113 protein-coding genes and 1 tRNA gene (2 of these 114 only partly in view) are annotated in these 113,659 nt (G+C 56.1%); 63 read left to right on the top strand and 51 right to left on the bottom strand.

Going from position 1 to position 113,659, the window contains the following annotated elements:
• From ACOSDR_RS05155 to ACOSDR_RS05130, 6 genes are all read right to left on the bottom strand, one after another.
• Window positions 1-314, bottom strand: partial view of a ParB/RepB/Spo0J family partition protein gene (locus ACOSDR_RS05155; protein WP_420723249.1) — the 5' portion only. 658 nt of this gene lie to the left of the window's left edge; only the first 314 of its 972 coding nucleotides appear in the window; the start codon lies at window positions 312-314; the stop codon falls past the left edge of the window.
• A complete protein-coding gene (locus tag ACOSDR_RS05150) occupies window positions 311-1,135 on the bottom strand; it encodes a ParA family protein (RefSeq protein WP_420723250.1) in 825 nt (274 codons plus the stop codon). Before ACOSDR_RS05150 ends, ACOSDR_RS05155 begins: the two co-directional genes overlap by 4 nt.
• A 118-nt stretch (window positions 1,136-1,253) precedes the next feature.
• A complete protein-coding gene (rsmG, locus tag ACOSDR_RS05145) occupies window positions 1,254-1,904 on the bottom strand; it encodes a 16S rRNA (guanine(527)-N(7))-methyltransferase RsmG (RefSeq protein ID WP_420730589.1) in 651 nt (216 codons plus the stop codon).
• Window positions 1,905-1,908: 4 nt separating this feature from the next.
• Window positions 1,909-3,822, bottom strand: coding sequence for a tRNA uridine-5-carboxymethylaminomethyl(34) synthesis enzyme MnmG (mnmG, locus tag ACOSDR_RS05140; RefSeq protein ID WP_420730588.1), 1,914 nt, complete (start codon window positions 3,820-3,822; stop codon window positions 1,909-1,911).
• Window positions 3,823-4,018: 196 nt separating this feature from the next.
• Entirely contained in the window at window positions 4,019-5,380 is a 1,362-nt protein-coding gene (gene mnmE / locus ACOSDR_RS05135; RefSeq protein ID WP_420730587.1) for a tRNA uridine-5-carboxymethylaminomethyl(34) synthesis GTPase MnmE, read from the bottom strand.
• Window positions 5,381-5,442: 62 nt separating this feature from the next.
• Window positions 5,443-5,703 (bottom strand): DUF6489 family protein, encoded by a 261-nt coding sequence (locus ACOSDR_RS05130; RefSeq protein WP_420730586.1) that lies wholly within the window; start codon window positions 5,701-5,703, stop codon window positions 5,443-5,445.
• Between the two features lie 242 nt (window positions 5,704-5,945).
• Here ACOSDR_RS05130 and ACOSDR_RS05125 point away from each other — a divergent pair, with 242 nt between their 5' ends.
• From ACOSDR_RS05125 to ACOSDR_RS05115, 3 genes are all read left to right on the top strand, one after another.
• Window positions 5,946-7,973, top strand: a complete 2,028-nt coding sequence (locus ACOSDR_RS05125; protein WP_420730585.1) for a thioredoxin domain-containing protein — start codon at window positions 5,946-5,948, stop codon at window positions 7,971-7,973.
• A gap of 96 nt (window positions 7,974-8,069) precedes the next feature.
• Window positions 8,070-9,041 (top strand): quinone oxidoreductase family protein, encoded by a 972-nt coding sequence (locus ACOSDR_RS05120; RefSeq protein WP_420730584.1) that lies wholly within the window; start codon window positions 8,070-8,072, stop codon window positions 9,039-9,041.
• Window positions 9,042-9,360: 319 nt separating this feature from the next.
• Window positions 9,361-10,470 carry a pyridoxal phosphate-dependent aminotransferase gene (locus tag ACOSDR_RS05115; protein ID WP_420730583.1) on the top strand — a complete coding sequence of 370 codons (1,110 nt, stop codon included), beginning with the start codon at window positions 9,361-9,363 and terminating at the stop codon, window positions 10,468-10,470.
• An 18-nt stretch (window positions 10,471-10,488) separates the two neighbouring features.
• Here the strand turns inward: ACOSDR_RS05115 and ACOSDR_RS05110 are convergent, their stop codons facing one another.
• Genes ACOSDR_RS05110 through cobA form a run of 3 tightly spaced genes read right to left on the bottom strand, consistent with a single transcriptional unit; the run spans window position 10,489 to window position 13,129 of the window.
• A complete protein-coding gene (locus ACOSDR_RS05110) occupies window positions 10,489-10,968 on the bottom strand; it encodes a YcgN family cysteine cluster protein (protein ID WP_420723258.1) in 480 nt (159 codons plus the stop codon).
• Window positions 10,965-12,296: a cobyrinate a,c-diamide synthase gene (locus ACOSDR_RS05105; protein WP_420730581.1), complete on the bottom strand. Its 1,332-nt coding sequence runs from the start codon at window positions 12,294-12,296 to the stop codon at window positions 10,965-10,967. The genes ACOSDR_RS05110 and ACOSDR_RS05105 overlap by 4 nt, the downstream gene beginning before the upstream one ends.
• Complete coding sequence (cobA, locus tag ACOSDR_RS05100) at window positions 12,293-13,129, bottom strand: uroporphyrinogen-III C-methyltransferase (RefSeq protein WP_420730580.1); 837 nt, start codon at window positions 13,127-13,129, stop codon at window positions 12,293-12,295. The genes ACOSDR_RS05105 and cobA overlap by 4 nt, the downstream gene beginning before the upstream one ends.
• A gap of 104 nt (window positions 13,130-13,233) precedes the next feature.
• Between cobA and ACOSDR_RS05095 the strand changes: the two genes are divergently transcribed.
• From ACOSDR_RS05095 to ACOSDR_RS05085, 3 genes are all read left to right on the top strand, one after another.
• Window positions 13,234-14,325, top strand: a complete 1,092-nt coding sequence (locus ACOSDR_RS05095; RefSeq protein ID WP_420730579.1) for a cobalt-precorrin-5B (C(1))-methyltransferase — start codon at window positions 13,234-13,236, stop codon at window positions 14,323-14,325.
• Window positions 14,322-15,065: a cobalt-precorrin-6A reductase gene (locus ACOSDR_RS05090; RefSeq protein WP_420730578.1), complete on the top strand. Its 744-nt coding sequence runs from the start codon at window positions 14,322-14,324 to the stop codon at window positions 15,063-15,065. Before ACOSDR_RS05095 ends, ACOSDR_RS05090 begins: the two co-directional genes overlap by 4 nt.
• Window positions 15,066-15,162: 97 nt before the next feature.
• Entirely contained in the window at window positions 15,163-15,738 is a 576-nt protein-coding gene (locus tag ACOSDR_RS05085) for an ankyrin repeat domain-containing protein (protein WP_420730577.1), read from the top strand.
• A 16-nt stretch (window positions 15,739-15,754) separates the two neighbouring features.
• Here ACOSDR_RS05085 and ACOSDR_RS05080 read toward each other — a convergent pair whose 3' ends face one another.
• A complete protein-coding gene (locus ACOSDR_RS05080) occupies window positions 15,755-17,422 on the bottom strand; it encodes an adenylate/guanylate cyclase domain-containing protein (RefSeq protein ID WP_420730576.1) in 1,668 nt (555 codons plus the stop codon).
• Window positions 17,423-17,642: 220 nt separating this feature from the next.
• Window positions 17,643-18,152, bottom strand: coding sequence for a TerB family tellurite resistance protein (locus ACOSDR_RS05075; RefSeq protein ID WP_420723265.1), 510 nt, complete (start codon window positions 18,150-18,152; stop codon window positions 17,643-17,645).
• 112 nt (window positions 18,153-18,264) lie between these two features.
• On the opposite strand from ACOSDR_RS05075, the gene ACOSDR_RS05070 reads away from it, so the two are divergent.
• Complete coding sequence (locus ACOSDR_RS05070; protein WP_420730575.1) at window positions 18,265-18,885, top strand: alpha-ketoglutarate-dependent dioxygenase AlkB; 621 nt, start codon at window positions 18,265-18,267, stop codon at window positions 18,883-18,885.
• A gap of 12 nt (window positions 18,886-18,897) precedes the next feature.
• Here ACOSDR_RS05070 and ACOSDR_RS05065 read toward each other — a convergent pair whose 3' ends face one another.
• Window positions 18,898-19,407, bottom strand: coding sequence for a GAF domain-containing protein (locus ACOSDR_RS05065; RefSeq protein WP_420730574.1), 510 nt, complete (start codon window positions 19,405-19,407; stop codon window positions 18,898-18,900).
• A gap of 160 nt (window positions 19,408-19,567) precedes the next feature.
• Between ACOSDR_RS05065 and ACOSDR_RS05060 the strand changes: the two genes are divergently transcribed.
• From ACOSDR_RS05060 to ACOSDR_RS05040, 5 genes are all read left to right on the top strand, one after another.
• Entirely contained in the window at window positions 19,568-21,088 is a 1,521-nt protein-coding gene (locus ACOSDR_RS05060; RefSeq protein ID WP_420730573.1) for a YifB family Mg chelatase-like AAA ATPase, read from the top strand.
• A 143-nt stretch (window positions 21,089-21,231) separates the two neighbouring features.
• A complete protein-coding gene (locus ACOSDR_RS05055; protein ID WP_420730572.1) occupies window positions 21,232-23,016 on the top strand; it encodes an SIR2 family protein in 1,785 nt (594 codons plus the stop codon).
• A 169-nt stretch (window positions 23,017-23,185) separates the two neighbouring features.
• The gene (locus ACOSDR_RS05050; RefSeq protein WP_420730571.1) at window positions 23,186-23,965 is read left to right on the top strand and encodes an ion transporter; all 780 of its coding nucleotides are present in this window, start codon (window positions 23,186-23,188) and stop codon (window positions 23,963-23,965) included.
• 103 nt (window positions 23,966-24,068) lie between these two features.
• Window positions 24,069-24,794 carry an AzlC family ABC transporter permease gene (locus ACOSDR_RS05045; RefSeq protein WP_420730570.1) on the top strand — a complete coding sequence of 242 codons (726 nt, stop codon included), beginning with the start codon at window positions 24,069-24,071 and terminating at the stop codon, window positions 24,792-24,794.
• Complete coding sequence (locus ACOSDR_RS05040) at window positions 24,784-25,119, top strand: AzlD domain-containing protein (RefSeq protein WP_420730569.1); 336 nt, start codon at window positions 24,784-24,786, stop codon at window positions 25,117-25,119. The genes ACOSDR_RS05045 and ACOSDR_RS05040 overlap by 11 nt, the downstream gene beginning before the upstream one ends.
• Window positions 25,120-25,137: 18 nt before the next feature.
• Here ACOSDR_RS05040 and ACOSDR_RS05035 read toward each other — a convergent pair whose 3' ends face one another.
• The 4 genes from ACOSDR_RS05035 to ACOSDR_RS05020 are packed head-to-tail and all read right to left on the bottom strand — an operon-like array spanning window position 25,138 to window position 26,820.
• Window positions 25,138-25,794 (bottom strand): nitrile hydratase subunit alpha, encoded by a 657-nt coding sequence (locus tag ACOSDR_RS05035; protein WP_420730568.1) that lies wholly within the window; start codon window positions 25,792-25,794, stop codon window positions 25,138-25,140.
• The gene (locus tag ACOSDR_RS05030; protein ID WP_420730567.1) at window positions 25,791-26,072 is read right to left on the bottom strand and encodes an SH3-like domain-containing protein; all 282 of its coding nucleotides are present in this window, start codon (window positions 26,070-26,072) and stop codon (window positions 25,791-25,793) included. The genes ACOSDR_RS05035 and ACOSDR_RS05030 overlap by 4 nt, the downstream gene beginning before the upstream one ends.
• Window positions 26,073-26,075: 3 nt before the next feature.
• Window positions 26,076-26,411 (bottom strand): hypothetical protein, encoded by a 336-nt coding sequence (locus tag ACOSDR_RS05025; protein WP_420730566.1) that lies wholly within the window; start codon window positions 26,409-26,411, stop codon window positions 26,076-26,078.
• Between the two features lie 7 nt (window positions 26,412-26,418).
• The gene (locus ACOSDR_RS05020; RefSeq protein WP_420730565.1) at window positions 26,419-26,820 is read right to left on the bottom strand and encodes a PilZ domain-containing protein; all 402 of its coding nucleotides are present in this window, start codon (window positions 26,818-26,820) and stop codon (window positions 26,419-26,421) included.
• 232 nt (window positions 26,821-27,052) lie between these two features.
• On the opposite strand from ACOSDR_RS05020, the gene ACOSDR_RS05015 reads away from it, so the two are divergent.
• The 10 genes from ACOSDR_RS05015 (at window position 27,053) to cobM (ending at window position 37,225) form a co-directional block, all read left to right on the top strand.
• Window positions 27,053-28,093 carry a hypothetical protein gene (locus tag ACOSDR_RS05015; protein ID WP_420730564.1) on the top strand — a complete coding sequence of 347 codons (1,041 nt, stop codon included), beginning with the start codon at window positions 27,053-27,055 and terminating at the stop codon, window positions 28,091-28,093.
• 119 nt (window positions 28,094-28,212) lie between these two features.
• Window positions 28,213-29,565: an ActS/PrrB/RegB family redox-sensitive histidine kinase gene (locus ACOSDR_RS05010; RefSeq protein ID WP_420730563.1), complete on the top strand. Its 1,353-nt coding sequence runs from the start codon at window positions 28,213-28,215 to the stop codon at window positions 29,563-29,565.
• 40 nt (window positions 29,566-29,605) lie between these two features.
• Complete coding sequence (locus ACOSDR_RS05005; RefSeq protein ID WP_420730562.1) at window positions 29,606-30,160, top strand: ActR/PrrA/RegA family redox response regulator transcription factor; 555 nt, start codon at window positions 29,606-29,608, stop codon at window positions 30,158-30,160.
• Window positions 30,161-30,328: 168 nt separating this feature from the next.
• The gene (locus tag ACOSDR_RS05000; protein WP_420730561.1) at window positions 30,329-31,537 is read left to right on the top strand and encodes a sirohydrochlorin chelatase; all 1,209 of its coding nucleotides are present in this window, start codon (window positions 30,329-30,331) and stop codon (window positions 31,535-31,537) included.
• A gap of 14 nt (window positions 31,538-31,551) precedes the next feature.
• A complete protein-coding gene (locus ACOSDR_RS04995; RefSeq protein ID WP_420730560.1) occupies window positions 31,552-32,190 on the top strand; it encodes a precorrin-8X methylmutase in 639 nt (212 codons plus the stop codon).
• Window positions 32,190-33,410 (top strand): precorrin-6y C5,15-methyltransferase (decarboxylating) subunit CbiE, encoded by a 1,221-nt coding sequence (gene cbiE / locus ACOSDR_RS04990; RefSeq protein ID WP_420730559.1) that lies wholly within the window; start codon window positions 32,190-32,192, stop codon window positions 33,408-33,410. The genes ACOSDR_RS04995 and cbiE overlap by 1 nt, the downstream gene beginning before the upstream one ends.
• Complete coding sequence (cobI, locus tag ACOSDR_RS04985) at window positions 33,407-34,150, top strand: precorrin-2 C(20)-methyltransferase (RefSeq protein WP_420730558.1); 744 nt, start codon at window positions 33,407-33,409, stop codon at window positions 34,148-34,150. The genes cbiE and cobI overlap by 4 nt, the downstream gene beginning before the upstream one ends.
• Window positions 34,147-35,958, top strand: a complete 1,812-nt coding sequence (gene cobJ / locus ACOSDR_RS04980; protein ID WP_420730557.1) for a precorrin-3B C(17)-methyltransferase — start codon at window positions 34,147-34,149, stop codon at window positions 35,956-35,958. Before cobI ends, cobJ begins: the two co-directional genes overlap by 4 nt.
• A 56-nt stretch (window positions 35,959-36,014) precedes the next feature.
• Window positions 36,015-36,401 (top strand): GxxExxY protein, encoded by a 387-nt coding sequence (locus ACOSDR_RS04975; protein WP_420730556.1) that lies wholly within the window; start codon window positions 36,015-36,017, stop codon window positions 36,399-36,401.
• 71 nt (window positions 36,402-36,472) lie between these two features.
• Window positions 36,473-37,225, top strand: coding sequence for a precorrin-4 C(11)-methyltransferase (gene cobM / locus ACOSDR_RS04970; protein ID WP_420730555.1), 753 nt, complete (start codon window positions 36,473-36,475; stop codon window positions 37,223-37,225).
• 75 nt (window positions 37,226-37,300) lie between these two features.
• Here cobM and mobA read toward each other — a convergent pair whose 3' ends face one another.
• Genes mobA through ACOSDR_RS04945 form a run of 5 tightly spaced genes read right to left on the bottom strand, consistent with a single transcriptional unit; the run spans window position 37,301 to window position 40,681 of the window.
• Complete coding sequence (gene mobA / locus ACOSDR_RS04965) at window positions 37,301-37,936, bottom strand: molybdenum cofactor guanylyltransferase MobA (protein WP_420730554.1); 636 nt, start codon at window positions 37,934-37,936, stop codon at window positions 37,301-37,303.
• On the bottom strand, window positions 37,926-38,843 hold the full coding sequence (locus tag ACOSDR_RS04960) for a diguanylate cyclase (protein ID WP_420730553.1): 918 nt from the start codon (window positions 38,841-38,843) through the stop codon (window positions 37,926-37,928). Before ACOSDR_RS04960 ends, mobA begins: the two co-directional genes overlap by 11 nt.
• Window positions 38,833-39,714 carry a formate dehydrogenase accessory sulfurtransferase FdhD gene (gene fdhD, locus ACOSDR_RS04955; protein WP_420730552.1) on the bottom strand — a complete coding sequence of 294 codons (882 nt, stop codon included), beginning with the start codon at window positions 39,712-39,714 and terminating at the stop codon, window positions 38,833-38,835. Before fdhD ends, ACOSDR_RS04960 begins: the two co-directional genes overlap by 11 nt.
• Window positions 39,715-39,732: 18 nt before the next feature.
• A complete protein-coding gene (locus ACOSDR_RS04950; protein ID WP_420730551.1) occupies window positions 39,733-40,161 on the bottom strand; it encodes a nuclear transport factor 2 family protein in 429 nt (142 codons plus the stop codon).
• A 10-nt stretch (window positions 40,162-40,171) separates the two neighbouring features.
• Window positions 40,172-40,681, bottom strand: a complete 510-nt coding sequence (locus ACOSDR_RS04945; protein ID WP_420723290.1) for a molybdopterin-guanine dinucleotide biosynthesis protein A — start codon at window positions 40,679-40,681, stop codon at window positions 40,172-40,174.
• Window positions 40,682-40,798: 117 nt separating this feature from the next.
• On the opposite strand from ACOSDR_RS04945, the gene ACOSDR_RS04940 reads away from it, so the two are divergent.
• On the top strand, window positions 40,799-41,569 hold the full coding sequence (locus tag ACOSDR_RS04940) for an NAD kinase (RefSeq protein ID WP_420723291.1): 771 nt from the start codon (window positions 40,799-40,801) through the stop codon (window positions 41,567-41,569).
• Window positions 41,570-41,747: 178 nt separating this feature from the next.
• Complete coding sequence (locus ACOSDR_RS04935) at window positions 41,748-44,939, top strand: cyclic nucleotide-binding domain-containing protein (protein WP_420730550.1); 3,192 nt, start codon at window positions 41,748-41,750, stop codon at window positions 44,937-44,939.
• Between the two features lie 80 nt (window positions 44,940-45,019).
• On the opposite strand, the gene ACOSDR_RS04930 is transcribed toward ACOSDR_RS04935, so the two are convergent.
• Window positions 45,020-46,312, bottom strand: a complete 1,293-nt coding sequence (locus tag ACOSDR_RS04930; RefSeq protein WP_420730549.1) for a DUF2336 domain-containing protein — start codon at window positions 46,310-46,312, stop codon at window positions 45,020-45,022.
• A complete protein-coding gene (locus ACOSDR_RS04925; protein ID WP_420723294.1) occupies window positions 46,299-47,981 on the bottom strand; it encodes a diguanylate cyclase in 1,683 nt (560 codons plus the stop codon). The genes ACOSDR_RS04930 and ACOSDR_RS04925 overlap by 14 nt, the downstream gene beginning before the upstream one ends.
• Before the next feature lie 190 nt (window positions 47,982-48,171).
• Between ACOSDR_RS04925 and ACOSDR_RS04920 the strand changes: the two genes are divergently transcribed.
• From ACOSDR_RS04920 to pheT, 5 genes are all read left to right on the top strand, one after another.
• On the top strand, window positions 48,172-48,861 hold the full coding sequence (locus ACOSDR_RS04920; protein WP_420723295.1) for a pyrimidine 5'-nucleotidase: 690 nt from the start codon (window positions 48,172-48,174) through the stop codon (window positions 48,859-48,861).
• A 191-nt stretch (window positions 48,862-49,052) separates the two neighbouring features.
• On the top strand, window positions 49,053-49,253 hold the full coding sequence (gene rpmI, locus ACOSDR_RS04915; RefSeq protein WP_420723296.1) for a 50S ribosomal protein L35: 201 nt from the start codon (window positions 49,053-49,055) through the stop codon (window positions 49,251-49,253).
• A gap of 61 nt (window positions 49,254-49,314) precedes the next feature.
• On the top strand, window positions 49,315-49,686 hold the full coding sequence (rplT, locus tag ACOSDR_RS04910) for a 50S ribosomal protein L20 (protein WP_420723297.1): 372 nt from the start codon (window positions 49,315-49,317) through the stop codon (window positions 49,684-49,686).
• Window positions 49,687-49,818: 132 nt separating this feature from the next.
• A complete protein-coding gene (pheS, locus tag ACOSDR_RS04905; RefSeq protein WP_420723298.1) occupies window positions 49,819-50,904 on the top strand; it encodes a phenylalanine--tRNA ligase subunit alpha in 1,086 nt (361 codons plus the stop codon).
• Window positions 50,901-53,309, top strand: coding sequence for a phenylalanine--tRNA ligase subunit beta (gene pheT / locus ACOSDR_RS04900; RefSeq protein WP_420730548.1), 2,409 nt, complete (start codon window positions 50,901-50,903; stop codon window positions 53,307-53,309). The genes pheS and pheT overlap by 4 nt, the downstream gene beginning before the upstream one ends.
• Before the next feature lie 3 nt (window positions 53,310-53,312).
• On the opposite strand, the gene ACOSDR_RS04895 is transcribed toward pheT, so the two are convergent.
• The 4 genes from ACOSDR_RS04895 to ACOSDR_RS04880 form a co-directional block, all read right to left on the bottom strand.
• Window positions 53,313-53,912, bottom strand: coding sequence for a cysteine hydrolase family protein (locus tag ACOSDR_RS04895; protein WP_420730547.1), 600 nt, complete (start codon window positions 53,910-53,912; stop codon window positions 53,313-53,315).
• A 69-nt stretch (window positions 53,913-53,981) separates the two neighbouring features.
• Window positions 53,982-54,791: a 3-methyl-2-oxobutanoate hydroxymethyltransferase gene (gene panB / locus ACOSDR_RS04890; RefSeq protein ID WP_420730546.1), complete on the bottom strand. Its 810-nt coding sequence runs from the start codon at window positions 54,789-54,791 to the stop codon at window positions 53,982-53,984.
• Window positions 54,788-55,648, bottom strand: coding sequence for a pantoate--beta-alanine ligase (panC, locus tag ACOSDR_RS04885; protein WP_420730545.1), 861 nt, complete (start codon window positions 55,646-55,648; stop codon window positions 54,788-54,790). Before panC ends, panB begins: the two co-directional genes overlap by 4 nt.
• Window positions 55,649-55,654: 6 nt before the next feature.
• Window positions 55,655-56,563 (bottom strand): MBL fold metallo-hydrolase, encoded by a 909-nt coding sequence (locus tag ACOSDR_RS04880; RefSeq protein ID WP_420730544.1) that lies wholly within the window; start codon window positions 56,561-56,563, stop codon window positions 55,655-55,657.
• Window positions 56,564-56,765: 202 nt separating this feature from the next.
• Between ACOSDR_RS04880 and htpG the strand changes: the two genes are divergently transcribed.
• The 10 genes from htpG to ACOSDR_RS04830 all read left to right on the top strand — a co-directional run bounded on the left by htpG (window position 56,766) and on the right by ACOSDR_RS04830 (window position 66,373).
• The gene (htpG, locus tag ACOSDR_RS04875; protein ID WP_420723635.1) at window positions 56,766-58,622 is read left to right on the top strand and encodes a molecular chaperone HtpG; all 1,857 of its coding nucleotides are present in this window, start codon (window positions 56,766-56,768) and stop codon (window positions 58,620-58,622) included.
• Window positions 58,623-58,711: 89 nt separating this feature from the next.
• Window positions 58,712-59,014, top strand: coding sequence for a YciI family protein (locus ACOSDR_RS04870; protein WP_420723304.1), 303 nt, complete (start codon window positions 58,712-58,714; stop codon window positions 59,012-59,014).
• 135 nt (window positions 59,015-59,149) lie between these two features.
• Window positions 59,150-60,169: a hypothetical protein gene (locus tag ACOSDR_RS04865; RefSeq protein ID WP_420723305.1), complete on the top strand. Its 1,020-nt coding sequence runs from the start codon at window positions 59,150-59,152 to the stop codon at window positions 60,167-60,169.
• Between the two features lie 271 nt (window positions 60,170-60,440).
• A complete protein-coding gene (locus ACOSDR_RS04860) occupies window positions 60,441-61,703 on the top strand; it encodes a tyrosine-type recombinase/integrase (protein WP_420730543.1) in 1,263 nt (420 codons plus the stop codon).
• A 489-nt stretch (window positions 61,704-62,192) separates the two neighbouring features.
• Window positions 62,193-62,402 (top strand): helix-turn-helix transcriptional regulator, encoded by a 210-nt coding sequence (locus ACOSDR_RS04855; RefSeq protein ID WP_420730542.1) that lies wholly within the window; start codon window positions 62,193-62,195, stop codon window positions 62,400-62,402.
• Window positions 62,403-62,665: 263 nt separating this feature from the next.
• The gene (locus ACOSDR_RS04850) at window positions 62,666-62,959 is read left to right on the top strand and encodes a winged helix domain-containing protein (protein ID WP_420730541.1); all 294 of its coding nucleotides are present in this window, start codon (window positions 62,666-62,668) and stop codon (window positions 62,957-62,959) included.
• Window positions 62,960-63,046: 87 nt separating this feature from the next.
• A complete protein-coding gene (locus ACOSDR_RS04845; RefSeq protein WP_420730540.1) occupies window positions 63,047-63,571 on the top strand; it encodes a hypothetical protein in 525 nt (174 codons plus the stop codon).
• Window positions 63,572-63,799: 228 nt separating this feature from the next.
• Window positions 63,800-64,615: a DUF3800 domain-containing protein gene (locus ACOSDR_RS04840; RefSeq protein WP_420730815.1), complete on the top strand. Its 816-nt coding sequence runs from the start codon at window positions 63,800-63,802 to the stop codon at window positions 64,613-64,615.
• Between the two features lie 195 nt (window positions 64,616-64,810).
• Window positions 64,811-65,428, top strand: coding sequence for a hypothetical protein (locus tag ACOSDR_RS04835; RefSeq protein WP_420730539.1), 618 nt, complete (start codon window positions 64,811-64,813; stop codon window positions 65,426-65,428).
• 15 nt (window positions 65,429-65,443) lie between these two features.
• Window positions 65,444-66,373: a tetratricopeptide repeat protein gene (locus tag ACOSDR_RS04830; protein ID WP_420730538.1), complete on the top strand. Its 930-nt coding sequence runs from the start codon at window positions 65,444-65,446 to the stop codon at window positions 66,371-66,373.
• Between the two features lie 191 nt (window positions 66,374-66,564).
• Here the strand turns inward: ACOSDR_RS04830 and ACOSDR_RS04825 are convergent, their stop codons facing one another.
• The 3 genes from ACOSDR_RS04825 to ACOSDR_RS04815 all read right to left on the bottom strand — a co-directional run bounded on the left by ACOSDR_RS04825 (window position 66,565) and on the right by ACOSDR_RS04815 (window position 69,426).
• A complete protein-coding gene (locus ACOSDR_RS04825; RefSeq protein WP_420730537.1) occupies window positions 66,565-67,482 on the bottom strand; it encodes a hypothetical protein in 918 nt (305 codons plus the stop codon).
• Between the two features lie 211 nt (window positions 67,483-67,693).
• A tRNA-Arg gene (locus tag ACOSDR_RS04820) sits at window positions 67,694-67,770 on the bottom strand.
• A gap of 72 nt (window positions 67,771-67,842) precedes the next feature.
• On the bottom strand, window positions 67,843-69,426 hold the full coding sequence (locus ACOSDR_RS04815; protein ID WP_420730536.1) for a penicillin-binding protein activator: 1,584 nt from the start codon (window positions 69,424-69,426) through the stop codon (window positions 67,843-67,845).
• A gap of 190 nt (window positions 69,427-69,616) precedes the next feature.
• Between ACOSDR_RS04815 and ACOSDR_RS04810 the strand changes: the two genes are divergently transcribed.
• The gene (locus ACOSDR_RS04810; RefSeq protein WP_420723307.1) at window positions 69,617-70,003 is read left to right on the top strand and encodes a YraN family protein; all 387 of its coding nucleotides are present in this window, start codon (window positions 69,617-69,619) and stop codon (window positions 70,001-70,003) included.
• Here the strand turns inward: ACOSDR_RS04810 and ACOSDR_RS04805 are convergent.
• Window positions 70,000-70,152: a hypothetical protein gene (locus ACOSDR_RS04805; RefSeq protein WP_420723308.1), complete on the bottom strand. Its 153-nt coding sequence runs from the start codon at window positions 70,150-70,152 to the stop codon at window positions 70,000-70,002. The two genes, ACOSDR_RS04810 and ACOSDR_RS04805, sit on opposite strands and share 4 nt — an antisense overlap.
• Between ACOSDR_RS04805 and ACOSDR_RS04800 the strand changes: the two genes are divergently transcribed.
• The 3 genes from ACOSDR_RS04800 to gshB are packed head-to-tail and all read left to right on the top strand — an operon-like array spanning window position 70,151 to window position 72,660.
• Window positions 70,151-70,795 (top strand): BON domain-containing protein, encoded by a 645-nt coding sequence (locus ACOSDR_RS04800; protein ID WP_420723309.1) that lies wholly within the window; start codon window positions 70,151-70,153, stop codon window positions 70,793-70,795. The two genes, ACOSDR_RS04805 and ACOSDR_RS04800, sit on opposite strands and share 2 nt — an antisense overlap.
• Window positions 70,792-71,682 carry a SirB1 family protein gene (locus ACOSDR_RS04795; RefSeq protein WP_420723310.1) on the top strand — a complete coding sequence of 297 codons (891 nt, stop codon included), beginning with the start codon at window positions 70,792-70,794 and terminating at the stop codon, window positions 71,680-71,682. The genes ACOSDR_RS04800 and ACOSDR_RS04795 overlap by 4 nt, the downstream gene beginning before the upstream one ends.
• A gap of 36 nt (window positions 71,683-71,718) precedes the next feature.
• Window positions 71,719-72,660, top strand: a complete 942-nt coding sequence (gene gshB, locus ACOSDR_RS04790; RefSeq protein WP_420723311.1) for a glutathione synthase — start codon at window positions 71,719-71,721, stop codon at window positions 72,658-72,660.
• Window positions 72,661-72,709: 49 nt separating this feature from the next.
• Here the strand turns inward: gshB and ACOSDR_RS04785 are convergent, their stop codons facing one another.
• Window positions 72,710-73,186, bottom strand: coding sequence for a MarR family winged helix-turn-helix transcriptional regulator (locus ACOSDR_RS04785; RefSeq protein WP_420730535.1), 477 nt, complete (start codon window positions 73,184-73,186; stop codon window positions 72,710-72,712).
• 268 nt (window positions 73,187-73,454) lie between these two features.
• Here ACOSDR_RS04785 and ectA point away from each other — a divergent pair, with 268 nt between their 5' ends.
• From ectA to ACOSDR_RS04755, 6 genes are all read left to right on the top strand, one after another.
• Window positions 73,455-74,036 (top strand): diaminobutyrate acetyltransferase, encoded by a 582-nt coding sequence (gene ectA, locus ACOSDR_RS04780; protein WP_420723313.1) that lies wholly within the window; start codon window positions 73,455-73,457, stop codon window positions 74,034-74,036.
• Between the two features lie 82 nt (window positions 74,037-74,118).
• Window positions 74,119-75,393: a diaminobutyrate--2-oxoglutarate transaminase gene (gene ectB, locus ACOSDR_RS04775; RefSeq protein ID WP_420730534.1), complete on the top strand. Its 1,275-nt coding sequence runs from the start codon at window positions 74,119-74,121 to the stop codon at window positions 75,391-75,393.
• 43 nt (window positions 75,394-75,436) lie between these two features.
• On the top strand, window positions 75,437-75,835 hold the full coding sequence (locus ACOSDR_RS04770; RefSeq protein ID WP_420723315.1) for an ectoine synthase: 399 nt from the start codon (window positions 75,437-75,439) through the stop codon (window positions 75,833-75,835).
• A 3-nt stretch (window positions 75,836-75,838) separates the two neighbouring features.
• Complete coding sequence (locus ACOSDR_RS04765; protein WP_420730533.1) at window positions 75,839-77,326, top strand: aspartate kinase; 1,488 nt, start codon at window positions 75,839-75,841, stop codon at window positions 77,324-77,326.
• Window positions 77,327-77,427: 101 nt separating this feature from the next.
• Window positions 77,428-77,715 (top strand): RusA family crossover junction endodeoxyribonuclease, encoded by a 288-nt coding sequence (locus tag ACOSDR_RS04760; RefSeq protein WP_420730532.1) that lies wholly within the window; start codon window positions 77,428-77,430, stop codon window positions 77,713-77,715.
• Between the two features lie 122 nt (window positions 77,716-77,837).
• Window positions 77,838-78,491, top strand: coding sequence for a hypothetical protein (locus ACOSDR_RS04755; protein ID WP_420723318.1), 654 nt, complete (start codon window positions 77,838-77,840; stop codon window positions 78,489-78,491).
• Between the two features lie 2 nt (window positions 78,492-78,493).
• Here the strand turns inward: ACOSDR_RS04755 and ACOSDR_RS04750 are convergent, their stop codons facing one another.
• Entirely contained in the window at window positions 78,494-79,864 is a 1,371-nt protein-coding gene (locus tag ACOSDR_RS04750) for a flavin monoamine oxidase family protein (RefSeq protein WP_420723319.1), read from the bottom strand.
• Between the two features lie 134 nt (window positions 79,865-79,998).
• On the opposite strand from ACOSDR_RS04750, the gene truB reads away from it, so the two are divergent.
• The 3 genes from truB (at window position 79,999) to pnp (ending at window position 83,755) form a co-directional block, all read left to right on the top strand.
• Window positions 79,999-80,937 carry a tRNA pseudouridine(55) synthase TruB gene (gene truB / locus ACOSDR_RS04745; RefSeq protein ID WP_420723320.1) on the top strand — a complete coding sequence of 313 codons (939 nt, stop codon included), beginning with the start codon at window positions 79,999-80,001 and terminating at the stop codon, window positions 80,935-80,937.
• Window positions 80,938-80,982: 45 nt separating this feature from the next.
• Entirely contained in the window at window positions 80,983-81,252 is a 270-nt protein-coding gene (gene rpsO, locus ACOSDR_RS04740) for a 30S ribosomal protein S15 (protein ID WP_420723321.1), read from the top strand.
• A 316-nt stretch (window positions 81,253-81,568) separates the two neighbouring features.
• A complete protein-coding gene (gene pnp / locus ACOSDR_RS04735; RefSeq protein WP_420730531.1) occupies window positions 81,569-83,755 on the top strand; it encodes a polyribonucleotide nucleotidyltransferase in 2,187 nt (728 codons plus the stop codon).
• A gap of 78 nt (window positions 83,756-83,833) precedes the next feature.
• Here pnp and ACOSDR_RS04730 read toward each other — a convergent pair whose 3' ends face one another.
• From ACOSDR_RS04730 to ACOSDR_RS04720, 3 genes are all read right to left on the bottom strand, one after another.
• Window positions 83,834-84,298 carry a DUF2442 domain-containing protein gene (locus ACOSDR_RS04730; RefSeq protein ID WP_420723323.1) on the bottom strand — a complete coding sequence of 155 codons (465 nt, stop codon included), beginning with the start codon at window positions 84,296-84,298 and terminating at the stop codon, window positions 83,834-83,836.
• Between the two features lie 5 nt (window positions 84,299-84,303).
• Complete coding sequence (locus ACOSDR_RS04725; protein ID WP_420723324.1) at window positions 84,304-84,531, bottom strand: DUF4160 domain-containing protein; 228 nt, start codon at window positions 84,529-84,531, stop codon at window positions 84,304-84,306.
• 71 nt (window positions 84,532-84,602) lie between these two features.
• Window positions 84,603-86,165 carry a helix-turn-helix domain-containing protein gene (locus ACOSDR_RS04720; RefSeq protein WP_420723325.1) on the bottom strand — a complete coding sequence of 521 codons (1,563 nt, stop codon included), beginning with the start codon at window positions 86,163-86,165 and terminating at the stop codon, window positions 84,603-84,605.
• A gap of 235 nt (window positions 86,166-86,400) precedes the next feature.
• On the opposite strand from ACOSDR_RS04720, the gene aceA reads away from it, so the two are divergent.
• Entirely contained in the window at window positions 86,401-87,714 is a 1,314-nt protein-coding gene (aceA, locus tag ACOSDR_RS04715) for an isocitrate lyase (protein ID WP_420723636.1), read from the top strand.
• 158 nt (window positions 87,715-87,872) lie between these two features.
• On the top strand, window positions 87,873-88,628 hold the full coding sequence (locus tag ACOSDR_RS04710) for a hypothetical protein (protein ID WP_420723326.1): 756 nt from the start codon (window positions 87,873-87,875) through the stop codon (window positions 88,626-88,628).
• 25 nt (window positions 88,629-88,653) lie between these two features.
• Here ACOSDR_RS04710 and hslU read toward each other — a convergent pair whose 3' ends face one another.
• The 5 genes from hslU to hrcA form a co-directional block, all read right to left on the bottom strand.
• Entirely contained in the window at window positions 88,654-89,970 is a 1,317-nt protein-coding gene (gene hslU / locus ACOSDR_RS04705) for an ATP-dependent protease ATPase subunit HslU (protein ID WP_420723327.1), read from the bottom strand.
• Window positions 89,967-90,566, bottom strand: coding sequence for an ATP-dependent protease subunit HslV (gene hslV, locus ACOSDR_RS04700; protein ID WP_420730530.1), 600 nt, complete (start codon window positions 90,564-90,566; stop codon window positions 89,967-89,969). Before hslV ends, hslU begins: the two co-directional genes overlap by 4 nt.
• A 91-nt stretch (window positions 90,567-90,657) precedes the next feature.
• On the bottom strand, window positions 90,658-92,010 hold the full coding sequence (locus ACOSDR_RS04695) for a S1C family serine protease (RefSeq protein WP_420730529.1): 1,353 nt from the start codon (window positions 92,008-92,010) through the stop codon (window positions 90,658-90,660).
• Window positions 92,011-92,102: 92 nt separating this feature from the next.
• The gene (gene grpE / locus ACOSDR_RS04690; protein ID WP_420730528.1) at window positions 92,103-92,786 is read right to left on the bottom strand and encodes a nucleotide exchange factor GrpE; all 684 of its coding nucleotides are present in this window, start codon (window positions 92,784-92,786) and stop codon (window positions 92,103-92,105) included.
• Between the two features lie 86 nt (window positions 92,787-92,872).
• The gene (hrcA, locus tag ACOSDR_RS04685) at window positions 92,873-93,991 is read right to left on the bottom strand and encodes a heat-inducible transcriptional repressor HrcA (protein WP_420723331.1); all 1,119 of its coding nucleotides are present in this window, start codon (window positions 93,989-93,991) and stop codon (window positions 92,873-92,875) included.
• Between the two features lie 100 nt (window positions 93,992-94,091).
• Between hrcA and rph the strand changes: the two genes are divergently transcribed.
• The 7 genes from rph to ACOSDR_RS04650 all read left to right on the top strand — a co-directional run bounded on the left by rph (window position 94,092) and on the right by ACOSDR_RS04650 (window position 100,351).
• Entirely contained in the window at window positions 94,092-94,805 is a 714-nt protein-coding gene (gene rph / locus ACOSDR_RS04680; RefSeq protein ID WP_420730527.1) for a ribonuclease PH, read from the top strand.
• Between the two features lie 12 nt (window positions 94,806-94,817).
• Window positions 94,818-95,417 (top strand): RdgB/HAM1 family non-canonical purine NTP pyrophosphatase, encoded by a 600-nt coding sequence (gene rdgB, locus ACOSDR_RS04675; protein ID WP_420723333.1) that lies wholly within the window; start codon window positions 94,818-94,820, stop codon window positions 95,415-95,417.
• Window positions 95,414-96,568: a radical SAM family heme chaperone HemW gene (gene hemW, locus ACOSDR_RS04670; RefSeq protein ID WP_420730526.1), complete on the top strand. Its 1,155-nt coding sequence runs from the start codon at window positions 95,414-95,416 to the stop codon at window positions 96,566-96,568. Before rdgB ends, hemW begins: the two co-directional genes overlap by 4 nt.
• Window positions 96,569-96,644: 76 nt before the next feature.
• Window positions 96,645-97,637: a TRAP transporter substrate-binding protein DctP gene (dctP, locus tag ACOSDR_RS04665; RefSeq protein WP_420723335.1), complete on the top strand. Its 993-nt coding sequence runs from the start codon at window positions 96,645-96,647 to the stop codon at window positions 97,635-97,637.
• Window positions 97,638-97,687: 50 nt separating this feature from the next.
• The gene (locus tag ACOSDR_RS04660) at window positions 97,688-98,188 is read left to right on the top strand and encodes a TRAP transporter small permease (RefSeq protein ID WP_420723336.1); all 501 of its coding nucleotides are present in this window, start codon (window positions 97,688-97,690) and stop codon (window positions 98,186-98,188) included.
• Window positions 98,185-99,459: a TRAP transporter large permease gene (locus ACOSDR_RS04655; RefSeq protein ID WP_420723337.1), complete on the top strand. Its 1,275-nt coding sequence runs from the start codon at window positions 98,185-98,187 to the stop codon at window positions 99,457-99,459. The genes ACOSDR_RS04660 and ACOSDR_RS04655 overlap by 4 nt, the downstream gene beginning before the upstream one ends.
• Before the next feature lie 10 nt (window positions 99,460-99,469).
• Window positions 99,470-100,351 carry an isocitrate lyase/PEP mutase family protein gene (locus tag ACOSDR_RS04650; RefSeq protein WP_420723338.1) on the top strand — a complete coding sequence of 294 codons (882 nt, stop codon included), beginning with the start codon at window positions 99,470-99,472 and terminating at the stop codon, window positions 100,349-100,351.
• On the opposite strand, the gene ccmI is transcribed toward ACOSDR_RS04650, so the two are convergent.
• The 10 genes from ccmI to ACOSDR_RS04600 all read right to left on the bottom strand — a co-directional run bounded on the left by ccmI (window position 100,352) and on the right by ACOSDR_RS04600 (window position 109,718).
• Window positions 100,352-102,115, bottom strand: coding sequence for a c-type cytochrome biogenesis protein CcmI (gene ccmI / locus ACOSDR_RS04645; RefSeq protein WP_420730525.1), 1,764 nt, complete (start codon window positions 102,113-102,115; stop codon window positions 100,352-100,354).
• 2 nt (window positions 102,116-102,117) lie between these two features.
• Window positions 102,118-102,657 carry a cytochrome c-type biogenesis protein gene (locus ACOSDR_RS04640; protein ID WP_420730524.1) on the bottom strand — a complete coding sequence of 180 codons (540 nt, stop codon included), beginning with the start codon at window positions 102,655-102,657 and terminating at the stop codon, window positions 102,118-102,120.
• On the bottom strand, window positions 102,654-103,238 hold the full coding sequence (locus tag ACOSDR_RS04635) for a DsbE family thiol:disulfide interchange protein (protein ID WP_420723341.1): 585 nt from the start codon (window positions 103,236-103,238) through the stop codon (window positions 102,654-102,656). The genes ACOSDR_RS04640 and ACOSDR_RS04635 overlap by 4 nt, the downstream gene beginning before the upstream one ends.
• 15 nt (window positions 103,239-103,253) lie before the next feature.
• Complete coding sequence (locus ACOSDR_RS04630) at window positions 103,254-105,275, bottom strand: heme lyase CcmF/NrfE family subunit (RefSeq protein ID WP_420730523.1); 2,022 nt, start codon at window positions 105,273-105,275, stop codon at window positions 103,254-103,256.
• Between the two features lie 21 nt (window positions 105,276-105,296).
• Window positions 105,297-105,824, bottom strand: coding sequence for a cytochrome c maturation protein CcmE (ccmE, locus tag ACOSDR_RS04625; protein ID WP_420730522.1), 528 nt, complete (start codon window positions 105,822-105,824; stop codon window positions 105,297-105,299).
• Window positions 105,821-106,027 (bottom strand): heme exporter protein CcmD, encoded by a 207-nt coding sequence (gene ccmD, locus ACOSDR_RS04620; protein WP_420723344.1) that lies wholly within the window; start codon window positions 106,025-106,027, stop codon window positions 105,821-105,823. The genes ccmE and ccmD overlap by 4 nt, the downstream gene beginning before the upstream one ends.
• A gap of 11 nt (window positions 106,028-106,038) precedes the next feature.
• Window positions 106,039-106,830, bottom strand: a complete 792-nt coding sequence (ccmC, locus tag ACOSDR_RS04615) for a heme ABC transporter permease CcmC (protein ID WP_420723345.1) — start codon at window positions 106,828-106,830, stop codon at window positions 106,039-106,041.
• Between the two features lie 190 nt (window positions 106,831-107,020).
• Window positions 107,021-107,701 (bottom strand): heme exporter protein CcmB, encoded by a 681-nt coding sequence (ccmB, locus tag ACOSDR_RS04610; protein WP_420723346.1) that lies wholly within the window; start codon window positions 107,699-107,701, stop codon window positions 107,021-107,023.
• Window positions 107,698-108,342 (bottom strand): heme ABC exporter ATP-binding protein CcmA, encoded by a 645-nt coding sequence (gene ccmA, locus ACOSDR_RS04605; protein ID WP_420730521.1) that lies wholly within the window; start codon window positions 108,340-108,342, stop codon window positions 107,698-107,700. The genes ccmB and ccmA overlap by 4 nt, the downstream gene beginning before the upstream one ends.
• A gap of 236 nt (window positions 108,343-108,578) precedes the next feature.
• Window positions 108,579-109,718 carry an OmpA family protein gene (locus ACOSDR_RS04600; RefSeq protein WP_420730520.1) on the bottom strand — a complete coding sequence of 380 codons (1,140 nt, stop codon included), beginning with the start codon at window positions 109,716-109,718 and terminating at the stop codon, window positions 108,579-108,581.
• 306 nt (window positions 109,719-110,024) lie between these two features.
• On the opposite strand from ACOSDR_RS04600, the gene ahcY reads away from it, so the two are divergent.
• Both ahcY and ACOSDR_RS04590 read left to right on the top strand, forming a co-directional pair.
• The gene (gene ahcY, locus ACOSDR_RS04595; RefSeq protein ID WP_420723349.1) at window positions 110,025-111,314 is read left to right on the top strand and encodes an adenosylhomocysteinase; all 1,290 of its coding nucleotides are present in this window, start codon (window positions 110,025-110,027) and stop codon (window positions 111,312-111,314) included.
• 237 nt (window positions 111,315-111,551) lie between these two features.
• Window positions 111,552-113,659 carry the 5' portion of a PAS-domain containing protein gene (locus tag ACOSDR_RS04590; protein ID WP_420730519.1) on the top strand. 151 nt of this gene lie beyond the right edge of the window, so 2,108 of the gene's 2,259 nt are visible here — the first part of the coding sequence; its start codon is at window positions 111,552-111,554; its stop codon lies off the right edge, out of view.

Genomic DNA, 113,659 nt, shown 5'->3' with positions numbered 1-113,659 from the left:
TGGGCGGCTCGCCAGCGGCGTTCGCCCGCGACGATCTGATAGGCATTGGCATCATCGGGATGGGGTCGGACCAATAGCGGCTGAAGGATTCCTTGCTGGCGGATAGAATCGACCAGCCCGTCAATCGCAGCCTCATCGAATCGTTTGCGGGGCTGGCTTGGATTTGGCCGCAGGAATTCGATTGGCACGGTTTTGGAGGTCTTTACGGCGGGCTCGCTGTAGCCATCTGCGCTGTTGATCGCGCTGTCACCATCCCCAAACAGCGCTGAGAGGCCGCGCCCTAAGCCGCGCTTACGATCTTCTGCTGCACTCATGCCGGGAGTCTCCTTTCACGCTTCAGAACCTCGCTGGCGAGGTGAATGTAGGCCTGTGATCCCCGGCAATCCATGTCGTATAACAGGACGGGTTTGCCAAAGCTTGGTGCTTCTGAGATGCGCACATTGCGGGGAATCACGGTTTCATAGACTTTGTCACCCAAATGAGCGCGGACATCGGCCGCCACCATGTCAGACAGGTTGTTGCGCCGATCATACATGGTCAACACCACGCCCTGGATATCCAGGCGCGGGTTAAAGGCGCGCTTCACACGCTCAATCGTGCCGATCAGATGGCTGAGCCCTTCCAGCGCATAAAATTCACATTGCAATGGCACCATAACGGAATCGGCGGCGCATAATGCGTTCAGGGTCAATAGACCCAGAGCTGGCGGGCAATCGATCAGGATATAGTCATAATCGTCTGTACAGCCCCGCAAGGCGTCGCGCAGGCGAAATTCCCGGCGGTCTTCTTCCACCAGTTCGATTTCAGCGCCGGACAGATGAATAGAGGCTGGAATCAGACGCAGGCCCGGAATGGCCGTGTTGACCGCCGCACTTTCCGCCGTCTCGCGCGCGAATAGCAGATCATAGGAGCTTAACGTCCGATCCCGACGATCCACACCCAATCCGGTTGAGGCATTTCCCTGGGCATCGATGTCCACGATCAGGACACGCTTTTCACAGGCAGCCAAGGCTGTGGCGAGATTAATCGCGGTGGTGGTTTTTCCCACCCCCCCTTTCTGATTGGCGATCGCGATGATTCGTGCGGTGCCATCACTGCGGGGCTTGGTCAGTTTTTCCGGCAATTTCGCATACATCGGCGCAACTCCTTCTGTGCTCTAAGAGCGATGCTGTCTGTTCCCTTTGGGCGGGGGCCGTGGGGGACTTGGGGCGACACATCGGTTCTTAAAAAAGTCACAGCGTTGCCGATGATTTCTAAGGCGACTCTCCTGGGGCGTGATCCGGTTTCTTCGGGCGCATATCGGTGAGGCGCAACAGAACTGACTCGTCATCACTGCGGCTGCGAACCGCGTCATAAGTTATATACCATGCATAATTTGCAGCAGTCAATTCCTCTTTATACCTCTTACCCTTCGGAAACAGGGCAATTGTCCCCTCCCCCCAAAATCGGTGTGCCAGAGGCAAAAGATCGGTCAATGACGCCAAAGCGCGGGCGGAAATAATGTCTGCTGGCGGCAGGTCGACACTTTCTGCACGGGCGGCATGAACGGTTACCCGGTCAGACACCCCGGCGACACGGGCGGCCTCTCTCAAGAAGGCAGATTTACGGGTGTCGGACTCGATCAAATGCACTGTCATCCGGCTCAGGATCGCCAGAACCAATCCTGGGAAGCCGGCTCCACTGCCCAGGTCGATTAAGGTTCTCGCCTGTGGAGGGCACAGATCAATCAGTTGCGCAGAGTCCAGAAAATGCCGTGTCCAGAGATCTGGGATGGTTTTACCGCTGATCAGATTAATCCTGGGCTGCCATTTCAGAAGCAAGGCGGCATAGGCGTCCAGTTGCTCCATGGTTTCACGTGAAACATCTGTGTTTTTCTGGAAGTTACTTTTGGGATCGTCCGCCACGCGCTTACGCTGCCTTATCGCCTGTCCGCCGAACAAATCGCATCAGTGCGACAACAGCCGCCGGGGTTACGCCTGGCAAGCGGGCGGCCTGGCCAAGGGTTCGCGGCCGTCCCGCGGACAGTCGTTGAATCATTTCGTGGCTTAAACCGCCAACAGTGTTGAAATCCAGATCGTCTGGCAGATACAGCGATTCATCGCGGCGATAGGCGCGAATATCTGAATCCTGTCGTTGTAAATAGGCGGCATATCGGGCGTCGGTTTCAATTTGTGGCGCGACGGATGCGGGGATAGCCAGGAGGTCGGGCCAAAGCGCGCTTAACCGCTGTAAGGACAGGTCGGGCAATGCCAGCAGATCCATGGCGCTGCGCATCCGACCATCCTGTCGCACGGCGATATCGTGGCGCGCCAATTCCTGAGGGGAAGCCTTGTGGTTTTCCAGAAGAGCCCGGGATTTGGTCAAGGCCTGTGATCGGGCCGACCAATGCTCTAGTCTTTCAGAGGACAGGCAGCCCAGCTCAGCGCCCAGCGGAGTCAGACGTTGATCCGCATTATCGGCCCGCAGGCGAAGGCGATATTCGGCGCGGGAGGTAAACATACGATACGGTTCATCCGCCCCCCGGGTCGTCAGATCATCGATCATGACCCCGATGTAAGCATCTGCACGGTCCAGAATAAAGGGAACCGTCCCGCCCCCGACTTTATGGGCGGCATTCAGCCCTGCCATCAGACCCTGTGCGGCGGCCTCTTCATATCCAGTCGTTCCATTGATTTGTCCCGCAAGATACAGCCCCGCAATCTTTCGGGTCTCCAGCGTTGGATGCAGTTCTCTTGGATCGACATGATCATATTCAATCGCGTAGCCGGGCTGAAGAATGGCTGCATTCTCCAAACCAGGAATGGTTTTCAGAAAGGCGGCCTGGATGTCCCGCGGCAGGGAATTCGAGAGTCCATTCGGATAGACTGTGTGGTCGTCCAGCCCTTCCGGTTCGAGGAAGATCTGGTGCCGTGGCTTATCTGCGAACTTCACCACCTTGTCTTCAATCGACGGGCAATAGCGCGGACCTATGCCGGAAATCATGCCACCATATAAGGCGGAATGGGCGAGATTGTCGTGGATCACCTTATGGGTGTTCTGATTGGTATAGGTAATATGGCAGGCAATCTGCGGGACGGTGATGGACTCCGTTAGTGCAGAAAATGGCTCCGGCACTTCATCTGCATCCTGCTTCTCCAGGATTGCATAATTGATTGTGCGCCCGTCCAGTCGGGGTGGCGTGCCGGTTTTTAGGCGACCAAGGGCAAAGCCAAAACGCTCCAGAGTCAGGGCCAGGCCGACAGCCGGGGTATCTCCGATACGGCCAGCGGGTGTGCGTTCGTGGCCGCAATGAATCATACCGCGCAGGAAAGTCCCGGTGGTCAGAACCACAGCGCCCGCACGAAGGTCAGTGCCATCGGCCAATTTAATTCCGGTCAGGACCCCCTGCCCTGATACGATCAAATCTTCTACCGCGCCGGCATAAAGGGTCAGATTGGGTTGGGCCCGCAGGGTTTCCTGCATCGCGTTGCGGTAGAGTTTTCTATCCGCCTGACTTCTGGGGCCCTGAACAGCGGGGCCTTTACTGCGATTCAGGACCCGGAATTGTATGCCAGCTTGGTCAGCGACCCGCCCCATAATACCGTCAAGGGCGTCAATTTCCCGAACCAGATGCCCCTTCCCCAATCCACCGATGGCGGGGTTGCAGGACATTTCTCCTATGGTTTCCAGCTTGTGGGTGACAAGCAGCGTCTTGGCCCCCATGCGGGCTGCGGCTGCGGCCGCTTCACATCCTGCATGGCCACCGCCCACGACGATAACATCCCACTGCCCGGCTAAGGGGCGTGGGGTTGAAAGGGCGGTTTCTTTGGATAGCGCGGCCATTGTCAGTTCTCCTGCGGCGTCGCTTGTATAATCGTTCCTGCGTTCCGGGTCAATTGGCAGGGAGCCGCAATATAGTACAGCGGCGATCTGGAGATTGTTTCACGTGAAACATGCTGCGAAGGGCAAGGCTGACGATCAAGGGCAACGGAAGATCAGAACCATCCGTGTCCATGATTGTTTCACGTGAAACAGATGTTCATTTCCCGATGCAAAATTCCTTGAAGACAACGTCCAGAACAGACTCAACATCAACACGTCCGGTAATGCGCCCCATCTCCATCAGGGCAACCCGAACATCCTCTCCCGATAGTGCCAGTTCCGGCTGAACCAGCGATGCCTCAAGCGCCTCTGACGCGCGGCACAGTGCTTCTCGATGTCGAGCCCGAACAGCAACCGCCGCTGTCGCTTGACCATATTTATCTGCGCATATTGTGGTCATGGCAGATAACAAGTCCTGCAGCCCGACCCCGGTAACAGAGGAAATCCCAAACCGATAAGCATGGTTCTGCCAATCGCGGGGCGCGGAAACCATGTCACATTTTGTGAGAAGTTGGAAAACCGGCACTGACTCCAATACCTCAAATGGCGAGCGCGTATCAAAGACCAGAGGGTCATCCGAAACCCAAAGTACAATGTCAGCTGTCTGCGCAGTTGAATGGGCCCGACGCACCCCTTCCCCTTCAACCGTATCGGGCGTATCGCGCAGCCCGGCAGTATCCGAAAGGGTGACAATATAGCCACCCAGGTCCAGGCGAACCTCAATAACGTCTCGGGTCGTTCCCGCGATTTCAGATACAATCGCCGCGTCCCGCCCCGCCAATTTGTTCAAAAGGGAAGACTTCCCAACATTGGGCGACCCCACGATAGCAACCCGAACGCCATCGCGTATGGCAGAGGACAGCGCGCCAAGCCTGATATCCTGCTGCCATTCCTGAATGAGCGTGGCGATGGCATCGCTGTTCTGATCCAGCATATCGGGCGGCAAATCATCCTCCGGAAAATCTACCGCTGCTTCAATCAGGGCAAGGATGCGGATCAATCGATCCGTCCAATCCTGGTATCGGTCATGCCCCGCACCGGTGGCCAGGCGCAGCGCCAACCGGCGTTGTGCTTCCGTTTCGGCCGAAATCAGATCCGCCAGGGCCTCCGCTTCGGTCAAATCCATATTGCCATTGGCGAAGGCGCGGCGGGAAAATTCCCCGGCTTCGGCCAAGCGACAGCTGGGATAGTGACCAAGCGCTGTCAATACTGCTGCGATGGTCGCCGCCCCCCCGTGGCAATGCAGTTCAACAACATCCTCCCCGGTGAAAGATGCGGGGCCCGGAAAATAAAGGACCAGGGCGTCGTCCAGAACGTCTGGGTCCGACGCAGTATCAAATGTGGGTTGATACAGTTTGCGTCGGTGAGCGCGTCTTGGCTGTGGTACCCATTGAGATCCAGTTGGTTGCCGCAAAAGAAGGGATTGAAGGGCCGGCAGTGCATCTGGGCCAGACAGACGTATAACCGCAATACCCGCCGGTGCGGGTCCGCTGCTGAGCGCAAATATCGTATCACTCATTGAAGAGGTGCTCGCCTGTTGTCGCTATTGTTCAGGGCCTGGCAGCGTGGGTGATGCTTACGTCAGCCCTTATCGCCTGAAGACGGGTCTTTCGAAGTGCTGGCCATTTGGGCCCAGAACATCTTTTGTAATTGCTCCATCCCCTGCAGCCCAGCTGGAAGCCAGGTCTGGAACAAAGCCTCCGGTTCCAGCGCTTTCAGATTCGCCTCCATGCGTTCCTGAACTTGCTTCATCAGGGCTTCCTGCATCGGGGTGACATCAGGAAGACCCAGGAACTTCCGGGCTTCATCCGGGGTGCAATCAATATCGACAGTGATTTTCATCTATGCTCTCCCGCGTTTGCGCTCATGATACAACAGCAAATCAAAACTGCCAGACTTTACCTTGGGCCAGACTTTACCTTGGGCCAGACTTTACCTTGGACCAGACTTTACCTTGGAGAATTCGCCCCTTCCCCTTATGTACAAGGGACAGCACCTGTGCAAGAGACCGGGGTTGTTGCCCACAACGCCACAAAGGCACAACACAAAGGCACAATAGGCCATCGCGACCGTTAGGAGTAGTTATGTCTGCCAATATGTTGAACCAGGAAACCAGTCCTTATCTTCTGCAACACAAGGATAACCCGGTCCATTGGCGCGCCTGGGGTCCGGACGCCCTGGCGGAGGCTAAGGCCCAGAACAAACCGATCCTGTTGTCCGTCGGCTATGCGGCCTGTCATTGGTGCCATGTTATGGCGCATGAAAGCTTTGAAAATCCAGATATCGCAGATCAGATGAACAGGCTTTTCATTAACATCAAGGTGGACCGGGAAGAACGCCCGGATATTGATACAATTTATCAGTCTGCATTGAGCATGTTGGGCCAACAAGGCGGATGGCCCCTGACGATGTTTCTGACCCCGGATGGGGACCCTTTCTGGGGCGGCACCTACTTCCCTCCCGACGAGAAATGGGGGCGTGCCGGATTCACCCAGGTCTTGTCGGCAATCTCAAAGACATATCATGAGGCCCCAGACAGGGTGGGACAGAATGTCGATGCCCTGCGCACCGGTCTGGCGCAATTGGCATCCCCAAAGTCCGGTGGCATGATCGATCAGGATACGGCAGACGGGATCGCCCTGCGCCTTCTGGAGGCGATGGACACGGTTCATGGCGGCATCGGAGATGCACCCAAATTCCCACAGCCCTCTTTGCTGCGCCAACTTTGGGCGGCCGGAGAACGCAGCCCGTCCGGAAATGCTTTCAAGCAGGCCGTCCTGCACACAATGCGCAAAATGTGTGAGGGTGGCATTTATGATCATCTGGGAGGTGGCTTTGCCCGCTACACGGTTGACCGCGCCTGGTTGATCCCGCATTTCGAAAAGATGCTGTATGACAATGCACAGCTTCTGGATCTGTTATGCCTGTGCTGGCTGGAGACGGGTGATGCCCTGTTCAAGCGCCGTGTGGAGGAGACTATTTTCTGGCTGCGTACCGATATGACGACCCCTGAAGGGGCTTTTGCCGCCGCCCGTGATGCCGATAGTGAGGGTGAAGAGGGAAAGTTCTATGTCTGGGATGCGACAGAAATAGACTCCCTGCTGGGGGACCAGGCGGCGTTCTTCAAACAGATCTATGACGTATCGCCTCAAGGCAACTGGGAAGGAAAGACAATTCTGAACCGCCTTCCCCTTTCCGAACCGGTCACGGAAGAACAGGAAGCGCGTTTGGCACCCTTGCGGGCCATACTGTTTGCTGAACGTGAAAAGCGGGTGCCGCCCCTAAAGGATGACAAGGTTCTGACGGATTGGAACGGCATGACCATTGCAGCCTTCGCCAATGCCGGTCGCATCTTTGATCAACCGGAATGGGTGACGGCGGCAAGGCAGGCCTTTGATTTCATCACGGGTCCAATGTCACAAGATTCCAGATTACGCCACAGCTTCCGGGTTGGGCGTGCCAGACATACCGCGACATTGGATGATTATGCCGCCATGATGCGGGCGGCCTTGGCTTTGCTGGAGGCAACCGAAGACCAGAAATATCTATCTCATACCCAGAATTGGGCCGAAATTCTGGACCTGCACTATCATGATACGGAGGGTGGGGCCTATTTTCTGACGCCCGATGATGCCGAAGCCCTGGTTGTGCGGACCAAATCAGCGGGAGATAACGCCACGCCTTCCGGCAATGGGGTTCTGGTATCGGTGCTGGTGAAATTATATTGGCTGACGGGTAACACCCAGTATCAGTCGCGTGCAGAAGAAATCGTCACCGCCTTTTCCGGGGAAATGGAACGCAATTTCTTCCCCTATTCCACTCTGATCGATGGCGCGATGTTGTTGCAGTCGGGACTCCAGATCGTGCTGGTTGGCACATCGGGAGATCCGGCCCTCGATGCGTTGCAGCAGGCCGCGCGCAATGTTCCATTGGCGGATCGATTGATAACTGTGATCGAACCCGGGATTGATCTGCCGCCTGATCATCCAGCCAGCGGCAAGGGGTTGGTCGATGGCAGGCCGGCCGCCTATATCTGTGCCGGGCCGGTGTGTTCCCTGCCCCTGGTGACGCCAGAAGCGATCACCGCGCATTTAAAGGCACAAGTGGGGTGATTGCTCTGCGGTGATAAGGCTTGGCGCAGCCCGCGTGGCACACTAGGTTTAACCAGAAATTCAGCAATTTATCCAATTAGATGGGGAGTATTCAATATGGCAAAAGCAGTACGGGTTCATGGTGTCGGTGGACCGGAAGTGATGGCTTATGAAGATGTTACCGTTGGTGATCCCGGCGCCGGGGAAGTTCGCCTGAAGCAGGATTTCGTGGGTCTGAACTACATCGATACCTATCACCGCACCGGGGCGTATCCTATGCCCACGCCCTTTACGATTGGTCTGGAAGCCGCCGGTATCGTGGATGCGGTTGGCGACGGCGTTGATGCGTTCAAACCGGGCGATCGTGTTGCCTATGCCGCACCGCCCATTGGTGCCTATGCCAGCGAGCGACTGATTCCCTGGCATCGCCTGATCAAATTGCCAGACAGCATCAGCACGGAAAAGGCCGCCGGGATGATGCTGCAGGGCATGACGGTGGAATATCTTTTGCGCCGAACCTATCCGGTGAAGAAAGGCGATACGGTTCTGTTCCAGGCCGCCGCCGGGGGCGTCGGTCTGATCGCCTGTCAATGGCTCAAACAAATTGGCGCAACGGTGATCGGCACGGTTGGATCCGAAGAAAAGGCCGAACAAGCCAAGGCCCATGGCTGCGATCATATCATTTATTATAACAAGGAAGATGTGGCCAAGAAGGTTCGTGAAATCACGGACGGCGCGGGTGTGCCTGTCGTCTATGATGGTGTTGGGAAGTCCACCCTGGACGGATCGCTGGATTCTTTGAAGCCTCGCGGTTTGTTCGTTTCTTTTGGCGCCGCCTCTGGTCCGATTGAGAATTTCAATCTGGGCGTTCTGTCGGCCAAGGGATCGCTGTTTATGACGCGCCCCACCCTGATGACCTATACCGCCAGCCGGGAAGACTTGGTGGAATCCGCAACGGCCTTGTTCGATGCGGTTGGCAAGGGCCTGAAGATTGAAATCAATCAGCGCTATGCGCTGGCGGATGCGGTTCAGGCGCATAAGGATCTGGAAGCCCGAAAGACAACCGGATCAACAATTTTCGTCGTCTGACCCGGTAACGGAGGATGTTTCCCTCTTTTCCGCCATTCTGGTCGGTGGAAAAGAGGGATTATCCTAGGTGTTTTGACTCATAAATTAGGTTTCATGCCTATAATTTTGGCCTCTTCCTCATTTTTGGGCCTTATACCCAATTTAGACCCAATATCTAGGGGGTCTAGCCTTGATCCTAACTACATTTGTCGTCATAGAGCGGGTTCGGTTCCAACTCAACCCGCCAAAATGCCATAACAAAGCCGACGGCCTTCCAAAACCTCGCCATTTCTGACAGAAGAACCCGAATAATCCAGCATCGCATGAGGACCTTAATCCAATGTCTCAGAAGACGATCCCTTTCACGCCCCTGGTCGACAGCCTGCCCGCCGCAATTCCCTTTATCGGGCCGGAAACGCTGGAGCGCCAGCGGGGCAAGCCCTTTGATGCCCGGATTGGTGCGAATGAAAGCGCTTTTGGCATGTCCCCCAAGGCCATCGCAGCAGTGATTGAGGAAGCGCCCCGCAGCGCCTGGTATGGGGATTCGCTCAGCTGGCCGTTGCGGGCGGCGCTGGCGGATCATCATGGCGTCGACCCCGATGAGATTCTGATTGGGGCCGGGATTGACGCCCTTTTGGGCAATGTCGTTCGAATCCTGGCAGGGCCCGGTGCAGCGGTTGTGACGTCTGCCGGGGCCTATCCAACCTTCAACTATCATGTGACAGGGTTCGGGGCCGCCCTGAAAACAATTCCCTATCGCGACGATGCAGAAGACCCGGATGCCTTGATCGCCGAAATAAAGGAAACCGGCGCGCCCCTGGCCTATTTCGCAAATCCTGATAACCCGATGGGGACCTGGTATGATGCCGGGACGATCCAGCGGTTGATTGATCGCATCCCCGATGGCTGCGTTCTGGTCTTGGACGAGGCCTATATCGATTTCGCCCCGGATGGCACCGCGCCGGCGCTGGATCCAGCCAATCCAAAAGTGCTGCGCATGCGGACCTTTTCAAAGGCCCACGGCATGGCAGGTTTACGTATAGGATACACAATCGCCCATAAGGACCTGATTACCGGCCTGAACAAGGTTCGCAACCATTTTGAGAATAATCGCCTGGCCCAGGTTGCCGCCCTGGCATCCTTACAGGACCTGTCCTTTGTTCAGTCCGTCTGTCAGGAAGTTGCCCGGGGCAGAGACGAGATCTACGCCATCGCCAAGGGTCTGGGGCTGACAGCCCTGCCATCGGCGACAAATTTTGTTGCCATCGATATGGGGCGCGATGGGGATTATGCCCGCACAGTGCTGAAAGAATTGGATGCGCGCGGCGTTTTCGTGCGGATGCCAGGCGTTGCCCCCCTGGATCGGTGCATCCGGGTTACGGTCGGGACCCAACAGGACCGAAAGATCTTCGGAGAACGACTGACAGAAGTCCTCGCGTCCCTCGCGTAACGTCCATTGCTTCAGGCTTTATCGCCTTTTGTGCGGGGGGCGACAGGGGCGCGCCGCCATCGTGTGCTGAATCCGATCCGCCATTTCTTCCGGGGTCGGATCGCCCGGCACGGCTGCGTCCTTTACGGATATGCCAGCCTGATGCACGGTTTCGCGTGACCCGGATACAAGTGGATGCCACCAAGCCAGATCCTGGCCTTCCGCAACCAGCCGATAGGCGCAGGTTTCAGGCAGCCAGTCGATTTCATAAACCTTTTTCGGCGTCAGCTGCACACAGTCGGGGACATGGGTGAAACGGTTGGCATAATCGCCACATTGCGCCGTCGAACAGTCCAAAAGCGTGCAGGCAATATCGGTGATGTAATAATCATCGTTATCCATGTCCTGCATTTTGTGCAAACAGCACTGACCACAGCCATCGCACAGGCTTTCCCATTCGATGCGGTTCATATCCGCAAGCGATTTGGTCTTCCAAAAGGGTTGGTCCGGCAGCGTCATGAGGCCGTGTCTATCAGATGCAGAAAGGAACCGCACACATTTCCAATTGATAAACCAACAGCTGCGGCATTTTCACCCAAGGCGTCCTGCATTTGGAATAAGGGCTGGGCCGCCCCCTCATACTGGGTCGTTGCATAGTGGAATTCGTGGCCGGCCAGCTGGGTTCCTTTGCCCCAGGGCGCGTTGTCCGACAGTACTGAGGCGCGGCGATAGCCCAAATGCAGACGACGGCTTTCGAAACTGGTGCGCAGCGGCAACAACCCTGCCATCTGATGCGGCGTACCATCCGCGTCAGTCAGGCTCTCACCCAGAACCATATAGCCCCCGCATTCCCCGAAAATACAGCAGCCGCGCCCGGCAGCATCGCGCAGACCGGTCAGGAAATGCTGATTGCGGGCCAATTGACCCGCATGAAGCTCCGGATAGCCGCCGGGCAGATATACCGCATCCGCATCAGCGGTCGGGGCTTCATTCGCCAGGGGGCTGAACGGCAGGATGTCGGCCCCAGCCCGTCGCCAGGCTGCCAGCAAATGGGGGTAGCAGAAGGCAAAAGCAGTGTCTTGCGCGACGGCAATGCGTTGACCCAGGGGCGGTAAGCAGATTGTGTCTGTTGGTGTTGGTGCGACCGTCCCGGATTGCGCCACGCGGCGCAGCCCTTCCATATCCGCATGCTTGGTAATCCAATCCGCAGCCCGATTCAGAATGGCCTCAAGATCGGTGCGTTCCTGTGCCTGAACCAGACCCAAATGCCTGGATTTCAAGGTCAGGCCAGCTTCCCGTGGCAGGTATCCCAGACAGGGGATAGAAAGATCGCTATCGGCCAATGCCTGCTTCAACAGATGGTGATGGCGATCCCCGCCCACACGATTGAACAATACGCCAGCAATTTGAATATCACTGCGATGGGTGGCAAAGCCGCGCAGCGTCGCAATAGCAGACGCCGCCTGCCCCGCGACATCAACGATCAGGATAACTGGCCAACCGGTTTCTGCCGCGATATCCGCCGTCGAGCCTGATCCATCTGCCGCCCCGTCAAATAGGCCCATGACCCCTTCTGCGATAATCAGATCACTGTCTTGGCACAGGGCCGCGCGCAGCGTCGCGCGGGTTTCAGGGCGCATGGCCCAGGCATCCAGTGACAATGATTGTCGCGCACAGGCAGCGCTGTGAAATCCGGGATCGATATAGTCAGGCCCGATCTTGGCCGGTGCCACGCGCAGTCCTTGGCGATGAAAGGCGCGCATCAGGGCCAGGGATATGGTTGTCTTGCCACTGCCAGACGCTGGTGCGGCGAGGATCAGGCCAGGTGTTCTGGACGTGACGCTCAACCGGCCTCTTCCCGACCCTGGCCCAGCGGGTCCGGATTCAGCACGCGACCATCCTTGATATGCCCCATCCAGTCCAAGGCGCTGCGCAAACGCACGACCGGACCAATGGCGATGACGGCAGGGGGTTCGACGCCTTTGGCGACCTCTCCCGCTTCTTGCAAGGTGCATTCTGTGACCGTCATATCGTCGGTCGCGGCCTTGGACACAAAGGCGACGGCATCCATCGGATCGCGTCCGCCCTCTATCAACCGCTCTGCAATCCGGCCCATATGTTTGACGGCCATGTAAAGGACGATCACCGGTGCGCCTGTCGCCAGGGCGGGCCAGTTCAACGTATCGGGAACCTCGCCTGTCATGGAATGGCCGGTGATGAAAGTAACGGATGAATTGGTATCGCGATGGGTCGCGGGAATACCGGCATAGGCCAATCCCCCGATCCCGGCCGTTACGCCTGGCACGATGCGGAAGGGAATTCCAGCCCCGGTCAAGGTCAGGGCCTCTTCGCCGCCGCGACCAAATACGAACGGATCGCCGCCTTTCAGGCGCAGAACCCGCTTACCCTGGCGCGCGAATTCAATCAAACGCAAAGAGATCGACCGCTGTGTCGGGCTGGGGCGTCCGCCCCGCTTGCCCGCATAGACCATTTCCGCCGTACCTGGCGCATGGTCCAGAATGCGCTGATCGACCAGCGCGTCATAAACAATCACATCGGCCTGGCGCAGCGCATTCACGCCATGCAAGGTCAACAGGCCCGGATCGCCCGGCCCGGCCCCGACAAGCCACACCCATCCGGGCTCAAATCGTGGCAGATCGTCTAACAGTTCTCGTTTCATTGCTCTAATATAAGTCCTATACAGAGGATTGCCTGTTCCTCCCGCGACATGATTACCGGATGGAAATGACAAACCAAACCACTACCCTATAAAGTCCAAGCGCTATGACACGCAAGCCCGACGATATTCGATTGCGCTCCGGCTGGACAACCGGGGCCTGTGCTGCTGCGGCGGCACGCGCGGCTTTTGGCATGTTATGCGGCGGTCCGATACCAACAAAAATTGGCATCATCCTGCCCAAGGGGCAATGCCCGGTTTTCGATCTCATAGAGGCTGGGCGGGACACGGACTGCGCCTGGGCCGCTGTGGTCAAGGATGCAGGGGACGATCCTGATGTGACCCATGGTGCGACGATCCGTGCCACGGTCCGGTTCGGCGATGCGGGCACTGGCCTGCAGTTTCGGGCCGGTAAGGGTGTTGGCATGGTAACGAAACCTGGCCTGCCGATCCCGCCTGGGCAGCCTGCAATAAATCCAAAACCCCGCGAGATCATTGAAACCAATTTGCGCGCTGTGTTGATTGATCCACAGGATACGCTGGACCTGGTTGTCGAAATTTCGATCCCGGGTGGTGAAGAGCTGGCCCGGAAGACCTGGAACCCAAGGCTTGGGATTATCGGGGGTTTGTCTGTGCTGGGCACAACGGGGGTCGTGATCCCCTATTCCTGTAGCGCCTGGATCCATTCCATCCATCGCGGCATTGATGTCGCGCGGGCCAATGCCATGCCCCATGTGGCTGCGGCGACGGGCAAAACCTCGGAAGATGTTGCCCGAACCCTGTTTAATCTGCCGTTGGAAGCCACACTGGATATGGGCGATTTTGCGGGCGGTATGCTGAAATATCTGCGCCGCAATCCGCTGCCCCGGGTTACGATTGCAGGGGGGTTCGCCAAACTGGCAAAGCTGGCCCAGGGAAACCTGGATCTGCATTCATCCCGCAGCGCGCTGGATCTGATCCGGTTGGCCGATTTGGCCGGCAAGCTGGGGGCCGATCCGGCGCTGCAAGATCGGATTTCCGGGGCAAATACCGGGGCGGAGGCCTTGTCGTTATGTCTTCAGGCCGACGTCCCGATTGCGCAGGCTGTCGCCCGACATGCCAGAGATGTCGCCTTGGCAAGCGCGGGGGCGACCCCTATCGATATTCTGATCGTGGGTCGCCAGGGCGAAATTCTGGCACAGGCCGGGGATTTTGCATGACTAAACCGCGCCTACTGATCCTGGGGGGAACGGGTGAGGCGCGCCAATTGGCGGTCCTGTTGGTGGATCAATACGACACAGTAACATCGCTGGCGGGCAGAACCCAGGATCCAATGGCGCTTGCGGGGACGGTTCGCCAGGGCGGCTTTGGTGGTGTGTCCGGCTTTCTGGCATATCTGGAACAGAACCGACCCGCCGCGGTGATCGATGCGACCCATCCTTATGCGGCGCGGATGGGGACAACGGCGGTGCAGGCGACGGCGCAGATGCATATCCCCTTCCTGCGGCTGGAACGCCCGGCCTGGACCCAACAGCCCGGCGATGACTGGCATCTCTTTGAAACGATTGAAGCCCTTGTTAAGCGGTTGCCGAGTTTGGGCACGCATGGATTGATCACGCTGGGCGGGGCCAATCTGGGCGCCTTTTCCAGGGCGACAGGCATGCGCCTGACCCTGCGGGCCATCGATCCCCCTGACCCGTTGCCGGATCATCCGGCAATCAAGGTATTATTGGATCGCGGTCCGTTCACGCTGGAAAGTGAACGTGCATTGCTGACCAGACTTGGCATTGATGTGCTGGTTGCGCGAAATGCCGGGGGCAGCGCAACGCGGGCCAAAATCGATGCCGCGCGGATGCATAAACTGCCCGTCGCTCTCTTGGCACGTCCTGCCAGACCAGATAGTAATTATGTGAATACTGTTGCTGCGGCGGTCCGATGGGTAGAGGGGCTGAACCTATGATTTCGGTCTTGTGATCAGGTGCCTTTGAACCCAATTAAGACCCGGGCCAGCGCATGCCCGCACGTGGCACCAGCACACCGCAAAGGAGATTGACCCGATGAAGCACCAGCATTTTGCCCTTGCCCTGTTGCTGGCCCTGGCACCTCTGGTCGCCCCGTTGACCGCACCAAAGGTTCAGGCACAAACCGTGATTGGCGGGGATCCGGAAATGCTGACCGCGTTCAAGCGCGGCAATCTGCCAAAGGTTAAATCCCTGGTCATTCGGGGTGACAATCCATCCATGACGGATTTCGATGGTCGCAATGGGATCACGATCGCTGCGCGCAATGGGCATTACAATATTCTGGATTATCTGTTGCAGCTGAACACCCCGATCGACCATCAGGACAATATCGGAAATACGGCCCTGTTCTGGGCGGCGGAAGATGGGGATTATGACATGGTCGCCTATCTTCTGGACAAGGGGGCGTCAGTGGATATCCGAAATGGTCGTGGGTTGACCCCGGTGATGACGGCGGCCCGCGCCGGATATTTGGATATACTTGAGCTTTTAATTGATCATGGCGCGGATTTGACCATTCGCGATTATACCGGTCGCAGCCCCCTGGATTGGGCCCGCGACAGCCGCACACCTGGCGTAGAACAGGCCCTTATTCGGGCCGGCGCGCAATAGGGCGATTATCGGCCCTTCACAGCGCCAGAAGGGAAGCGTCTTGAATGGCGATCAACCGGATGGGCTGAATGCGGCCCCGAATTTCTGCCTCGTGTTCTTCGTATGGAAATGTGCCCAGCGACAGATCCGCTGTCCGCAACATGGTTTTTGACACCACAAGCTGGACACCATAGTCCTTTGTTAGGGCTTCCAACCGGCTGGCGGTGTTAACGGCATCCCCAATTGCGGTCAATTGCGTGGCGCGGCCATAGCCCATTTCGCCAACAATGACCGATCCAACATGAATGCCGATGCCGATGCGCAAGGGTTCATCCAGGTCCTGTTCCAGGCTTTTATTCAGGACGATCAGTCGTTCCGACATTCGTTTCGCCGCGATCAGGGCCTGACGACAGCCGTCTTCCTGTGTGGTTTCAATACCGAACAGGGCCATGATCCCGTCGCCGATGAACTTATCCAGATGCCCCCCGCTTTCTTCAATCGCCTTGCCCATAGCATCAAAATATCGGTTCAGCAGGAAAACCGTGTCATACGGCAGGCGGTCTTCACTGACCCTGGTAAATCCCCGTAGATCACAGAACATGACGGCAATTGTGATCTCTTTGCCCTGGGCCATATCGGATCTGGCATAGCCATGGGATGCGGTTGCGGTATGGGGCAGCAGGGGCGTGATATGGATTTCACCGGATAGGGGAATGGCCTGACAGGCAAGGCGCACATCCGGTCCGGCGCGCACCCGTTTCAGGACTTTCAGTTCTTCTTCGCTGGGCGGGGGTAAAAGGTCCTGACCCTGGCGGATGCGGACACGACAGGTGGAACATCGCCCCCGTCCCCCGCAGACACTGGCATGGGGATAGCTGCAGTCGCGACTGGCTTCCAGGATGCTGAGCCCTTGGGTAAAGCGATGATCGCGCCCATCATCATAATTCAGGATGACAAAGCCGGCCCGCTTCTGCACCTGACGCCGAACGAAACGGGCTGCAAGGCTGACTGTCAGCATGCCTGCAAGGGCCAGCAACAGGGCGTCCTGAATCTGGTACAACACCATTTGATCGGATTGCGACAGAGATCCCACTTCGCGCAGCACAACCCGCACCCAGGCAGGATTGTCGGTCAGGGCGGCGGCTTCTGTCCCGGCCTTATAGAAACCGGTCAGTGCCAGGGCGGGCCAAAGTATCGCCAACCCGAACAGGCCAAACCGGATTCCGGGCCAGAATGGCTTCAGGCGCAGCCAGTAATACAGGCCCAGACAGCCATGAAACCAGGCAACAATCAGGGCGGCCGCCTGCCGCCATCCAGACATCGTGTCATATTTCAAATAGATTGCCATGATCCAGGGATAGCTGGGCTGAATGCCATATTGCATAGCGGCGATGCGGGTACTGACAACGTGCAGACACAACAATGCGGGTACCGCAATGCCAGAGGCTAACTGGACTATTTCCCCCAGGCCGATCCCCTTCCAGCGATGGCGGGTATAAATCGCATAAAAGCCAAGTGCCATATGGATTGCCATCGCGCCATACAGCAGGATCAGCCCCGGCCAGCTTTCCCAGAAGCCATGCAGACTGGGCCGGACGAATTCCATGATCGCCAGGGAATGATTGCCCAGAATCAACGGGATCAGATGCAGAGAGATATAGGAGAACAGGATCAGGCCGGTAATAAGGCGCAGACGGCGTATCATCACAACCGGTTCCTAATGGGGCGCATTCGGCGCGGTGACGGCAAAGCATCATGCGCAAGCATGAGCTTAAACATAACCCCAAGCATCATGCGGCAGCATGAGCTTAAACATAAGTCCTACCATCATGCGGCAGCATGAGCTTAAATATAAGTCCTACCATCATGCGGCAGCATGAGCTTAAACGTGATCCTTTAAATCATGCGCATTTACCAAAATGATCCTATCCGGAATGGACGTCTCCCTTGGGGTGGATCGCATCCTGATCTTCGACTGCGGCCTCTCGCTGTGCCAGAATCTTCTTGCGCGCAGTGCCGCTTTCAACATCGGTCAGGCCCAACATGCCAGAGATACGGCGAATAAGGTTGGCTTCGTGGTCGTGCAACTCGCCGTCCGAATAGACGACATCCCACAGCATTTCGACCAGGGAAATGCGCTCCTCATGATCAAAATGGTCATTGACGACCCGCAGGAAGGAATAGATATCGACGGCGGCTTCTGCCTTGGCTTCGCTTTCTGTCAGGATTTGGTGGACTTCTTCCCGCGGGACGCCGAAATGGCGTTCGATCAGCACGCCGATACGGGTTCGCTCCACCTCATCAATATGGCCATCGGTCATGGCCGCCTGAATCAACATCGCCGCAGCAGCAATGTGCAATTCTCTTTGCTCGCGCTCGCTCGAATGATTGATTTTGGGATCGGCGGAAAAGAAGTCTTTTAATTTGCTTAGCATTGGGGTGATTTTGTCCTCTGGTGATGCGTTTTCAGTCTTAAGGCCCGCTTTCGGTACCAATATGAATGTCTGATACCCATATAAATATCAGGAATCAGGTGAGTGTAGCAATTTGATCGACGGGTTCAAACTCCATCCGGCCTATCTTGATCGACAGACCCAACACAGCCTTGTGATGGAGATACGCGCCTGTCTGATTGCAGCTCCTCTTTTTACCCCGGCTCTGCCCCGCTCTGGTAAGCCGTTTAGTGTGCGGATGAGCAATGCGGGGCCGCTGGGCTGGGTTTCAGATCAGCAGGGCGGGTATCGCTATCAGGCGCATCATCCCGTGACCGGGTCGCCCTGGCCTGCAATACCAGACCTTGTTTTGAAGATATGGGATGATTTAAGCGGATATCCAGCGCCGCCGGAGGCCTGTCTGATCAATTGGTACGGGCCGGACGCGCGGATGGGCCTGCATCAGGACAAGGACGAGGCGGCGCGCGATGCCCCGGTATTGTCAATTTCGCTGGGCGATACAGCGCTGTTTCGCATCGGGGCGGCGGTCAAGGGTACGCCCACCCGCTCCTTGCGTCTGAGTTCCGGCGATGTCGCGCTGTTGTCGGGTGATGCGCGGGAGTCACGCCATGGCATCGATCGGCTGATGCCGGGCACGTCGACCCTGTTGGATGCGCCGGGTCGGATTAATCTGACTCTGCGGCGGGTGACGTTGCCAGCAACCCCACCTGGTTAGGGTCCCGACCATCTAAGGAAGAATCCGGTCGATCCTGTCCGTATCAATTTCCAGGGCATGCAGTTCAATTTCGCGTGTCGCCTGTAAGGTCAGTTCTTTCAACAACAGGCGTTTGCCATGGGATATCGGCTCGCGCGATTGCATGTCGATGATACATAACGTGCCGATCCTGGCCCCATTGCGCATGACAAGGGGGGCACCGCAATAATATCGAATATAAGGCTCTCCGGTGACCAGAGGGTTTTCAGCAAATCGCGGGTCTTCCAGCGCATTTGGTACTTCCATAATGTCGGCGTTTTGAATGGCGCGTGCGCAAAACGAGATTTCCCGTGACGTTTCCTGTACCGACAGACCTTGAACGGACTTGAACCACTGACGCGACTCGTCGACCAGAGAGATCAAGGCAATCGGAGCATTAAATATATGCGTCGCCAAACTGGTGATCCGGTCAAATTCTGGTGTCGGACCCGTATCCAGAATTTCCAGGTTTCTTAAAGTCTTCAGGCGTTTGCTCTCGTCCATGATCCTCGGCCCTTGATGCCTTTATGCTAGTATGACGGAATATGTGGTCAAGGCACCAGCCCCCATTTCCTAACAGCCTGCCTGTGATTGTCCATAAAAAATCTGGGGCGACACAGAATTCCCGCTGACAGGCCCCGTTGGTTGCGGCATAAAGCCTGTTATGGTTGCACATGTTACAACAGTCGCGTTCCACGGCATTGATACCATGCCCATTGACGTCCAGGTCCAGCTGACCTCGGGCCTGCCCAGCTTTGCCGTGGTGGGATTGCCTGACAAGGCGGTGGCGGAAAGCCGGGAGAGGGTGCGCGGCGCCCTGGCAGCCATCGGTCTGGCGCTGCCGCCCAAGCGGATCACCGTCAATCTGTCGCCTGCCGATGTTCAGAAGGAAGGCAGTCATTTCGACCTGCCCATCGCACTTGGCATGTTGGTCGCGATGGAGGCGATCCCCAGTGATGCGCTGGACGGCTATCTGGCGCTGGGGGAATTGGGGTTGGATGGGCGCATCGCGCCGGTCGCGGGGGTGCTGCCCGCCGCCATGGCCGCCATCGGCATGGACAAGGCGCTGATCTGTCCCGCCGCGCAAGGGGGAGAAGCCGCCTGGGCGGGCGAGATGGAAATCGCTGCCGCACCGGATCTGATCGCACTGATCAACCATCTGAATGGCAGCCAGATGATGGCGGTCCCCACACCCAAACTGGCCCCACCGCCGGGCGAGTTACCGGATCTGGCCGATATCAAGGGCCAGGAAACCGCGAAGCGCGCCCTGGAAATCGCGGCGGCGGGCGGTCACAACCTGTTGCTGATGGGCCCGCCGGGCGCGGGGAAAAGCATGCTGGCCTCGCGCCTGCCCGGCATCCTGCCGCCGATGTCCGCGACGGAGGCGCTGGAAGTCTCCATGATCCACTCGGTCGCGGGGCTGATGATCGATAGTGGCCTGTCCCATGCCAGACCGTTTCGTGATCCCCACCATTCCAGTTCCACCCCGGCCTTGGTGGGGGGCGGACAACGGGCCAAGCCGGGCGAAGTCTCCCTGGCCCATAATGGGGTTCTGTTCCTGGATGAACTGCCGGAATTTCAGCGCGGCGCACTGGAATCCCTGCGCCAGCCGCTGGAAACAGGCCGGGCCGTTGTGGCGCGGGTCAACGCCCATGTGACCTATCCCGCCCGGGTGCAATTGATCGCGGCGATGAATCCCTGCCGATGCGGGCATCTGGATGATCCCGACCTGGCCTGCAGCCGCGCGCCGCGCTGTGCGCTGGATTATCAGGCGAAAATTTCCGGCCCCCTGTTTGATCGGATTGACCTGTCGATTGATGTTCCCGCCGTCCGCGCCAGCGACCTGTCACGCCCGCCCCCTGCAGAAGGCTCAAAAGAAGTCGCCGCCCGCGTAGCCGCCGCAAGGGCGCTCCAAACGGCACGCTTCGCCAGCCTGCCGGAAGCCCAGCGCCCCCGCACCAATGCCATGGCCGATGGCAAAATCCTGGAAGACATCGCCACCCCGGATGCGGAGGGCCGAAAACTCCTGACCGACGCCGCCGACCGCCTGAAACTCTCTGCCCGCGGCTATCACCGCGTCCTGCGCGTCGCCCGCACCCTGGCCGACCTGGACAATTCCCCCACCCTCCGCCGCCTCCACATCGCCGAAGCGCTCAGCTATCGCCGTGTCCAGGTGCGGGGGTAGGAATTGAATAGCCGATTGCCATTATGGCGTTTATAATTGTGCTATCAGATACCTTATTGAGAGACTGAAGAATTCTAATCATTCTCTGTAAGTTATGTCGCAATTGCCCTTAAATTCAGTTTGAAGTAGGCAGAAACGTATTCATGGCAATTCTCTCGGGTGACCCCCTAACGCAGCTATCATTTTCTATATACGAAAATAAGGGCTTATACGTCTTACTTTTAGGTTCAGGCATATCACGCGCTGCATCAATTCCGACTGGATGGGAAATCACAATTGACCTAATTCGCCGTGTTGCGTTAGCGCAAAAGGTTGAAGATCAATCAGATTGGGCGAAATGGTACATAACTGAGTTTGGTAAAGAGCCAAATTACTCAGAAATAGTTGGTGAACTTGGCCTTTCACGCGATGAACGGCGCTCAATTTTGCACAGTTACATTGAGCCAGATGAAAGAGATCGGATAGAGAAGCTAAAGACACCCACCAAAGCACATAAGGCAATCGCAAGACTTGTTCGAGAGGGCTACGTAAAGGTTATTGTAACGACTAATTTCGATAGGCTCCTCGAAAACGCACTACGTGAAGAAGGAGTGGAACCAACTGTTGTGGCATCAGTAGACGCGCTTAGTGGTGCCGAGCCGTTAGCTCACACAAGTTGTTTTTTGTTAAAGTTGCATGGAGACTATAAGGATGCGCGAATTTTAAATACAGAAGATGAGTTAGAAACATACCCTTCTGAATATAATGCATTGTTGGATAGAATTATCGATGAGTATGGGCTGATTATTTGTGGGTGGTCAGGCGAATGGGATCATGCGTTGCGCTCTGCCCTCCTACGAGCGCCTGCCCGTCGTTATCCCCTTTATTGGGCGGCAAGAAGCAAACTCAAAGGAGCCGCAACGGATATTGTGCTTCACCGAGACGCTAGAGTAATAGAAAACCAAGATGGGGAATCCTTCTTTGAAGGGCTGGAACAGCGAATTTCAACTTTAGCACGAACACACCATCAAAATCCACTTAGTATAGAATTGTTAGAAAATACAACGAAACGTTACCTCGCAAAGTCTGAACATCGAATTCAGCTTGACGATCTTTTCACATCTGAAATGAAGTCTTTGATCCAAAAGCTTGACGCCGAAGAGTTGTGTGTAAGGGGCCAATGGAGTTTAGAAGAATTCAGGCAGCGAACCGCATTGTATGAGTCCCATTCTGAACCGTTAGCTCGAATGTCGGGTATTCTTGGACGTTGGGGAGATGGAAAAGAGAAGACGCTGGTTATCGATTTGATTGAGACGTTGTCACATTATGCTGATCAAGAACAAAGCGGATTAAGTGTGTGGTTACAAACTAGGTCCTATCCGGCAGTTTTGATTATGACAGCGTATGGTCTTGGCCTTGTTCGGAGCCAACGATGGAATGAACTTCATGATCTGCTCGTCGCGCCAATACAAAAACCGAACGGTCAGGGTAATGAACGTACGATTGAAAAATTATTTTTGACATCATGGCATGGCGGAAACAATGAATATTGGCAAAGTTTGGACGGTTTAGACCGAAGAAAGACGGCGCTTAGCGACCATCTCTGTGATCTTTTCCAAGAATGGAGCAAGTCGTTTGTTGGCGTATCGACAGACGTAACTCGACTCTATGAGAGCTGGGAAATCCTAGGTGGTCTTGTTTATCTTGAAGGGCATAATTTACAAGAGTTTGACATAGTATCTTCGGCAGATCGTCAGAGTAATTTTGTTTGGTTTCCAATTGGTCGAAGTGCATGGCACGGTGATGTAAGGGACCCAATTCTTGAAACTTACTTTTCTGACCCTGTGAAGTCGGCATTACTTGAATCAGGATTCGCAAAAGGAGACGAAATGCTGTTGGAAAAATTAATCCAAAATTATAGGCACTTCGCAAACTACTATCGATGGTGATGGCCATTTGAACCTTACTTGAATCGAACTTAGTGTTATCAACATTGAGTAAACTGAGGGCGGTGCAGGGGCAGGGTTAGCGTGCCGGAACATATTGCACTGCAACGCTTGAATTTTGCGCCCCGCGCCCCCTTCTTAGCGGCTACACCGAAGCTTTGGGGAGAAGGTCGTGATCGAGCGTTTGCAACGGCTTGTCGAGTCGCGGGGGTTTCAGAATTTTATTCTGGCGGTGATCGTGCTGAATGCGGTCATTCTGGGGCTGGAGACATCCAAGACCGTGATGGCGGCGGTCGGGCCTGTGCTGAAGGCGCTGGATCGGATTGCGCTGGTCATTTTTGTGATTGAAATCGCCCTGAAGCTGATCGTCTATCGCCATCGCTTTTTCAAGAATGCCTGGAACATCTTTGACTTCGTGATTGTTGGTGTGACGCTGGTCCCGGCGGGCGAAGGGGTTTCGGTTCTGCGGGCGTTGCGAATCCTGCGGGCCTTGCGGCTGGTTTCCATGGTGCCGTCGATGCGCCTTGTGGTGCAGGCCTTGATGCGGGCCATTCCGGGCATGGGCTCGGTCATCATGCTGTTGTCGCTGGTTTTCTATATCGCCTCCGTCATGGCGACCAAGCTGTTCGGCGGATCGTTTCCCGATTGGTTTGGAACGATTGGGGAGTCGGTTTATTCCCTGTTCCAGATCATGACACTGGAAAGCTGGTCCATGGGCATCGTGCGCCCGGTGATGGAGGTCTATCCCCAGGCTTGGATGTTCTTTGTTGTCTTTATATTGCTGACCACATTTGCGGTGTTGAACCTGTTTATCGCCATCATCGTGGACAGCATGAGTCAGGAACATAAGGCGCTGGAAAGCGGTGGGGAGGATGCTTATCACCCCAACAATCAGGATATCATGGCGGAATTGAAGGCCCTGCGTGCGGAGGTTCGGGCCTTGCGGCAGTGAATTTGGGCGCAGGCGTCAGGTTTGGTCAGATGTTCCTGTCTCTCTCAGTTGTTGTGCTGTGCACCCCCTTTCCGAATCGCGGGAAACGCGGTAAGAGCCCGCTATGACAACCAGTTCTCCCATATCCAGCCCGGTTCCCGGGGGTGCCATGAGCAGTTTCATGGCGGGCGCACGGGATTCCATTGGCATGAGCTTCGGTGCGATGCTATTTGGCCTGTTGTTCGGGTCTGCTGCGACGGTGGCGGGTCTGACAATGCCCCAGACGGTTTCGATGAGTGCCTTTATCTTTGCCGGCACCGCGCAGTTTTCGACCCTGGCCTTATGGCAGCCCGATATGCCGTTGTTTGCGGTGGCGGTCTCTGTCGCGATGGTGACCAGTCGGCTGACCCTGATGGGACTGTCTTTGGCCCCGACCATCCGGTCTATGCCGCCCTGGATCAAGCCAGCGGGTGTGTTTGTCATTAATGATGCCGCCTGGGTGCTGACCTTGCAGGCGCGCAGCGTATCCAGCAAGGCAGGCTATTTCTTTGGGATCTCCGCCCCGATGTACACATTATGGGTGGCGGCCACGGTGGTGGGCGTGTTTCTGGCTGGCTTTTTTGATCCGGTGACGGCGAAAAGCCTGGCCTTTGCGGGAATTGTGTTTTTGTCGGTCCTGGTGGGCATGGTGGTGCGCGGCGTAGATGCGCCCCGCCCGCCCCTGGTTGTGGCAGCACTTGTCGGGATTGCGCTGGATGGGGTTCTGGCGACGGGACCGGCAATCTTGGTCGCAGTCGCAGCGGGGGGCATTACGGCCCTGGCCGTGGAAATGGCACGGGATGACCACTGATATTGCACAACCGGAAGCCTGGCTGGCCTATCTGACCATATTCATGGCGGCCGGATTGGTTTTGATCATGCGGGCGGCGGGTGTTCTGGGCGCGCATTTTCTGCGGACGGGCCCCCGGACACAGCGGATCGTCAATGCCCTGCCCGGTTGCGCCCTGGCGGCGATTGTCGCGCCTGCGGCCATGCGTGGTACGCCGACGGATATCTTTGCCGTTGTGGTGACCTTCAGCCTGTATCTGTGGACCGGGCGCACAATTTTTTGCATGATTCTGGGCGTCAGCCTGTGCCTGCTGGGTGCCCATTGGCAGGCGGGAAATCTGTTTTGAGCGTCAGGCCCGCCTCACTCAGGCGGGCGCACTGACTTCAATGACGCCGATCAGGCTGTCGCGGGTCACCAGTTGCGCCAGTTGCGTTTCATCCATCCCGTCGGTTCCTTCCGGGCGCATGGGCAGGATCATATAGCGCATATCTGCCGTGGAATCATGCACCCGCACCTCACGCTGGGGCGCGATGTCGGTGCCAAATTCTGACAGGACGGTGCGGGGGTCGCGGACCACCCGGCTGCGATATTCCCGGCTTTTATACCAATCGGGTGATTTCCCCAACAGGAAGACCGGATAACAGCTGCACAGGGTGCAGACGATGACATTATGGGTCTCTGGCGTATTTTCCATGACCAATAGGGGGGCTGGACCGGTATCGATACCGATTTCGGCGGCGGCCTCTTTCGCATTGGTCAACAGCTTTGCCTTGAAGGCAGGATCCACCCAGGCCCTGGCGGTGATCTTCGCCCCCAATTCCGGCGTGCGCCCCTGCATATATTCAATCGTGTCGCGCAGATCGCCCCCGGTGAAGACCCCTTTTTCGATCAACAGTTCCGCCACCGCATCGGCCAGTGCCTGATGATAGGTCGGGGCCGTGTCTTCCAGATCCTTGCGCGGCGCATGGGGGTCCGGATGGTCATGGTCGTGATCATGGTGGTGGGGGTGATCGTGGCTCATCGCGCTGTCTCCAGCCAGTGTTCAAAAACTTCGATATCGACAGTGTCTTTTTCAGGGCCGGTATAGTCGGGCCACAGGGTTTTCTGCTGAAAGCGGACACGATACAGCGTCACAACCGTGTCGCCGGTCCGGCCATAGGCCAGTTCTTCCGGATTGTGGAACTGCCCGCAAATCCGCTCAATCCGGCCAGACAGGCCGCGGCAATAATAGGGGGTGCGGACGTGACCGGGGGGTGTGGCCCAGCGCACCCGCACTTCGTCACCGACAGAAAATCGCATGGCTTAATGCTCCGGCGAAGAGGCGGGGGCGTGGCGGGCTTTGACTTCTTCCAGCTTGCGGCCCAGCTCGTCCACATGGATCACGCCTTTTTCGATCAGCACATTGGCGACCGATGCGATCCAGCGTTCATAATAGGTCAGTTCGTCATAAATACCGGGCCCCATATCTTCGATGCCCCGGCGCAATTCATCGATGCGCATCAGGGGGCCGCTCTTGGGGTTGGACAACAGGCGCACGATGGCGTCTGTTTTATTTTCCCAGGGTTCGAACGTGTGTTCCGTGCGGGCGACAGGCCCTGCATCCAGGCCACCCATATCATGGTATCTTCGCTCTATCACGATGCCGCTATTCCTTTGGCTGTGATTGTTCCAGTTTCGATATAAAGCCCTTGATCGTATCAATATGGTTGGGAAAAAGGAATACCATCGAACACCCGATACGACCGTCGACAACCCGGCGGACGGTCAGCTTTACCGGTATCTCATACTGTTCTTCCACTTGTTGTAAGACCAGAAATCCATTGATCTCCTGCCCGGTCTCAAAAACACTGGGATCTTCCGCCTGGAAACCCAGGCCATTGGCGCTCAGATCATCCAGCGGCAAGGGTCGGTCTTCAATTTCAATGAACCCTGCGCGAAAAGGATATCGTGCTTCTGATCGTGCTTCGGTATGTCGCATCCGGTAAACGGCCTCTGTCAGAATATTAACCATGATGGACGATTGCCGATTGCTTGGTCTTGTATCCATCCTAAATCTCTCCCTAGTATAGTCGCCTATTGTGCTTTGGGGAAACCCTGATACATCATTGGTTTGGATGGGGATCGCCTTTTGGCGACGGTTGTGAGAGGCTTTCGGCAGGATGAACCGCCGCGCATTGAAAACGCTCCTTCGGTCGGGGCGGTTCTTGTGTTTTGACGCAAGGGCAGTCTATCTGGGACTAAAGGAAGGCAGTGCGCCTGATGAGCCGCCGCCGGGGAAGATGTTTGATCTTTCCACGTTGAATCTGGGCATATTTTTCAAAGAAGTCACACAGAATGATCACGAGGATGAGGTTTTCGTCTCAACCCGCGTTTATTTCCCATATAACGACCTGGAAGTCGATCAGGGCGGCGAATCGACCCTGGCGGACCCGGATCGCATTGTTAAGGTTCTGGCCAAGCGTGGTGCGATAAAATCAGCGGATTCCCTGTCTGCCCATGATCAGCGCGTCCTGGAAATCCTGACCAAAGTTCCGACCTTTGATCCGTTCCTGCTGTTATCGCAGCGTCGGGAAGTTGAGGTTGAGCGCAGCATTTCACCCAGCTATTTTGAAATCACGGAAAAGGACTGGATGCTGATCCGCCGCCCCGTGTTGGACAAGATCAGTGTGCTGGTGGCGAAAGCCAATTCTGCCAATAATATGGATGTCTATCAGGCCTATCTTGGTGAAAACCACGATAAGGATGACGAAGGTCAGCGCTTGATGACCGGCGCGGTGGTTGATGCGATCTGGCAGGGCGAGGAAACAGATGGGTCGCGCGGGCTGATCCGCAGTTTCCGGTTGGATGAATCGCAAACCAAACAATTCCTCTTTGCCTGGAAGGGGATCAATTACTATGAATTTCAGTATGAGCGCTATAAGCCCCTGCTATATGATTTCTTTCGGTGGCTGGGGTCATCGGATTCGATGCCCAAAGACCGGGAGACGATGACGGATTCCGCTATGGATCGGTTTAAATTTCGGCGGGACCAGTCGCGCAGCCTGATCCGAACCACGCATTCTACGGTGATGAGCATCATCAAGAATTACAATCTGGCCTTTGATGAGCTGATTGAAAAGGACGACCCCAGGCCGTTTCAGCAGTTCCTGCGGGAAGCCCCAAAGAATTTTCTGACGGTTGGTCTGGCGCTGGGTGTTCTGGCGCATACCGCCAATGCCTGGGCCGATGTCAGCGACAAAAAGCCGCGTGCGCTGCGGGCGACGGAATTAGAGCCCTTCTATGACTTCATCATTGCGATCAATGGGCAGGATTTTCAATAGGGATGATTATCCCCCGCCAGTCATTTTAGGGTGACGCGACGGGGATGACTGCCTAAGCTTTGGCGTGAACCCCCAATGGGTCCTGCACGGCACGGCCTGGTTGCCCCAAGGCGTCTACAATGGATCAGAATCACAATTCATCGACCCGTGACTTTTCCCGACCCACGGGGTGGTTTCGGGTCAAGCGCGCACTGCACCAGGCCCGTGTTGCAGAGGCACGACCCATCGGGTTAAGCCTGTCGACCCTGGTCATGCTGCGGTGGATCGCGGTGGCCGGTCAGTTATTGACGGTCATTATTGTCTCCATCGCGTTTGAATTTCCCTTTGCCCTGTTGCCCTGTCTGTTGGCGACCACGGCGCTGGCGATATCGAATCTGGTCTTGATGGCGTCGCGCCCCCGACGATTGAGCCAAAGGCGCGCATCGCTGGTTCTGGGGTTTGATCTTTTGCAATTGGCCAGCCTGATTGGTTTCACGGGTGGATTGCAAAACCCGTTTGCCCTGTTGTTGCTGGCCCCGGTCACGGTTTCTGCAACAATCCTGTCGCGGCGCGCGACCCTGGCGCTGACCGCCCTGGCGGTGGGGGCCGCAACAGTGCTGTCCTTTGTGCATTTGCCCCTGCCGTGGGAGACCCCTTTGGGGGTCGCACTGCCCTTTGTCTATCGCCTGGGGATATGGACCGCGATCACCATGTCGTTGGTTTTTATCGCCACCTTTGTGTGGACTGCATCGGAAGAATCCAGGCGCTTGACCGATGCCCTGTCCGAATCTGACGATGCCCTGGCGCGGGAGCGGGAATTGTCCGCCCTGGGCACGCTGGCCGCGGCGGCGGCGCATGAATTGGGTTCCCCCCTGGCGACGATCGCGGTGGTGTCCCAGGAATTGATGCGCACGGTCCCGCCGAACAGTCCCTTATATGAAGATGTCGCCCTGTTGAAGAGCCAGTCGGATCGATGCCGGGATATTCTGGTTGGCCTGTCTTCGCGTCCAGGCGCGGCGACCGGGGATCCGTTTGAAATTCTGCCGCTGTCAAATCTGGTTGAGATTGCCAGCGATGAACATGTGCCAGACAGGATCACCCTGGATGTTCAGATCGATGAATCCTGTGACGGGGCGGAACCGTTGGTGCCGCGCACACCGGAATTCCTGCATGGCTTGGGCAATTTCATATCCAATGCCGGACAGTTCGCCCGCAGCGCCGTCACGGTGCGCCTGTATTGGACCAAAAATGATGTCTGGATTTCCATTCATGACGACGGGCCTGGATTTTCCAATGCCGTGTTACAGACGTTGGGGGAACCTTATCTGTCGACCCGGGCTGGTCAGAATGGCCATATGGGTTTAGGGGTATTTATCGCCACAACCCTGTTGGAACGCATCGGGGCGGAAACCGTGTTTCGCAATCGCAAGGGTGCGGAGATCCTGATCCGCTGGCCGCGCAGGGTGTTGGAAGTCCAGGGCGACGCACTATAGTTTGCTGATAAGAGACACATCAGGTTAGGAACAGAAGACAATGTCCGACATGTTGCCCGCCCATATCCGGGACCGCACCCTGTTAATCGTCGATGACGATGCCCCGTTGAGAAACAGGCTGGCGCGGGCCATGGAACAACGCGGGTTCGAGGTGCGCAGCGCCGCCGGGGTCGCGGAAGGCCTGGATGTCGCAGCCAATCGCCCACCTGCCTATGCCGTGATCGACATGCGCTTGGAAGACGGCAACGGCCTGGATGTGGTGGAGGCCCTGCGCGATGCCCGCCATGATATCCGCATCGTCATGCTGACCGGCTATGGCAATATCGCCAGTGCCGTGACGGCGGTGAAAAAGGGCGCGATCGATTACCTGGCAAAGCCCGCCGATGCGGACCAGATCATCGCCGCCCTGTTGGAACACGACCGCCCCCTGCCGCCCCCACCGGAAGACCCGATGTCGGCCGACCGCGTGCGCTGGGAACATATCCAGCGGGTGTTTGAACAATGCAACCGCAACGTCTCCGAAACCGCGCGCCGCCTGAAAATGCACCGCCGCACCCTACAGCGCATCTTAAACAAGCACGCGCCGAGGGGGTGATGTAAATCCGGCCCTGTCGCAAACCTTTTAAAGCCGGACGGTTTTTCGGCTGACGGGTCGTGTTGGGTCTGTTAGGTGTCAGTCCATGAGCACCCCACCGACACGGGGGCAAATTTGGGTCGGATGCGTGGAGCCTTAATAAGAACCCAAGCCAGGACGGGGGCAAATATGTCCAATAATACAGCCGCGGCGCTCTCAGCGACCGTTGATACCCAATTTTCGATTCCCACCCATATTGACGACGACAAGGTCGGTATCATGATCTGTGGCCATGGCAGCCGCGACGTTGGTGCCGTGTCGGAATTTGAGCAGATCGCCCAGGCCATGAAGGCCCGCTTTCCGCATCTGCCGGTCGAATATGGCTTTCTGGAATTCGCGACACCGATCATCCGCACTGGTCTGGATAAGCTGCAAGAGCAGGGCGTGACCCGCGTGCTGGCCGTGCCGGGCATGTTGTTTGCCGCGGGCCATGCGAAAAATGACATCCCGTCCGTCCTGAACACCTATCAGGCACAAAATCCCGGCCTGTCGATCAAATATGGCCGTGAACTGGCGGTGGATCTGAAAATGCTGAAGGCGGCTGCCGGGCGCATCGAAGAGGCCCTGGCCCCGCTGGATCCCGCCATTTCCCGGCATGAAACCCTGTTATGCGTCATCGGACGTGGCGCGTCTGATCCCGATGCCAACTCCAATGTCGCCAAAGTGGCACGGATGCTGTGGGAGGGCATGGGCTTTGGCTGGATGGAAGTCGGGTATTCCGGTGTGACCTTCCCGCTGGTAGAGCCCGCCCTGGAGCATTGCGCCCGTATGGGATACAAGCGGATTGTCGTGTTCCCCTATTTCCTGTTCACCGGCATTCTGATCAAACGCATCTATGATTACACAGACCAGGTCGCCGCCCGGCACCCGGAGCTGGAATTCGTGAAGGCCGGCTATCTGAATGATCATCCGATGGTCATGGAAACCTTTGCAGAGCGCCTGTTTGAGATTGTCGAGGGCGCGAACAACATGAATTGCCAGATGTGCAAATACCGCAACCAGGTTCTGGGCTTCGAAGACGAGGTCGGCCTACCGCAGGAAAGCCATCACCACCACGTCGAAGGCATCGGCACCGGTCCGGCAGAAGATCATGGGCACAGTCACGATCATGGGCACAGTCATGACCACGACCACGACCATGAACACCCGCATGACCACGATCATTCTCATGACCATGGGCACGACCACCAACACGGCCACAGTCATGACCACGACCACGGACATGGACACGGGCATGATCATGGGCACGATCACCACCACCATCCCTATCCTCAGGCGGATCATCCGCATGGTCCGCGCAGCATGACGGAAGGTGTGACGTTGCCGAAACCGGATTGACGGGGATCGGTATCGTGACGGCCTCTCCCCCCTATCGCTATATCAAGGACCCGGCGGAAATCTACCGGGAAAGCGCCCGCCTGATCCGGGAGGCGTCGGATCTGTCTGCTGTGCCAGACGAATTGCACGATGTCGCCATCCGCTTGATCCATACCTGTGGGCGGCCGGATGTTGTGACCGGTTTGCGGGCCAGTGCGGGGGCGGCAGAGGCGGGCCGCCAGGCCCTGGCGGCGGGAAAGCCCATCCTGTGCGATGTTGAAATGGTGTCGAAAGGCATCATCCGCAGCCGCCTGCCCAAGCGCAACGAGGTAATGTGCACCTTGGGATTAGGGGCCGTCGCCCCCCTGGCCCAGCGGCTGGGCACGACCCGATCCGCGGCGGCTGTTGATCTGTGGCAGCCCTGGTTGGCGGGTGCCGTCGTTGCAATCGGCAATGCGCCCACCGCCCTGTTTCATTTGCTGGAACGTATCCATGAGGGCTTCCCGAAACCGGCCTTGATTCTGGGATTTCCGGTCGGTTTTGTCGGGGCCACTGAATCGAAACAGGCCTTGATCGAGTCGGGCCTTCCCTATATCGCCCTGACCGGGCGGGAAGGAGGCAGCGCCCTTGCCGCCGCCGCCGTCAACGCCTTGACCGGGAGCCTGGACACATAATGACCGCAAAATCCGCTGCATGGTTATCCATCATTGGCATTGGGGAGGATGGCCTGGACGCCGTTGCCCCGGCTGGCCGTGCCCTGATTGAGGGGGCTGAGGTTCTGGTCGGGGGCGATCGGCATCTGGCCATGATCCCCGCCTCCCATAAGGCGGAGCGGCTGACCTGGCGTACACCGCTGAGCGATACCGTCGCGGACCTGGCCGCCCGCAAAGGCCGGGCCGTCTGTGTCCTGGCAACCGGCGATCCCATGAGCTATGGCATCGGGGTCACCCTGGGGCGGGCCTTCGGGCGTGATGCTTTAACAGTTCTGCCCGCGCCCGGCGCATTTTCCCTGGCCGCCGCCCATCTGGGCTGGCCGCTGGAAGAGGTGACACGCCTGACCCTGCATGGACGCCCTTTGAGTCTGCTTTCCGCCCATCTGGAACCCGGCGCGCGGTTGTTCATTCTGTCGGAAAATGCTGAAACCCCGGCCCAGGTAGCGGGCCTGCTGACAGCGGAAGGCTATGGGGCAAGTTCAGTCGTGGTCCTGGAACATCTGGGCGGCCCGAAACAGCGGGTGATCGAAGGTGTGGCCCGGGGCTGGGATATCCCCGCCGGTGCGGACCTGAACACAATCGCGGTGCTGCTTCAGCCGGAACCTGGTGCAGCGATTTTATCGAAGGTGCCGGGATTGCCCGATGAGGCTTTTCACCACGATGGTCAGATGACCAAGCGAGAGGTTCGCGCCGCGACCCTGGCGAAACTGATGCCGCGCCGGGGGGCGATGCTGTGGGATGTCGGTGCCGGATGTGGCTCTGTCGGCATTGAATGGATGCGCGCCGGAGGCAGGGCGGTTGCGATAGAGCGGGACAAGACCCGCTGTCGCCTGATCGCCCGCAATGCCGCCAGCCTGGGGACGCCCCATTTGGACCTGATCGAAGGCCCTGCACCGGAAGCCTATGGCGAGATCAAAGGCGCACCGGATGCAATTTTTCTGGGTGGCGGCGTTTCCAAATCCAGCATGGCGGAAATCGCGTGGGAGCGTTTGGCCCCCGGCGGCATGCTGGTTGCCAATGCGGTGACGATGGAAAGCGAGACCCGCCTGGCGGGCCTGTTCGCAGACTGGGGTGGGGATTTGGCCCGCATCGCTGTGTCCCGCCTGGAGCCTGTCGGGCCTTATCATGGCTGGCGCCCCCTGATGCCTGTGACGCAATATTCGATTAGGAAACCCTTATGACGGATCCGGTTCTTGGCACATTATACGGATTGGGCGTTGGGCCCGGTGATCCGGAACTGATCACGCTGAAAGCACTGCGGATTTTGAAATCTGTCCCTGTTCTGGCCTGGCCTGCACCGCTGGAGGGGGAGTCGCTGGCCCGCAGCATCGCAGCGCCGCATCTGGATGGCCATCACATCGAAATCGCCATTCGCATGCCGATGGATGTGAAACGCTTCCCGGCGCAACAGGTCTATGACGATGCTGCCCTGACCATCGCGGATCATCTGAAAGCTGGCCGGGATGTCGCTGTTTTATGCGAGGGGGATCCCTTTTTCTATGGGTCTTTCATGTATTTGTTCGGGCGCCTGTCCGATCAGTTCACAGTGGAGGTTGTGCCCGGCGTTTCCTCCCTGATGGCGACAGCAGCGGCGACCGGGGCACCGCTGGCGGCGCGCAATGATGTTCTGACCATCCTGCCCGCCCCCCTGGACGAAGACGTCCTGATCAAGCGCTTGGAGGAAATCGACGCGGCTGCGATCATCAAGATCGGGCGGCATTTGCCAAAACTGCGCCGGGCCTTGGAGGCCACGGGATTGATGGATCAGGCCCGCTATATCGGTCACGCCACGATGGGGGATCGCCAGACCGTCTGTGCCCTGTCGGACTATCCCCATGAAACAGCTCCCTATTTCTCCATGGTGCTGGTGCATCGCCGCCGGGATGCGTGGATCAATGGCGTGGGTGAGGCCGCGGAATGACCCATCAGACCCCCATTGCCCTGGTCGTGCTGACCCAGCGTGGCGCAGAAACCGCCTTGCGCGCCCGTGAAATCCTGCCCAGCGCTGTTATTTACGGCAAGGCGGACCGCGTGATCGGTGCGGATCATGTTTTTGACGATACGCTGGCCTGCCTGCGGGAATTATATGCTCAGGGGTGGACGGTGATCGGCCTGTGTGCGGCAGGGATATTGATTCGGGCGCTGGCCCCCCTGGCCGCGGATAAGTGGCAGGATGCGCCGGTTCTGTCCGTGTCTGAAGACGGAACGATGGTGGTTCCGCTGTTGGGGGGCCATCGCGGGGCAAACTCCCTGGCAACACAGCTGGCTGATGGATTGGGTGGGACAGCCGCCATTACGACCGCCGGGGACCGCACGCTTGGGTTTGCGCTGGATGATCCACCCGCGGGCTGGACCCTGAAAACCCCGCAGGCCGTGAAATCTGTGACGGCACGGCTGTTGGCCGGGGAAACGGTGACCCTGCGCCCGGAATGCGGGGATCCAAGCTGGCCGCCCAAGGAAGTGTTTCAATCTGTGGTACCGGGCGAGGTGCCGCAGGTCCTGATCACGGATCGACAGGTGGAACCCGCCACGGGTCAGGTGGTTTTGACGCCCCCCAGCCTGGCCATTGGTATTGGCTGTGAACGCCACGCCCCGGCAGACGGTCTGGTAGACTTCGTGCAGTCTGTTTTGGCCGATACCGGGCTGGACCCGTGTGCCATCGCCGCCATCGGCACGGTGGATTTGAAAGGGGATGAGGCGGCGCTGAAGGCAGTTTCTCAGGCTCTGGATCGCCCCATTCGCCTGTTCACGGCTGCGGAATTGGAAGCCCTGACACCCCATCTGCCCAATCCGTCTGACGTGGTTTTTCAGGAAATCGGCTGTCATGGCGTGGCGGAGGCATCCGCGCTGGCCCTGGCAGGCCGAACGGCGCGATTTGTCACGGAAAAGCGCCGCAGCGGCCCCTATACCTGCGCCATTGCGCGGGCTCAAGGTGCGTCTGTGGACATCAGTGCCGGGCGCGCGCCGGGGCGGCTCTTCGTCGTGGGGGTTGGACCTGGGGATGCGGCCTATCGCACCGGGGCGGCTGCACGAGCCATTCTGGCATCTGACGCGGTGGTGGGATATCGGCTGTATCTGGATCTCGCCGCCGATCTGATCGGGGACAAACCGGTCTATGAGTCCGATCTGGGTGCAGAAGAGGCCCGGGCGGCAAAGGCTCTGGCCTTGGCGGCACAAGGACAGACGGTTTCCCTGGTCTGCTCTGGTGATCCCGGTATCTATGCGCTGGCAACCCTGGTTTTCGAGCTTCTGGCAGAAACGCAGGACCGCAGCCTTATGGCCGTGGATGTTGAGGTTGTGCCTGGCATTTCTGCCTTCCAACTGGCGGCTGCGCGACTGGGGGCCCCGATGGGGCATGATTTCTGCCTGATCAGCCTGTCAGATCTGCTGACACCAGTTGCAGCGATCCGCCAGCGTCTGGCTGCTGCCGCCCAGGGGGATTTTGTCACCGCCTTCTACAATCCCCAAAGCAAGCGCCGCCGCACATTATTGCCAGAAGCGCGTGAAGTCTTTTTGACGCAACGTCCACCAACAACGCCGGTCGCCCTGTGTCGCCAATTGGGCCGCCCGGAAGAAAGCGTGACGGTCACGACATTGCAGGATTTTGACCCGTCCGTAGTGGATATGTTCACCCTGGTGGTGATCGGCAGTTCCACAACGCGGGCCTTCGACCATGCCGGCACACCCCGCGCCTTCACCCCGCGCGGCTATGCAGATAAGCGGTTATAGAAACTTTAACCGCAAAGGGCGCGGAGGAGGCGCAAAGGACGCCAAGGAAATTGATTATGGATGAGAATCAGATTGGAAAGCAGATTATAGATTCAGCGCTGTCGGTGCATCGGGCACTAGGGCCTGGACTGCTTGAAGGAGCGTATGAAACTTGTTTGGCCTATGAGTTATCCGAACGTGGCCTGTTTGTTGAAACCCAAAAGGCTCTTCCGCTGACATACAAAGGGCTGGTTATCGAGCGTGGGTACCGATTGGATATGCTTGTCAATGAGTTGGTTGTTGTTGAGTTAAAATCGGTTGAGACAATCACCGATGTTCATCGGGCCCAAGTCTTGAGCTATTTGAAGCTAGGACCCTATCGGCTGGGGTTTTTGATTAACTTCAATACATCCAGGATCAAGAACGGAATTCAGCGATTCGTAAATGGGCTGGACGATCGCTAACTTTACTTCGCGTCCTTTGCGCCTCCTCCGCGCCCTTTGCGGTTCCAAACTATTCGAAAAGGTAATTTTATATGACAGTTCATTTTATTGGAGCAGGACCCGGCGCACCGGATTTGATTACGGTGCGGGGATTGAAGCTGATTCAATCCTGCCCGGTTTGCCTTTACGCCGGGTCTCTGGTGCCGGCGGAAGTTGTTGCGGAAGCACCAGAGGGGGCGCGGGTGATTGATACGGCCCCGCTGAATCTGGAAGAAATCATCGCGGAGATTGAGGATGCCCATGCCAGGGGGCTGAATGTGGCGCGCGTGCATTCTGGCGATCCGTCCATTTATGGCGCGACGGCGGAACAGATGCGGCGTCTGGATGCGCTGGGCATTGACTATGATGTGACGCCGGGCGTGTCGGCCTATGCCGCAGCAGCGGCGGCGTTGAAGCGGGAACTGACCCTGGCGGGCGTTGGCCAGACGGTGATCATCACCCGGACGGCGGTGCGGGCATCTGGCATGCCACAGGGCGAAGATCTGGACACGCTGGGGCGCAGTGGTGCGACGCTGGCGATCCATCTGTCGATCAACAATCTGGCGAAGGTCGTGCGGGAATTAACGCCCCATTATGGCGCGGACTGTCCAGTCGTGATCGCGTATCGCGTCGGCTGGCCCGATCAGGCCTTTATCGAGGGCACATTGGGCGATATCCGGCCCAAGGTGAAAGCATCCGGCATCACCCGGACGGCCTTGATTCTGGTCGGGCGCGTCCTCAATCCGGAAGGGTTTGACGACAGCAAATTGTATGACGCGACCCATACCCATGTGTTGCGTCCTTAAGTCAGGCCTTAACGTGCCAGAGCATCATGCGCCCTCATGATGCTCTAACTATTTGTTTTGTTATTAAATATGTCGTCACAAACGAGTCCGTTTGTTCGGGATTTGCTGTAGCAGGGCTTCTGCTTCGGCCAGGTCGTCTGGATGGTTGGCGTTAAAGAACGGATCAATTGAATCGCTGGGAAAGTCGACAACGGTTAATTTATGCCGCGCGGTCCAGCGGTCGACCTTTCGGATGTCGTCGTCGATCATGGCCTGACGCAGATCACCGGCCAGGCGAACCGGCCACAGGCCAACCACAGGATGGTCCCTTCCATTGGACCGGGCACAGGCCATATCTGCCCCATCCTTTTTCATTGCGGCATATAGCCGGTCGACCAAATCTGTTGGCAGGAAGGGCGCATCGGTGGGGAAGGTGGCGACATAATCACAATCCGGTAGGGACTGTTGGGCCCATTCCAGACCCGTCAGAACCCCGGCTAAGGGGCCTGGCTGCCCCTGTATGACATCGGGCAACACCATCAGACCATAATCTGTAAAGCGTGATGGGTCGCCATTGGCGTTCAGCGCCAGGACCTCCACCTGATCCTTCACGCGGCCTATGATGTGCTGCAGGATGGATTGCCCGGCCAACAGCTTCATGCCCTTGTCACCGCCCCCCATGCGGCGCGCCAGCCCGCCTGCCAACAGCAATCCGGCGGTTTTATGCGTCATGGGTCACATCCTTGGTAAATCCGATGACGCAATTCCGACCGGCCTGTTTTGCCTGGTACAGCGCCTGATCGGCCTGGGCGATGATTTCCTTTAAGGGGGCCGATCCGATAATCTGGGCAAACCCAAAGGAGGCGGAAACCGACAGATCCGTGTTATCTTCCAATGGGATGGCCCGTTCGAACAGGGCCATGCGCAGGCGCCCTAACACTACGGCGGCTGTTTTCGGGTCGGCATTGGGCAGGCACAGCAGGAATTCCTCCCCACCATAGCGATAGATCAAATCATAGGGCCGCAATTGCGACAGAAACCGTCCGGCAGTGGCGGCAAGGACCTGATCCCCGATTCCATGACCATAGGTGTCGTTCACCTTCTTGAAATGGTCGATATCTGCAAGGGCGATACAGCACGGCGTATCGGTGCGAACCGCGCGCTCATATTCAGCGGCCAGTTCGGCATTCATGGTGGTGCGATTGCTCAGGCCCGTCAGGGGGTCCAGGTCCGACACCGCCTTGCGAAATGCATCCCGAATACGGCGCGCTCTGGTCAGAAAGGCGTCCGATTTCGCCACCACACCATCATAGTCCTGGGCAGATACGGGCCTTGTCGTCGCCAGCCGGGCAACGGATCGCGCCGCGTCGTGCAAGGCCGAATACTCCTGCCATAAATCTTGAAACGCCATCTGGGCCAGCAAGGGATCCCGGCGATGCTGATCATGCCAGCGTCCAAATGCGGTCAGGTCCGCTGAGTTTTCCGCAATGACATCTCTGTCAGGTGGTAATTCGCAGACCAGCGCCCGATGCCAGCGGGTCAGCCAATTCCCATGCTCTTCAATGGCCGCGTCAATGGCGCGCAGAATATCCATGGGCCTTAAGGCCGTTATGTTGGTCGCAGATGCATCAGGCGGCATCAGATCTGCTCCCCCCCTTTCGACCTGCGGTTTTTGGTTCGTCTTCGGCATCAAAGGCGTCGGCGTCATAGACGATGCGCTGTTGCCCCGCCAGGGCGGTGAAACGTTTTCCCCGGGCCCGGCCGATCAGGGTCAGGTTGGTCTGACGCGCCAGCTCAACCCCCCAGGCGGTAAAACCGGATCTGGAAATCAGGATCGGGATGCCCATCTGTACCGTCTTTATCACCATTTCAGATGTCAGGCGCCCGGTCGTGTAAAAGATTTTATCTTCCGGCGTCAGCCCTTCCAGGAACATATAACCTGCAATCTTGTCCACGGCATTGTGGCGCCCGACATCTTCCATATAAACAAGCGGGCGATCTTCTTGACACAGCACACAGCCATGGATCGCGCCGGCCTGCAGATACAGGCTGTCGGTCATGTTGATCTTTTTTGTCAGGCTTTGCATCCAGGATGTCTTCAATACCTGTCCATCGGGCAACTGGCTGTCCTCGATCTTTTCCATCAGATCGCCAAACACCGTGCCCTGGGCGCAACCGGATGTCCGGACTTTCTTTTTCAGTTTTTCTTCGTAATTGGTTTCCCGCTCCGTGCGCACCACGACGGTTTCCAGATCGTCGTCATAGTCAATCGCGGTGATCTTGTCGTCGGCGCGCAGCATGTTCTGGTTCAACAGATAGCCTACTGCCAGATAGGCTGGATAATCGCCAATCGTCATATTGGTGACAATTTCCTGACCGTTCAGGAACAGGGTCAGGGGGCGTTCCACGACAACGGCGGTGGTCACGGGATCCCCGTTTTGATCCCATCCCTCGACCTGTTGCGTCAGATGCGGGTTGGTTGGATTTGGACCCAGAATATAGTCAGTCATCGTGGCCTTTAATATCATTCAGTTTGCGGTTTGGGAACGGGCTGCGGCGATCAGGGCATCCGGCGGTCGCCCATTTACCGGCCCGGCCTGATGGTGAACAATGCGCCAGGCGTCTCTTTCCCAGCGGTATAGATTGGTTGCGATCAAAAAATTATCGCCGATCTGCTCCCAACAGATTACGGCGGCGGCTTCTGGCCCCAGGGACAGAACTGATGGCGCGACACAGGCAACCGGCGGCGGCGCCTGCAGAATGGCGGACCAACTGGCCATAATCTCGCGGCGGTTTTGCAGGGGTACCCAACCCGGATGCAGGCAGCAGACCGTGCCATCTTCCGCCCACAGCGCGACCATTGCCGCTTCATCCCCCCCTGCAAAGGCGGCATAAAACCGTTCATTGGCGAACAGGATTTCAGCGTCTTCGCGGGCATTGGCGTTATCGTTTTTCATGTGCGTTCGGTCATTCAGCATTTGGGTCCAGATAGATGCGATGGGCGATATCCCGACCATCGGACACCGTGATTTCCGTAAAGCCAATCAGATAGACCATATCCAGAAAGGTCAAATTCTCCGGATTGGGAAATCCGTTAAAAGCCGGGCTGCTGCGGGCATAAGCGGTCAGCATGGCCAGCAGGGCCCGCAATCGATACAGGGTGTTGTAAGCACCATCTGTGATACTGACGATGATCAGTTTATCGGCCCCATCCCCTTTCGCAAAAATCGCAAAGCGGGGCGGGCTGGGCGAGGCCAGCATCTGCGCCGTCAGGCCGGTCGTGAAGGCGATGCGGGTGCGTCGATCTGCCTCTGCTACGGAATTCACGCGGGGTCTATACCGTTCCTCAGTTTGCGGCGTTGGGTAATAATATCCTTCATGATCGCTTTCATCGGCAAGGGTGCTCTGAAGGGGGGGCAGCATGAAAATCAGCGCCACTGTGAAAATCAATGAAACCTGAAAGGCGCGACGATACATAGGTGCTTTCCCCTGTCTAAGTGATTGCGCTAGTGTGTGCGCCAAGCAGGGTCTATGGCAAGCGCGCCGCCATCAGATTTATCTATTCCGTTTTATTCCGGGCGCAGGAGAGGTTTAATGGCGGACCAAAAGCTCGCTTTTGTGTCATCAGATGCCGCGCGGGCGTTGCAAGCGCTGAGTGAATTGCGCGCGGCATATCCAAATATTACAACGCCGGAAGAGGCGGATGTGATCGTCGCTTTGGGCGGGGATGGCTTTATGCTGCATACGCTGCGCCATTACATCGGGATCGGTAAGCCAATTTACGGCATGAATCGGGGTACTGTGGGCTTTCTGATGAATGAATACAGTCCCGACAAGCTGTATGAGCGTATCGCCAGTGCGGGCCGATTGATGCTGCATCCCCTGCGTATGCGGGTCACGCGCGTCGACGGGGGTGTTGAAGAAGCGTTGGCTATCAATGAAGTTTCCCTGTTTCGTGAAACCAGACAGGCGGCAAAGATTGATATCCGTGTCGATGGTGTAGCGCGGCTGAACGGGCTGGTCTGTGATGGGGTTTTGTTGTCAACGCCAGCGGGCAGCACCGCGTATAATCTGTCGGCGCATGGTCCGATTGTCCCGCTTGGCGCGGGTCTCTTGGCGCTGACCCCGATCAGCGCCTTTCGTCCCCGGCGGTGGCGGGGGGCTCTATTGCCGCGCTCTGCCTCGGTTGAGTTTCACGCCCGCGAAACTGCCAAGCGCCCCGTCAGCGCCGTCGCGGATTCTACGGAAGTGCGCAATGTCCGCCATGTGGAAATTGTGGAAGACCCCAGCATGGCCGCGATTATCCTGTTTGATCCGGAGCATAATCTGGAAGAGCGGATTCTGAAGGAACAATTCGCCACTTAGAAGATTTTGAATGTATAGTGGCAATGTTTCGCATTTAAGAGCTTATCAAGTGCATTACAGGATGGGGGTATCCCCTTATCGGGCTTGACTAGTCGGTAGACTATCAGCGCAATAGTAGGGGTGACGGGGATCAAGTGAAAATTCTGGTGTCGCCAATGCCTAGGGGGGCAGGGTTTTAATGTACAAAACAATGTATGGATTCGTCTGGGCGTATTCCAAACGCGAGCAGATCATGGCGCTTGTATTGACGCTGCTTTCCTTTCCGTTTCTGTACTATTCATTCGATCTGCCAAAAACGATTATCAACAAGGCGATTAAGGATCCCACAAAGGCGACGGATGCCGGTGTACCGGTGCCCCATGAAATCGTGGATGTGGTTGTTTTCGGCTATAATCTGACAGATATGTTCGGGTTCACAATGGAACGGTTGTCTTATCTGTTCCTGCTGTGCGGCCTGTTCCTGATACTGGTCTGCATTAACGGTATGTTCAAGATGCGGATCAACACATTTGCCGGTGTCATGGCAGAGCGGTTGTTGCGCCGCCTGCGCTATATTCTGATCGAACGCACCTTGCGCTTTCCCATTCCTCAATTCCAGAAAACCTCTGCGGGAGAGGTTGTGACGATGGTGACCGCAGAGGTCGAACCTCTGGGCGGATTCTTCGGCGATGCCATTGTCCTGCCGGTCTATCAGGGCGGCATGTTCCTGACGGTCATTTTGTTCCTGTTCATTCAGGATCCGATGATGGGGATTGCTGCCACAGCCCTGGTGCCGCTGCAGGGGTATATCATCCCCAAAATGCAGCGCAAAATCAACCAGCTGGGCAAGGAGCGGGTGCGGCATGTCCGAAGCCTGTCCAACCGCGTCGGCGAGGTTGTGATCGGTGTCCAGGATGTCCGGGTGCATAACAATACAGGCTTTGTATTGTCGGATATATCGCGTCGCCTGGGTCAAATATTCTGGGTCCGGCTGGAAATATTCCAACGCAAATTCTTCATGAAATTCGTGAATAATTTTATCAATCAGATGACGCCATTTCTGTTCTATGGCATTGGCGGGTATCTTGTCTTGTACGGGGAATTGTCACTGGGGGCCCTGGTTGCGGCATTGGCCGCCTATAAGGAATTGGCCGCCCCCTGGAAGGAATTGCTGAACTGGTATCAGCGGCTTGCGGATTCCAACATCAAATACGAACAGTTGATCGGTCAGTTTGAACCAGACGGCATGATGGACGAGGCGCTGGTCGCCAGCCCGCCAGACGATCTGCCAAAACTGGCGGGCACCGTCCAGGCGTCCGGTGTGACCTGGGCCGATGAAGATGGCATGCGGATCATCGACAATGCCAGCTTTTTCATCGATGCGGCGCAGACCGTTTCGATCACCACGACCAGTGGAACGGCCAAGGATGTTCTGGCTCAGCTACTGAGTCGGATTCTGTTACCAACCAGCGGCAGTCTGGTGTTGGGGGGGCACAGTGTGTCGACCCTGCATCAGGCAACGGTGGGCGCGCGGATTGGATATGTCTCGGGCGAGCCCACCTTTTTTGCCGGATCGATTGCGGAGAATTTACTGGTGGGTCTGAACAGACTGCCACCCCAGGCAGAGCTGGACAGCAAGAAATCCGATAAGAATCGATCATCGGAAGTGATTGAAGCGATCGCCTCAGGCAACAGCCCCTACAGCCACACATCTGATTGGGTGGATTATCACTCTGCCGGTGTCGCCACGCGGGTGGATCTGATGGGCCATACGACAGATTTACTGAATGTCGTGGAATTGGAGGATGATTTTTACGCCTTGGGCCTGCGGATGACGATTGATCCCAAGAGCGAACCGGACTTGGCGGAAAAGATGATCGAGGCGCGGGGCAAGATACGCACATTGCTGGACACGCGCGGCATGGATGATCTGGTCCAGCCTTATGACATTGATCGCTATAACACCTATGCCTCTGTTGCGGGCAATATCATCTTTGGCAAACCACAAACCGACGAATGGCAATACGAGAACTGGGCGACAAACCCGATCATTCGCGCAATGATGACCAAACATGATCTGGTCGATGATTTCTATGAAATCGGACTGCGCTGTGCGGGCCTTATTGTGGATCTGTTTAAGGATTTACCACCGGGTCACCCGTTCTTTGATCAATACAGTTTCGTCAGTGAAGACATGCTGCCGGAATTGAAACTGATTGCCCGCAAGTCGGAACAGCGCGCTGCGGGAACGGAACTGGATACAGAAGAACGTCGCATCGTATTGGGTCTGCCGTTCAAACTGACCGTGCAGCGGCATCGCCTGGGTCTGATAGACGAGGCCATGCAAAAGCGCCTTCTGGCGATGCGTCATGACCTTCGCAAATCGCATCCAGAAATGTTTGAACCAGGCGGCGGTGTTGAACCCTATCGCGATGATACGATCAATCAGGGGCTCAGCGTGTTGGATAATATTCTGTTTGGCCGTATCGTTCATGGTCGCGCCGATGCACTTGAGAAAGTCTCCGGCGTGGTGCGGGAGGTATCGCGGGATCTGGGCATTGAAAAGGCCATTCTCAGAACCGCCTTGAATTTTCAGGTCGGCATTGGCGGCGGGCGTTTGTCATCTGCCCAGCGTCAGAAATTGAACCTGGTGCGCTCAATCCTGAAAAATCCGGATATTATGATTCTGTCTGATGGGTTAAGTAATATTGATCCGGCGCAGCGCACGCGAATTGCAGTCAATCTGTCAAGGCGATTGGAGGGGACAACCCAGGTCTGGATCGGAACAGGCGAACAGGACGGTATTTCCTATGATCGCCGATTTGACCTTAAATCCGGCCGGATTTCTGAGATATCCGATACCAAAGATAGCACGGTAGCGGTACCCGATTATGATCGACAGGCAGCCGCCGGCGATGGGGATGATGCATTGAACTCAGAGGCGCGCAGCCTTAGAGAGTTGCCGCTATTTGCCAATCTGGACGCAACGAAACTGAAGTTTCTGGCCTTTACCAGCGAGCGGCTGACTTACAATCCCGGTGAAGTACTGATGCGCCAGGGGGAAGATGGCGAAGATGCCTTTGTGATCCTGAACGGTGCCGCAGAGGTTGTGATCGAATCGGATGGTAATGAACAGGTTCTGTTTGAATTGGGTGCCAATAAGCTGGTGGGTGAACTGGCCCTGTTGTGTGATTCTAAACGGACCGCGACGGTGCGTGCCCGTGAAAAAACCACGGCCTTGCGCCTTAATCGCGAAGTCTTCTCAGAAATGGCGCGGCAGGATTCGCATTTCGCCTTTGAAATGACCCGGGATTTGGGGCGGCGCCTGATTCTGACAACCAGCGAGTTGAATCGCGCCCGGAATGAATTGGTGCGCAATGGGGATGAGTAGCATCCATCAAAGAGCGCTTCCCATCCTACCCTGATCGCTTTGATGTATATAGGATATCCTGTTCCAGCAGGATATCGGCGTCAGGTGCTGTAGAAATCGATCTGCCATTGCATGTCGTTGTCAGACATGGGCCAGCGATTTTCGGTAGTTCGGATCATATCGTTCGGGCTGAGCCCGACCAGTTGTGACTGTAACTGAGAGGCAAAATGAGGTTTCAGTCCCGCCTTCCAGGTCAGGGCAATCACGGCCTTGGCGCTGCGGTTGGTGATGATGTTCTGAACCGTCTCTGCGGCAAGGCCACTCAACAAGGACAGGCCTTTCACAACGAACCGCTTTTCTCCCTGTGCCAGCGCCCGTTCCAGCGCGTTGTTTGTCAGGGTTCCGACTTCATACATATGCGCGATCGTCTCATCCAGTTTATCCGAATTTGCCCATTCCGGTTCTTGCAGCTTTGTATGCGTGTCTTCCGCCAATCGCCGTTCCACCGCCTCTGCCATAGCGACCATAACGTCATCGTCCAAATCCAGGCGCCTCTGCATCCGGTCCAGTAAGTTCATGGCAACGAAGCTGGCGATGCGCTGAACCGCACGCGCCGACAGGTTTGGGCGCATGGCCAAGGGTTCGTGCCAGGATTTGCGTTGAGGTGCCCGGTCGATGATCAGGTCCAGCGTATCTTCCCGAATCTGCGCGCTGTCATTGACCAGAAGTTCTGCAATCGCAGCCTCGTCGCCCGATTTGGCGATTGAATCCGACACGCTCTCCTTCAAGGCCTGCCGTCGACTAATGGCGCTCATTGCTCCTTGAACCGGATTGGATCGGATGATTTCCAGCAAGTCCGAGTCTGACAGGACCGGTGAAAACTCAAGAATGGGACTGCAAACGGTCAGCGCCTGATCGCGCGCCAGGGTGATAATGACATTGGAGGGGGCTTTGGCCACGTCCTTCAGGGCATTGGACAGGATTTCCCGAACCCGCACCAATTGATCTTCCGCCAGAATTTCCAGCGCCTGAACGGTCAGTTTGTACAGGGTGGAGCGCCGGTCATCCGTCAATTCCGGCGTCAGGCGGGCAATCTTCGCGGCCAATTCCTGCCGGATCGACGCATCATGATCCTGGGTCAGCAGCAGGTCCGCCTTACGCGGTGCGTTTTCGTTCAGGGCGACGCAGCGCCGAACTTCCGCAACTGAGTCTTCCGCCAGAAAGTAAAGGATTTCGGGCAGTGTGTCTGGGGCACCTGCCAATGCGATCCGAATGTCGGTGTTTGGGCTTCGGGCGCGCGCTTTCTGATCTTCATACGCATTCAAGAGGGCTTGATCCTGGTTCTGTGCTCCATGATCCGGGACTTGGTCTGAAAGGTTTTTATTGTGATCCATCGGTCTTTTTGCCTTGATCCGAATCCGCCGCAAACACGATACCATTTTTTCCGCACTTCTTTGCATTATACATTGCCGCATCAGCCCGGGCGATCAAGCCGTCAACACTCTCATTCTGCCCGGCCGTGAACAGGGCAATACCGATGGACATCCCAAACTGGTTCGACTCGCCCAGGTTTTCCCGGCGCCAGGCGTTGAGTTTTTCCAGAAAGGTATTGGCCCGGGATTTTGCGATTTTTTCATCGGCCCCTTCCAGCCATGCCGCGAATTCGTCACCACCAAGGCGACAGACAAGATCATAGGTCCGGGTGCTGCTGGTGATGATCCGCCCAATCTGAGTTAAGGCTTCATCGCCTTTTTCGTGGCCGAAATCATCATTGATGGGTTTGAAGTTATCCAGATCCATATACAATAACGCCCCGTTGACGCCGGTGCGCTCATAGCGTTGGATTTCGCGCTTCAGATCTTCGATAAAGGCCCGGCGATTGCCCAGACCCGTCAGTTCATCGGTGCGTGACAGCCGTTCCAGTTCATGTTGATCGGTGATTTGTCGAAATACGATCCCGAACTGGGGTTCGACCGCCTTCAGCAGGGCGCGTTCATCCTCGTCCCAATCGGCCGTCATATCTGACCGCCACAACAGGATCGAGCCATTCTTCACGCCCCCATATCCTGTTGAAATTCCAAGATAGTGGTGTCTGTCAATCTGGCCCGAAACCAGACTCTTTTCATCCTGGATATGATCCAATGCGCGCTCCACGAGATTTGGGTCCGGTGCCGCCCCATAGGCAACGAATTCCAGCGCGGGTCCATTCTGTTCCCGAACCTGTACGATGCAGGAATCCGCCGATGTCGATCGGCCCAGCGCCGTCGCAGCGGCGTGCAGCATGTCCTCAGGTGCGACTTCATTGCGCAAGGCGTCGACGATATAGGCAACCAGCCGCTCGCGAATTTTCAACCTGGCAAGCTCACTTTGGCGGTGGCGTTCTTCGGTTACATCAATCGCAATGCCGCGGGCACCTGAAAGTTGGTTATCCCCGCCTGGGATCGACATCGCAGAAATCAGGATACAGGCGGCGTCCCCCTTATGCGTGCGCACCCACAGTTCAACATTGCGCAAGGTACCATTGGCATGGAACGGCAGCGGTGATGGCGCGGTTTCTGGGGCCATTAACAGGGATTCAGGGGATTGCCCCAGCAATTCCTCTGGTTGATAGCCCAACGCTCCCCGGGCTGAGATATAGCTAAACCGGCCGTCCTTATCTGTCTCCCAGGCGAAATCAGCAGCAACGTCTACAAGATCTTTAAACCGGGTTCGCGACTCCGTTAGGGCAATTCGAATGTTGGATTCCAATGTGGCATCACGCCCAATCATTAATTGGCTGCCATCGGATTGCGGTAACATCAGAAATTCAATCTGTCGCCCTGTGTCAGGCAGCGTGAAAAGGCGAGTTTGGGCGCGCCCAGCGCTGCGTGCCTTGACCGCCATTTGCACCATGGCCGGCATCAGGGGAATGCCTGGTTCCCCATTCAGGCTGGCGGCAAGCCCTATTCCGGCGTCATTCAGACCTGTCAAATGAGCATTGTTATCCAATCGCAGCACCGGGCTGGCGTAGCTGTCAAAAACGCCAGTCAAAAAATCTTGGGCCGACTTTTTGTTGGATGCCATGATTGTCATCATTCCCGCCTTCAGCGTGCCTATCGTTGGAAAACCGCATTTCCCGAAAACAGCATGCAGATAACAGTGATATCAGGGTATCGTGGCTTTGTGAACAAAGAGTAAAGAGCGTTGATCGGTAAATGCCATTGCCGAAATCGATTGTCTGCGCCATCTTGCCGATATGAGCGATAGACCTGTTATGACAGCCTGGGATGATCCCGGCATCCGTAGGGCGAAAGACTGGGTGTTTGACCTGGACAACACCCTATATCCGGCGACCTGTAACCTGTTCCATCAGGTGGATTTGCGGATGGGTGGATTCATCTCGGACCTGTTGTCGATCTCCTATGATCAGGCGCGCGTGCTGCAGAAAGACTATTTTCGACGGCATGGAACCACGCTGCGCGGCCTGATGGACAATCACAGTGTTGATCCGCACGCTTTTCTGAGTTTCGTTCATGACATCGATTATTCTCCGGTCCCGGCCAATGCAGAACTGAATGCGGCGCTGGCGAAGTTGCCGGGGCGCAAGCTGATCTTTACCAATGGCACTGTCGCCCATGCAGAGGCGGTACTGGATCGATTGGGCATCGCGTCCCATTTCGATGGGATTTTTGATATTGCAGCGGCAGACTTTGTGCCTAAACCCAGTGCGGCGCCCTATCATCAGATGGTGACCGCACATGAGGTGACCCCGACCCGCGCCGTCATGGTTGAAGATATGGTGAAAAACCTTAAGGTCCCAGCGGAACTGGGCATGCGGACGGTCTGGGTCAAAACCGATCATGCCTGGTCCGGGGATGGTGCCTCTGACGGCTTTGTTCATCATCAGACAGAGGATCTGACGGCCTGGCTGACCCAATTGGTGACCGCCCTGGAGCGGGCCTGACATTTTTCGCCGTCTTTCTGCAGTCTGGGCCTTGCCAGCACTGGCCTGCGGGTCTATAAGCCCGCGTCCTCAATTGTACGATTGGGGCGCAAAAGCGGCGCGTTCCGGGCCCACTGGGTATGCCCGGCCGCCTTACGAAGAAGCGGCCCTGATTCTTTACCGGATCATCCGCCCACAGATGGAGTTTAAAAATGCCCAAGATTAAGTCGAAGAGTTCCGCCAAAAAGCGGTTCAAAATCACAGGCACCGGGAAAGTGCGTTTCTACAGCGCCTACCTGCGCCACAATACCTCGAACCGTCCTACGCAGATGAAGCGGCAGAACCGGGGGGGCCAGATCATGTGCGCCTCTGATGCCACCGTGGTAAAGCGCAACTGGCTTCGCGGTCAGTAAGCAGCCCCAAAGGCAGCACTGTTTCACATCGTAAGACACTAGATTTCGAGGAGCCACACTCATGGCACGCGTAAAACGGGGTGTAACAACCCACGCAAAACACAGAAAAGTTATTAAGGCTGCGGACGGGTTCCGTGGTCGGCGCAAAAACACCTTCCGCACAGCCGTTCAGGCCGTGGAGAAGGCCGGCCAGTACGCCTATCGCGACCGGCGCGTCCGCAAGCGGGAATTCCGCAAGCTTTGGATCCAGCGCATCAACGCCGCCGTGCGCGATGCCAGCGACCAGCTGATGACCTATGCCCGATTTATCGATGGCCTGAATAAGGCGGATATCGAACTGGACCGTAAGGTTCTGGCCGATATCGCGGTGCACGACCCAGAGGCCTTCAAGGCGCTGGTCGGGCGGGCCCAAGAGGCTCTTGCCGCAAAGTGAGTCGGCGACGCCTAAACCCTGAAACATCAGGGAAATCTGGCGGATGAAGTTGTAAATCGCCGGCTCTCCTACCCCTTGTGTTGCAAGGTCCCATGGAGAGCCGGCGTTTTCTTATTTAAGGTGGTTGGACGAATGACAGGCGATGCAGACGAGCTGAAAACCGCGCTTTTAACGCGCATCGAGGCGGCGTCAGATCTGAAAGAACTGGATGATGTTCGGGTTGAGGCGCTGGGCAAGAAGGGCCGCATCACCGAACAGATGAAAGGGTTGGGTGCCCTGGACCCTGAGGCCCGCAAGGCCGCCGGTCAGGCACTGAATGTGCTGAAGGAAACCATCGCGACCGCCATTGAGGCCCGCAAATTCGGTCTGGAACGCGACGCGCTGAACGCAAAACTGGTCGATGATCAGGTTGATGTTTCCCTGCCCGCGCGGCCTGAAACCATGGGCCGCCTGCACCCGATCAGCCAGACCCTGGACGAGATCATCGCGATCTTTGGTGAAATGGGCTTTGCCGTTGCCGAAGGGCCGGATATCGAAAGCGATTATTATAACTTCACGGCATTGAATATGCCCGCCGAACATCCGGCGCGGCAGATGCACGATACTTTCTATATGGCCGATGATCAGGGTGGCGTGGATATGACCACCGTGCTGCGCACCCATACCTCTCCCGTGCAGGTGCGCACGATGGAAAGCCAGAAACCGCCGATCCGCATCATCGCGCCGGGGCGTACCTATCGCTCTGACAGCGATATGACCCATACACCGATGTTTCATCAGGTCGAAGGTCTGGTGATCGATAAAAAGACCCATTTCGGTCATTTGAAAGGCGTGTTGCAGGATTTCTGCTCTGCCTATTTTGAAATCGACGATATCCCGCTGCAATTCCGCCCCAGCTATTTCCCCTTCACCGAACCCTCAGCAGAGGTGGATATCGGCTGTTCCCGCAAGGGCGGCGAATTGACCATCGGCCCTGGCGACAGCTGGCTTGAAATTCTCGGCTGCGGCATGGTGAACCCCAAGGTTCTGGCGATGTCTGGCATCGACCCCGATGAATATCAGGGCTTCGCCTTCGGCATGGGGATTGAGCGCATCGCGATGCTGAAATACGGCATTCCCGACCTGCGCACCTTCTTCGACGCCGATTTACGCTGGTTAAAACATTACGGCTTCGTGCCATTGGAAGCAGCCTCTTTGGTGCGGGGATTGACGCCATGAAATTCACATTGTCCTGGTTGAAAGACCATCTTGAGACGGATGCGTCGTTGACGGAGATCACCGATGCCCTGACCTCTTTGGGTCTGGAGCTTGAAGGGGTCGATGATCCGGCTGCGAAGCTGGGGCCGTTCACCATTGCCTATGTGCGTGAAGCGAAACAGCATCCCAATGCGGATCGGCTGCGCGTCTGTATGGTAGAGACGGGCACTGGTGAGGTGGTTCAGGTCGTCTGTGGCGCGCCCAATGCGCGAACCGGGATGAAGGGCGTTTTTGCGCCCGCAGGCAGCCATATTCCGGGCACCGGCGTGGATTTGAAACCTGGCGTGATCCGGGGCGAAGAATCCAATGGCATGCTGTGTTCCGAGCGGGAAATGGGTCTGAGTGATGACCATGATGGCATTATCGACCTGCCCGAAGATGCGCCAATCGGCATGTCCTTTGCGGAATATCGTGGCCTGAATGATCCGGTGATTGATATTGCGATCACGCCGGATCGGGGCGATTGTCTGGGCGTGCGTGGTGTTGCGCGCGACTTGGCGGCAAAGGGCTTGGGGAGCTTGAAGCCTCTGGACTTATCCCCGGTCGAAGGCACCTATGACTCCCCCATCCAATGGGCGCGGTCGTCGGATATCGGAAGTGATGTTCCCTATGTTGCCGGGCGGCATTTTAGGGGCGTCAAGAACGGCCCCTCCCCGGCCTGGATGCAGCGGCGGTTGATTGCCATCGGTCTGCGCCCGATTTCCGCGCTGGTCGATATCACCAACTATGTCAGCTTCGATCTGGGCCGCCCTTTGCATGTCTTTGATGCGGCTAAGCTTCAGGGTGATACCCTGACCATGCGCCGGGCCAAGGCGGGGGAAACCATCCTGGCGCTGGACGAGAAGACCTATACCCTGGAAGCAGGCATGCCGGTGATTGGCGATGCGGCGGGCCCTCAGGGGATTGGCGGCGTCATGGGTGGGGAACTGTCCGGCTGTACCGATGACACGACTGAAGTTTTCTTGGAAGTCGCCTTGTTCGACGCAATCCGGGTGGCGGAGACGGGGCGTCGTTTGAACATCGATTCTGATGCGCGGTATCGGTTTGAGCGCGGTTTGGATACGCAAGGTCTTGCCTGGGGCCCGGATGTGGCGGCGCGATTGATCCAGAAGCTCTGTGGCGGGGAGATTTCGAATCCAACCACCGCTGGCGAAATTCCTGATAATCGCAAGACCTTAACCCTGCGCACCGATAGGCTGGAAAGCTTTGGCGGTCTGGCGGTCCCAGCGGAAGAATGTCAGGCGATTCTGGATCGTCTGGGCTTTGAGACAACGCGCGATGGCGATGTCATCACAGCGGTAACGCCAACCTGGCGCAATGATGTCGAACATGAACAATGCCTGATCGAAGAAGTGCTGCGGGTGAAGGGCTTTGATGCCATCCCTGCGGTCTCTCTGGAACGGGAAACCGCCCTGCCCCAGCCGATCCTGACCCTGGGTCAGCGCCGCGTCGCCTTTGCCAAGAAGCAATTGGCCCAGCGTGGCATGTTTGAGGCCGTGACCTGGTCCTTCCTGGCGAAGGCTGATGCCGTGACCTTTGGTGGCGATCCGCAGGTCCTGGCCCTGGCCAATCCGATCAGCGCCGATCTGGACGCGATGCGCCCGTCGATCCTGCCCAATCTGCTGGCCGCGGCACAGCGCAATACCGGGCGCGGCTATGCCGACCTGGCCTTGTTTGAGGTTGGCCCGGTCTTCCGGGGGCGTGGCCCGAAAGATCAGGATATGGTGGCGACGGGCATCCGGGCGGGAAAACAGATCCCGCGCCATTGGATGGAAACCAGCCGCAGCCCCGATGTCTTTGACGCGAAGGCGGATGTCATGGCCGTTCTGGAAGCCTGTGGTGCGCCGATAGATCGCTTGCAGGTCGGCGATGATGTGGCCCCCGACTGGTATCATCCAGGCCGTTTCGGCACCCTGCGCCTGGGCCCGATGCTTTTGGCGCGGTTTGGGGAGATTCACCCGGCCATCGCCAAAGACTATGATCTGCGCGGTCGTGTTGCGGCGTTTGAAATCTTTATGGATGTCATCCCCCAGCCCAAGGCAAAGAAGGGCGGCGGCAAGACCCGGCCTTTGCTGAAGGCCTCCCCACTGCAACCGGTTGGCCGCGATTTCGCCTTCCTGGTCGATGCAGATGTCTCTGCCGAGAAGGTGGTGCGGGCGGTCCTTGGGGCGGATAAGGCGCTGATCACCGATGTATCGGTGTTCGACGTCTATCAGGGGGCCGATATGGCGGGTAAGAAATCCATTGCCCTGGCTGTCACGCTACAGCCGGTTGATGCGACCCTGACCGACAAGGACCTGGATGCCCTGGCGGAAAAGGTCGTCACCAGCGTCCACAAAGCGACCGGCGGCGTGTTGCGCGGATAGGGATCAGTCTGTAATCGAGGCCGCATCCGGCGCGATGATGGAAAACCGGTCTGACAGGCCGGTTAAGGCGGCTATATGCAGGTCTGCGGCAGACAGGATGCCCCCGCCCGGCTTGGGTAAGTCCCGCGTGGCGCAGGCCTGGTCCACCACGGTGGTGCGATATCCCAGATCCAGGGCGACCCGGGCGGTGGAACTGACGCACATATGGGTCATGAAGCCGACAATGATCAGCGATGTCGCCCCCTGTGCCGTCAGGACGTCGTGTAAACGGGTCTTGGCAAAGCTGTTGGGCAGCCCCTTATCGACGACTGGTTCACCATCCTGGGGCGCGACCTCTGTCATGATCTGTCCGCCTGTGCCGGTAATGTCAAAGGCCCCGCCAGGCTTTCCAACATGGCGCACATGCACGATGGGGCGTTGCAGGCCACGGGCGCGGTTTAACAGCGTCTGACATTGCGCCAGGGCCGCATCGACGTCGGGCAGAGGCAGAAATCCGCTGCGGTATTCCGCCTGGCAATCAATCAGAAGCAGGGTTGAGGTAGATAACGTCGCTGGGGTCAGATCAGCGCCGGACATAGCCAGCAGGGTCTTTGGGGCGGACATCTTGTTTCCTCTCACGGGATATTTTTTGAAACAGGCAATTGTGCCCATTCAGTATGACACGCTTTCGCCTCAGCGATAGGTCTGATCCTCCGTTGGGAAGCGCCTGTCTTTCACAGATTGGGCATAGCGTTCCACGGCGGTGTCGATCTGTGATCCGATATCTGCAAAGACCTTCACGAATTTCGGGGGGTTCCGGGTTATGCCCAACATGTCTTCCAGAACCAGAATCTGCCCGTCACAGGCAGGCGACGCCCCGATGCCAATTGTGGGAATGGCAATTTCCTGTGTCAGCTTTGCGGCCAGTTCCTCGACCATTCCCTCCAGCACGACGGCGAAAGCCCCCGCCTGGGCAACGGCCTGGGCATCGGCCTGATGGTCGGGCCATGTGTCGCGGTCCCGCCCCTGTGTTTTGAAACCGCCCATGACATGGGTTGATTGTGGCGTCAGGCCGATATGCCCCATGACCGGAATGCCGCGTTCCACCAGAAAACGGATCGTCTCAGCACAGCGTGCGCCGCCTTCCAGTTTCACCGCGCCACAGCCGGTTTCCTTCAGGATGCGGGCAGCGTTGCGAAAGGCGGATTCCGGGCTTTCCTCATAACTGCCAAAAGGCATATCCACGATAATCAGCGCCTTTGATGTTCCCGAAACAACGGCACGGCCATGGGCGATCATCAGGTCCAATGAAACCGGTGTTGTGGAGTCCATCCCATGGGCAACCATGCCCAGACTGTCCCCCACCAGGATGAAATCCACATGGGGATCGACCAGGGACGCCATACAGGCGCTATAGGCGGTCAGGGACACGATGGGCACGCCCCCCTTCATCGCAGCGATCGCCGGTGCGGTGCGGCGCTTTATGCGGGTGTGACGGCTCATCGGCCCCCCTGTCTTGGTGTAATGACGCGTTGATCCAGCAACAGGACCGATCCCAGTTCCGCCGTGACCAGAATAACGGCTGGCTGTGTCAGGCTATGGAGGGGCTCCAGCGTCTGGGCATCAACGATATCAACGGTTCTGATTTGCAAAAGCGGCTGTTCCCGCAAGATGGCATACAGCCCGTCCAGGATGGTCTGTATGTCCGCAGTGTCGCGCGCGATTGTCTGGGCCTTGTCCAGGGCTTTGTTGATGATGGGCGCGATGGCGCGCTCTTTTGCTGTTAAACGCACATTGCGGGACGACATGGCCAGCCCGTCTGCTTCCCGCACGGTCGGGTGGGCGATGATTTCAATGGGCATGTCCAAATCGGCCACCATGCGGCGAATAACGGTCAGTTGCTGATAGTCCTTTTCACCAAAGACAGCGATATCCGCCTGAACGATGTTGAACAATTTCGTCACCACGGTTGCGACGCCGCGAAAATGTCCGGGGCGCTGTAGCCCCTGCAATATGCCAGACAGGCTGGGCACATCAACATGGGTATCTGCCGTTCCCCCATACATTTCTTCCGGACTTGGGCAGAATACCGCCGAGACGCCTGCGGATCGCAACAGGGCAAAATCCCGCTCTGCATCGCGGGGATAGCTGTCTAAATCCTCATTGCGACCAAACTGCAAGGGATTGACGAAAATCGTCACCACGACATGATCGGACTGCGCCGCCGCCCGCCGCACCAATTGCAGATGTCCCTCATGCAGATAGCCCATTGTCGGCACCAGACCGATCCGGTGGCCTTTCTTGCGCAGCCCTGCGACATGGGTGCGGATCGCGTGCTTTGTTTCACAGATTTGCATCATTGGGCCTTATGAAAGGGACGCTGCCGGGAAGAAACGGGACCCTAAGGTGGGATTTGGGTCACTGCAAGTGATACGCCCGTCTTCTGCCATATGCAGCAGATGCGCCAGGACAGACCGCGCCGCCGCCGCGTGCAGCTTTTCTGGCACATCGCGATACATCGCCGGGACCATGTCGCCAATCGTCTGCAGCCCGGCATTCAGACAGGCCAGGATCTGTGCCTCGCGATCCAGACGATGGGCGATGAAATCTTTCACATGCTGTCTGGCGTTCTGGATCGGATTGCCATGGGTGGGGTAATACAGGTCTTCGCCGCGCCCCAACAGTTTTCGCAGGGATTCCATATAGGCCGCCATATCCCCATCAGGCGGGGATATCACACTGGTGGACCAGCCCATGACATGGTCGCCACTGAACAGGGCGGCTTCTTCCTCCAGTGCGAAACACAGATGGTTGGACGTATGGCCGGGCGTGTGTACGGCCTGGACAGTCCAACCCTTGCCAGAAACCCTCTCGCCATCCCTTAGGATGATATCGGGGGTGAAATCGCGATCTGCCCCTTCTTCCACCTGCACCGCCTCGCCCCCGCCATGGGGTCCAAAGCCATAGGTGGGCGCACCCGTCTCCGCCTTCAGCCTCGCCGCCAGGGGGGAATGATCCAAATGGGTATGGGTGATCAGGATCGCCGTGACCGTATCACCCGCCAAGGCGGTCAACAGTGCTGAATAGTGATCATCGCGCAGGGGCCCAGGATCAATCACGGCCACATCCTGACCCATGCCGATGATATAGGTGCCGGTGCCATAAAAGGTAAACGCGCTGGCATTGGGGGCGACGACCCGCCGAATCAGCGGCGACAGGGCCACTGCCTCGCCATAATGGGGATCAAATGTGCGGTCAAAAATCGGACGGGTCATTGCAGCGGCCTGTTTCAGAAAAAGGGGTGCTCTTGTGTGATCGGGGGTAAGAAACTATATCCACAGCACTAAATCCAACACAGAATTTTAAAAAGGGACATAAGCCATGGCGACAAAGACCAAAGGCGACACCGTTAAATCTGGTGGGGCCAATTCTGGTGGCCCAGAAAAAAATGAGCCTCAAAAAGGTGGCGCAGAAACAATGGGGTTTCAGGCAGAAGTCGGGCGATTGCTCGATATCGTTGCCAATGCCCTGTATTCAGAGCGTGAAATCTTCCTGCGCGAATTGATCTCCAACGCAGCGGATGCGTGTGACAAGCTGCGCTATCTGGCGATTGAAACGCCTGGATTGATGGATGGCGACAGCGGCTTTCGCATCACATTGCAGGCCGATCCAGACGCCAAAACCCTGACCATCACCGATAATGGCATCGGCATGACGCGCGATGATCTGATCGACAATCTGGGCACAATCGCCCGGTCCGGCACGGCCGCCTTCGTTGATAATCTGACCGGGGATAAGAAAAAAGATGTCAGCCTGATCGGTCAATTTGGCGTTGGTTTCTATTCCGGCTATATGGTCTCCACCCAGATTTCCGTTCTGTCGCGTCGCGCCGGATCGGACGAAACCTGGCGCTGGACCTCTGATGGGCGCACCGGCTTTACGATTGAACCTGCCGATGCCGCGCCGCATGGCACGTCGATCACCCTGTCGCTGAAGGACGACGCCCAGGAATATCTGGAAAAATCGACCTTACAGCGGGTGGTGAAGACCTATTCCGATCATATCCCCTTCCCGATTGAATTCATTGATCCGGCCAAGAGCGAAGAAGAGCCGGATCGGCTGAACGAAGCATCCGCCCTGTGGACGCGGCCGAAATCAGAAATCGAAGACCAACAATACACGGAATTCTATCGTCACGTATCACATGGCTTTGACGAGCCCTGGATGACGCTGCATTTCAAGGCGGAAGGCGTGATTGAATATGCCGGCCTGATCTTTATTCCGACGGAACGCCCGTTCGATCTGTTCCATCCGGACCGCATGTCCAAGCTGAAACTGTATGTGAAGCGGGTCTTCATCAGCGAGGAATGCGATGACCTTCTGCCGTCCTGGCTGCGGTTCCTGCGCGGCGTGATCGACAGCGAGGATCTGCCGCTGAACGTGTCGCGCGAAATGCTGCAAAACAATCCGGTCGTCAGTAAGATCCGTGCCGGTGTGGTCAAACGGGTCCTGTCTGAATTGGCAAAAAAAGCTGAATCCGATCCGACCGGCTATGTCAGTTTCTGGGAGAAATTCGGCCTGGTGATGAAGGAAGGCCTGTATGAGGGCACGTCTGATAAGGACTCCCTGTTGAAACTCTGTCGTTTCCACTCAACCAAGCGGGACGGCATGATTTCACTGGCCGACTATGTCGCCGATATGAAGGAAGGTCAGGACTCGATTTACTATATTTCGGGCGAAGACAAGGCGGTCTTGAAGAAAAGCCCGCAATTGGAAGGTTTCGACGCTAAGGGCGTTGAGGTTCTGATGATGTCTGATCCGGTGGATGAATTCTGGATTCCCTCGGTGGGTGAATTTGACGGTAAGACCTTTAAGTCCGTCACCCGGGGCGGGGCTGACCTGTCTAAAATCAAGGCTGAGGAAGCCAAGGATGAGGACGAGGCCGAACAGCTGGACAGCACGGTCGATGGTCTGGTGATCGCCCTGAAACTGGCCTTGGGAAATGCGGTTAAGGATATCCGCAGCACCGATCGCCTGACCAACAGTGCGGTCTGTCTGGTGGCTGATGAAAACGCCATGGATATGCATCTGGAACGGTTGCTGAAACAGCATAACCGCCTGGAAGCGGAAGCGCAGCGCATTTTGGAGATCAACCCGAAACACCCCCTGATCAAGGCACTGGCGGGCAAGGCCGGTACCGATGGCAAGGGCGATCTGGGCGCGGCTCCCTCCATGCTATTGGATCAGGCCCGCCTGCTGGAAGGCGAGGCCCTGCCCGATCCCAGCGCGTTTGCGAAACATCTGGCCGATCTGATGGCCAAGGCCTATAGCTGATCGCTGACTTGAGAATTGAAACTTGAATTCAAAAGGGTCCCAACACACGCCGTGCTGGGACCCTTTTTCTATCGGATGAGGAGAGCACAATGCCCTGGATGATTGTCAGTGAGGACAGCGCGGACGGACCCCGACTGCGCGCAGATGCGGCGCTGATGGCCGCACATTGGGACTATGAATTGTCGATAAAGGACCGGATCCTGGCGGCTGGCAGCCTGCGCAGCGATGATGGAGAAAGCAAGATTGGCAGCCTGTTGATCGTGAAGGCCGACACGCGCGCAGAAGCCCAGGCCATCATTGACGCCGACCCGGCAACACAAGCGGGCCTGCGTGGAAAGATCACCCTTCACCGCTGGAACATGGCCATTCTGGATGGGATCGTTCAAGACTGACGCAGGCGCTTGCCAGGTGCACAATCCGACCGCCAATGCGTATGAAATGTTCGTTTGCCTGCTCATAGAGAATTAGGGCTTTATGCACAGGTATGAAACAGCACCGGTGATGCAGGGAATGTCCGGGGTCGGCCAATGAAAACAATTGCGATATGGACTGTAAGCCTGGTTGTCTTTGGTGTTGTTGCCTTGACCGGGTTCAAGGTTCTGGTCGAAGCCTATGCCAAACAATCCGCATTGGACTTTGTTGGACAGGCTGAAGGCCAGATGAATCTGGACGCGCTGGCAATAGACCTGACCAAGCGCGTTTATGAGATATATTTGACCAGCGACCCTCAGGAAAAACCGCTTCTTCTAAAGCTTAGACCCTTCGTTACCCATACAGGCCTTCCCGCTTTCCTTAGGGTGGAGCCTGGCGCGATCGAGGTGATTGAACTGAGAGGGCATTGTGATGCCAGTGCGCGCACGCTGGCTTATTTAATACAAAAGCTAGGATATCACGCGGTACAGTTAAACTTGATTGGTCGGCGGGGTGGGGCCCATACAATAGTGCGGGTTTATCGCCCCGATGGGACGACTTTCCTGGTGGATCCCCATACTGGCCTTGTGCCGATGGTTAATCAGAAAGTTTTATCTGGGTCAGAGGTTTCCGCCTATCAAACAGCAGGGATGGCACCTGAGGAGATTTGGCGACCTGTTTCCCACAACGCCAAATTTCATCCAGTATTCCGTCAGTTCCCGGACTTTATTCAGGCAGAGCAGGGAAGCATGACGGTTCTGCCAGGCACGATTCCCTGGATCCCGGATACGGGGTTGCGTGTTGGGGCCCTGGATGGTTCCGCCCAGGGAACAGGCGATGCTGCTGGCGAATTGGGCCTGCCGGTTTATTGGGACTATCTGGGGCATCGCTATGATCGTGGCTGGACGCGCGAAATGTCTTTTCAGCAGGATGCGCGTGTTACCTTTGTACTGGTTGAGGACGCCCGGGCTGGCGTCATAACAACAGACACGCAGCCCAAGGTAACAGGCAACACGGTTGTCTATGAGGTTTCAGCCGGGGAAACACTGAAATTCCATGATGGGCGGGCTGATATCAACTGGCGCACGCTGAACAGCTACCAATTGATTGATTCAATATATTTTGAGGCGCGATAGGGGCCCCAATATAGCTGACCCAAAATACGACCTGCGCGGACAATTGCCAGAATACGCTAAAGTCTTCGAAAAAAATGGTGCGCCCGACAGGATTCGAACCTGTGACCTCTGCCTTCGGAGGGCAAGGGTTATGGTATCATCCATTTTCCCCTACTATAGAAAACTATAGAAAACATAGGTTTATATGTTCTCAAGCCTTACCAAGTTTCCTCTGGTATGATTGCTAGAGATTGCTATATGATTGCTAGCAATCAGATTGGAAGGGTTTGGTATGTCGGTAAACACGGTCACAAAAATCAACAAGCGGGTGGTGGACAGCGTTGTGCCTGCTGAGAAGGACAGCTTTCTCTGGGATACCGAAATCAAGGGATTTGGTCTGAAGGTCACGCCCAAGGGTAAGCGGGTCTATGTCCTGCAGTACCGGCTGCATGGTCGGCTGAGTCGTTACACCATTGGGCCGCATGGAAACCCTTGGACGCCGGATCAGGCGCGCAAAGAGGCCATTCGCGTGCTCAGTCAGTTGCTGGAGGGAAAGAACCCTGCCTCTGCAAAGCGGGCCGAGAAGGACGCCAAGACCGTATCCGAACTCTGCGACCTCTATCTTAAAGACGGTGCTGGTACGAAGTCGGCTAGTACACTCGCCACGGATAGGGGGAGGATTGAGCGCCATATCAAGCCGCTGCTGGGTCGCAAGCGGGTCAAGGATGTCACCATAAACGATATCCGAACCTTTATGCGCGATGTTGCGGCTGGAAAGACTGCTGTGGATGTTAAGACTGGACCTAATGGCAGGGCGCGGGTCACTGGGGGTCAAGGGACTGCCACGCGCACAGTCGGCCTGTTGGGGGGTATCTTCACTTATGCGGTGGATGGGGGTATGCGGGTCGATAATCCTGTGCGAGGCGTCAAACGCTACGCAGACAAACGCAATGAGCGGTTCCTATCTCCACAGGAACTTGCGTGGTTAGGGGAAGCGCTTTTGGACGCTGAACGCGGATCTGAAAACAAGACTGCGATTGCCGCAATCCGCCTATTGATTCTAACTGGGTGTCGAAAGTCTGAAATCCTGACGCTGCAATGGTCGCATGTGAATTTTGAACGGGGCTATCTGGAACTTCCAACATCTAAGTCGGGTCAGAGGCGCGTTCCAATCGGTGCGCCGGTTCTGGAGCTTCTGGCGGCGCTTCCGCGCATGGAAGGAAACCCCTTTGTTCTCCCAGGCGAAGTCGAAGGAAAGCACTTCGTTGGCGTTCCAAAGGCATGGATGCGCCTTCGCAAAGTGGCTGGACTGGAGGATGTTCGTTTGCATGACCTTCGCCACAGTTTCGCCAGCGTTGGCGCTGGTGCTGGAATGGGTCTGGGTGTCGTTGGTAAAATTCTTGGGCATCGCGACCCTAAGACAACGGCCCGTTATGCCCACATTGCTGACGACCCAGCCAAGGCATCTGCTGATCGAATAGCTTCCGCAATCGCAGCGACAATGAATGACTACCCGAAAGCGGTTGTTCATTCTATCGACGCCAAAAAACAATAACGCGCATTCCCCCTGATATCCTGGTTATACACAAGTTCCGTTCGCATTTGTTCTGGTTACGAAATCTGCGATTTGGACTACTATCCCTTCTATCAAATTGCCCTTTTCTAATGGCTGAGAATGGAAGGAGTTTCAAATTTGCTATGTCGGAACGCGGAAATTTTTAAGAGTAAAAACTACAAGTTAAATGGGAATCATAGCGAATCGCTGGTCAATATACATTCCGTATACCCAAGTAAAGCAAACATTTCGAATTTAATTCGCATTATAGTGCGAGTACAGTGTGCGGTTTTCGTACACCATTATTATGATAAACATCTAATATTTCAAATACTTAGGATTTTTAGACCAAAAATTTCTGACTTGGTGACTTTAAGCTGGGTTGAAAAAGCCTTTCATCATGTACTTGGTCGGGCAAAACGCTATAATTGGCGTGCGCTGGCTGCTCTTGGGTCGGTTTGCAGATAGCAACGTAAGGAGACTGAATAGATGAATGAAAATCAATGGATAAGAACCATAAAGGCCGCTGAATACGTAGGCCTTTCCCGCTCAACTTTAGAGAAACTGCGCGTCTATGGAGGAGGGCCTGCATACTCCGCTCTTGGTCGCGCAATCGTCTATCGGGTCCAGGACCTTGATAGCTGGGTCTCAGCCAATAGGCGGACCTCAACATCCCAGACCACAAAGGAGGTCACATGAAAGGAGTACGACAAACGAAAGCCCTGGAATCGGCGGCAACCGACCCAGGGCATGATTTCCCCTCGTTCGGAAAAACTAGGAGGTCACCTTATGACCATACATCAACTCGCATTTGATTTCGAGTTTCAAATTAGTACCAACCCAAGTTCGGCTGCAAAACCCAATTGGCGTGTAGTAACTTTGGCCCGTCGACATGGCCTGCCTGTCACTCATGCCAGAGTCTATGCTTTTGAATTGGGCCTCCCCGATACGGAGGGCCAGCTATGAAAGCAATATTCACTGTCCTGGATCAAAATGGTGAAAGTAGAGTCGTAGAGTTAACTGGGCGCAACGCCTGGGCACTTTCTAAGCTCGTTGAGGCTGGGAAGTATGGCTGCACGCCAATCACGACGCCTGGACCTCGATGGTCGGGCTATGTCCACAATCTCCGCCATGAATACGGCATCAACATAGAAACCGTTCATGAGGCCCATCGTGGACCGTTTCCAGGCTCACACGCCAGGTACGTCCTCCATTCAGTTGTCAGCGTTGTTTCAATCGAGTTCGAGGCTGCATAGGCCGCAAAGAGAACCGCTTGGATACGGAGGCCCTAAAACTGGGTCTCCGTTTTCTCTGACAACGCACCAAGATATTTGGAGAGTCGCATGGGAAAAGTGAATCAAAAAGGCCGGTCAAAGCATGAGCCGTTCATCCGGTTGCATCGTGGCGTTACGGGAAGTGCGGCATGGAAGGCGCTCAGTAACGAGGCAAAGGCGCTGCTGATCGAGATATGGGCCAGGCATAACGGTGTCAACAATGGACAGATCGGCATGAGTCATAGACGGGCGCGTGAGGCCCTTCGCGCCGGGAATGTGAAAGTGCAACGAGCCTTTGCAGATCTGCAGGCGAAAGGGTTTCTGATTGCTCACTATCGCGGCCATTTCATCAGCAAGGTGTTGGCTGGGGAAGGCCGGGCGTCGGAATGGGAACTCACGACTGAGGATTACTCAGGGCAACCCGCAAAACACACCTATCGAAAATGGTCTGAAAATAAAAACACGGTTCCAACCTTAGGAACCGCTGGTACCGACATCGGGAACCGCTCGGACGAAAACATCATCCAAATCAATGAAACCAGTTCCGACACTGGGAACCGTTATGGTCGAAAAAGGGGCGCTATTGGTTCCTGACGCGGGAACACATTTAATATACCAAGTGGTTTGCAGTAGTTGATCCAAAGCATTGGAAGAGGCTAAAAAGAAAAGTGCATGGTACCAATAGAATTTGTCGGCTGTTCAGTTGGATTGAACTCGTCAGTATGGTATGTCGACTACAGGTTTCCTATGGATTAACGAAATTGGATGAACAAATCATTTACACAATAGGCCGAATAGCTATGAGGATATTCAGTGACAAAGATGAAGTTGAATCTCTATCTTGATGATTCAGGCACGAGACATCCTACTCGCAAGGTTGGCCGCGTCCCTGCACACGGACGTGATTGGTTCGCTCTGGGTGGAATTATAATTGATGAATCTGACGAAGTGGAAGCCAGAAAACTACACGCTGAATTTCTGGATAAATGGGAGCTTACCAAACCACTTCATTCATCTGAGATTCGTTCGCAGAACAAAAACTTTGTTTGGTTGCGTGGCTTGCCAGATGCTGAGAAAGAAAAGTTTTACGAAGAGCTTTCTCAGTTGATGAGTACGGTATCGGTAATCGGTATTGCATGCGTGGTCGATAGGCCCGGTTACAATGCTCGCTATCTAATGGAATACAACAATAATCCATGGATGCTCTGCAAAACTGCATTTACTATCGTTGTTGAACGAGCGGCTAAATACGCATTAACCAAAGGGGCGCTTCTGAGGGTCATGCCAGAGCGTTGCAACAAGGTCGAAGATAGATGCCTTAATCAGTACTATCAGGATATGAGAACACAGGGTCTTCCCTTCGATTCAGATACCTCCAAGAAGTACGCACCGTTGACGAATGAGGAGCTAAAAACGACCCTCTATGACTTCAAGTTGAAGGAGAAAACATCTCCAATGGCTCAACTTGCGGACCTCTACCTTTGGCCGATTTGCATGGGCGGTTATGACAAAAACAACCGGCCCTATCGTCGTCTCTTAGAAGAAGGCAAATTAATTGAATGCTCTTTATCTGAGGATGATTGGCCAATGTTAGCGACGAAATATAGTTGCTTCGATGAAATCCGTGTAACTAAATAAAAAAGCCCCACCCAAAGGGTTGGAGCTTTTTTGGCGACCGCAGAGGCGGCCTCGCAGGCTATGCCTACGAAATAAGATAGAGAAACGGGCCACTATGTCAATAGCCAAGCTGTATTGTAGACCAAGCTGTATTGTAGACAATGAATTCTTAGCGGCGATTTACCTAATGATTTCGATAAAATCTGAGAGGTGAAGATGGGCGGTATCGGATCTGGACATTGGTATCGGTGGTCTACGAAGCCGGTTGTTGAGGATGGTGTACCTCTCAATCTGAACAAGCTAGTCCGTGACAAGCTGGTGGTGCCAGGTGCTTGGACGAGCGGCGGCCTTGTTTGGCACTATGTCGATTCAGGAGAGAAATCGGCTTCGATAGGGTACATCGCAGATATGAAAGACCCATCCGACGCGTCGATGCGCCTGCAGTACACATGTAACGGCAAACCAGAGGACTACGTGGTTAGGCTTACGACCACGACGCCAAATTTCGGGGGCCTGCGCTGGTGGTTTGTCTGTCCATTGACCGGCAAGAGGGCTGCTAAACTTTATCTGCTAAACGGCGCGTCCAAATTTGCGAGCGTGAAAGCCTATCGTTTCGCCTATCGAAGCCAAAATGAAGGATACGCAGACCGCACCCTTTCCAAAGCCCAAAAAATTCGCAGGAAGCTGGGCGGAGACTGGGGATTAGATGCGCCCTTCGCAAGAAAGCCAAAGGGGATGCACAAGAAAACCTACAATCGCTTAGTTGAACAGGCGATGCATTATGAGGAAATTGGCTGGGCGGCGGCGGCAGAGCGGTTTGGCAACGAGCTTTAGATTGGGGAATCCGAGATGAAAATTGCGGCTGCGGCGTTTTCAATGGTTGTAATCATTCTTATTGGGAATGGGGGGGTGAGCTGGAGTGACGACTATCAAAAGGCATATGCTGCTGAACGAAATGGTGACTTCGAGACGGCTCTGCGTGAATGGAAATCGCTTTCAGATAAGGGAAATGCCTTCTCGCAGTTTCAATTGGGTTTACGATTTGAAAAGGGGGAAATTACCCCACAAGATTTTGCGTCGGCTGCCAAGTGGTATAGTGCCGCAGCTGAACAGGGCTTCGTTTACGCGCAGTTTCATCTGGGCCTTCTGTATTTTAATGGGGAAGGCGTTATGCAAGATGACAGAAGTGCCGAGCAATGGTTCAGGCGTGCTGCCGAACAGGGCGATACATTGGCAGAGTACTATTTGGATTATCTAGCAGTAAATAATGAAGATTTTTCTCGTGTCGGGATGACTGTCGAAAAATGGTTTATGTACACTACGTCTGAGCTTAACGATATTGCGGGAACGTATTTCAGTGTAGGCATGCAAAGTGATTTAGGAAGATTTACTAGGAAGGATTATCAGTTCGCGCAAGAGAACTACCACGCCGCCGCTAGAGCAGGACATTCCGGTGCACAAAATAACTTGGGAGTAATGGCCTATTACGGGCAAGGTACACTCCAAGATTTTGCTTTTGCAGCAGCTTTTATTAAGATTGCGGCGGAAAATGGAAATGCGGGAGCCCAGAAAAATCTGGGTGTTCTTTATGCTTTAGGTCGAGGCGTCCCTAAGAATATTGTGAACGCATATATGTGGGCAAATGTTAGTGCCTTTAATGGAAATCGGCATGGCACTTGGCTGCGCGACACGGTTATGGATGACATGACCCCAGCTCAGGTCGAAAAAGCACAAGTTCTCGCCCGCGAATGTGTGGAGAAAGACTTAAAGGGCTGTTGAGACTGAGATGTGCTATCCCCTATCTGCCAAAACCTGCGGCGTCTAAGGCAGGATTCCAAGAGCGGTCGTTGGTAGTCGCGAGTCGAGAAAACAAACTACCCCCCCAACTAATTCGATTAAATTCTTACTCAGAGTATGCGTTCAGAATCTTTGGGTTTCTTTTATGCTTTCTAGATTTTTATCCTTTAATTTTAGTTACTTAATGACATGAGAATCGCACTGGATACAGTGTCTAGCTTTGGCTTTATGTCCTTAAACATATCATAAAAACGGAATCCGTCTTTGACATCCTTTGACCACATCGGATCATCTTCACTGTCGTAACTAACGAACCCATTTCGAAGCATGAACATTCCGAGGTTGATATCCCCAAAGATGTTCAAACTAGAAAAGTTAACAGACTTGTTTGAGAGACAGATTGAAGCATATTGCGATAGCTTGATTTCAGCGCGAAGGCGCCCTTTTGAATCGAATAAGTCTCCTGGATACTCAAGTCGAACGTAGTAAGGTTCATCGGAGCAGGCGTCTCCAAAACCATAGGTCACAAATTTCTCCAAAACATTTTGACCTTTTGCTCTAGTTTCTGGGCTAACTCCCAACGTTGATGAGCGTGGCAAAACAACGTCAAATGGGACACCATAAGCCTCTACGGTAAGAACATTTAAATCTTTGTATCCAGTTAATATCCCGGATGTTGGAAGATTCTTCCCATCTCGATACAATGTTAAAAGATTGATACGGTCGTTTGAATCATCATCTCTGAGGTAAAGCGTTGCCAGCACAAAAGCTTTATCAAGTGTAATACTTCTGTTTACGGGAAAAGAGTAAAGTTTATCGATATAATCAATTACGTCACCATAAGTAGTGCTATCTGGAACGGCCACATGGTCTCTTTGAAATAGTGTACTATTATTTGATCCTGAAATATCTCCTTGGATACTTTGCACGCTTTGCCCTAAGCTTATTCCTTGAATTAGAGCAATCTTTTCCAAGATACCAAAAGATGACCAACAATCCGATGCCATCAGTTTGGAACACGGGTTCTCCGAAGCCGAAACCTGTCCCGCAAACATGAAAGCGAACATTAACGTTATAAGAGCCGACTTCATTATTAAGACTCTCCCAAGCGAATAACATGATCTAAGCGAAATTAATGGTAACTAATCTGCCTAATGTTGCACACGAAAAATAAACTCACTGGCGATAGCGCAATGAGAAAATGCTATTTGATGGGTTGATAAATTGGAAGCCGATAGATTGCTATTTGATTGCTAGGAAAATTCTAGCCCCAACTAAAATACTGTAAAATACTGAAAAGATTGGTGCGCCCGACAGGATTCGAACCTGTGACCTCTGCCTTCGGAGGGCAGCACTCTATCCATCTGAGCTACGGGCGCGCGAGGGGGCTTATAGACGGTTCCATCGGGGATTTCCAGCCACAATGTGCTTAAAAATTCCAATGTGGCCTTTTAAGACGTGGGTAGGGCGGGGGTTGTTCCCTCTGTGGGTTGGGGCGGGTAGGTCGTGACCGGCTGGTCGAAGCTGCGGGGGGCTTCCTGAATCATACGCACGCCGGATGACTGTACCTCCATGATGGCAAAGCCGCGTTGAGCGATGCCATTTTCCTGGAAACGGAACAGGCCTTCCGCGCCAATGAATCCCTGGGGGTCGGTCAGCGTGGCCACGTCATATTTCGGGCCGCTGACGCTGGGTCTGGCCAGGGCGGCGGCGACCGCTGTCACATCATAGGACAGCGCCGACAGATCAGACGCGCCATGGCCGAACATTTGGGCGAAGCGGGCTTCAAATTGGTCACGATAGGCGGAACGGGCAGCGGGAAACTGGCTGCCGATCAGGCCGGGCTCAGAAGACAGGTTCGGGAAACTGTCCCAGCGCTGTAACCCCAACAGGCGGACTGTTGGCTGATCGACATCATAATAGGCCAATTGCGCCGACAGGATCTGTAACGTTTGTGGGTTCAAGACGGGTAACAAAAGCGCGTCAAAAGGGGGATCGCCCCATGTATCCAGAACTTCCATCCGTTTTAGTGCTTGTTTAGAGGCCTGATCCCCTTGTGCGGATAATTCTGCGCGTTGTTGTTTCAACGCTTGGACCCGGTTCTTGTAGTCGGACAGATTCTGGATTTGATCACCGAAATCCAGGGCTTCTGGATTATAGAAACCAACACGGCTGAATTCCCCGCCCCGCTTCTCTACGGAGGTCCGCAGCGCATCGACGGAGACATTTCCATATTCATTGGAGGGTGCCAGGATGGCAAACCGACGTCGCCCTTCCGCCATGGCATGGGCAACGATGGCATCCACCTGTTCTTCGGGTGTAAAACCGGCCAGAAATATGGGGCCGCCTGCAACATGGCTGGAGTTGGAGAAGGCGACAACCTTGATATTGGCCGCCTCTGCAATCGGTCTGACGGCGGTGACAGAGTCTGCCAATAGCGGACCGACAATCAGGCGTGCGCCTTTGTTAATCGCCGACCGGGCGGCCTGTTCCGCGCCAAGCGGCGTGCCCATTGTATCAAACGGCATCAACCTGAATTCGGGGTTCCCGACGTCAAACAACGCCATTTGCGCGCCTTCCAGCAGGGCCTTGCCTGGCCCGGCCAATCTGCCGCTTAACGGCACAAGAATGGCGACGGGGATTCCCTCAATTTGTCGAACAGCGTCGGGTGGGGGTGTCAAATAGCCCGAATCCCCCAGCGCCAGCGTGCTGCCGCCCATGCCGGTCAGGGCATCATTCGCGCCCGGTGTGCCTTCCGGGGCGTCGCCTCTGGTTGCAGATTGTGCCGTTGGCGTCTGGGGGGTTCCCAAACCGGGACCGCTGGGTGCATTGCCCCAGACCGAAGACCCGCCGCTGACACCGCACGCGCTGACGATCAATGTTGTCGAAAGCGCAAATATTGCGGGCAGCACGCTGCGACAGGGGCGCAGGACCGACGTGATCAGGCGCGCAGGCTGAAAGGGCAAATGCGGCGTGGCAGTATGGCTGACCATGCGGGACGTCTCCAATGTTGCGCCTGTTATATCCTGTGGCACCAGGGAACCCAAGTATTTGATAGGGTTATTTGATCTTCTAGCATTTTGGTATTTAATCAAACACGACATCAAAAACGAGTCCGATTTCATTGAATGCGTGGATTTGTAAAATTGTCGTACAGCAAACGTCAGATAAGTCTAGGGCGGGAATACGGCATTTTTTCGACAGGCAAGGCGGTGGGTCAAACAGATGAAGCTTTGGCGGCGTCGCGGCGGCGATCAGCAGGCACGGCAGGAAGCGGAAGCAGGCGGGCGACGGGCAGAGGCTTTGGCCGTGCTGTGGTTGCGCCTGAAAGGGTATCGGATCCTGGACCGCCGATTGAAAACACCGGTTGGAGAATTGGACCTGATCGCCCGCCGGGGCAAAGTGATCTGTTTTGTGGAAGTCAAGGCCCGCAGCACGATGGACGCCGCTCTGGAGGCCCTGGGACCGAAACAGCGCCACCGGATTGAACGGGCCGCCGCCTGGTGGTGCACGCACAGGAAACAGGACCCCACTATATCGCTGCGGTTTGATCTGATCGCGGTCGCCCCGGGTCGCCGCCCCATTCATGTTGTTGATGCTTGGCGGCTTTAGGGGGCTGGTGGCATTTGATGACCCAGCTTGCCCCAGACCCCATTGCGGCGGCGGGCGACGCATCCTACCTTTGGGAACGTGATGCGCCATTGCAGGAACCGGTCGGTCGACGATATTTCCTGCCAAGTATAATGAAACGAGGATTCCATGCGCCAGTTCGCCCGTTCGATTGCCCTGTTGCTCGGTCTTCTGCTGGTTCCGGCCTGCTCTCCCCTGGGTGTTGCCACGACAGCGGGTGCAGTGGTTGGAACGGCCGCCCTTCAGGAACGTGGATTTCAACAAACGCTGGACGACAAGTCGATGGAAGTCTCGCTCCAGAAGGCATTGATCGATATCGATTTCGAAACATTTCAGCGCATTGACGTTTCTGTCGTCGAAGGGCGCATCCTGTTGACCGGGATCGTTCCCAATGCTGATGATCGGGTTAAGGCGGTGGAAACCGCCTGGCAGTCTGATGGCGTTGTTGAGGTGATCAATGAAATTCTGATTGGCAATGATGTCGGTTTCATCAATTCCGGGTTCGACCTGAAGATTGAGAAGGCGATGGATCTGGACCTGACCCTGGACAAGCAGATCAAGGGGTTGAACTATATTTCCGACTCAACAAACGGGACGCTGTTTATCATCGGGATTGCACAGAATCAGGCGGAACTGGATCGCGTTCTGGCGCATGCCCGGAATATTGAGCGGGTCCGGCGGGTTGTATCCTATGTTCAATTGAAGGATTCTCCGGAACGACAGGCCGTATTGGAACAGTTGCAGGAAATGAAAGTACAGAAAGCCGCAGAATGAGGAAAACCCCTTCAAGAGACCCATCACCGCGCGCGGATGTCCCTGTCAGCAGTGAGGCCTGGGCGGAGGAGATATTGCAGGGTCTGGCCCGTCAGGGTGATGCGCCGCTTGATATTGCAGAGGGTGCGCTGGCGCTGGCCGCCTTCGATTCCCCAACGGACCGGCTGGTCTTCTATCGCGATCATCTGTCCACGATGGAACAGGACCTGACGGCCGCAATGTCAAAGGCAGATATTGAATCTCAGGACGCGGCGTTGCGCCTGGTGGCAATCAATCACGTCCTGTTCGGTCTGCATGGCTATAGCGGTGATAGGGACACCTATGATGATTTACAGAACGCCAACATCATCCGGGTGATAGACCGCCGCCGCGGATTGCCGGTGGCCCTGGGTATCTTGATGATGCATCTGGCCCGGTCCCAGGGCTGGAATATGCAAGGGCTTGATTTCCCCGGCCATTTTTTATTGCGCTTTGAGGTTGAGGGGGAGCGGATCATTGTCGATCCTTTCGATGGCGGGGTGCCGTTGGATGCGCCCGCCCTGCGCGCGCTGTTAAAAGCAACGGCGGGCAATGACGCGGAATTACAGGCACGCCATTACGAGCCCGTGTCTGATCGCGATGTCCTGTTGCGGCTACAGAACAATATCAAGCTGCGCCTGATTAAGGACCAACGGGTCGAAGAGGCAGCCCATATCGTCGAATCCATGCTGTTGCTGGCCCCGGATCGGCCAACCCTATGGCGGGAATCCGGTTTGATGAATGCCCATATCGGTAAGGTGCGCACAGCAATCGCCGCCCTGGAAACCTATCTTCAGACAGAAACCCGCGACGGCCACAGACGAGAAGTTGCGACCCTGGTGGATGAATTGCGGAGTTCCCTTCATTAGCGGGTCGTCGACCCCTTTGTTTTTAAGGATGAAATCATGAGCCTGCGCGTGGCGATCCAGATGGATCCGATACAGTCGATCAATATCAATGGGGATTCATCTTTCGCCCTGGGGCTTGAGGCACAGGCCCGGGGCCACAGCCTGTTTCATTATCTGCCCCAGGCTTTGACCTATCGTCAGGGACGGATCAGCGCGATGGGCCATCCGATGACGCTGCGCCGGGAACAGGGCAATCACTTCACGCTGGGGGAAATCCGGACTCTGGATCTGCGCGCGGATGTGGATGTGATCCTGATGCGCCAGGACCCGCCCTTTGATATGGGTTATATCACCGCAACCCATATCCTGGAGCAGGTACATCCCGAAACATTGGTGGTCAATGATCCGGCCCATGTCCGAAATGCCCCGGAAAAGCTGTTGGTGACACATTTCCCCGACCTGATGCCAGAAACCCTGATCACCCGCGACCGGGATGAGATCAAGGCCTTTCGCAAAGAGTATGGCGATATCATCATCAAGCCGTTATTTGGCAATGGCGGGGCTGGGGTTTTCCACCTGAAACCCGATGATTCAAACATGGCCTCCCTGATGGAAATGTTTGAGGCGACCAGCCGGGAGCCGGTGATGGTACAGCGCTATATGCCCGAGGTTCGCCAGGGGGATAAGCGAATCATCCTGGTTGATGGCGTCGCTGTGGGGGCGATCAATCGCGTCCCGGCAGAGGGAGAAGCCCGCTCCAACATGCATGTTGGTGGGCGTCCTGATAAATCCGGTATAACGCCAGAAGAACACAAGATCTGTGAGGCAATCGGCCCGATGCTGAAAGAACGCGGGTTGATTTTCGTTGGCATCGACGTGATTGGTAACAAGCTGACCGAAATCAACGTCACGTCGCCCACCGGCATCCAGGAAATCGACCGCTATGACGGCAGCAACCTGTCCGGCCTGATCTGGGACGCGATCGAGGCAAGGTTATAGGTTTTTGGCGCAAGCGTGATTTGAAACTTACCCAAGATCTTCGGGTCTTTTAACTCTCCACCCGGCCGACATCCAGGACTGGCGTTGCTTCCAGGCCTTCTGCGTCCAGCAGGGAGGCGGTGCGTTCCAGACCGGCGATCAGCAGGGATTGTTCCCAGTCTTCCAGCGCGGCAAAGCGTTCGCCGAATTTTGCCTGCAATCCTTCCGGGGCGTGTGACAGGGTGGCGCGCCCAATGTCTGAAATAGACAGCCAGACCTGGCGGCGGTCGGTGTCACCGCGTTCCCGCAGGATCATCCTTTTGGCTTCCAATTTATGGATAAGGCTGGTCATGGTGGCCTGAGAAATGCCCATGCGCGTGGACACGCTGCCTGCAGAACTGGCCCCGAAATCATCCAATATCTGCAATACCAGCAATTGTGATGTCGTCAGACCGGTCTGCCGGGTCACCGCCCGGGCATAGTTTTCCGTCGCTTGCAGGATCTGGCGCAAGACTGTGACAGCATGATTGGCGCGTTGTGTCAGCATAAGTCCCCTCGGAAGCATTAACCACTGGGGAAAAGTCCACAAAATCGGGACCTTTGGCAAAATCTATTTAGTTCCATGAACGAAAGATATTTCAGAAAAACCTGTCGATAATCCGCTGAATTCTAAGGATCATGCGCCTCAGGAATGTTTTATTATTAAGGTTAAATAGTTGTTAATAATAAATTTTTCATAAATTAGTGCTTGATCGATCCTGAAATATAATTACTTTATAGTCTGAATTAAATTCTACCCATGACAGGAGGATATAATGCCCCGCGACGGAATTTTGGGCGACAGCGTATCAGATTTGGGAAAAGGCTCTGCCGGACCAGATCGCAGCAAGCCTGAGATCACCTTTCGGGCACCCGAGGTTGAAGACGGGTCGGAAGTCTGGCGCCTGATCCAGGATATCAACGCGCTGGATGACAACTCCATGTATTGCAATCTGCTGCAATGCTCGCATTTTTCTGAAACCTGCGGGTTGGCGGAAATGGATGGCGAAATTGTCGGTTGGGTATCAGGATATCGCCCGCCATCGGATCCAGACACACTGTTTGTCTGGCAGGTCGCGGTTCACCCCAAGGCACGCGGTCAGGGCGTTGCAAAACGACTGATCTTGTGGGTCTTGGGCCAGCAGCAGAATCGCGATGTGCGATTCCTGCACAGCACGATCACCGCCTCGAACAAGGCTTCCTGGGCATTGTTCACCTCTATCGCGGCAGCGTATGACGCCGACATGGACCGGGATGCACATTTTGAAGAAGAGCTGCATTTCGATGGCGAGGCAAAGACTGAACATTTGGTACAGATCGGACCGATCCGGCATCGGCGCCTGAAGCAGGTCGCTTAAGCAGCGCTGTCGCGCGCCGATCTCTCGTTGGTGCCGCCCGTGCCAATTCGCAAAAATGAAACAACTTGAATCGGAGAAGAAAATGACTTCCCCGCTTACCGCCTTTGAAACTGTTGAATCCGAAGTCCGCAGCTATTGTCGCTCCTTTCCTGTGGTGTTTGGCGGCGCCCGGAATGCGACGCTGACAACACAGGATGGTGTCGATTACACCGATTTTCTGGCTGGTTGCTCGTCCTTGAATTACGGTCATAACGACCCGGACATGCAGGCCGCGCTGATTGAGTATATCAAATCCAATGGGGTCACCCATGGCCTGGATATGTATACCAACGCCAAGCGTGATTTCCTGGAAGCGTTCCGGGATATCATCCTGAAACCGCGTGATATGGACTATCGCCTGCAATTCACGGGCCCGACCGGTGCGAATGCGGTTGAAGCCGCGATCAAGCTGGCCCGCAAGGTAACGGGTCGCACCAATATCGTATCTTTCACCAATGGCTTCCATGGTGTGACGGCAGGGGCCTTGGCCGCGACCGGCAATGGCTATCACCGGGGCGGTAATGGTGCGCCTTTGGAGGGCGTCACCCGGATACCCTATGATGGCTATTTGGGTGATGATATGGATACCACCCAGATCCTGGCTAAAATGCTGGAAGATCCGTCCAGTGGCGTTGATGCGCCGGCGGCTATTCTGGTGGAAACCGTCCAGGGGGAAGGCGGATTGAATGCCGCTTCCGCTGATTGGATGCGCTCCATCGCGAAACTGGCGCAGCAACACGGCGCGCTGTTGATTGTGGATGACATTCAGGCCGGGTGCGGTCGAACGGGAACGTTCTTTTCCTTTGAGGAAATGGGTATTCAGCCCGATATCATCACGATGGCGAAATCTTTGTCGGGAATGGGCTTGCCCTTTGCGATGGTTCTGATGAAGCCGGATCATGATATCTGGGGCCCGGCAGAGCACAACGGGACCTTCCGGGGCAACAACCACGCCTTTGTCACCGCCCGCATCGCGCTGGAAAAATTCTGGAAGGACGATGCCTTCGCGACGGACATTAAGGCGAAGGGCGATGTTCTGCACAAGCGCCTGAAGGCCATTGCAGACCAGCATGGCTGGACACTGCGCGGTCGGGGCATGTTCCGGGGCATTAATGTCGGGAACGGTGATACGGCCGCTGAGATTTGCAAGCATTGCTATCAGAATGGCCTGATCATCGAAACATCCGGCGGCCATGATGAAGTGGTCAAGGTTCTTGCCCCGCTGACCATTCCGATGGAACAGTTTGAAGCGGGCCTGGCGATCCTTGCCAAGGCCGCTGACAGCGTGATGAGCCAGGGAAGCGCAAAGGCTGCTTGAACAGGCTGCCGCACGCACTGAATTTAATATTTAGGAGACAGATATGATTGTTCGCAAATTACAGGATGCCGAGAAAACAGAACGCCGGGTTGCCGCTGAAGAGTGGCAAAGTGTTCGCCTGTTGCTGGCTGATGACAATATGGGGTTCAGCTTCCACATCACGACGATTGGTGCGAATACCGAACACACATTCGAATATAAGAACCACTTTGAATCCGTCTATTGCATCTCTGGCAATGGATCGATTGAAGATCTGGCGACCGGTCAGGTGCATGAAATCACACCCGGTGTGATGTATGCGCTGGACAAACACGACCGCCATGTTCTGCGCGGTGGCACGGAAGCCATGGTTCTGGCCTGTTGCTTCAATCCGCCGGTAACCGGTCAGGAAGTGCACCGCGCCGATGGATCCTATGCGGCGCCGGACGAGGAGGCTGCTTAAAAAATGACGGCCAAGGGCAAGTCCAGTACCAAGTCTGTTCAACAGGATACCCAACAACGGCGACATACTGTCGAAAAGCTGGGGGGGACATCGATTCGGCAAACCGATGCGATGTTAAACAATGTCCTGATCGGCAATCGGACGGGCGAAGATCTCTATAACCGGATTTTCGTCGTATCTGCCTATGCCGGGATCACAGATGCCCTGCTGGAGCATAAAAAAACCGGGGAATCCGGTGTCTATGCCTTGTATGCCGATAGTGGCAGCGACTGGGCCTGGGGCGATTCCCTGGGCGCAGCACGCACCCTGATGCTGGATATCAACGAGGAAATTTTTGGCAATGGCGCTGCACGACGCACCGCCGATGCGTTTGTAAAAGAGCGTGTTGATGGTGTACGCGACAGCCTGATTGATCTGCAACGCCTGTGCGCATCCGGCCATTTTCGTCTGCAGGATCACCTCGACACGGTTCGCGAAATGCTGGCCTCTCTGGGGGAAGCCCATTCGGCCCATAATACCGCCCTGCTGTTGCGGGAAAAAGGGATCGCAGCGCGATTTGCCGATCTGACCGGGTGGCGCGTGCAAGACCTGCCCAGTTTCGATGCGGCCATTGATGACGTGTTTGACACGATCGACCTGTCGCGGGAATTGCCCATCGCGACCGGGTATTGTCGGTGCGATGCGGAACTGGTGAAAAGCTATGACCGGGGCTATACCGAAGTCACGATGTCGCGCATTGCCGTCCGCACGAAGGCGGCGGAAGCGATCATCCATAAGGAATTTCATCTGTCTTCCGCTGATCCGAAACTGGTCGGCGAAGACAAGGTGCGCCCGATCCGCGAAACCAATTACGATGTTGCCGACCAATTGTCGAATATCGGCATGGAGGCGATCCATCCCAGCGCGGCCAAGGGGCTGCGCCAGAACGGTATTCCGCTGCGGGTGAAAAACACCTTTGAGCCGGACCAACCTGGCGCGCTGATTCAGGATTCGCAAGAGCCTGCGGAACCCGGCGTAGAAATCGTCGCGGGTCTGAAGACGGTTTATGCGTTTGAATTTTATGAACCCGATATGGTGGGGGTCAAAGGCTATGATGCCGCGATCCTGAACAGCCTGAAACGGCACCGGGTCTATATTGTGGCGAAATCATCCAACGCCAATACGATCACGCATTTCCTGCAGGGCAGCCCCAAACTGGTGCGCCGGGTGGAACGGGATCTGGCCGCGGAATTTCCAACCGCGCGCATCACGTCGCGTACAGTTTCTGTCATCACCGCCATTGGTCGTGATCTGCGCGTCCCAGGCCTTGCCGCCCGTGCCTTGATGGCCTTGAGCGATGCAGGCGTTGAACCTTTGGGCTTCAACGATCTGATGCGCAAGGTCGACCTGCAGGTGATCGTCGATCAGGCAGATTATGATACCACGATCCGAACCCTGCATGCCGCCCTGGTGGAACAGGTCGAAAAGCCCGCAATGTCTTCCGCAGCGTAGCGGTCACACACGTTCTATCGGTTGGAAAATTTTAATTTTCTTTATTATCTGTCACCATTGCGTGTATTCTGAAAAAAGTTAATTATACGCAAAGCATTTGTATGGATATAGATTTTCCGATAGAGGTTATCGTCCCTGGGACTCCAATTTCGCTCCAAGCCACTGGTGGACGATCAAAAAAGCAATGGAAAGACTCTATCGTTGAGGCGTTGCGCTTTGAACTTCCAAAAGACTGTTTCTTGAGTGATGAAAGATTAGATGTAACTATTTACATCTTTCCAGACGGCGAGATGGAAGCCGATCTTGATAATGTGATAAAGCCAATTTTGGACGCAATGGTAAAAGTTGTGTATCTTGATGATAATCAAGTGGACCGAATCGTGGCTTAAAGGTTCAATGCCGGGTTTGAGTTTCAATTGCAGGAACCTTCACCGGTGTTAAGCCATGCAGTTGGCCAGGAAAAGCCTTTGATGTATCTGCGAATTCACAACGAACCGATTAGGACCATCGGATGAGCATAACGTCAAAAAATCGGTTGCTGCTGGAGTCAAAAATTCCTGAATTGCAGCAAAATGGCTATCAGGTGTTTCTGGAACCCTCGTCAGGCATGCTCCCGACTTTCCTGAAAGGGTATCGTCCGGATGCCATTGCAGTGCGCGATGACAAAGGTATCGTAATAGAAATCATTCGGGATGATGATGCAGATAATTCGAAACGAATTGAGCGACTGAATGATCTGTTCAAGGATCAGACCAAATGGAAACTAAATTTGCTTTATGACAGATCCTTTAAATCCGAGCCGTCATTGCCGGCACCAAGCCGTCCAAAGTTGGAAGCACGGTTGCTACAGATAAAAAAGCTGACCCAAAACAGTCATTACGAAGCTGCATTGTTGATGTGTTGGTCCGTCTTTGAAGGACTTAGTCGTGTCTTGGTTCCAGCGCGGTTTGATCGTCCACAATCGCCCCTGCGTATTGTTAATGTTCTGTCGGAAGAAGGCCACTTACTAAGAGAAGAAGCAGAATTCATGCGCAGAATGTCCTTGGCGCGAAATAACGTCATTCACGGCGGATTTGAATTCGCTGTATCAAAGGATGATGTAGATCAATTTGTGTCCATTATTGAATATTTGCTTCACCCTGAACCAAACAGCTCCGTCGCCTAATCCTAAACCGCATCCATGACATGTTCAGCGGCGATCAGGCCGGTCATATAGGCCCCGTGGATGGTGCCCTTATAGTCGAAAATCGTGTGTTCCCCGCAAAAGAACAGCCGGTCTTCTATAGGATCGGCAAGATCATCGCATTGGCTGGCGCGACCGCCCGGGCGGATATAGGCATAGGCCCCTAAACTATGGGGGTCTGTGGCCCAATGGGTGGATAGTACCTGGACCGGTTCTGTGACCGCATCGCCCCAGACAGAGCGCAAGACATCCATGCCATCGGCAATCTGTTCTGCATCGGTCATCCTGTCAGCGACGGGCGCATAGGCTCCGACGCTCAAGCCCAACAGAATATTCTCATTGCTGAAAGTGCGATAGTTCAGCCAGTAATTCCACCGGCCCTTTTCTGATGTCATGATGCCGAAATACTGCGTCTCAATATCCCAGAAGGGTTCTGCGAATTTCAGGGCCAGCTTGGTGACAGTGCCAAAGGCCAAGTTATCAATATTGGACTGATGGTCATCCGGTAAGGGCGGGTCAAAGGCGACGGCCTTGGCCTTCAACACGCCCAGCGGCAGGCTGCTGACCACGTAATCCCCGTCAAAATCCCCCTTATCGGTGCTGACCGTGACACCCTCATCGCCATAGGCGATCTGTGTCACGATGGTTGACAGTTTGATATCCAAGCCGTCGGCCAGTGGGCCCAGCAATTTGTCATAGCCTGTCGTGACCGCCACATCGGGCAGGTCGAAGGCCTTGTCGGAATTGAAATAATAGGCAGACAGGTTTTCAAGCGGCGCACCGGTGGAAAATTCTGTATAGGCGGACATCGCCCAGGCGACGCCGGGCTCATTCATCGCGCCGGGGGCAACATCATTGATGGCCTCCAGCACACTGCGCCGATCCCCGCTTTCCAGCGACTCGTCGATTTTATCCAGGATGTCTGTCCAAGAGTCATTGATGTCTTCTAGTTCTTCTTCGGATATTTCTTCCCCGGCACCATCAAAAACGACAAGGTTGTCATCGTCGGTCACGACATATTGCGACCCCACGGCATCGGCCAATTGTTTTGCCGGATTGTCGTCTGATGGACCATGAATCCATCCTGCGCCGACTTCAAACGGTGCGCCCATGGACCAGTCCGTGCGCAAGCGCCCCCCAATATGCGGATTGGCTTCCAGCACGATCACGTCTGCGCCTTGATTTTTAAGGGTTTTGGCGGCAGTAAGACCCGCAACGCCGGCCCCGACGACGATGACCGTCTTGCCTGCCAATGCCTGTGCCCGGGCGCGGCCCATCGGGCTGGCCAGAAAGGCAGCAGAGGTAAACAGCGCGGCTTTCAGAAGTTTACGGCGATTAAATTGGAGGGTCTTCACAATCGGGCACTCCCTGTTTTTTTTGAATATGTTGGAAAACATAAGCCCAGTTTTCAAATTTCTCCAAGTTAATCTTCAATTGCTTTGCCGTAGCCAAACCGATACCACCCCCTCTGCAACAGGAGTGTGAGACGGTGGCGAAGAAAAAGCGAGGCCAGCCCATCGACGGATGGGTTATCCTGGATAAACCAGCAGGCATGGGATCGACCGACGCGGTCTCTGCCGTGAAACGCGCGCTGGATGCGCAAAAGGCGGGTCATGGCGGCACGCTGGATCCGTTTGCCACAGGCCTGCTGCCCATCGCCCTGGGGGAGGCCACAAAGACCGTTCACTATGTCATGGATGGCCGCAAAACCTATCGCATGACCTTGCGCTTTGGGGAAGAAACCACAACGCTGGATCCAGAAGGCAGTGCTGTCGCGACCAGCGATCACCGACCCAGCGACGCAGAAATCAAAGCCGCCCTGTCTGATTTTATTGGCGATATATCGCAAACGCCGCCTGCCTATTCCGCCATTAAAATCAATGGGGAACGGGCCTATGACCTGGCCCGTGCCGGGCAGGATGTGGAGATGAAATCGCGCATCGTGCGTATCGACGCGATCCGGTTTCTGTCCCGCCCGGACGCCGATCATGTGATTTTAGAGGTTGATTGCGGCAAGGGCACCTATATCCGATCTCTGGGTCGCGATCTTGCCCAGGCGCTGGGGACGGTGGGCAGTTTGACCGCCCTGCGGCGGCTGTCGGTCGGCCCCTTCACAGAAGCGGATGCAATTTCGCTTGATGCGCTGGCCCAGATGGGTCATAACCCGACCGAATCAGGCAGTAAACCCTATGGTTTGCTGGCGATTGAGGCCGCGCTGGACGGTATCCCGGCAATGGTCTTGAGTGAAGTGGAAACGGCGCGGCTGAGGAATGGCCAGTCCGTATCACTTTTCCGAAAGGTGGATTTGGCCCGCATCGCCGATTTAAAAGACGGGGATGAGGCTGTGGCGTTGTGCGGTGGAATCGCCGTGGCGCTGGTCCGATACGGGAAAGGCGAAATTCGCCCCGTTCGGGTGCTGAACCGCTGAAACGGATCTTTAACGAAACAGATACCGTGAAAAAAGGACTAAGAAATGTCGATTACGCCTGAAAAGAAAGCTGAATTGATCGGGACCTATCAAGCCAAAGAAGGCGATACCGGGTCTCCTGCCGTGCAGTGCGCCGTGTTGACGGAACGGATCAACAATCTGACCGAACATTTGAAGACCCATAAAAAGGACTTCCACTCTCGCCGTGGCCTGTTGGTTATGGTTGGGAAGCGCCGCCGGCTTCTGGACTATGTGAAGAACAAAAATGAAGGCGCGTATAAGGAGCTGATTGGTCAGCTCGGCGTGCGCCGCTAAGGCATTTTGGCTAAGGCGCGGTTCCCGAATGGGGCCGCGCCTTTTCGCTTTTTGGGGGTTTCGCCCGGGCTGGCCAAGCCGGATACGACACGAAACCGCCGCTTGGCAGACTTGTCTGTGAAGAGCGTAGATCACGCGGGACAGCGAAGGGATGTGGCGGTCGAGCCAACACCCCGCTAGACCGATCTGGGCCAAGGCGTCGTGAGCGCCCAGGTTCCGCACGAGGATACGATCTCCGTCTGAGAAGCTGCCAACCGATAACGGGCAAGGGCCCGCTATCGTCGTATGATCGGATAGAAAAGGAAACTTTATCCACATGTTTACAATCCACAAAAAATCAATGGAATGGTGCGGACGCACCCTGACGCTGGAAACCGGGCGCATTGCCCGTCAGGCTGATGGGGCGGTTCTTGCCACTTATGGCGAAACCAGTGTTCTGTGTGCCGTGACCTTCGCGAAATCAGAAAAGCCCGGTCAGGACTTTTTCCCGTTGTCGGTTCACTATCAGGAAAAAACCTATGCGGCTGGCAAGATCCCCGGTGGGTTCTTCAAGCGGGAAGCGCGCCCTTCCGAAAAGGAAACGCTGACATCCCGCCTGATTGACCGCCCGATCCGCCCGCTTTTCGTGCCAGGCTTCAAAAACGAAGTGCAGGTTGTCTGCACCGTGTTGAGCCACGACATGGAAAATGATCCAGACATGGTCGCGATGGTTGGGGCCTCTGCGGCGCTGACGATCTCTGGCGCTCCTTTCATGGGCCCGATTGCGGGTATCCGCATCGGCATGATCGACGGTGAACTGGTTGCCAACCCAACCATGCCGCAGATCAAAGATGACAGCACCCTGGACCTGGTTGTTGCCGGGACCCAGGAAGGTGTGTTGATGGTCGAGTCCGAAGCCCAAGAGCTGGACGAAGACACCATGCTGAACGCGGTTATGCTGGCCCATCGCAGCTTCCAGCCGGTGATCGACCTGATCATTGATCTGGCTGAATCCGCTGCAAAAGAGCCCTTCGATCTGCCGGAAGCCGATCCGAATGTTGCCCCTGTCGATGCCCGTCTGCGGGAATTGGCGATGGAGCCGCTGCGGGCCGCTTATGCCATCACTAAGAAGCAGGATCGCGTCGAAGCCGTTGGCAATGCCAAGAAGGCAGCGATGGCAAGCCTGGAAGAAGAAGGCCTGGATGTTGCCCTGGCTGGCAAACTGTTCAAGGACCTGGAAAAGGATGTCGTTCGCGGCAATATCCTGAAAACCGGCGAACGCATCGATGGCCGCAAAACCGATCAGGTTCGCCCGATCGTCTGTGAAGTCGGCGTATTGCCCCAGGCGCATGGCTCTGCCTTGTTCACCCGTGGTGAAACCCAGGCTTTGGTCGTGACCACTTTGGGTACCGGCCAGGACGAACAGATCATTGACGCGCTGGAAGGTGAATACCGCCAGAACTTCATGCTGCACTATAACTTCCCTCCCTATTCAGTTGGGGAAGCCGGTCGCATGGGTCCTCCGGGTCGTCGCGAAATCGGTCATGGTAAGCTCGCCTGGCGCGCGCTGAACCCGCTGATGCCACCGAAGGAAGATTTCCCCTACACCGTGCGTGTGGTTTCCGAAATCACCGAATCCAATGGTTCGTCTTCCATGGCGACTGTTTGCGGGACGTCCATGTCCCTGATGGATGCCGGTGTGCCGCTGCCCAAGCCTTGCGCGGGTATCGCCATGGGCTTGATCAAGGAAGATGACGGCGTCGCCGTCCTGTCCGATATTCTGGGCGATGAAGATCACCTGGGCGATATGGACTTTAAGGTTGCCGGGACTGCCGATGGCATCACCTCGCTGCAGATGGATATCAAGATCACCTCAATTACTGAGGAAATCATGAAGACCGCTTTGGCTCAGGCCAAACAGGGTCGTATCCATATTCTGGGCGAAATGGCCAAGGCGATCACCAATGGCCGTGACGGTGTGTCGCAAAATGCACCGCGCATCGTGACCTTCCAGATCAACAAGGACAAGATCCGTGAAGTGATCGGGACCGGCGGTAAGGTTATTCGCGAAATTTGCGAAACCACCGGGGCGAAAGTCGATATCGATGACGACGGGACGATCAAGGTTGCCTCCATCGACAACGAAGCCGGTCAGCGCGCGGTTGATTGGATCAAAGGCATCGTGGCGGAACCGGAACCCGGTAAGGTCTATCGCGGCAAGGTCGTGAAGGTCATGGATTTCGGGGCATTCGTGAACTTTATGCCGGGCCGCGATGGTCTGGTGCATATTTCCGAATTGCAGGCCGGCCGCACCGCACAGGTCACCGATGTTGCCAATGAAGGCGACGAAGTCTGGGTCAAATGCCTGGGCATGGACGAGCGCGGCAAGGTCCGCCTGTCAATGCGCAGCGCTGATCAGGAAACCGGTGCCGACATCGAAGACACGCTGGAAAAGCCCGAACGGGCCCCGCGTGACGACAATGGCGGCGGCAACAACCGCCCGCGTCGCCCGCGCCGGGACTAAGGTTGAACCGACCTTAGAATGCGATTGACTGAAATGCGCCCGGACCGGGAAACTGGTCCGGGCGTTTTCTTTGCGCCCCTATCGCTGGCTGTTTGCCAACCGCGCATACAACAATGCAGATCGTTCCATCATATCCGTCACAGCGCGCCACACTGTATAGGTCACGGGCGATGTGCCTGATCGGAAATTTTTGATTTGTGTCCGGCTGTATCCCAGCGCTTGGGCCATCTGATCATTAGTAAGGTTGTATTTTTCCTTAAAGGCATTCAGCAAGGTGACGCCGGACCGATCTGATTGTTCTGATGCGATCAGCGCCAGGTTTTCCGCGCTGAAATCCAGACCATTGGACCAGCCAACGCCATGCCCCCAATTGATTGTGGTGACGGTTTTAAACGCATCGGGGTCCTTGGCGAAGACGTTGAAATGTCTGGAGGCGCGCACCAATCCGGACAGATCTGCAACTTGGGTAGGGCCATCTTCCCAAGTAAGCGCGAGGCAAAAATTCTCTAATGGCTTCACGTTCTGCAATCGCATGGCGGTCATCTCCATCACTCCTGATACAAGCTCCAGCACTTCAAAAGCTCATCCCGATGATCTTGCACATAGGCAATGGCCTCCCGTTCGACCTTTTTGGGCAGATCGCCCGCAATCTTTACCGCATCGTCCAATCGCAGTTTCGCGGCAAAATCTGGACCAATGATATGTACATGCGGGGGGTTCTCATCCTGGAAGTACATGTAAATCCGGAACGATCCAAAATCAGCAATCGTTGGCATGCATCTTCCCCCACATCCCAAATATAGGCCAATAATTGCCCTTTGTCAACTTGGAGGCCAATTATTGCCCTCTACCGCGTGCCCCCCGGGCGTTCGTGGTGGTGGGGCCAGCCGGGGGCGGTGTAGGGGCTGGGGCCACGGACATTTTCTTCGATGTCATAGCGCAGATGAACCGGCGGGAAGGCCCGCTGGGTGCAGTCCATCCGCTCACAAATGCGGCAGGCGACCCCGATTCCGGAGAACCTGTCTGCATGGCTCAAGTCCAGGGCATCTGCATAGACGATATCCTTGGCATAGCGCACATCGCAGCCCATCCCGATGGACAAAACACTGCGCTGCGCGCCAAAGCCGATACCCCCCTTGGTGATCGTTCGCGCGATACAAAAGTAAGATGTGCCATCGGGCAGGCTGGAGACCTGGGCCTGGATCTGGCCCGGATTCAAAAAGGCGGAATAGATATTCCATCGGCTGCAGGCCCCGCCATGCCGGGGAATCGGCAGACCGGATAGGGTGAAGCGTTTGGAGATATTACCCGCCAGATCGACCCGCAGCATATGCAACGGGATACCGCGGTCGGTCGGTTTGTTCAGGGTGGTCAGGCGGTGGCAGATTTGTTCAAACCCGGCCCGCCATCGGTGTTGCAGCAATTCAATGTCATAGCGACAGTCGCGCGCACTGCCCAGGAACGCCTCATAGGGCAGCAACAGGGCGGCGGCCAGATAATTGGCCAGGGCAATCCGCCCCAGGGTTCTGGGCGGGCCTTCTTTTAAACCAGCCTCCATCAACAGCATGTCGATCACCGACCCGGCAGAGAGCAGCGCAATCTGGTGGGACATCTGAAAGGCGCGGCTGGCCCCGCTGAGCCGTTGATTGACTTCCAGCAGTTTCTGTTGTGGATGAAATCGCCGTGTGATGGGTGGGCTGGCCTTGGGATCGGCGGGGGGTTCGATGAAATTAACGCGCACGTCATGGGCCTGGCGCAAATAATCGACCAACGTGTCCAGGGATCTGGCGGACCCGCCAACAATGCCTATTTCCCGCCTGACGCGGTCGGCCTCATCCTCTAAATCCTGGAAGTAATTGCTGTTGGCCTGAATAAAGTCAGACACGATGTCAGACGCCGATAGCGTGCTGGCCCCAATCCCCCCCAACAGGCCGCCCAGGGACATGCGCCCGTCGGGATCATCGCTGGCAGAGGCGGCGAGACTGCGCGCATCGGTCAGGGTCGTCTGATAGGCATCACAGACCCGCAGCAGCGCCCGGGCGGATTCCGGGCTGACCTCCACCAGATCGCGCACATCGGTGTTGCGAATATCATAATCGTCGAAGAGAGGATCGCTGAGGGCCTCCATCACATCGCTGTATAGCCGCCCCTCCTCTTCTTCCGCCAGTTGATCGACGGGAATGTTGAAATAGTCCGATAGTTTCATCAACAGCGGAACGGTCACCTTGCGGCGGTTGTGCTCAATTAAATTGAGGTAGCTGGCACTGACTTCCAGGATATCAGCCAGGGCCGCCTGGCTGAGAGATTGTTCTCGCCGCAGCCGTCGAATTTTCGGGCCAACCTTCATCGCGTCGCGAGAGGCAGGTTTGGTGCCAGACTTTGGTCCAAGTTTTGCGACGGGGTTTGCCATTGCAAATTCCTAATATTTACAAGGTTAACCAATAGTAAAGCATTTACGAGAAATCTTTACAATATGTTATGTTGGTTACCGTTGTGCAGCGCATCATTCGGCTGTATCCAAGGTTTCAGAGGAAACACACGGCGCTTTACAAAGTCTTGTAAAGAACTTTCCAAACAGCGCCTTTACCCAACCTGACCCGCGACCGGGTCTGAACCAACTGAGAAGGATTGAACCGATGGATAGCTTGGGACCGAATGACAATTACAATTGGGGCGACGGCGGCGGTGACCACTGGGACGCCCCGGATTATGCCCCGAACCGCTGGGCAACGACCCGCCGTGATTATTCTAAGCATGATGTGGCAAAGCTGCGCGGCTCCATCCAGATCCGCAACACCCTGGCGGAACTGGGCGCGCAAAAGCTGTGGAAGCTGATCAATGAAGAGCCTTATGTAAACACGCTGGGTGCCTTCACCGGCTGTCAGGCAACACAGCATGTCCGCGCGGGCCTGCAGGCGATCTATCTGTCTGGCTGGCAGGTCGCCGCCGACGCCAATAATGCGGGCCAGATGTATCCGGACCAGTCGCTGTATCCTGTCTCCTCCGTCCCTCAAGTGGTGGAGCGGATCAACAACGCCTTCATGCGTCAGGACCAGATCCAGACCATGGAACGCCTGTCAGGCGAGAACACAACGGATATCGATTGGTTCGCGCCCATCGTTGCCGATGCGGAAGCTGGCTTTGGTGGACCGCTGAATGTGTTCGAACTGATGAAGGCGATGATCAAGGCGGGCGCTGCTGGCGTTCATTTTGAAGATCAGCTGTCATCAGAAAAGAAATGCGGTCATCTGGGTGGCAAGGTTCTGTTGCCGACACAACAGGCCGTGCGCAACCTGTCCTCTGCACGCCTGGCAGCCGACGTCATGGGCGTACCGACCATCATCATGGCTCGCACTGATGCCGAGGCAGCCCGCCTGATAACCACGGATGTGGACGAACGCGATCAACCCTTCCTGACCGGGGAGCGGACGGCAGAAGGCTTCTATCGCATCACCGGTGGCATGGATATGTGCATTGCCCGTGGCCTAGCCTTCGCGCCCTATGCGGACCTGCTGTGGATGGAAACCTCCACCCCCAGCATCGAACAGGCAAAGCAATTCGCCGATGCGATCCATGCGGAATTTCCGAACCAGATGTTGGCCTATAACTGCTCGCCCTCCTTCAACTGGGCGAAGCATCTCAGCAAGGCGGAAATGGAAAGCTTCCAGAAGGAGCTGGGGGCGCTTGGCTATAAATTCCAGTTCATCACCCTGGCTGGCTTCCACAGCGTCAACTATGCCACGTTTGAACTGGCACGGGCCTATAAGGATCGCGGCATGGCGGGCTATTCTGAACTGCAACAGGCAGAATTCGCTGCCGAAGCCCATGGCTTCTCTGCGACCCGCCATCAGCATGAGGTCGGGGTCAGCTATTTCGATGCGGTCAACAGCACCACGGCGGTTGGCGAAAGCTCCACCACTGCCATGGGGGAATCGACCGAGACAGCACAGTTCCACTGAGAACGCCCATTAAGAGGCGGTCCGGTTTAGGGTAGGAAAGCTTTAGTGGGGAGGGCCGTCCGTTGGAGAAATCCGGCGGGCGGTCTTTTTTTGGCAGATAGTCTTTTGCCAGTAGGTTTATCTTTGCAGGGCATGACAATCATCCTAGATTGTATTTTATGAAGTCTTTGAATGATCCCCTTTGGAAACATTGTGCCGTCGCTTTTCTGGGGACGCTTATTTTCTGTTTCATCAGTGTTTCAGGCGCGTTTGCCGATCAGGCGCTTTCCCGCACGGTTGGGGGCATTCATTTCATCTCTTTCATTCCCGAGACGGACAGGATTGACGGAATCCCGACAACGCCTGCGGATGTGGCGATGGAACGGATGGTTCTGGCGGTCGAAACGGTCGTCAAGAAGGTGCCCATGGCGCGCGACCGGATCGCGGCGCTGAAAAAGAAGGGCGATATTCAGATTTTCTATGATGCCCGCCATCCCAGGGACGTTCTGGCCACCGTATCCCTGGCGACCTATTTTGCGGACAACTATGATCCGGCGGCGGGTAAGCGGACGTTTGTCATTCTATTTGGTCGTGCAGGCATTCAGTGGGACGCCAATCACCTGGCCAGCACCATTGCCCATGAACTGGCCGGGCATGCCTATCAGGATATGCAGGGACGGCTGGAGGACATGACAGAACTGGATATCGAATGCGAAGCCTATCTGGTAGAAGAACACGCGAAACAGGCCTTGGGCTATGACAAAACGACCGATGAGGCCATCGCCCTGCGCAGCAACATGGACCATCATTGGTGCGATGATTTCCGCCGCTATACCCTGGACCAGGATCGCACGGTCTCAACGGAATGGGATCAGCTAAATCCCAACATCCCAAAACTGTTAGCCGCGTTTCAGGCCTATCAGAAGGCGCGGTAAGCCTGTATCTGCAATATGGACCACGTTACAGGATAAACTTACTCAAATCCGTATCTTTCGCCAGGTCGCCGACATGCTGGTTGACATAAGCGGCATCAATGGTGACTTCCTCGCCATCGGGCTTGTCGGACGCGGTGAAGCTGATCTCTTCCAACAGTTTTTCCAGCACGGTGTGCAGGCGACGGGCCCCGATATTCTCGACAGAGGCATTGATCTCCGCCGCCAGCTTGGCCAGTGCATCAATCGCATCATCGGTGAAGGTCAGGGTCAGGTTTTCCGTTCCCATCAGCGCGACATATTGTTTGATCAGACTGTTATCCGGCTCCGTCAGGATGCGGCGGAAGTCCTTTTCCGTCAGCGCATTCAGGCTGACGCGGATCGGCAGGCGACCCTGTAATTCCGGCAACAGGTCGCTGGGTTTTGCCAGGTGGAAGGCCCCGCTGGCGACAAACAGAATGTAATCCGTCTTCACCGCGCCATGTTTGGTCGCAACCGTCGTCCCCTCAATCAGGGGCAGCAGATCCCGCTGGACCCCCTCGCGGCTGACATCCCCGCCGGAGCGTTCGGACCGCACGGTGATTTTGTCAATCTCGTCGATAAAGGCGATGCCGTTCTGCTCAACATTTTCAATGGCGGCCAGCTTGATCGCTTCGTGATCGACCAGCTTGTCTGCCTCTTCTGCGACCAAGACGTCATAGGATTCACGCACCGACATTTTGCGCGCCTTCGTGCGCCCGCCGCCCATGGCTTTGCCGAAGATCTCATTTAAGTTCAACATGCCCATCTGGGCACCGGGCATGCCGGGAATATCCATGGTGGGCAGGCCCATCCCGCCGGTATCGGCGACCTGGATTTCAATTTCCTTCTCGTCCAGCGATCCTTCACGCAGCTTTTTACGAAAAGACTGGCGCGTCGAATCGGATGCGTTCTGTCCCACCAGCGCATCAATCACGCGCTCTTCGGCATGGATTTCGGCCTTGGCATTCACTTCGCGGCGCTGGGTTTCGGTTTCCATCTGGATGGCAACCTCGACCAGATCGCGGATGATCTGTTCCACATCGCGGCCAACATAGCCGACTTCTGTAAACTTTGTGGCTTCCACCTTGATAAAGGGGGCGCGGGCCAGCTTTGCCAGGCGCCGGGCGATTTCTGTCTTACCAACGCCGGTTGGGCCAATCATCAGAATGTTCTTGGGCAGCACTTCTTCGCGCAGCTCTGGCGGCAGCTTCAAGCGACGCCAGCGGTTGCGCAGCGCAATGGCAACGGCGCGTTTCGCATCGCCCTGGCCAATGATGAACCGGTCCAATTCAGAGACGATCTCCCGAGGGCTGAAATCGGTCATAGCTTGCCCCCTTTGCTGGCGCTTTCCGCGGTCAGGCTTTCCAGCGTGATGTTTTCATTGGTGTAGATACAGATATCGGCGGCGACTTTCATGGCGCGCCGCGCAATGTCTTCGGCACTCATATCCTCGCGGTCCGCCAGCGCGCGGGCGGCTGCCAGAGCATAGGCCCCGCCGGACCCGATGCCGATCAACCCGTCTTCGGGCTCCAGCACATCGCCGGTGCCGCTTAGAATCAGGGACACATCCTTGTCCACCACGGCCATCATTGCTTCCAGGCGGCGCAGATAGCGATCGGTGCGCCAGTCTTTCGCCAGTTCGACACAGGCGCGGGTCAATTGCTTCGGATATTGCTCCAGCTTCGCCTCCAGCCGCTCGAACAATGTGAAGGCATCCGCCGTTGCGCCTGCAAAGCCCACCAGGACTTCGCCATCGGCCAGGGGGCGCACCTTGCGCGCATTGGATTTGAACACGGTGTTGCCAAGCGTTACCTGACCATCACCCGCAATCACCACATGCCCGCCCTTGCGGACCGACAGAATGGTGGTGCCATGAAAAACCGGCCCAGCGCCGGCAGAGGGGGAGTTGTTATCTGACATGCCCCCGATATGGGCGGTCCGCCCGCATGCGTCAACTGCGAAAATCTTTCGCCCGTGTATTTGAAATACAGCGATTGATGACCCCGTTGCTTTAACTTGATGCAGGCGTTTGTTTGATATTCAAGAACTTCAAAGCATCGTCGATAGGAATAAAGAAATTTACATCATCAGCATCTAACTGTTCCAAGACAGTAATCCCAATAACATTCCCATCCTTATCAAACATCGGGCCACCGCTGTTGCCGCCTGTAATCGCGACATCGGATTGAATGTACAGCAGGGGGGTAGCCCCGGACGCATAGGAGAATTTTCTGAGGGCACTGATCGAACCCCGCGTGACGGTTGAATACAGTTCTTCATCTGCGGGACTGCCGACAACGACGGCTTCGGTCGCAATACCGGGCAGTTCCAGATTCATCGGTAAGGCGCGAAGACCCCGAAGCGGAATTTTCAACAGCGCGACATCCCGCCCTTCATGTCGACGGATAACCGCAGCATCAATTTCCACCCCATTTTCAAACCGGACCAGAACAGTATCAAAATCCCCAACGACATGCTGGTTCGACAGAATGTAACCATCTTCACTGATGACAAATCCCGAACCATGCCCCCCACCTGCGCGGATAGTCACAACGGATGGGAGAATGCGACGAACATGATCTTCAAAGGGCTGCGTCGAAAGAGAAATTTCCGGGATATATATAGCCTCATCGGTCAAAGGAACCGAGGCAACGACATCGGATCTTACGGTTTCTTTTGACAGCGCCTTTATGAAATCCTTATTGGATCCCAGTGATTCGGTAGCCGCACTGAAAGCGCCGATAATAGCCTCCAACATGCCAGTTCTCGAAGATTTTCTGACCTTGAAATATCCCGTTGTTGTGATTCTGTTTTTTTCCTGGCGCATGGTGGTATTGAATATCGTCCATTCAACTTCCATAAACATTTCACCAGCATATCGATCTTGTGGGTATCCATACCAAAAATCATGATCCTCACAGAAATTGCCGCTCATATCCTTTATGCGGGCACCAATCGCGAATTCAGCACGCCCACGTTCGTCGCTGTAATCGAATAAATTGGTTGGATCGCCAACAACATCAAATCCCTGAGACTTCATCACCTCAAAAAAGGCCATGTGCATCTCATCATTCCAACCGGACAGATGCCTTGATCCATTATTCAATGTAAGCGTAACTTCCCCTGTATAGGAATAATTGCATAAAGACGAACTGATACCTGGCACGCCTTCGGCCGGAAAATGGGCAATAACGGACCCAAACCTCATGCCTGAAACGGCACCCTGAAAGGCAAAAGGAACAATGTCGGAGGTGTTGAATTCAACGGGTTCTGGCTGAACGACGGTTGGAACTTCCATGCGCGCAGTCGTGTTGCACCCAGAAACAAGAACAGCGATCACAATCGCTGACAAAAGAACACGCATTTCAAACCCTCCACCTTTCCCAATGAGGGAAACATAGAGGGTTCAAATGGGGATCGTCAATTGTGTAATTGAATTTATTTCACGCGCAGATTTTACGCCGTCGTATCGACTTTGTCGGTGTCGTCTGGCGGGCTGGTGGCATCGGCCTTGGCGACCAGGACCATGGCGGGGCGTAACAGGCGGTCGTGCAGTTTATAGCCGTGCTGCAGCACCTGGACGACCGTTCCGGCGGGTTTACCGGTATCGGGCACTTCCTGGATTGCCTGATGTTCCGCATAGTTGAATTTCTGATCCAGCGGGTCGAGCTTCTGGATGTGATGCTTGGAGAAGGCATCCAGCAGCATCTTTTCGGTCATTTCCACGCCGACCATCAGGTTTTTCAACACGTCATTTTCCGCGCGCGCTTCTTCCGGCACGGAATCCAGCGCGCGGCGCAGATTATCGACGACCGGCAGCAGCTCCTTTGCCAGGCCGGATGATGCGAATTTCATTGTTTCGCTGCGTTCCTTATCGGCGCGGCGTCGGACATTCTCCGCCTCTGCCACGGCCCGCAGGGCGCGATCCTTCATGGCGGCCAGCTCTGATTTCAGCGCCGTTACTTCGTCGTTATCTTCCGCGGGTGTCTTGGCCTTTTTTGCCGCCTCGTCACCCTTTGCAGACGTGTCGGGTTTCGGCGCTGGCTCTGCAGGGGTCTGATCCTCTGTCACGGGGGTCTCTGGAACGGAATTCTCCGAGACGGGTGCTTCGTCATTGGCTGTCTTCTTTGGATCGGTCATTGTCTGCCTGTCACTTTCGTTTCACGTCATATGTCAACGGCCTGCGCCCGCGAATATCGGGGGCGTAGCCTATTCCAGGGTTTGTCTCAAGTCCGGTTTGCACTCACCAGGCGTCCAACCACCTTGGCGGTGTAATCAACCATGGGGATAATGCGGGCATAATTCATGCGCGTCGGGCCCAGGACGCCGATCGCACCGACAATTTTTTCCTTGCCGCCATTTGCGCCCGCACCATTGCCATAGGGCGCGACAATCATGGAACAGCCCGCCAGGGAAAAGAGTTCGTTTTCGGCCCCTATGAAGATCTGAACACCCTGGGCGCCATCGGCGGCATCCAGCATGCGCCACAGGTTTTCTTTCGCCTCAAGCGCCGTGAATAGGGCGCGTATCCGTTCCAAATCCGCCATCGCGGTCACATCGGTCAACAGGTTCGATTGACCAGACACGATCAGCACCCCATCGCCAGAGGCAACATCGGACCATGTTGCCAGACCGGCTTCGACAACTTTCGCTGTCAGGGTGTCAATCTGGCTTTTGTCACGGCTGATTTCATCGGCAATGGCGCTGCGGGCATCGGCGATTGATTGCCCGACCAAACGGGCCGTCAAATAATTCGCAGCCTCTATCAAGGCAGAGGGCGGCAGGCCCAAGGGCAGTTCAATCAGGCGGTTTTCCACCATGCCGCTGGCGGTCACCATGACAACCAGGGCCCGCCCAGGACCCAGGGGTACGAATTCGATGTGTTTTAATTCCCCTTCAGCCTTGGGGGCCATGACCAATCCTGCACAGCGGCTCAGGCCCGACATCAGGCTGGAGGCTTCCTCCAACACCTGGGTGACCGAACGACCGGCGGTCTGGCACTGCCCTTCGATGGCTTCCCGATCTGTGGGGTTCAGTTGACCGGATTGTAACAGCCCATCGACGAACAGCCGAACCCCCATATCGGTTGGCAGACGCCCGGCAGAGGTATGCGGCGCATATAGCAGCCCGGCATCCTCTAAATCCGCCATGGCGTTGCGGATTGTTGCTGCTGATAGTCCCTGATTGAGACGTTGCGACAGGGTGCGCGAGCCAATGGGTCCGCCCGTCTCGACATAAGCCTCGACGACCAAACGCAAAATGTCTCTGGACCGTTCGTTTAATTCTGTGATCATAGCATTCAGTATGTAGGCAGTTGCCAGCCCAGCGTCAATTGCTCCTGTCATCCCAGCAGATCATTGTCTTTATGCCTTCTAAGCTGGACGGGACCGGTCTGAGCCGGTAAAGCGATTAACCATAATTGTTAAACAAAAGTAAGGAATATGTATGCGCCCCTCCGGTAGAGCCCAGGATCAGTTGCGAGACATCGTGCTGGAAACCGATGTTTCACGCTATGCAGAAGGGTCTTGCTTGGCGAAATTCGGTAACACCCATGTACTGTGCACAGCCTCTGTCGAAGATGGGGTTCCATCCTTTCTGCGCAATTCCGGCAAGGGCTGGGTGACGGCGGAATATGGCATGCTGCCACGGTCCACCCACAGCCGCATGGATCGCAAGCGCACCGCCGATAGTGGACGCAGCCAGGAAATTTCGCGCCTGATCGGGCGGTCTTTGCGGGCGGTGGTTGATATGAAAAAGCTGGGTGAACGTCAGATCCGAATCGATTGTGACGTTATTCAGGCCGATGGTGGCACCCGCACGGCGGCAATTACCGGCGGCTATGTTGCGTTGGCGCTGGCGATCAATCACATGACCAAACTGGGCGCCCTGACGGCCAGCCCGTTGAAAGGGTCAATTGCGGCGATCTCCTGTGGTTTGTATCAGGGAGAGGCCGTTCTGGATTTAGATTATGATGAAGACTCCACCGCCCAGGCAGATGCGAATTTTGTCCTGACAGGCACTGGTGGCGTTGTTGAGGTTCAGGGTACAGCAGAGGGCGAACCCTTTAGTGAGGCGCAATTTTTAGCCCTGATGAAACTGGCGCAGAGTGGTTGTGCGACCTTGACCAAAGCGCAAAATATCGCGCTTGGGGTGGAATAGGAGCAACGGTCGATGGCGCGGCGGTTCGATGGTGATCGGCTGGTAATTGCCAGTCATAATCAAGGCAAGGTCCGCGAAATCGCGGATCTATTGCGCCCATTCCAGGTGCAGGTCTTCTCTGCTGCTGAAATGGATCTGCCTGAGCCAGAGGAAACCGGCTATACTTTTCTGGCCAATGCGGAACTAAAAGCCCGCGCCGCAGCGACAGGCGCGAATATGCCGGCCCTGGCGGATGATTCTGGCCTTGCCGTTAAGGCATTGGACGGCGCGCCTGGAATCTATTCCGCCCGATGGGGGGGTAAGAATAAGAATTTCGATCTGGCGATGAACCGCGTCCATCGCGCCTTAATTGGCAAATCCGATAAATCAGCAGCCTTTATCTGCGCATTGGCTTTAGCCTGGCCCGACGGGCATATCGAAGCGTTTGAAGGTCGTGTCGAAGGGCATATTGTGGAGCCAGGCCGGGGTGATAACGGGTTTGGCTATGATGCAATTTTTCAAGCCGATGGCGAAGATCTGACCTTTGGGGAGATGGACCCAGAGGCAAAACATGCGATCAGCCACCGCGCCGATGCGTTTGATCAACTGGTCGCAGCCTGTTTTACCAAATGACCGAATTGCCGACCCCGCTGGCGCTGTATATCCACTGGCCCTTCTGCAAGGCGAAATGCCCGTATTGCGATTTCAACAGCCATGTGCGTGACGGCATTGATCAACCGCGCTGGCGCGCCGCTTTGTTGCGGGAATTGGAGACCGCGCTGGTCGGCCTGGAGGACCGTCCACTGGGATCGATCTTCTTTGGCGGGGGCACACCATCGCTGATGGACCCGGATACGACCGCTGCCCTGATTTCCCGCGCCACAGAGATCCTGACCCCGACCGAAACTTTGGAAGTGACATTGGAAGCCAATCCGACATCGGTGGAGGCGGATCGGTTCGCCGCCTATCGTCAGGCCGGGGTCAATCGTGTGTCTTTGGGTATTCAGGCCCTGGACGATGCGTCGTTGAAATTCCTGGGGCGTGAACATTCGGCCCGCGAAGCGATTGCCGCGATTGATCTGGCGCGCGCGCATTTCCCTCGATTGTCCTTTGACCTGATCTATGCCCGGCAGGGTCAGACGCCAGACGCCTGGGCCAGTGAGTTGAGCCGCGCCATCGACCTGACGGCGGATCATCTGTCGTTGTATCAATTGACCATCGAGCCTGGCACACGCTTTTTCACGCGCGAGAAGCTGGGCGAAGCCCTGACGGTTGAAGAAGAGATAGGGGCGGCCTTGTATGAGGCGACACAGGATCGTCTTGGCGCCCTGGGCCTGCCTGCCTATGAGATTTCCAACCATGCGCGCCCTGGCGCTGAAAGCCGTCATAATCTGGCTTATTGGCGGTATCAGGACTATGTCGGGATCGGGCCTGGTGCCCATGGTCGTGAAACCCGCAAGGGTCAGAAAATCGCCACCGTGCGCCACCGGTTGCCGGAACGCTGGCTGACAGGGGTAGAGACAGAGGGGCACGCCCTGGCGGAAACGGAACGCCTGGATGCAGAGCGACAGTATCGTGAAATCCTGCTGATGGGACTTCGGCTGGCAGAAGGGGTGCCGGAAGACCGGTTAAAGGCCGCCACGGGATCGGGTTTTGAGGCCTTGGAGTCTGCCCGGTTGGATGCCCTGCAAGAGGAAGGATATGCCACCGTGTCTGATAATCGTTTGATCGTGTCCCCGTCGGGCCGCCAACGCTTGAATGCGGTTCTGTCATATCTGCTGTAAGTTGTTGACGCGGTTTCAAGTCTGGTTATTCTCCCTTTACCAAAAAAATTAAAAGACAAAATATCGGGAGGAAAATATGAAACAGTTCTTGGGGGCCATCGGCCTCGCAACCGCCTTGTCACTATCCGCAGGCCAAAGCTCCGCTGCGGATCTCACTTTGCGCATTTCCCTTCAATTGCCACTGAAGAGCCATCTGGGTGAAAATCTGGTCCTGTTTAAGGACGAGGTGGAGAAAACCTCAAATGGTGAAATCGCCGTTGAAATTTATGACAGTGCGCAGCTCTACACCGATAAAGAAGTGCCCGCCGCCGTTGGTGCCGGGTCCATTGAAATGGGCGTTGCCTCGCTGACCCGTTATTATGGTGATGTCCCGGCGGTGGATATTTTCTATCAACCCTTCCTGTTCGATACAGAGGAGAAGGTTCGCAAGGCCGTTGCAAAGGGATCTCCCATTCGTGGGCCGATTGATGCTGCTATTGCGGAAACCGGATCAACGGTATTGTGGTGGCAGGCCTATGGCGGCGCGATCATGTTGTCCAATGGCGGCCCGCTGAAGACTCCGGCGGATCTGGAAGGCAAGAAAGTCCGTGTCTTCGGTAAAACCCTGGGGGATTTCACAGAAGCAACCGGCGGTGCGCCGACCATGATTTCCGGCTCGGAACAGTATCTGGCCTATCAGCGCGGCACGGTGGATATCGGCATGACCGGTGTTTCCGGCGTGAAATCCCGCAAGTTATGGGAAGTGATGGATACCATCACCGTGACGAACCATGCGGATATCGAATTTATCGTTGTGGTGAATACTGATTTCTGGAATGGCCTGACCGACAAGCAACGGGCTCTTATCGAAGCCGCTGCGACCAAGGCGGAAAATGATGTGCGCGATCGGATGTCGTCCATTGAGGCGGAAGCCTACGGGGCGGCAAAAGAGAACGGCATGCAAATCTATACGCCGACCGCTGAAGAATTGGCAGAATGGCGCAAGGCCAGCCAGCCGGTCTATGATGCTTTTAAAGCGAAGACCGGGGCCCTGGGCGAAGAAATGCTGAAAGCGGCGGAAACGTTCTAGAACCGAAAGGATGCTGCGCTGCCCGATCAGCAGCGCAGCATCATTCATTTATGAAAATTTTCGAATCCTTCACATTTTTTTTGGCATGGATCGCAGCGGTCTTGTTTGCGGCCACGGGCGCAATGCTGACCTATGAAGTGATCATGCGCTATTTCTTCATTTCGCCGACAATATGGGCGGCGGAACTCAGTCAGTTGTGTCTGATCTGGGGCAGCTTGATCGCCATGGCCTGGGCCTTGCGTTGGGGGCGTCATATCGCGGTTGATGCGGTCGCGGTCCTGTTGCCGGTTCCCATTCGTCGGCAGACCGACGCCCTGGCGATGATTGTTGTCGCCGTATTCAGCGTCATCCTGGTGTGGAAGGGCGGCCTGATCTTCTGGGATTCATTCGAGCGCGGCCGCACCACCGCGACGATGCTGGATTTACCCTCCTGGATTGGCGAATTATCGGTTCCCTTTGGGTTTGCCATTCTGGCCGTGCAGGCGGTCATCGAAGTCATAGCAACACTGCGGGGCCAGCGGGATGCCAATCGAGAGGCCCATGCGGAATGACGGTTATTCTGATCCTGATCGCATTGTTTTCGCTGTTGCTGATCCGTGTGCCGGTTGCGTTTGCCTTGGGCGGGCTGGGGCTGGCCCTGTTGTTTCTGGGCGGGTTTTCACCGCTGATGGCACCACAGGCGGTTTTGTCGACCCTGGACGGATTTATCCTGCTGGCGGTGCCGCTGTTCCTGCTGATGTCCAATATTCTGCTGAAAGGCGGTGTGGGGAAGGACCTGTTTGGGGCCGTTCATGCTTGGGTTGGTCACTGGCCGGGCGGGTTGGCTGTGGCGACAATCCTTTCTTGTGGTATTTTCGCCGCGATCTCTGGTTCATCGGTTGCGACCGCAGCGACAATCGGAACCGTGGCGATACCGGAAATGATCTCGCGCGGGTATGAAAGACGGTTTGTCTATGGCTTGCTGGCCGCGGGCGGTACTTTGGGCATTCTGATCCCCCCATCCATCCCCATGATCGTGTATGGGTTCGTGACGGAAGAATCGGTGATTGCCCTGTTTCTGGCGGGGATTGGTCCTGGTATTGCGTTAATCGTCCTGTTTGTCGTCTTTTCCATGGTGCATGCACGGTTCTGGGGCGGGCAGGCGATGGAACCTGCATCGGGCTGGGAAGAACGAAAACGCGCCACGATGCGGGCACTGCCCAGCCTGGCCTTGGCGCTGTTGATCATTGGCGGCATTTATTCCGGCGCCTTCACGCCGACTGAGGCAGGGGCTATTGGCTTTGCCGCGGCGCTGTTCATCACTGTCTTCGTGTTGCGGTCGTTAAGCTGGAAAGGCTTCAAAGAAGCGCTGTTTCAATCTATGGCGACAACTGTGGCGATCCTGCTGATCATCGCCGGGGCTAAGATTTTCGGGAAGGCGATCACGCTGTACCGCATTCCCCAGGATATTTCGATGTTCATCAGTGGTGCGATCGATACCCGCCTGGTTTTCATTATTGTGATCAGTCTCATCCTGCTGGCGATGGGTCTGGTCTTTGAAACCCTGTCGATGGTGTTGATTATGACACCGGTTCTGTTGCCTGCCGCGATGGCAATGGGTTTTGATCCGATCTGGTTTGGCATTTACATGGTGGTGATGGTCGAATGTGCACTGATAACGCCGCCGGTGGGGCTGAATCTATATGTCATTCAATCGGTCGCCCGGTCCAGTCTGGGTGATGTCTCCCGCGGCGTGGTGCCCTTTTTGGGCCTGATGCTGCTGATCGTGTTGATCATGTATCTGTGGCCTGATCTGGCCCTGTATATCCCTTTTAAACTGTGAGTAGCTGACCATGACTCAATCGGCCCCGGATAAACTGCGCACGCTGCTGCGAGAAGACCGGTTGCATGTAATGCCGTGCTGTTTCGATGCGCTGTCGGCAAAGCTGATTGAACAGGAAGGATTTGGCCTGACCTTCATGTCGGGTTTCGCGACTTCGGCGTCACGTATCGGCGCACCCGATCTGGGATTGATGAGCTATGGCGAAGTGCTGGATCAGGCGCGCAATATCACGGATGCGATCACCATTCCGCTGATTGGCGATGGGGATACCGGCTATGGCAATGCGATGAATGTTCGGCGCACGGTACAGGGTTTCGCCAAGGCGGGCTGTGCGGCCGTGATGATCGAAGACCAGGTGGCCCCGAAACGCTGTGGTCATACACCGGGCAAGGCGGTGGTCGGCCGGGAAGAGGCCTATGATCGCATTCGTGCGGCGGCCGATGCCCGGGCGGCGGGCGCGGATATTCTGATCCTGGCCCGCACTGATGCCCGCCATGAACATGGTCTGGGCGAAGCCATAGAACGTGCCGCCAAGTTTCAGGAACTGGGTGCGGATATTCTATTCGTGGAGGCCCCGAAATCGGTGGAGGAGATGCGCCAGGTCTGCGACTCCCTGCCTGGCCCTAAAATGGCAAATATTGTGGAGGGCGGCGAAACACCGGACCTGTCCCATGCGGAATTGCGCGACATCGGTTATGCCATCGCGGCCTATCCATTGACCCTGATGGCGGCTGCGATGCGCGCGATGGTAACGACCCTGTCGGCGATGAAGCAGGATGGCGACCGCAGCACCCATCTGATGGACTTTAAGGAATTGCGCCAGCGGATCGGTTTTGACGACTATTACGCCGCGTCAGAGATCTATCAATCATCCCAACGCAAGATGGACTGATCAGTTTCCAGCCGGATACATGCGGGTGATTTCGGCCTGCAAGGCGCGGTATTCTTCTGATCCCGGTACCAGATTGGCCAAGGCCTTGTCGAAATAATCCCGCGCTGCGTCCCGCTGGTCACGTTGATAGGCATCCAGACCCAGGAACCACAGGGCCTCAATATTATCCGCATCCAGTGCCAGGACGTCACGCATCAGGGCCACGGTTTCCGGGGTTTGCTGATCGCCCGCGACGCTGCGCATCAGGCGCGCCCGTTCGATCAGGTAATCGACATTCTCCGGGGCCAGGGCGGCGGCTTTTTCCAGTGCCGCGATGGCCTCTTCCGGGCGGTTCAGCACGCGATAGGATCGGCCCAGCATCACCCAGCCCTGCAAGTCGTTGGGATTCTGTTCCAATCGGGCCGCCAGCGTACCGACCATTCCTTCAATCATCGCCATCTGATCTTCTGGGGTCATGTCCTGTGCAGCGGCGATGTCTTCCTGGGTTGGGCCGGGCCTGTCTGTTGATGCCTCCTCCAGGCCCAATTCCGCAGCCAGCGCATTCAATTGCTGGGTCGGAACCGGGGCGGACGCGAATTGCGCCCTGGCGGTTTCCAGGGACGCCTGTGCAGCCTCCTTATCGCCCAGCACGACCTGGGAGCGGATCAGGCGCATCCATCCGGCGAAATCACTAGGGTCTTCTGCCAGCCGCGCCGCCAGTCCCTCAACCATTCCCTGGATCATGTCCTGGCGCTGATCGGGTGCCATCTGTTCAGCGGCGGCGATATCGTCGGCGCTAGGGCCAGCTGATTGGCGTTTTGCATCCTCCAGGGTTCCCAGGGCGGGGGGCGATGCTGCGGGCAGCTGTGCAAATTGACGGGAGATATCAACGCCCATTTCATCGGCCAATGCCTGTGCCCTTTCCCGAACGGACGGGATCCAGGGCGCATCTGCTGATGCGGATTTAAGCAGATTCAGCCAGCCATCCAATGCCTCCTTATAGCGCCCTTCCTGACGGGCATAATCCGCCAGATAGAAACGCGCGCGAACATCATCGGGCTGCTTGTTCAGGACCTTCTGGAAGACGGTTGCCGCGGTATCAGTGACATCGCCATCGGCCCAGAAGACCAGGGCCTCCCCATAGGCGGAATTAAGGGTTGGATCGTCTGGATTATCCTTCAATGCCTCCATATAGGCGCTGGCGGCGGCTTCGAAGTCGCCCCGCATCATTTCCGTGCGCCCCAACAGCGCCCAGTCTTCCGATCCGCCCTGTCCGGCCTGTAAACGCCCACGCAACTGGCTGGCCGCAGCGTCCAGAGTGCCTGCTTCGGTAGTGCCGGCATTGGGTTGGGTTTGGTTGCCGCCTTGTGCTAATTGCAGTTCCGCCTGACGCAGTGCCAGGGGCATGTCTGGATTGCGGGGATCGCCCATGCGGCCATACAGCAGCACCGAAGCAAAGACCGCAGCGATTATCACAGTGCCGCCAATCGCGTGTGCGGTGCGGCTTGTACCCGAACGTTTTTTCTCTTTCTCAAGCTCAGACTGGCGTTTGTCGGCGATCAACAGACGCCGCCCGATTTCGACGCGGCTGGCTTCCGCTTCTTCCGGGGTAATGCGATTGCGGGCCAGATCTCGCTCTACTTCCCGCAATTGGGATTTGAAAACGGCGACATCATAGGCGGCCGTATTCAGGGGGTCATCCTCCGGCGGCTTGTTCAGAAACGGTCGGGCGATGGCATAGCAGGTGGCTGCTGTTATCGCGATGGCGAAGACCCAGAAAATCATACTCACATCTTCCCGCTTTTTTCAGTACGGCGTTCTTGCGGCGACTCTTCGGCCATCAATTCTGCCAATCTTTGCCGCTCTGCCGGGCTCAGACCCGAATTGGTTGCGATTGGCGTTACATCGGCTTCCGGTGTGCGATTGCGATACCACAGGAAGATAATGACCATCCCAATCGCGACCAGCAGAAACGGCCCGGCCCAAAGAAAAATCGTTTCCAGATTAACCGGTGGTGTCAGCAGAACATAATCGCCATAACGGGCGACCAGATAGTCTTTCACCTGTTGATTGCTGTCCCCGGCAGTCAGGCGTTCGCGCACAATGATGCGCAAATCCCTGGCCAGATCTGCATTGGAATCGTCAATCGACTGGTTTTGACAGACCAGACAGCGGATATCCTTGGATATCTCCCGCGCGCGGCTTTCCAGTTTCGGGTCAGTTAACATCTCGTCCGGCAAGACAGAAAATCCGGGCGTCGCAGTAATCACACTGGCTGGTATCGCCAGCGCGACAAGGATCGTAACAATCAGACAGAGATTTTTCATTGCGCCCTCAAGGCCTCTATACGGGGCATAAATTCTTCGTTCAGGACACGCGGTGAAATCGGTCCGACATATTTGTAAACCACTTGTCCCTTAGCGTTGATCAGGAATGTTTCGGGATAGCCATAAACGCCCCATTCGATGCCTGCCCGTCCTGTCGGGTCATAGCCGATGCGGGTATAGGGGTCGCCCAGTTCGTCCAGCCAGGCCAGGGCCGCGTCGCGCGTATCCTTGCTGTTGAGGCCATAGACGGGGATGTTCTCCTCACGCGCCAGGGCGGAGATTATCGGATGTTCTGCGCGACAGGGGACACACCAACTGGCAAATACATTGACCAGAATGGGCTGGTCATTTCCGGGCGTGGGGCCAAAATCCTGTGGACCAAATCCGGGCTTGTCCTGTTTCAGGGCCTCCAGTTCAACGCCAGGCACGGGCTCGCCGATCAAGGCAGAGGGAATCAGACTGGGATCCTTGCCAAACAGCAACTGATACCCCATCGCACCAACCAATCCGGAAAAGATCAACAGGGGCAGTAAACCCAGTAAATATTTGTTCCTCTTGGCGCGTGGGGCGTCTTGGCTCACAGTTGATCTCGCTGTCTATTCCGCAGGATGGGCAGAAGGGGAAGGGGCATCGGGTGTTGAATTGATTACGGCAGCGCTGCGTTTGGGGGCACCAACCCGCAACCGGCGATCACTTAAGGACAATAATCCCCCGATCACCATGAAAATTGCCCCCGCCCACATCCAGGGGACCAGAGGCTTGAAGTACAGCCGCACCGTATAGCGCCCCTGTCCAACCGGTTCGCCCAGCACAGCGTACAGGTCATACCAGGAGGCGGAGCGTATTGCCGCCTCTGTCGTGACCTGACCATTGGACAGGAACTGGCGGTTCTCCGCCTTTAAGGTAAAGCTTTGATCCGTCCCGGAATCGCGGGGGGTGACAGTGAATTCGCCCCGTGTGGCAGTGTAATTCGGGCCGGGCACTTGTGTCACACCGGTCAGCGTGAAATCGAATTGGGCGACCTCAACGGTTTGTCCGATCGTGATCGCCTCAATCTTCTCGGTCGTTAACAGCGAGGCGCCGGTGGCACCTGCTACCACAATCGCGATGCCGAAATGGGCCGCGCTCATCCCCCAGGCCGCGCGCGGCAGGTTCAAAAGCCGCCCAAAGGCCTGGCCAAAACCGATGGACCGGGTGGGGCGTATCCTCCGATAAATCTCCGTCACCACCGATCCGACCAGCCAGGCCGATACGGCGATGCCCAACAGCGCATAGGCCTGCTGACCCCAGATCACAATTCCGGCCAGAACTGTCACGACGACGGCAAAGACAAAGGCGGTGATCAACAGGCGCAATACAGGCGTCAAATCCGCCCGCTTCCAGGGCAGAAACGGCCCGACCCCTAAGGCGACGAACAGGGGGATCATGATCGGCACGAAGGTCGCGTTGAAAAACGGCGGGCCGACGGAAATCTTGTCATTGGTCAGCAATTCCAGAAACAAGGGATACAGGGTTCCCAGCAGCACTGTTGCCGCTGCGGTGGTCAGCAGCAGATTGTTCAGAACCAGCGCCCCTTCGCGGCTGATCGGGCGGAACAGCCCTCCCCCGGACAGGCTGGGCGCGCGCCAGGCATACAGGGCAAAGGACCCACCGATGGAGACGGCAAGCAGCATCAGGATGAAAACCCCGCGCTCGGGATCGCTGGCAAAGGCATGGACGGAGGTCAGGACCCCGGAGCGCACCAGGAAAGTACCGATCAGGCTGAGCGAGAAGCCAATAATCGCCAGCAGGATGGTCCAGCTTTTCAGGGTATCGCGCTTTTCCACGACGATTGCGGAATGCAGCATCGCGGTAGCCACCAGCCAGGGCATGAAGCTGGCATTTTCCACCGGGTCCCAGAACCAGAATCCGCCCCAGCCCAATTCGTAATAGGCCCACCAGGACCCAAGGGCGATCCCGCCGGTCAGAAAGGACCAGGCCAATAATGTCCAGGGTCGCACCCAGCGCGCCCAGGCGGCATCCACCTTGCCCTCAATCAGGGCGGCGCAGGCGAAGGAGAAGACGATAGAGAGCCCGACATAGCCGATATAGAGCATGGGCGGATGAAACGCGAGGCCGGGATCCTGCAACAGTGGGTTCAGGTCCTGACCTTCCAGCGGCGCTGGAAACACCCGTTCGAACGGGTTTGACGTCAGGATCATAAACAGCAGGAAGCCAACTGTGATCGTTGCTTGAATAGACAAGGTGCGCGCTTTCAGGCCCGGCGGCAGGTTCCGCCCGAAAATGGCAACCAACGCCCCGAAAAGTGCCATCACCGCGACCCACAGCAGCAAGGACCCTTCGTGATTACCCCAGACGCCTGAAATCTTGTACAGCATTGGCTTTAGCGAATGGGAGTTCGCCACCACATTCAGTACCGAAAAATCCGATGTGACATAGGCATGCATCAGTGCCAGAAAGGCAAACATCAACAGGGCGAATTGCACCAGTGCGGTTGGCACGGCAACGCCCATCCACTGCATATCTCCCCGTGCGGCACCCAGCATCGGCAGAATGGCCTGAACCAGGGCGACGCCCAGGGCCAGGGTCAGGGCATAATGGCCTAGTTCCGCAATCATGGAGTCGCCTTTTCGTTCGGGTTATGCTTTCGCCTTACAGGGATCTGCCGTGCCGGAGGCCTGAATTTCAGCAACGCTTTCATCGCCCTTCCAGGTCCCGGCGCGCTTCATCGCTTCAACAACTTCCGTCGGCATATAGGTTTCGTCGTGTTTTGCCAGGACTTCCTTGGCGACAAAGGTGCTGTGACCGGTATCCAACTGACCCAGGGCGACCACGCCCTGTCCATCCCGGAACAAACTGGGCAGCAATCCGGCATAGGTTACCAGGACGGCGTTGCTGCCATCGGTGATCCTGAATTCGCGGGTGACGCCGTCTTCGCGGATGTGGCAACTGCCAACCTCGACCAGGCCGCCAATGCGAAATGTCGCCCCTTCCGGCACCTTGCCTTCTGCGACCTCCGATGGGCCAAAAAAGAAGGTTACATTCTCCTGCAAGGCGGACAGGGTCAATGCTGTGGCCGCCGCCAGGAACAGAGTGCCGCACAGAACCAGTGTCAGACGGACTTTCTTTCGGCGGGCGGCGGGGGATCTGCGTTTCACGTCACTCATTGGGTCTCTTTCGATCGTGCCGCTGGCGCTGACTGGCGCGCGCGGCTTGCTTCCAATTGCTCCAATTCCGATCGGCGTTTCTTCCAGGTCAGAATTGATTGTATCAGCAGGATGACCATCCCCCCAAAACATAGGCCATAAGACGCCCAGATGTAGGGGCCGTATCCGCCCATCGCCAGAAAATCACCGAAACTATCAAACATATGACCGCCCCCTAACCCGCCCTTAGACCGGCGCGTAAGGCGCGCAGGCGGACCGTCGCCAGTTCGCCCCGCAGCCTCAGGACGAGCAGAATCAGAAAAAACAGGCTGAATGCCGCCAGCATTAACAGCAGCGGCAACAGCATGGATGGGGGCAGCGCACTGCCCTGTTGCGCGGCGGCGGCGGCGATGTCGGGTTGTTGCAGCCCGGATGTCGCAACCTCTTCCCCACCGGAAAACAGGTCCCCAAACAGGGTCGATTTTTGATGTAATGTGTTGAAGAAATAAACCGAGAATTTGATGATCGGAATATTGACGATTCCAACCACGGCCAGGATGGCTGCTGGTTTGTCACCCCGGGCCGGATCATCAAAGGCATTTGCCAGCGCCAGATATCCCAGGAACAGAAAGAACAGGATCAGCATCGACGTCAGGCGCGCATCCCATACCCAATAGGTGCCCCAGGTCGGTTTGCCCCACAGCGATCCCGTAACCAGACAGATCAGCGCGAAAACACATCCGATCGGGGCGGCCGCGCGCGCGATCAGGTCCCCCAGCGGATGTTTCCAGATCAGGAAACTGGCGCTGCCCAGGGCCATGACAATATAGGCCCCCTGTGCCAGAAAGGCGGTGGGGACGTGGATATACATGATCCGCACAGTGTCAGATTGCTGATAATCGGCGGGAGACGCCCATAGCCCGAAATACAGGCCAGCCCCCATCAACGGGATGCACAGGGCGACCATCCAGGGCAGCATCGCCTCTGCCACGCGCATGAACTGACTGGGATTGGCAAACCGATGCATATCATTCCACCCTGATGGATGCCCGTTTGTGGATGCCCGCCGGGTGATTGCCCGCCTTATGGGTGCCCGTCGGGCTGATTTTGCATTCCTGTATCGGAATGTCTTTATCTCTACACATTCTCGTCGCGACGTGCACCTTGATTTCGTTATTCAATTTAGGAAAGTCCGGGCAAAAACGCCATCCCTTCCGTTATCCCTCGACACCATGTCGCACGGCAGCGGCGGCGGCCAGCGGGGCCAGCGGTATTGCCGCGACTAAAATCGCCGCCAGATATAGAAAATGCGCCCGCGCTTCAAAGCCGGTCAGGACGGAATCGACCGCCGTCACGCCAAAGATCAGGATCGGGATATACAGGGGCAGGACCAGCAGGGCGATCAGCAAACCGGCCCGTCTGGCCCCCAGGGTCAAGGCCGCCCCGACCGCCCCGATCAGGCTCAGGCTGGGCGTTCCCAGGGCCAGGCCAATCAACAATGTGCCATAACCGGCGGGGGGAAAATTCAATAAAATCCCAATCACGGGGGTAATTGCGATCAGCGGCAGACCGGTGGTCAACCAATGCGCCAGGGCCTTTGCCAGCACTGTCAGCACCAGGGGACGGGGCGTCAGGACCATCTGTTCCAGGCTGCCATCCGCCAGGTCCTGTTCAAACAGCCGGTCCAGCGACAGCATGACGGATAACAAAGCCAGAACCCAGATCACACCGGGCGCGATGCGGGCCAGGGTCTCCGGCGCGGGGCCAACCCCGAATGGAAACAGCGAGGCGGCAATGGTGAAAAACCCCAGTACCAGCGCCAGGTCCGCGCTTTGACGCAAGGCCAATCGCAGGTCGCGGATCAGAACGGCATAAAAGCCGGCCAGGAAATCTGTCATACCGGCGCCTCCGATCGAAACGCGGCCGGGGTGAAATCTCCTAGATCCAGGGTTTTTGCACCTGGTAGCTGGAATTCGATATGGGTCGACAGGATAACAACGCCGCCCTGGGCCCGATGATCCATCACCATCTGTTCAACGGTGGCAACGGCATTTGTATCCAGCCCCACGGTGGGTTCATCCAGTAACCACAGATCTGCGGGGCTTAGCAACAGGCGCGTTAAGGACAAGCGGCGGCGCTGGCCTGAGGACAGAACACGGCCCGATAGCGCAGCCAGCTCTGTCAGGTTCAAGGTGGCAAGTGCTGCATCAACCCGGTCCGGCGTGCCCAGCAAGGTCGCCCAGAACCGGGCGTTTTCCTGAACACTCAATGTCGATTTGACGGGATCCAGATGCCCCAGATAGGCGGTGGCGGCGCGGTGGCCTTCCATATCGTCTGAAATAGGGCGACCGTTTGCGGTTATCTGACCATCTAATGGGGATAGCAATCCGGCCAGTAAGCGCAACAGGCTGGACTTTCCACTACCATTTGGACCGGTCAGCAGCAGGGCGTCACCTGCGTCCAGCGAAAAATCCAGGCCTTCGAACACCAGCCTGGGTCCGCGCAAACAGGTCAGAGAGGTCGCTGTCAATCGTGCCATGCCAAAGCAAATCCCAAGTAAGCGGCCTCGTTTGCGCCGACGTATTTGCTAGTCAAACAACCACAAATCTCAAGTAAGCGGCCTCGTTTGCGCCGACGTATTTGCTAGTCAAACAACCACAAACCCCAAGTAAACGGCTATGGTTACGCACATGGGAATGCATGTGACCATAGTGTTGTGGCGACAACACGGGATATCGTCAAGCTGTGGATATTACCGCAAATGCATGGCGTGGATTATTCCAGGACAATCTCAACCCGGCGGTTCTTGGCTTCGCGTACGCCGTCGCCCGTATCAACCAGTGGCTCGGCTTCGCCGCGCGCGAAGGTGACAATCCCGGTCGCCGGCTGCCCCAGTTGCACCAGCATGGCGCGGACCTGATCCGAACGCTTCTGGGACAGGGTCATGTTATAGGCCTTGGGACCGGACGTATCTGCATGCCCGGTCAGTATGATACGGGCAACTTTGCCGTCTTCTGCATATTTTGCCGCCTGGCGCAGGATTGCTTCTGTCGCGGGGGACAGCTCTGCTTTGTCCCAATCGAAATAGACCAGGAAATTGCGGGTGATTTCCGGCTCTTCCACGGCGGGGGGTGGTGGCGGCGGCGGTGGCGGGGCTTCTGCGATAGGAGGCAGCGGCTCTGGTTCTGCGACAGGTTCTGGTGCGATCTCAACAGCTGCTTTTGCGGGCATTGGTTCTGGTTCAGGGTCCGCCGCCGCCATGGATTTCCCGACAGGGAAGCTATAGCGCAGCCCGACGGTGAACATGTGATTGTAAAACTCTGACCGTGTATCGGTGCCATTGACCGTGGTTGCATGAACTTCCGGGATGGCCAGGAAGTTATACTGACCGGTCAAGGCAAGACTGTCGGTCAGGTCAACTGACACACCGGCCAAGGCCTGAAGGGCCAGTGCAGGTTCAGATTTTTCATTCAGGGATGTGGTGCCACCACCTGCCGTGCCAATCGGGCTGACGCCATCAAAATTGACATAGGCAACCCCGGCCCCAACCCCGACATAGGGGGTAAAGCCATCTGCCTCGAAATCGTACAACCCGTTCACGATCAGGGTCCAGGCGTCAACATCCCCATTCCCGGAGGCGCCGGAAATACTGTCGACGGCGCTGCTGCGATAGCCTGCTTCCAGTTCCGCGCGCCAACCTTCTTCATATTTGAACCCGAATGTTGCCAATCCGCCCGGTCCGCCGGAATGTTCGATGTTCTGATCCGCATTCGTGACATCAAGGTCCTGCTCGTGCGGAAGATTGTATCCGGCACCCACACCAATATAGAAACCGTCTTCGCGCGCCTGTGTCGCGCCGATACTCAGGCACAAGGCCCCGATCGTTGCTGCAGAGGTCAGAAGGATGCGTTTCATTGGACCCACCAAAGTTTGTCGTCTGTGGATGAGGCCTGTGTTAAAAATAATACTATGCCCCATACTGTATTCACATACTAACTGTAGTGATTTGCGCTTTATGTCGAGGGTAAAATTAGGTGCAGACGCAATTTGTTGTGGTTAATTTCTCATGTTAGACCTGATTTTTCTTTCCTGACGGATGTTTGACCGGTTTAGAGTGAAAAGCGCCAACGCCTTGCCGGGCGGCGGTTCCCCTGCTATATGCCCGCCCGACGAAACGGGTGCTATCGGGCACCTTTCTGAATAACGAAGAAGGGAAGAACCATGGCCGACGACTTTAAAGTCAAGGACATCTCGCTGGCGGCTTGGGGCCGTAAGGAAATCGAACTCGCTGAAATCGAGATGCCTGGCCTGATGGCCCTGCGCGAAGAATTCGGTAAAGAACAGGTCCTGAAAGGGGCCCGCATCGTCGGGTGCCTGCATATGACCATCCAGACGGCGGTTCTGATCGAAACGCTGACGGCCCTTGGCGCGGAAGTGCGCTGGTCATCCTGCAATATTTTCTCCACCCAGGATCATGCGGCTGCGGCGATTGCCGCCAGTGGCGTACCGGTCTTTGCCTGGAAGGGCATGAGTGAGGAAGAATTCTGGTGGTGCATCGATCAGACCATCGAAGGCCCGGACGGCTGGAAGCCGAACTTGATCCTGGACGATGGCGGTGATCTGACAATCCGCATGCACGAAAAGCGCCCGGAACTGTTGGATGATGTACGGGGCCTGTCAGAAGAAACCACGACAGGTGTCCACCGTCTGTACGAGATGGAAAAGAAAGGCACGCTGCGCGTTCCGGCCATCAATGTGAATGACAGCGTTACCAAATCGAAATTCGACAACAAATATGGCTGTCGTGAAAGCCTGGTGGATGCCATTCGTCGGGCAACCGATGTGATGATGGCGGGCAAGGTTGCTGTTGTCGCTGGGTATGGTGATGTGGGCAAAGGATCTGCCGATAGCCTGCGCAATGCCGGTTGTCGCGTCATGGTGACCGAAGCCGATCCGATCTGTGCCTTGCAGGCGGCGATGGAAGGCTATGAGGTTGTGACCATGGATAAGGCCGCATCACGGGGCGATATTTTCGTCACCGCGACGGGCAATGTCGATGTCATCACCGTTGACCATATGCGCGCCATGAAGGACCGGGCGATTGTCTGCAATATCGGTCACTTTGACAGCGAAATTCAGGTCGAAGCCCTGCGCAATATGAAATGGGACAATATCAAGCCCCAGGTCGATCAGATTGAATTCTCAGACGGCAAGAAGATCATCCTGCTGGCCGAAGGCCGTCTGGTGAATCTGGGCTGTGCGACGGGTCATCCCAGCTTTGTGATGAGTGCGTCATTCTCCAACCAGGTTCTAGCCCAGATCGAATTGTGGCTGCGCAGCGCGCAATACGAAAAGAAAGTCTATGTGCTGCCCAAGCATCTGGACGAGAAGGTTGCGGCCCTGCATTTGGCCAAGGTCGGCGCGGAATTGACGGTGCTGTCAAAGGAACAGGCCGATTATATCGGTGTTGATGTGGCGGGCCCGCACAAGCCGGAAGCCTATCGTTATTAACACCGCATCACGCGGTCGCGTGAGCGGAAACAAATGCATCACGCGGTCGCGTGAGCGGAAATAAAAGCATCACGCGGTCGCGTGAGCGCTTAATTTAATAAGGGCGGCTGCCTTCGGGCATGCCGCCCTTGTTGTTTCAACGATTGCGGCTCTTTTCGTTCCGGGCAAAATTAGCATACAGTTTCCATCGGTTTCCGGCAGTCTTGCCATTGCAGGCCGTTCAAAGGGGGATTGTGCATGATATGGCAAATCGCGACGGTCGCGGGGGGCGTGTTGACAGTGGCGGTGTTGGCTTTGTTAGCCCGCAACCTGCGTCACAGTCAGGCCCTTAGGGAAGAAAAAGCGACACTGCGCGACCATCTGAATGCATCCCCTTTTGCGTGCCTTATTCTTCAATCAGAGGGATGGTGGCTGAACCAGAAAGCCCAGGAACTCTTAAATCACCCAGACCAAAGCCCTATCGATACGCCGACCCTGTTGGCGTGCATCAATGCCGCACAGCAACAGGCCTTATCCGACTGTCTGGACGCCCTGCGTTACGACCAGAAGCCCTTTTCGCAAAGCTTGGAAACGTCGGGTTTGCAGCGCGCTGTTTATGTAACCGGGATGTGGTCGAATTCCTGTGCGGTTCTGTGGATGCAGGATGAGGGGGCGACGCTGATGTTGACGGAGCGCATGGCTGAAATGGAACACCAAGCGCTGTTTCTGGAAAAACTGCTGGATGCCGTCCCGATGCCAATCTGGTGGCGCGATCCTCAGTCGCTGGATCTGTCCGGGTCGAACAATGCCTATAATACCTTGTTGGGGGTTGGTGATGACCCCAGCCGGGCGCGGGACCTGGCGCGCCTGGCCCAGCGCACAGGCATGGCACAAACGGAAAGCCGTCATCTGGTGCTGGATGGCAGTCGGGTTGCCATTGATGTAACGGAAGCTCCGGTCCAGGGATTTCCAGGTGCGGTGGTTGGGATCGGTCGGGATATGACGGCCCTGGAAAACCTGCAAATGTCCCTGGCCGAGCATATCTCTGTGCAGGATCAGGTGTTGGAGCGATTGACCTCCGCAATTGCGATTTACGGGCCGGATCGCCGCCTGAAATTCTACAATACGGCCTATGCTGAAATGTGGACTCTGACGCCGGAATTTCTGGACAATCAGCCCAGTGTCGGCACGGTGCTGGAAACGCTCAGACAGCGTGGGATTATTCCAGAAACATCAGACTTTCCGGCCTATAAGAAATCACGGGAGGCATTGTTCACCCATTTGATCGATGCGCGCGAAGACATGATCCATCTGCTCAACGGGCGGACGGTGCATGCCATCATTTCCCCGCATCCATTGGGGGGGCTGATCTATCAGTATCAGGATGTGACCGACCAATTGGCCCTGGAAACATCCCATAATGAATTGATCGCGGTCCAGCGGTCGACCCTTAATTCTCTGTTCGAGGGGGTTTGTGTCTTTGGGCGCGATGGCCGCCTGAAGCTGTTCAACAGTGTGTTTGCCAATATGTTTGATCTGGATATCGACTGGTTGGCCCAAAGCCCGCATATCTCTGCTGCGGCGGAAAAGGCCAAGGGGAAGTTGCTGATTGAAGGCGATTGGGACGGCCTGAAGCAAAGAATCATAACCCGGATTTCAGAGCCCAAGGCACGCCAGGGCCGCATGCTTTTAAGCGATATGCGGGTGCTGGATTATGCCTATGTTCCGCTGCCCGATGGGCAATGTCTTCTGTTATATCTGGATGTGACCGATACGACCCGCGTTGCCGAGGCACTGCGCGAGCGCAATCGTGCCCTTGAAAATGCAGATCTGCTGAAAAGCCAATTCATTGCCAATATGTCCTATGAACTGCGCACGCCTCTGAACGCGATTATGGGATTTGCAGAGCTGTTGAAGATGGAAATGTTTGGCCCCTTGTCGGATCGGCAAAGCCTGTATGTTGATGATATCCTCTCAGCCTCAACCGATCTTTCCGAGCTGATTGGGGAAATTCTGGATCTTGCAGCGGTTCAGGCCGGTTTCATGGAATTGGACCTGCAAAAGGTCGATATTGCCGTCGTAATGCAGGATATTGTTCAGGTGCGGATAGGCAGCAATCCTGCGGATCAGAAAGCTGTTGTTTTTGACGCGATCCACCCGGCACCGATCCTGGCGGATATCCGGCGCATCAATCAGGCGCTGAATTGTTTCATGGATGATGCGCTTTACGTGCTGGATCGGCGCGACACCCTGTCCGTTGCCGTTGCGCATATGGAGGATCAGCAGATCTGTCTGACCATGACTGTTCCGATCCGGAATTTTGACGAACCATCCTGGGCTAAGTCCATTTGCGGCCTGACAGAAAA

It is taken from the genome of Hwanghaeella sp. 1Z406 (assembly GCF_048892425.1).
Lineage (GTDB): Bacteria > Pseudomonadota > Alphaproteobacteria > UBA8366 > Aestuariispiraceae > Pacificispira.
Note: the sequence above shows the minus strand (reverse complement) of the source record. Positions and strands in the feature narration are given on the sequence as shown.

Bases quoted from the DNA above. Each gene is read 5' to 3' on its own strand.
- panB (WP_420730546.1), bottom strand. From the start codon at position 54,791: ATGAGCCGTCACACCCGCATAAAGCGCCGCACCGCACCGGCGATCGCT.
- ACOSDR_RS05045 (WP_420730570.1), top strand. From the start codon at position 24,069: ATGACAACCAGTTCTCCCATATCCAGCCCGGTTCCCGGGGGTGCCATG.
- ACOSDR_RS05110 (WP_420723258.1), bottom strand. From the start codon at position 10,968: ATGACGCTGCCGGACCAACCCTTTTGGAAGACCAAATCGCTTGCGGAT.
- ACOSDR_RS04810 (WP_420723307.1), top strand. From the start codon at position 69,617: ATGAAGCTTTGGCGGCGTCGCGGCGGCGATCAGCAGGCACGGCAGGAA.
- hslU (WP_420723327.1), bottom strand. From the start codon at position 89,970: ATGACCGATTTCAGCCCTCGGGAGATCGTCTCTGAATTGGACCGGTTC.
- ACOSDR_RS04960 (WP_420730553.1), bottom strand. From the start codon at position 38,843: ATGCCGCCTGATGCATCTGCGACCAACATAACGGCCTTAAGGCCCATG.
- ACOSDR_RS04805 (WP_420723308.1), bottom strand. From the start codon at position 70,152: ATGGAATCCTCGTTTCATTATACTTGGCAGGAAATATCGTCGACCGAC.
- ACOSDR_RS04845 (WP_420730540.1), top strand. From the start codon at position 63,047: ATGGGAAAAGTGAATCAAAAAGGCCGGTCAAAGCATGAGCCGTTCATC.
- ACOSDR_RS04730 (WP_420723323.1), bottom strand. From the start codon at position 84,298: ATGACCGCCATGCGATTGCAGAACGTGAAGCCATTAGAGAATTTTTGC.
- ectB (WP_420730534.1), top strand. From the start codon at position 74,119: ATGACTTCCCCGCTTACCGCCTTTGAAACTGTTGAATCCGAAGTCCGC.
- pheS (WP_420723298.1), top strand. From the start codon at position 49,819: ATGACAGGCGATGCAGACGAGCTGAAAACCGCGCTTTTAACGCGCATC.
- ahcY (WP_420723349.1), top strand. From the start codon at position 110,025: ATGGCCGACGACTTTAAAGTCAAGGACATCTCGCTGGCGGCTTGGGGC.
- ACOSDR_RS04785 (WP_420730535.1), bottom strand. From the start codon at position 73,186: ATGCTGACACAACGCGCCAATCATGCTGTCACAGTCTTGCGCCAGATC.
- ACOSDR_RS04710 (WP_420723326.1), top strand. From the start codon at position 87,873: ATGAAGTCTTTGAATGATCCCCTTTGGAAACATTGTGCCGTCGCTTTT.
- ccmI (WP_420730525.1), bottom strand. From the start codon at position 102,115: ATGATTTTCTGGGTCTTCGCCATCGCGATAACAGCAGCCACCTGCTAT.
- ectA (WP_420723313.1), top strand. From the start codon at position 73,455: ATGCCCCGCGACGGAATTTTGGGCGACAGCGTATCAGATTTGGGAAAA.
- ccmD (WP_420723344.1), bottom strand. From the start codon at position 106,027: ATGTTTGATAGTTTCGGTGATTTTCTGGCGATGGGCGGATACGGCCCC.
- ACOSDR_RS04835 (WP_420730539.1), top strand. From the start codon at position 64,811: ATGGGCGGTATCGGATCTGGACATTGGTATCGGTGGTCTACGAAGCCG.
- ACOSDR_RS04950 (WP_420730551.1), bottom strand. From the start codon at position 40,161: ATGAAAAACGATAACGCCAATGCCCGCGAAGACGCTGAAATCCTGTTC.
- ACOSDR_RS05005 (WP_420730562.1), top strand. From the start codon at position 29,606: ATGTCCGACATGTTGCCCGCCCATATCCGGGACCGCACCCTGTTAATC.
- ACOSDR_RS05080 (WP_420730576.1), bottom strand. From the start codon at position 17,422: ATGATACGCCGTCTGCGCCTTATTACCGGCCTGATCCTGTTCTCCTAT.
- ACOSDR_RS05035 (WP_420730568.1), bottom strand. From the start codon at position 25,794: ATGAGCCACGATCACCCCCACCACCATGATCACGACCATGACCATCCG.
- ACOSDR_RS05150 (WP_420723250.1), bottom strand. From the start codon at position 1,135: ATGTATGCGAAATTGCCGGAAAAACTGACCAAGCCCCGCAGTGATGGC.
- hrcA (WP_420723331.1), bottom strand. From the start codon at position 93,991: ATGACAGGAGCAATTGACGCTGGGCTGGCAACTGCCTACATACTGAAT.
- ACOSDR_RS04765 (WP_420730533.1), top strand. From the start codon at position 75,839: ATGACGGCCAAGGGCAAGTCCAGTACCAAGTCTGTTCAACAGGATACC.
- ACOSDR_RS05075 (WP_420723265.1), bottom strand. From the start codon at position 18,152: ATGCTAAGCAAATTAAAAGACTTCTTTTCCGCCGATCCCAAAATCAAT.
- cobM (WP_420730555.1), top strand. From the start codon at position 36,473: ATGACAGTTCATTTTATTGGAGCAGGACCCGGCGCACCGGATTTGATT.
- ccmA (WP_420730521.1), bottom strand. From the start codon at position 108,342: ATGGCACGATTGACAGCGACCTCTCTGACCTGTTTGCGCGGACCCAGG.
- pheT (WP_420730548.1), top strand. From the start codon at position 50,901: ATGAAATTCACATTGTCCTGGTTGAAAGACCATCTTGAGACGGATGCG.
- ACOSDR_RS05115 (WP_420730583.1), top strand. From the start codon at position 9,361: ATGTCTCAGAAGACGATCCCTTTCACGCCCCTGGTCGACAGCCTGCCC.
- ACOSDR_RS04945 (WP_420723290.1), bottom strand. From the start codon at position 40,681: ATGTATCGTCGCGCCTTTCAGGTTTCATTGATTTTCACAGTGGCGCTG.
- ACOSDR_RS04925 (WP_420723294.1), bottom strand. From the start codon at position 47,981: ATGGCATCCAACAAAAAGTCGGCCCAAGATTTTTTGACTGGCGTTTTT.
- ACOSDR_RS04650 (WP_420723338.1), top strand. From the start codon at position 99,470: ATGACTCAATCGGCCCCGGATAAACTGCGCACGCTGCTGCGAGAAGAC.
- ACOSDR_RS04870 (WP_420723304.1), top strand. From the start codon at position 58,712: ATGCCCTGGATGATTGTCAGTGAGGACAGCGCGGACGGACCCCGACTG.
- ACOSDR_RS04850 (WP_420730541.1), top strand. From the start codon at position 62,666: ATGAAAGCAATATTCACTGTCCTGGATCAAAATGGTGAAAGTAGAGTC.
- grpE (WP_420730528.1), bottom strand. From the start codon at position 92,786: ATGACCGATCCAAAGAAGACAGCCAATGACGAAGCACCCGTCTCGGAG.
- ACOSDR_RS05095 (WP_420730579.1), top strand. From the start codon at position 13,234: ATGACACGCAAGCCCGACGATATTCGATTGCGCTCCGGCTGGACAACC.
- ACOSDR_RS04895 (WP_420730547.1), bottom strand. From the start codon at position 53,912: ATGTCCGCCCCAAAGACCCTGCTGGCTATGTCCGGCGCTGATCTGACC.
- ACOSDR_RS04760 (WP_420730532.1), top strand. From the start codon at position 77,428: ATGGATATAGATTTTCCGATAGAGGTTATCGTCCCTGGGACTCCAATT.
- ACOSDR_RS05010 (WP_420730563.1), top strand. From the start codon at position 28,213: ATGGATCAGAATCACAATTCATCGACCCGTGACTTTTCCCGACCCACG.
- ACOSDR_RS05085 (WP_420730577.1), top strand. From the start codon at position 15,163: ATGAAGCACCAGCATTTTGCCCTTGCCCTGTTGCTGGCCCTGGCACCT.
- ACOSDR_RS05060 (WP_420730573.1), top strand. From the start codon at position 19,568: ATGGTTGCACATGTTACAACAGTCGCGTTCCACGGCATTGATACCATG.
- ccmC (WP_420723345.1), bottom strand. From the start codon at position 106,830: ATGCATCGGTTTGCCAATCCCAGTCAGTTCATGCGCGTGGCAGAGGCG.
- ACOSDR_RS04930 (WP_420730549.1), bottom strand. From the start codon at position 46,312: ATGGATCACAATAAAAACCTTTCAGACCAAGTCCCGGATCATGGAGCA.
- ACOSDR_RS04920 (WP_420723295.1), top strand. From the start codon at position 48,172: ATGACAGCCTGGGATGATCCCGGCATCCGTAGGGCGAAAGACTGGGTG.
- ACOSDR_RS04660 (WP_420723336.1), top strand. From the start codon at position 97,688: ATGAAAATTTTCGAATCCTTCACATTTTTTTTGGCATGGATCGCAGCG.
- ACOSDR_RS04860 (WP_420730543.1), top strand. From the start codon at position 60,441: ATGTCGGTAAACACGGTCACAAAAATCAACAAGCGGGTGGTGGACAGC.
- ACOSDR_RS04940 (WP_420723291.1), top strand. From the start codon at position 40,799: ATGGCGGACCAAAAGCTCGCTTTTGTGTCATCAGATGCCGCGCGGGCG.
- hslV (WP_420730530.1), bottom strand. From the start codon at position 90,566: ATGTCAGATAACAACTCCCCCTCTGCCGGCGCTGGGCCGGTTTTTCAT.
- ACOSDR_RS05030 (WP_420730567.1), bottom strand. From the start codon at position 26,072: ATGCGATTTTCTGTCGGTGACGAAGTGCGGGTGCGCTGGGCCACACCC.
- ACOSDR_RS04880 (WP_420730544.1), bottom strand. From the start codon at position 56,563: ATGACCCGTCCGATTTTTGACCGCACATTTGATCCCCATTATGGCGAG.
- rpsO (WP_420723321.1), top strand. From the start codon at position 80,983: ATGTCGATTACGCCTGAAAAGAAAGCTGAATTGATCGGGACCTATCAA.
- ACOSDR_RS04865 (WP_420723305.1), top strand. From the start codon at position 59,150: ATGAAAACAATTGCGATATGGACTGTAAGCCTGGTTGTCTTTGGTGTT.
- ACOSDR_RS04720 (WP_420723325.1), bottom strand. From the start codon at position 86,165: ATGGCAAACCCCGTCGCAAAACTTGGACCAAAGTCTGGCACCAAACCT.
- cbiE (WP_420730559.1), top strand. From the start codon at position 32,190: ATGACCGCAAAATCCGCTGCATGGTTATCCATCATTGGCATTGGGGAG.
- ACOSDR_RS04640 (WP_420730524.1), bottom strand. From the start codon at position 102,657: ATGAAAAATCTCTGTCTGATTGTTACGATCCTTGTCGCGCTGGCGATA.
- ACOSDR_RS04770 (WP_420723315.1), top strand. From the start codon at position 75,437: ATGATTGTTCGCAAATTACAGGATGCCGAGAAAACAGAACGCCGGGTT.
- cobI (WP_420730558.1), top strand. From the start codon at position 33,407: ATGACGGATCCGGTTCTTGGCACATTATACGGATTGGGCGTTGGGCCC.
- rph (WP_420730527.1), top strand. From the start codon at position 94,092: ATGCGCCCCTCCGGTAGAGCCCAGGATCAGTTGCGAGACATCGTGCTG.
- ACOSDR_RS05040 (WP_420730569.1), top strand. From the start codon at position 24,784: ATGACCACTGATATTGCACAACCGGAAGCCTGGCTGGCCTATCTGACC.
- ACOSDR_RS04630 (WP_420730523.1), bottom strand. From the start codon at position 105,275: ATGATTGCGGAACTAGGCCATTATGCCCTGACCCTGGCCCTGGGCGTC.
- ACOSDR_RS04935 (WP_420730550.1), top strand. From the start codon at position 41,748: ATGTACAAAACAATGTATGGATTCGTCTGGGCGTATTCCAAACGCGAG.
- dctP (WP_420723335.1), top strand. From the start codon at position 96,645: ATGAAACAGTTCTTGGGGGCCATCGGCCTCGCAACCGCCTTGTCACTA.
- ccmE (WP_420730522.1), bottom strand. From the start codon at position 105,824: ATGAGTGACGTGAAACGCAGATCCCCCGCCGCCCGCCGAAAGAAAGTC.
- ACOSDR_RS05120 (WP_420730584.1), top strand. From the start codon at position 8,070: ATGGCAAAAGCAGTACGGGTTCATGGTGTCGGTGGACCGGAAGTGATG.
- cobA (WP_420730580.1), bottom strand. From the start codon at position 13,129: ATGAAACGAGAACTGTTAGACGATCTGCCACGATTTGAGCCCGGATGG.
- ccmB (WP_420723346.1), bottom strand. From the start codon at position 107,701: ATGACAGATTTCCTGGCCGGCTTTTATGCCGTTCTGATCCGCGACCTG.
- ACOSDR_RS05055 (WP_420730572.1), top strand. From the start codon at position 21,232: ATGGCAATTCTCTCGGGTGACCCCCTAACGCAGCTATCATTTTCTATA.
- ACOSDR_RS04975 (WP_420730556.1), top strand. From the start codon at position 36,015: ATGGATGAGAATCAGATTGGAAAGCAGATTATAGATTCAGCGCTGTCG.
- ACOSDR_RS05015 (WP_420730564.1), top strand. From the start codon at position 27,053: ATGTTTGATCTTTCCACGTTGAATCTGGGCATATTTTTCAAAGAAGTC.
- ACOSDR_RS04725 (WP_420723324.1), bottom strand. From the start codon at position 84,531: ATGCCAACGATTGCTGATTTTGGATCGTTCCGGATTTACATGTACTTC.
- ACOSDR_RS05125 (WP_420730585.1), top strand. From the start codon at position 5,946: ATGTCTGCCAATATGTTGAACCAGGAAACCAGTCCTTATCTTCTGCAA.
- ACOSDR_RS04795 (WP_420723310.1), top strand. From the start codon at position 70,792: ATGAGGAAAACCCCTTCAAGAGACCCATCACCGCGCGCGGATGTCCCT.
- ACOSDR_RS05065 (WP_420730574.1), bottom strand. From the start codon at position 19,407: ATGGACGAGAGCAAACGCCTGAAGACTTTAAGAAACCTGGAAATTCTG.
- htpG (WP_420723635.1), top strand. From the start codon at position 56,766: ATGGGGTTTCAGGCAGAAGTCGGGCGATTGCTCGATATCGTTGCCAAT.
- panC (WP_420730545.1), bottom strand. From the start codon at position 55,648: ATGATGCAAATCTGTGAAACAAAGCACGCGATCCGCACCCATGTCGCA.
- ACOSDR_RS04655 (WP_420723337.1), top strand. From the start codon at position 98,185: ATGACGGTTATTCTGATCCTGATCGCATTGTTTTCGCTGTTGCTGATC.
- ACOSDR_RS04755 (WP_420723318.1), top strand. From the start codon at position 77,838: ATGAGCATAACGTCAAAAAATCGGTTGCTGCTGGAGTCAAAAATTCCT.
- fdhD (WP_420730552.1), bottom strand. From the start codon at position 39,714: ATGACTGACTATATTCTGGGTCCAAATCCAACCAACCCGCATCTGACG.
- mnmE (WP_420730587.1), bottom strand. From the start codon at position 5,380: ATGAGTGATACGATATTTGCGCTCAGCAGCGGACCCGCACCGGCGGGT.
- cobJ (WP_420730557.1), top strand. From the start codon at position 34,147: ATGACCCATCAGACCCCCATTGCCCTGGTCGTGCTGACCCAGCGTGGC.
- ACOSDR_RS04695 (WP_420730529.1), bottom strand. From the start codon at position 92,010: ATGCGTGTTCTTTTGTCAGCGATTGTGATCGCTGTTCTTGTTTCTGGG.
- ACOSDR_RS04800 (WP_420723309.1), top strand. From the start codon at position 70,151: ATGCGCCAGTTCGCCCGTTCGATTGCCCTGTTGCTCGGTCTTCTGCTG.
- ACOSDR_RS04840 (WP_420730815.1), top strand. From the start codon at position 63,800: ATGAAGTTGAATCTCTATCTTGATGATTCAGGCACGAGACATCCTACT.
- mobA (WP_420730554.1), bottom strand. From the start codon at position 37,936: ATGACGCATAAAACCGCCGGATTGCTGTTGGCAGGCGGGCTGGCGCGC.
- rdgB (WP_420723333.1), top strand. From the start codon at position 94,818: ATGGCGCGGCGGTTCGATGGTGATCGGCTGGTAATTGCCAGTCATAAT.
- ACOSDR_RS04825 (WP_420730537.1), bottom strand. From the start codon at position 67,482: ATGAAGTCGGCTCTTATAACGTTAATGTTCGCTTTCATGTTTGCGGGA.
- ACOSDR_RS04600 (WP_420730520.1), bottom strand. From the start codon at position 109,718: ATGAAACGCATCCTTCTGACCTCTGCAGCAACGATCGGGGCCTTGTGC.
- ACOSDR_RS05090 (WP_420730578.1), top strand. From the start codon at position 14,322: ATGACTAAACCGCGCCTACTGATCCTGGGGGGAACGGGTGAGGCGCGC.
- rplT (WP_420723297.1), top strand. From the start codon at position 49,315: ATGGCACGCGTAAAACGGGGTGTAACAACCCACGCAAAACACAGAAAA.
- ACOSDR_RS04830 (WP_420730538.1), top strand. From the start codon at position 65,444: ATGAAAATTGCGGCTGCGGCGTTTTCAATGGTTGTAATCATTCTTATT.
- ACOSDR_RS05130 (WP_420730586.1), bottom strand. From the start codon at position 5,703: ATGAAAATCACTGTCGATATTGATTGCACCCCGGATGAAGCCCGGAAG.
- hemW (WP_420730526.1), top strand. From the start codon at position 95,414: ATGACCGAATTGCCGACCCCGCTGGCGCTGTATATCCACTGGCCCTTC.
- pnp (WP_420730531.1), top strand. From the start codon at position 81,569: ATGTTTACAATCCACAAAAAATCAATGGAATGGTGCGGACGCACCCTG.
- gshB (WP_420723311.1), top strand. From the start codon at position 71,719: ATGAGCCTGCGCGTGGCGATCCAGATGGATCCGATACAGTCGATCAAT.
- ACOSDR_RS05020 (WP_420730565.1), bottom strand. From the start codon at position 26,820: ATGGATACAAGACCAAGCAATCGGCAATCGTCCATCATGGTTAATATT.
- ACOSDR_RS05000 (WP_420730561.1), top strand. From the start codon at position 30,329: ATGTCCAATAATACAGCCGCGGCGCTCTCAGCGACCGTTGATACCCAA.
- mnmG (WP_420730588.1), bottom strand. From the start codon at position 3,822: ATGGCCGCGCTATCCAAAGAAACCGCCCTTTCAACCCCACGCCCCTTA.
- rpmI (WP_420723296.1), top strand. From the start codon at position 49,053: ATGCCCAAGATTAAGTCGAAGAGTTCCGCCAAAAAGCGGTTCAAAATC.
- ACOSDR_RS04855 (WP_420730542.1), top strand. From the start codon at position 62,193: ATGAATGAAAATCAATGGATAAGAACCATAAAGGCCGCTGAATACGTA.